The organism is Pseudomonas asturiensis, from assembly GCF_900143095.1.
In the GTDB taxonomy this organism is placed as follows: domain Bacteria; phylum Pseudomonadota; class Gammaproteobacteria; order Pseudomonadales; family Pseudomonadaceae; genus Aquipseudomonas; species Aquipseudomonas asturiensis.
On the sequence record NZ_FRDA01000002.1, the window covers coordinates 458694 to 570873 of the forward strand.

Sequence of the window (112180 nt, forward strand, 5' to 3'; positions counted from 1 at the left end):
CGCCACCATTCGCATGAATAAACGAGCGTTTCAGCTCGGTCAGGGCACGGTCGGTGTTTTGATTGCGCATGCGATGTCGGTCAGTGTGCTGATGACCGCGCTGCAATCCTGGCACGTCATGTTGTTGGCCACGCTACTGACAGTTGTCTTGAGCGCCGCCGTCGGCCTCCTGCTGGTGCGTTTTGCCGGCATTCCCAGTAGCACTGCGGCCTGGGGTACATCGCCGGGTGCTGCGTCTGCGATGGTCGCCATGTCAGAGGACTACGGCGCAGACTCACGCATCGTTGCGACGATGCAATATGTACGTGTGGTCTGCGTCGTGGTGATCGGCGCGCTGGTCAGCCACTTCATGGGGGCCACCGGCAGCGGCGCGCACGCCCATAGCAACGACGTGATGCTGCAAGGCTCCAGCCTGCTGGATCTGGGACTGAGTCTGGCCGTGATTGTGGTCGGCGTGTTGCTGGGCTCGAAGATGCCCGCAGGCGCGCTGCTGATGCCGTTGATACTGGGTGGTGCCTTGCAGTTGAGCGGCGTGCTGCAGATCACGATCCCGGACTGGCTGTTGCCACTGGGTTACGGAGCGATCGGCTGCTACGTAGGCCTGCGCTTCGACCGCCCGACTGTACAGTATGTCTGGCGGCGGTTGCCGGTGATGATTCTTGCGTCTCTGGTGCTGATCGTTCTCTGTGCCGTTTCGGCCTGGTTGATCGCGACGCTGATGGACAAGGATTACCTGTCTGTGTATCTGGCGACCAGCCCCGGCGGCCTGGACACCATGGCAATCATCGCCATCGATACCCATGCCGACGTCGGCTTCGTGCTGGCCATGCAGACCTTGCGCCTGTTCGGCGTGATCCTGACCGGCAGCTTCCTGGCCAGGCAGATTATCCGCCTGACCGACAAGACCGTGCCGTCACACTGAGGTTTCAGGCACGGCTTCAGTCCAGGCCCGCCAGCGCGCTGGCAAGGCTTGGAGACAGCGGCAGCACTGGCAGCAGCGTCGCCTGATAGGCGTGGTAGAGATCAGGCTTGCCGGGCCAGATGTCTTCGCTGGGCACGTTCTGCTCGTTCAATTCATGACGCCAGCTGCCGTGCTCATAATCGATGAACAGCGTTTCGTTGAACTCCCAGAACACCCGATACCATTCTTCGTACTGTTGCTCGCCCGTGCGCTGCAACAACGATGCCGCCGCGGCAGCCGCTTCACAGTGCGTCCAGTGCAGGCGATGGCGGACCACAGGGTTGTTTTCCCAGTCCAGGGTGTAGACGATGCCTGGCGCGCCATCGACGTTCCAGCCATAGCGGCAGGCATTGGCAAACAGCTCTCGCGCATCGTTGAGCAGCCATTCCGGGCTGGAACGGCCGGCATCACGACGGGCGGATTCAAGGTGCAGCACCAGGCGCGCCCATTCGAAAGCATGGCCGGGCGTGGTGCCGAACGGACGGAAGCCATCGGCCGGGTTCTCGCGGTTGTAATCGGGTAACGGCTGCCACGCCTGAGTAAAGTGCTCGATAACCTGAAAGTCGTTGGCCCCTGCGTGCTGATGAATCACCCGCTCGACGATGCTCAGCGCCCGGTCCAGCCATTGCGAATCGCCGGTGACGTCCGCCAGCGCGAGAAACGCTTCCGTGCTGTGCATGTTGCTGTTGGCACCGCGATACGCCTCCTCGTTGCTCCAGTCACGGGCAAAGGACTCACGCATCGCGCCTTCATCCTCACTCCAGAAACGAGTGTTGATGACTTGAATCGCATCGGACAGCAGCGCCTGAGCGCCGGGCCGACCGGCGACCACCGCAGAGCTGGCCGCCAACGCAACGAAAGCATGCAGATAGGCTTGTTTATCCGTAGTCCCGCCGTCATCGAGCGCTGCGCTGAACCAGCCGTCATGCTCGGCATCGCGCAATGGGCCGTTCAAGGCCGCAATGCCATGATCGACCAGCGCAGCGCAACCGGGAATACCCTGGGCGTGGGCCATGGCGAAACAGTGGGTCATGCGCGCAGTGTTCATGGTTTGAGCGGTCGCGCCAACCATCAGGCGGCCATACTCATCCAGGCTACCGAAACCGTTCTGCAGCTTCGCGGCCTTGGCAAAGGTCAGAAGGCGATTGCCTTCCTGAGACAGCCATTGATGATGGGCCGGCGAGCGCAGCCAACTGCTGAAGGTGTGATTGTTATTGTTCATGACGCTGAGCAGCCTCCATCGATAAGACATACCTGCACGGTGGTCTTCGCGACCGGGAGCAATAATGCGCGCCCGGCCGGTCGGCGGCAAGCGCGTGCAGGCCGCTATCGATGTCGGCGTTTCAGACTTTGAAACGTGCCACTACCTGGTTCAGATCCACCGCCAGACGCGACAACTCATGGCTCGAAGCGCTGATCTGATTGGCGCCCTGGGTCGACTGCATGGACAGATCGCGGATGTTGACGATGTTGCGATCCACTTCACGCGAGACCTGCGCCTGTTCTTCTGCGGCACTGGCGATCACCAGATTACGCTCCGAGATCTGGTTGATGGACGAGGTGATTTCGCTCAGCGACTCCCCGGCCCCCTTGGCCAGCGACAGCGTAGAACTGGCACGGTCGCGGCTGGTGGTCATCGACTCCAGCGCCTGAGCCGATCCGGTGCGCATGGCGTTGACCATGGAGTCGATTTCCAGCGTCGATTGCTGGGTGCGATGCGCCAGTGCCCGCACTTCATCGGCCACCACAGCAAAACCACGGCCCGACTCCCCTGCCCGCGCCGCTTCGATGGCCGCGTTGAGCGCCAGCAGGTTGGTCTGCTCGGCAATCGAGCGAATCACGTCCAGCACCTTGCCGATGTCCTGGGACTGATCAGCCAGGTTCTGCACCAGCACAGACGTAGCCTGAACGTTTTCGGTGAGCGTCTGGATCGACTGTACGGTCTCGATCACCCGCGTCTGTCCCGCCTGCGCCGACGAGCTGGAATGACTGGAGGCGTCGGACGTCGACACTGCGTTGCGCGCAACCTCTTCGACCGCTGACGTCATCTCGTTGATGGCCGTGGCTGCCTGATCGATCTCCGCGTTCTGTTGATTCAAGCCGCGGTAGCTGTCCTCGGTCACCGAGTTCAGCTCTGTGGCAGCCGAAGCCAGCTGGCTGGCGGAACTGCCGATGTGGCGCATGGCTTCGCGCAAATTGCCTTGCATCTGCGCCAGCGCCCGAAGCAGGCGAGTAACCTCGTCGTTGCCATCGACCTCGATGGTATGAGTCAGATCGCCTTGCGCCACATGTTCAGCGGCAGTCACCGCGTGCTGCAATGGACGGACAATGCTGCGCGTCAGCCACAACGCCAGGCCAATGGTGCCAAGCGCCGCGAGGACCACGAACACCAACACAACATTGCGAGACGCCTCGTACTGAGCCTCGGCAGCCTTGCCTTCGGCGTCGACCCTGCTCACGTAGAAGTCGGCGAAGTCGTTCAGCTGTTTGCCCGAGCCGTCGACAATCTGCTTCATGTCCACCAGCAACAGCTTGTTCAGACCCGCGCTATCGCCTTGCGCAGCGAGCACAAAGGAGCGATCCAGCGCACTGCGGTATTGGCCCATGGTCACCAGAAACTGATCGGCGAGGACCTTCTCCTCGGGGGTGTCGACGAACGTGTTGAGCACGTCGAGTTTCTTGGTCAGATCACCCAGGCGCACGTCCATCTGTCCACGGTAGGTGGAGATATTCGCAGGGTCAGTGTCCAGCGCCATGCGCAAGGAAATAGTGCGAATGCGCAACATGATTTCCCGCACATCATTGACCACCCGCATGCTGGGCACCCAGTTGGTTTCGACGGCCACCTCGCTCTCGCGGATGGTCGACATCTGCACCAGTGCGAACCAGCCCAGCAAGGCCACCAGCAGAGCAATCAAGGTAAAGCCCAGACCGGCACGGCGGGCGATAGTGAGTGTGCGTAAGTTCATGGCCAGGGCTCTTTTCTATTTTTAGAGGGCAGTGTTGGCATCGACGGTTGTCAGACAACCGCATAGCATATCGTCCTTGTCAGACAATTCTTTAGGTTCATCGAACGTTTTTTACGGGCGAATCATCCTGCCATTGCGGCGCTGTGGAGCTCAGCCTTGACTGCGCCCACCCCTACCCTTATCAATGCCGCTGCTAGTCGATCTTTCGCAGGACCCAAGGCGTCGTGGGTAGAAATCGATGCGCACGCGGGCGACCGCTCGTTCGAAAACTACCCCGAGGAATCAATTGCCGAATGGCATCAAAGGTTGCGGCTTGAGCCTTGCAGATGAAGCCTTAACCCGAGGCCGCCAATTGCCAGACACGCGCCACATCTCGCGCCCGGTCGTGCAACAGGCGCGGCGCTTCGCGGCAGGCATCTTCGAGATTCATCGGTCCGCTGGTCAGGGCGAATGCGGCGCTGATGCCATGCCGATAGAGTTGTTCATAACCCTCGCCCAGCGTTCCGGCCAGTACGATGACCGGCACACCCTGACGCTGCGCAACACGTGCCACGCCCAGCGGTGTCTTGCCGCGCAGGGTCTGGGCATCGAAACGACCTTCCCCGGTGATCACCAGATCGGCATCGACCAGTGCCTGCTCAAGACCTGTCAGGTCAGCGACGACCTCGACGCCTGCGCGAAACGAGGCATTCAGGTACGCTTTGGCGGCGAACCCCATGCCCCCCGCTGCGCCACTGCCAGGGCTGTCACGCAGGTCGTGACCCAAAGCAAGGGCCGAGTGATCGGCGAAATTCGCCAGCGCAGCATCAAGCGCCAGTACCTGCTGGGGCGATGCGCCCTTCTGTGGGCCGAAAATGTGGGATGCCCCGTTTGGACCGCAAAGCGGGTTATCGACATCGGCTGCAATTTCGACGCGCACGTCGGCCAGACGCGGGTCCACACCGCTCAGGTCAACACGGGCCAGACCGGACAGTGCGAGACCGCCGCCCGGCAACGGCTGGTCGTCACGGTCCAGAAACCGCACCCCCAACGCCGAGAGCATGCCGCTGCCACCGTCATTGGTCGCGCTGCCACCGATGGCCAGGATAATGCGCTGCGCTCCAGCATCCAGCGCCGCCGAAATCAACTGACCGGTGCCCTTGGTACTTGTCAGACAGGCATCACGTTGAGCGAGGGTGAGCAGTTGCAGCCCGCTGGCCATGGCCATTTCGATGATCGCGGTGCGGCTCTGCGCCAGCCATCCCCAACCGGCCTGGATCATAGTGCCCAGCGGGCCACTGACCTGGGCACTCATCCACTGACCGTTACAGGCATCCAGCAAGGCTTCGATGGTGCCTTCACCGCCATCGGCCATGGGGCATTTGATCAGCTCGGCGTCGGGCCATACTTCAGCGAGGCCGCTGGCAATGGCATCTGCAACCGCCTGCGCGCTGAGGCTGTCTTTGAAGGAGTCGGGGGCGATGACTATTTTCATTGTTGTTCTCCATATCCGTTACCGGATGTTCTCATCCCGGCCCTGCTTTGCCGCCTGCCCTGCGCACAATGATTCTCTGCCCTTATCGGGCATTTGAACAAAATCGCGTTCAACCCTGACGCGGACTCATCTGCGCGCCCAGATACAGGCGCAGCAGGTCGTCGGTCTTGTACGGATCGCAGCCGGTCAGTTCGGCAATCTTCTCCAGCCGGTAGCGCAGGCTGTTGCGATGGATGCCCAGTGCATCGGCGCACGCCTGGCTTTCGCCACTGTAGTCAAACCAGCTGCGCAGCGTTTCAAGCAGCTGCGCGTGGTTGTGCAAACGGCCAATGGGCTCGGCCACTTCGGCGGCCAGCCAGTCATGGCGGTAGCGCCAGAACAATACGGGCAGGCGATAAGCATCCAGACGCAGCAGCTTGTGTTGCGGGCGGGCCTGACTCGCGTAATCCAGAAGGTCCCGCAAGGCTGTGCAGGCATGGCGCAACGCACCCAGATCCGCCGAAAGCGGCGCGGTGGCCATGCGCACTACCGGCCAGTGGTGCTCCTCAAACTGCTTGAGCAGCAAGGCGTCGTCACGGTCCTTGCCGACCGCACGGCACCAGCAGAGCAAGGTGGGCTCGCGCATCACGCACCAGCTGTCGGGGTAGCGCGAGCCTAGCCAGGCGACAATCTGACTGACGACCGAGGTTTGTACATCGAGCTGAATCAGCACCGCCTGACGCGGTAACTGTGGCTGCAACCCCAGTTGCCGCGCTTCGTCGACCAGGCTTTCAGGGCAATCGGGCAGTAACAGCCGCGCCAGCAGGTCCTCACTGCGCTGTAAACGCCACTGCCGATCGGCCTGCTGACGGCGATGCTCCATGAGCATCTCGGCGGTCATCTTGACCAGCTCACCATAGACCCGGACCTCGTCCGGCTCGCCGGTAATGCCCAGCACACCCACCAGCTTGTGGTCGAGCATCAAGGGCAGATTGACCCCAGGCTTCACCCCGCCCAGATGAAGCGCGGCCTGAGAGTCGATTTCCACCACCCGGCTGTCGGCCAGCACCAATTGTGCGCCTTCGTGTCGAGTACACAGACGCTCGGGATCCCCGCTGCCGATGATGATACCCAGGTAGTCCATGACATTGACGTTGTAGGGCAGAATCGCCATGGCGCGATCGACGATGTCCTGTGCCAGGTCCCGATCAAGCGCGAACATGAAGACCGCACGCTGCCGCTGAGTGTTTGGATTGAGTAGGCATGCGGATACATTTTGTTGAAGTTATTAGAGGCTGCGAGTGTGCCTGAAACGCGTAGCGAGCGCGACGTGCATTGCATAGTGCCTGCGCCGTGGTTGTCGTTGTACCCTTGAACACACTGTACACAACCGAACCTGTCACGCCCCATCGAAGGCCCGTCAAACTTGATCAGATTCCGACTCGCCAGCCTGCTGTCCCTGCTCACACTGTCGGCCTGCTCCTCAATGGCCGAGAGTGAAGACCCCACACGCCGATTTGAGGATTATCGCCAGCAGTCAATCGCGCTGATGCGGTCGCAACGCACATTTCAAACGTCGGATCATGAGGCGGAGCTTGAGTGGAATGCACCGCAGCAGTGGACGCCGACCGGCACCGTCAAAGGCGGCGTGTTGCTGGTTCACGGGCTGGGCGATTCGCCGTGGTCGTTTCATGATGTGGGTCAACGGCTGGCTGATCAGGGGTTTCTGGTGCGCAGCGTGCTGTTGCCAGGCCACGGCACCAAGCCTGAAGACATGCTCGACGTGACCCTGGAACAATGGCAACAGGTGGTTCGCGAACAGGCGAAACTGCTCGGCAAGGATGCGCCCAAGGTTTACCTCGGCGGGTTTTCAACCGGGGCCAATCTGGTGCTGGACTACGCCTACGACCATGACGAGATTGCCGGACTGCTGCTGTTCTCCCCCGCCTTCCGCTCCGACAGCGCTTATGCCTGGCTGACACCGTGGATCGGCTGGGCCAGACCCTGGTTGCTCGCAGCGCCCAAGGAAGGCCTGCGCCCGATGCAGACACCATTGCGTTACATGAATGTGCCCACCAACGGGTTTGCCCAGTTTTATCGCAGCAGCGCACTGGCTCAGGATCGTTTGCGTCAGCACCGTTACGACAAGCCGGTATTCATCGCTATCGCCCAGCACGACTCGGTGCTGGACACCGCTTACGTACTGGACACCTTCAACGAACGGTTCAGCCACCCCGACAGCCGGCTGGTCTGGTACGGCGATCTGCCGGCCAAGGCTGCGCGCACCTCACGCGTCGAAGTGCGTACCGATTACCTGCCCGATTACCGCATCAGCCGCTTCTCGCACATGGGCCTGCTGTTCTCCCCCGACAACCCGCTGTATGGCGTCAATGCTAAGCAGCGAATCTGCTGGAACGGCCAGACGGACGAGGACACGGCGAAATGCATGGCTGGCGAGCCGGTGTGGTATTCGGACTGGGGCTATCGGGAACCCGGCAAGATCCATTCGCGAACCACCTATAACCCGTATTTCGAGTGGCAGACGCAACAGATGCTGGGCGTGCTCAAGAGCGGTCAATAGCTCCGGCAGTTCACTCCAGCGGCACCAGGCGCTCACGACTGTTGCTCAGGTGCGTCCACATCGCCGCTCGCGCCGCGTCCGGGTCCTTGCGCCGGATGGCGCTGAGCAGCGCTTCGTGCTCCAGATTCGCCAGATAACCCTGATGAGCCAGGTTGTTCCCGGCACGTTCACTTGAGGCAATGCGGCTGCGCGGAATGATCGCGCTGCCCAGATGCTGCATGATTTCCATGAAGTACGGATTGCCGGTCGCCTCGGCGATCAGCATGTGAAAACGCTTGTCCGCCTCGACGCAACTGTCGTCATTGGCCAGCAAATCCTGATAGTCGTCCAGCGCCTGGCGCATGGCGGCCAGTTGCTCGTCGGTGCGCCGCAGCGCCGCCAGCGCCACGGCCTGGGTTTCCAGACCGATGCGTAGCTCGATGATGTCGCGCACGCGCGACACGGTTTCGACTTTCAAGCGCAGCCCGGTCTGATCGCCGCGCTCCAGCACAAAAGTGCCGATGCCGTGGTGGGTCACCACCAGACCTGATGCCTGAAGCTTGGAAATCGCCTCGCGTACCACGGTGCGGCTGACCCCGTGTTCGCGAACGATCTGGTTCTCGGACGGCAGCTTTTCGCCCGGCGCGATTTTGCCCAGCAAGATGCGCTGACTCAATTCAGTGACCAGATCGGTGGCCAGACTGTGCTGGCGGCGTTTGGGCGCGGTGCTGACGGGTTCTTGCATGAAGGGTTGTCCTGAAGTTGTCTGGCGCTTGTCTGACCGTAGGCCATTGAAAGAACCCGAAACCAGCGGCGCGGTTGCTGGAGAGCCGCGGGGATTGCGTTTCGGGAACCCCGGTACTTGTCTGACTTGTATTACAAGTTAAACACACCTGTCAAAGCTCTACTTCTCCTTCCGTCCTGTTTTTCTTTAACGATCCGACGAGGAAAGGAATCGTTTATAAGCCGACACCGCAATCATCAAAGGCATAAAACCCCAATAAACGTTGACAGTTGACTACTTGAAATGAATATCGCGCAGGGATGAACGCTGCCCTCCTCACCGTCAGGCGTAGAAATTTATCGCTGTCCGATCGGCGAGGGGCTTGCGCAAGCGCGACTAACTTGTATGATGACAGACAATGCAAGGAACACACCTCGCACAGACCCGCATAAAAACAACGAGTGGGAGATTCAATTGTGAGCACATCCAATTCCGGGATGGCCAACGGTGCAGATTCGGTCCTGAGTTCGGCCGTCTCGAAAGTCAAACGCCATGTCCTGCCGCTTTTCGTCATCATGTTTATCGTCAACTACATCGACCGAGTGAACATCGGCTTCGTGCGCTCGCACATGGAGCACGACCTGGGCATCGGTGCTGCGGCCTATGGGCTGGGTGCCGGGCTGTTCTTCATCGGTTATGCGTTGTTCGAAGTCCCCTCAAACATCCTGCTGCAGAAAGTCGGCGCCCGTATCTGGCTGACGCGCATCATGCTGACCTGGGGCCTGGTCGCCTCCTGCATGGCCTTCATCCAGAACGAAACCCACTTCTATATCCTGCGCTTTCTGCTGGGGGTAGCCGAAGCCGGTTTCTTTCCGGGCGTTATCTATTACTTCACCCGCTGGCTGCCAGGCGTTGAACGCGGCAAGGCGATTGCCATCTTCCTCAGCGGCTCGGCCATTGCTTCGCTGATATCCGGTCCGCTGTCCGGTCTGCTGCTGCAGATCACCGGTTTCGGCCTGAAAGGCTGGCAGTGGATGTACTTCATCGAGGGCATGTTCTCGGTGGGTCTGTGCTTCTTCGTCTGGTTCTGGCTGGACTCCAAGCCCCACGATGCCAAGTGGCTGAGCCGCGAGGAGCAGGACGCGCTGGTCAATGCCATCGACGCCGAGCAGGCCGCCCGCGAGGCCGCTACGCCCGTCAAGGCGTCCATCGGCAAGTTGCTGAAAGACAGCCAGATCATTCTGTTCTGCCTGATCTACTTCTTCATTCAGTTAACCATCTACGCCGCGACCTTCTGGCTGCCGAGCATCATTCGGAAAATGGGCAGCCTGACTGATTTTGAAGTCGGCATGTTCAACTCCATCCCCTGGCTCTTGTCGATCGTCGGCATGTACGCCTTCGCCACGCTGTCGGCCAAATGGAAACGCCAGCAGGCCTGGGTCGCTGCAGCGCTGCTGATCGCCGCCGCCGGTATGTTCATGTCCACCACCGGCAGCCCGATCTTCGCCTTCGTCGCCATCTGCTTTGCCGCACTGGGCTTCAAATCGGCGTCGTCACTGTTCTGGCCGATTCCTCAGGCCTATCTCGACGCACGAATCGCAGCGGCGGTGATCGCGCTGATCAACTCGGTGGGCAACCTGGGCGGCTTCGTGGCCCCGACCACCTTCGGCCTGCTGGAAGAGCACACCGGCTCGATTCAAGGCGGGCTCTACGGCCTGACCGCAACGTCGCTGATTGCGGCGGTCATTGTCTTCGCCGCCCGCAACAAGCCAAAGCCTGGCGCGACACCCGTTGCCGCCATCCAGACGCCGGCGACTCACTGACGCTCATTTCAACAACAATTTCGCAAGGATTTCACCATGAACGCTCAGCACACCAGCATCACTGCCAAGGCCCCTGTCATCACCCAGATGCAGGTTGTGCCAGTGGCGGGCCATGACGACATGCTGCTCAACCTCAGCGGCGCACACGGCCCTTACTTCACCCGCAACATCGTGATCCTGAAGGACAACGCGGGCCATACCGGGGTTGGTGAAGTACCCGGCGGTGACCTGATTCGCCAGACGCTGGAAGACGCACGCTCGCTGGTGGTCGGCAGCAGCATCGGCACGTATCAGAAGATTCTCAACGATGTACGCAAGGCCTTTGCCGAGCGGGACTCGGGCGGCCGTGGCCAGCAGACCTTCGATCTGCGCATTACCATTCACGCGGTCACTGCACTGGAAGCCGCCCTGCTCGACCTGCTCGGTCAGCACCTTGATGTGCCGGTCGCGGCGCTGTTGGGTGAAGGTCAGCAGCGTGATCAGGTCGAGATGCTGGGCTATCTGTTCTATGTGGGCGACCAGCGCAAGACTGACCTTGCCTATCGCAGCGAACCGGACGCCGACAACGACTGGTTCCGCCTGCGCCACGAAGTCGCGCTGACGCCTGAAGCCGTGGTGCGTCTGGCTGAAGCGGCGCATCAGCGCTATGGCTTTCAGGATTTCAAACTCAAGGGCGGCGTGCTGCGCGGCGACGAAGAAATCGAAGCCGTGACGGCGCTGGCCGAACGCTTCCCCGACGCACGCATCACCCTGGATCCCAACGGCGCCTGGTCACTCAAGGAAGCCATCCGTCTGTGCCGTGATCAGCACGCTGTGCTGGCTTACGCCGAAGACCCGTGCGGCGCGGAAAACGGTTTCTCCGGTCGCGAAGTGATGGCCGAATTCCGCCGCGCCACAGGCTTGAAGACCGCCACCAACATGATCGCCACCGACTGGCGCGAGATGGGCCACGCCATTCAGTTGCAATCGGTGGACATCCCGCTGGCCGACCCGCACTTCTGGACCATGCAAGGCTCGGTGCGCGTCGCACAGATGTGCAACGAATGGGGCCTGACCTGGGGCTCGCACTCCAACAACCACTTCGACATTTCACTGGCGATGTTCACCCATGTGGCAGCCGCTGCGCCAGGCAACATCACTGCCATCGATACGCACTGGATCTGGCAGGACGGCCAGCGCCTGACCAAGGCCCCGTTGCAGATCATCGGCGGCAAGGTTGAGGTTCCGAAAAAACCGGGCCTGGGCGTCGAACTGGATATGGATCAGCTGGCCAAGGCGCACGAACTGTACAAAGGCATGGGCCTGGGCGCGCGCAACGACGCCGTGGCGATGCAGTTCCTGATTCCAGACTGGACGTTCAACAACAAGCAGCCTTGCCTGGTGCGTTGAGCCGCTTTCGCCTGACCCTGAATCACTCGCCACATCGTGGGCACACGGCGCGCAACCCCCTTGCGCGCCGTTTTTTCTTGGTTTGATCAGCCGCGTGATACTGTCTTGCAACAATCAGTAACGACTACCCAGCATGCGCCATATCGCTCGAACCCACCCTCGCCTGACCCTCGCAGCCCTCGCAGGCCTGACAAGCGGCATTGCATCGGCCTGGCTGTTTCCCTACGCGACCCTGATCCAGAGCCTGCTCATCGGCTGGGACTCCGGCGTCTGGCTTTATCTGATCCTGATGTTCATGCTCACTCTGCGCAGCGACGCCGGCGACGTTCGGCGCATTGCGGTGATGGAAGACGAGAACGCCGGCACCATCCTGATCACCGTCTCTATCGCAGCACTGGCAAGCCTTGCGGCCATCATTGTCGAGATCGCTGGCAGCAAAGGACTCTCCCCCCATGCCCAATTGCTGCATCACGCGTTCACCGGCCTGACCATCGTCGGATCGTGGCTGATGATCGGGGTCATTTTCAGCCTGCACTACGCGCGGCTGTTCTACACCTGGGACGGCAAGGCGCCGGCGCTGTCCTTCAATGACGGTGAACGAAACCCGGACTACTGGGATTTTCTGTATTTCTCATTCACCCTGAGCGTTGCCGTGCAGACCTCGGATGTCGGTGTCGCTACCCGTCAGATGCGCAAGATCGTGCTGGCCCAGTCACTGCTCTGCTTTGTGTTCAACACCGCTATTCTGGGGTTTTCGATCAACATCGCGGCCAGCCTCTTCAACTAGACAATCCTCTTCGGACACAGGCCAAAAAGGCGTTTATTCATGACTCGATTGACCATTGCGGTGCTTGATGACTGGCAAAACGTTGCCAAACACGTTGTGGACTGGTCGGTGCTCGACACGATCGGCGACATCAGTTTTCTGCATGACTTCCCTGCCGATACGGCAACCATGGTCGAGCGCCTGCAGCACTTCGATGTGATCTGCGTGATGCGCGAGCGAACGCCGTTCGATGAGGCCCTGCTCAGCCAGTTGCCACGCTTGAAGCTGCTCACCACTGGCGGCATGCGCAACGCTGCCATCGACGTCGCGGCGGCCAAACGCCTGAACATTACCGTATGCGGGACCGAAAGCTACAAACACGCAGCGCCTGAGCTCACCTGGGCATTGATCATGGGCATCACCCGCAACCTGGTAACAGAGGCCAATTCGTTACGCGCCGGTCATTGGCAGGTGGGACTGGGCAGTGATCTGCATGGCAAGACGCTGGGCATTCTAGGCTTGGGTAGTATCGGCAAGTGGATTGCTCGCTACGGACAGGCGTTTGGCATGAAGGTGATCGCCTGGAGCCAGAACCTGACACCCGAGGCGGCAGCCGAGTCCGGCGTGACCTATGTCAGCAAACAGGCGCTGTTCGAGCAGTCCGACGTGCTGTCGGTGCATATGGTGCTCAGCGACCGCAGTCGAGGGCTGGTGGACGCTGAAGCGCTCGGCTGGATGAAGCCCGGCGCGTTCATCGTCAATACATCCCGTGGGCCGATCATCGACGAAGCGGCGCTGATCGAGACCTTGCAGCAACGGCGCATTGCCGGTGCCGCGCTGGACGTATTCGATACCGAGCCATTGCCCGAAGATCACCCCTTCCGCACGCTGGACAACGTGCTGGCGACCCCGCATGTCGGCTATGTCACCGAAAACAACTACCAGACTTTTTACAGCCGGATGATCGAGAACATCCAGGCCTGGCAGGCGGGGTCGCCGATCAGGGTATTTGCCTGATCGCAACCGGCTGACCCTTACAGGGTGTAGGCGATCCCAACCTGCACCGTGCGCGGGGCGCCAGGGTAGGCATACACGTTGCCGAAGGCGCCCTCCTCGTACTCGGTGTTGAAGACGTTCTTCAGGTCGAGGTTGAGCTTGATGTGCTCGTTGACCTTATAAAAGGCCAGCAGATCGAACACCGTGTAGCTGTCCATGGAAAATGCAGTGTTGGCGGTTTGACCGGCGCGCTGATCGACGTAGCGGCCGCCAGCACCCAGGCCCAGCCCACGCAGAGCACCGTCCTGGAACTCGTACACGTTCAACAGGCTGAAGGTCTGCTGCGGAATGTTCAACAGGCGGGTGCCTGTGCGCAACGTGTTGTCCTTGGTCACTTCGGCATCGACGTATGCATAGCTGCCCATCACGCGCCACTCGGGTGTCAGGTTGCCGACCACATTCAGGTCCAGACCCCGACTGCGCACTTCGCCTGCGGCCACGCTGAAAGTGGAATCGACCGGGTCGGTAGTCAGCACGTTCTGCTTCTCGATCTGATACAACGCCGCATCGACGCTCAACTGGCGGTCCAGCGCCTCCCATTTGACGCCCACTTCGTAAGACTTGCCCTCCTCCGACTTGAACCCGCCACCCAGACGGCTCGCGCCGGTGTTGGGCTTGAACGAGCGCGCCGTGTTGGCGTAAACCGCGACGGTGTCGGTCAGGTCGTAGGTCAGGCCGAGGCGCGGCGTCACGGCGTTATCGCTGTTGGTGAACGGCACACCGACCCCAAAGGTGTCGTAGTCATGCTCGAAACGTTCGAAACGAACGCCCGCCAGCAGCTTCATGCGCTCGGTCAGGGCCACCTGATCCTGCACGAACGCGGCGTAGGTCTTGAGATTTTCCTTGTCGTGGGTGGTGGTGCGGGTGAGCGCCGGTCGCGCCGTGCCATACACTGGGTCGAAGATGTCGATGGTGTAGGCATTCACTGCACCGCTGGAACGCTGAATGATCGACTTGTAGTCGTAATCTTCATACTCGACGCCGGCCAGCAGCGTGTGGTCGAACGCGCCGGTGGCGAAATGTCCGGTGACGTTCAGTTGCACGTCGCGATCGGTCCATTCCAGCTTGCGGTAGTTGAAATTGCGCCCCTGCGTGCGCCCGTCCGCCGCCAGGCCGTTGGCCTCGATGGCGTCACCTTTCAGCGAGCCGTCGAGTATCTGGATGCCGCCGCCCAGCTTCCAGTCGGCGTTCAGGTCGTGATCGAAGCGAATCTGCGCCATGTTGTTGTCGTTGTGCAGCTTGCCCACGTTTTTCTCACCGAAGAACGTGTCCCGGGAAGCGGTGCCGGCCTGGTTCGGGTAACGTGTCAGGCCACGGTCCAGCGGCGCGTTGTTGCGCATGAAATCGCCTTCAAAGGTGATGCGCGTGGCATCGTCGACCTGCCAGCTCAAGACGGGCGTCACGCCATAGCGCTCGGTCTCGACGTGATCACGAAAGGTATCGCCGCCCTCACCCACCACATTCAGGCGATACGCAAAACGCCCCTCTTCATCCAGCGGGCCAGAGGCATCCAGTGTGCCGCGCTTCATACCCTGATCATTGAGCTGACTGCCTAACGTGACCGAGCGCTCGGCCAGCGGCTGCTTGGAAACCACATTGAAGGTGCCGCCCGGATCGCCTCGGCCATATAGCGTGGTGGCAGGGCCGCGCAGCACTTCCAGACGCTCGATGGTGCTGGCGTCCGGCATGTTCGGGTAACCGCGGTTAATCGGGAAGCCGTTGCGGTAGAACTCACCCGTGGTGAAACCGCGCACGGTAAACGTCGTCAGCCCCTGCCCGCCGAAGTTGTTGGCACGCCCGACGCCGCCTGCGTAATCCAGTGCATCCTGCAAACGTGTGGCACCTATGTCCTCGACCGCTTCGCGGGTCACCACGCTGATCGACTGCGGCGTTTCATGCAGCGACGTGTCGGTACGTGTCGCACTGGCAGAACGCGTCGCCCGATAGCCCTGAACAGGGCCCTGAGCGGTTTCGATATCCGTAGCACTCTGGATATCGATGTTCTGCAGTTCGATAGAGGAATTAGGGGCAGTGACCTGATCAGCCCAGGCAGACTGGGAGATCGCTTGAATGACGCAAAGGGATAGGAAGGTACGACGCATCGGTGTGCAGCCTTTGGCAGTAAAACCGGAACGACCGGGATCCGGCAGGATTTTTTCGCGAATAGTACAGATTCTTATTAGCAGTTGATACAAATTACCAAAGAGATATGCACAGGCCTGCGTGCAGACAGCGAACGACCGTCTGCGTTGCCTGTCTGAAGCATCGGACCGGCGCAGACCGGATCCTCATCACTAGCGCATCAGCATTGCATCAGGAAACGGTATGGACGAAGAAGTAGACGGCAAGACCCCCGGCCTGTCAGCCGAAGAAGAGCGCGAGATCGATGAGAATCAACCGCCCCGTGCTGCAGTCTTGCACGAAACCATCCGCATGCAGGGCGACCATGAACTGGAGCGCAGCGTTGCAGCGCTATGGTGGTCGGCGCTGGCTGCAGGGTTGACCATGGGCCTGTCGCTGATGGCGATGGGGTTGTTCATGTCACGCCTTGAAGGCATCCCTGGCAGCCACGTGATTGCCAGTCTTGGTTACTCTGCAGGCTTTCTCGCAGTCATCCTGGCGCGTCAGCAGTTGTTCACCGAAAACACCATCACCGCCGTGCTGCCCGTGATGAGCAAACTCAACCTGGCCAATATCGGACGTCTGCTGCGGCTCTGGACCGTGGTGCTTGGCGGCAACCTGGTAGGCACCTTGCTGGTGGCGTACGTCATGCTCCACCTGCCGATTTTCGACACCAAGACCGATCACGCCTTTCTGGAAATCGGTCGCAAAGTCATGGAAAACGATGTCGGCCAAATGTTCTCCAAAGGCATCGTGTCCGGCTGGATGATTGCGACCATGGTCTGGATGATTGCGTCGATGGAAAATGCCAAGATCGCGATCATCATCATGATCACGTATCTGATGGCGCTCGGTGACTTCACCCACATCGTGGTCGGCTCGGCGGAAGTGTCTTATCTGGTGTTCGCAGGCGAGTTGGGCTGGACGGACTTCTGGTTCACCTTCGCGGGGCCGACGCTTGCTGGCAACATCATTGGTGGCAGCTTCATATTTGCCTTGATCAGCCACGCGCAGATCCGCAGCGAGAAAGACACCAGTGCGAAGATCGAACGGGAAAAAAAGCGGCGCGCAGAGGAAAGACGCCTGCGCGACAAACAGAAGCTCAAGGACGCGGATTCAGTACTGAAGAAAGGCATATGATCCCCGTCATTAAACTTTCTTTCAGGAACTTCGTGGCGATTTAGGGGCAAACTAGCACTTTGAACGCACCTATTCAGGCAGGGAACATGACCCGAATTCTGGCAATCGAAGACGATGCCATCACCGCAAAGGAAATCGTCGCGGAGCTCAGCAGCCACGGGCTGGAAGTGGACTGGGTGGACAATGGCCGTGACGGGCTGGCGCGTGCAGTGAGTGGCGACTACGACCTGATCACCCTGGACCGCATGCTGCCCGAGATGGATGGCCTGACCATCGTCACTCACCTGCGCGCTCAAGGCATCTCCACGCCGATCCTGATGATCAGCGCACTTTCGGACGTGGATGAGCGCGTACGTGGCTTGCGCGCCGGGGGCGACGATTACCTGCCCAAGCCGTTCGCCTCGGATGAAATGGCGGCGCGCGTCGAAGTCCTGCTGCGTCGCAGCAATCCGGTCAGCGCGGCGAAGACGGTGCTGCAGGTCGCCGATCTGGAACTGAACCTGATGACCCGCGAGGCGTGCCGTGGCGGCCAGCCACTGACGCTACTGCCTACTGAGTTCAAGCTGCTCGAATTCCTGATGCGCAACAGCGGCCAGATCATTACGCGCATGATGATTTTTCAGGAAGTCTGGGGCTATCACTTCGATCCCGGGACCAACCTGATCGATGTTCATATCGGCCGCCTGCGCAAGAAGATCGATCAACCCGGCACCGCAGCGCTGATCCAGACAGTGCGAGGTTCCGGTTATGTTATTGCCGAACCCGTCTAACGGCTGGCGATCTTCCACCAGCCGCTTGCTGGCGCTCTACAGCTCACTGTTCGTGGCCTGGAGCGCCATTCTGCTGGGCGTTTTGTACTGGGAAGTCACGGCCTATCTGGATAACCTGGCGCGTCATTCGCTGACCCAGCGCCAGCAACTCTTCTCCCGGTTCCAGGGCCAGGCTCTGGACGACGCGCTCGCCACCAGCATGAGTTTCGACATGCGTGCAGTGGACGCCTACGGTCTGTTCGACGAGAATTTTCGGCCGCTGGCCGGCCCCATCAACAGCATTCCCAGCGTGCTGCCGGTCGACGGCCAGATTCACGAGCTGAGCGACTGTATCGACTCGGACGATCCCGGCCTTCCACAGGCCAGTTGCGATGCCGTGGTCACGCGCACCGCCGATGGACGCTGGCTGGTACTGGTGCGCGAGAATGGTTCGCTGTTCGCCGTCAGCAACCTGATTCTGCACGCCTTGCTCTGGGGAATCTCACTGACGATCATTCCGGGTGTAGCCGGCTGGCACCTGCTGCGCCGCCGACCGTTGCGCCGCATCGGGGCGATTCAGGCCAGTGCCGAGTCGATCATTGCCGGTGACATGGCGGGACGCCTGCCGGTCTCCAACCGGCGCGACGAACTGGACATGCTGGCGGTCATCGTCAATGCCATGCTCGACCGGATCGAAAAACTCATGAACGAGGTCAAGGGCGTCTGCGACAACATCGCCCACGACCTGCGCACGCCATTGACCCGGTTACGCGCACAGCTTTATCGCATTCAGCAGCAATCGGCACACGACTCGCCCGGCGCCCAGCAAATGGCACAGGTGATCAGCGAAGCCGATACCCTGATGGCCCGGTTCAGGGGCCTACTGCGCATCTCCGAACTGGAGGACCGCCAGAGGCGCTCGGCGTTCGTGGAACTGGAACTGCAGCCCTTGCTGCAAGAGCTGTACGACTTCTACCTGCCGCTGGCCGAGGAAGATCAGATCACCCTGCTGCTGAATCTGGAAGCGCCACTGCCCACGATGGTCGGCGACAGGGCCTTGTTGTTCGAGGCGCTGACCAACCTGCTGAGCAACGCTATCAAGTTCACCCCGGCTGGCGGCATCGTGGCCGTCAGTGCCTACCCCTGCAAGGAAGGCAACAGCCCCTGCATCGAGGTTCAGGACTCAGGTCCGGGCATTCCAGTCACGGAACGCGCGGCTGTGTTCCAGCGTTTCTATCGCAGCGAGACCGGAAATCAGCAGAGCGGGTTTGGTCTGGGCCTGTCCGTAGTCGCCGCGATCGTCAATCTGCATGGCTTTACGCTGCAGATCGGGACGAGCCAATATGGCGGAGCCAGTCTGGTGCTGGAGTGCCGCACCGTCCGTCCGCTGGCCTGAATCCTTTTCACCCTCCGTGCCTGCTTTTTGACGAGCTTAACGCCTCTAGATCGAGGCTTTCATAGCTTTCGATATTAATCTGGCGCGACAGCTCAAGTACTAATTTGTAACTAGATGTTACAAGAAAGCGCTGAGCTTGACCGTTTCAGCGCTCACAAGTTCCCTCCGTTAGTTCCGCAATTACGACCCGATCAGGCACTTTTCACCGAACTAGCGCCCTTCCTTGTCAAGCCGGACGCAGCGCGCAAACGATCAAATCGTGACCCGTTCGGCATTTTTATGACGTCAGTGACTTGTCGGTCTGCTGGCACTGCGTTATCTATAGCCGCACGGATTGATACTCCTGATGCACCCTAAAACAAGAACTCAACGGATTTCGCCATAAACCGGGCGAGGCTTTGGCATGGCTGCCGGAGCAGAGAACGCTGCACTAATTTCACTGGAATGACACCGGCTGGGAGGCTGTTATGGGCGCACAATCAAAGATTCTAAACGTCGGCGACTACAAGGTTTACACCGAGACTTATTGGAAAGGCAGTCATGTAAAGACCATCTTGCTGGTCAACGGCGCGCTGTCGACCACGGGCTCTTTCGGGCAAACCGTCAAGTATCTTCAACCGCACTACAACATCGTCTTGTTTGACCTTCCGTTTTCCGGCCAGTCCCGGGCGCACAACGCCGACGATATGATCGTGACCAAGGAAGACGAAGTCGGCATCCTGCTGGAACTGATCGATCTGTTCCAGGTGAACTACCTGCTGTCCGTATCCTGGGGCGGCGTTTCGGCACTGCTGGCACTTTCGCACTGCCCTGCATCGGTCGAAAAGGCGATCATCAGCTCGTTTTCGCCCGTGCTCAACGAACCGATGCTCGACTACATCGACAAGGCTCAGGTCTACCTGGCTGCGCGCGAAAAACGCAAAATCGGCTCGCTGCTCAACGACACCGTCGGCAAGTACTTGCCGCGCTTGTTCAAACTTTACAACTACAAGCACCTGATCAGTCTTGCCGAACATGAATACGGCCAGATCGACTTTCACATCAGCCAGATTCGACAACTAAGCGCCAGTAACTACGTCGAGCGTTTTTCGTCGATCAAGATCCCGGTGTTGTTCGTCAACGGTGAAAAAGATGAATACACCACCGTGGAAGATGCGCGTTCGTTTGCCCACTACATCCCCAAGAGCACGTTCAACATAGTTCCCGACACCGGGCACTTTCTGGACCTGGAAAGCAAGGCGGCCTGGCACCACTCGCAGCGCAACGTACTCGCCTTTCTGGGGACCGAAGCCTGCAACCAGGAATGGCCCAGCGCTACCGCGATGGCCTGAGACGCCCGCGCCACGCAGCGTGGCGCAGTGGTTCACGGATGACCATTCATTTTCCCGGGCAGTGGCTATTCATCGATGATTTTCTCTTGTGCAGATCTTGTGCGTCGGCTCGCCCTTGCTTGCAAAACCAGCCGACCGACGCACCTCCCCCCGTTTCAGTACCGCTTACCCTTTAGCTGCACGCTGGCACTGACCCTTACGCTGAGTGCCTGTTCTGCCGGCACACCACCAGAAAAACGGCCAGTGCGCGTTGCTGTCCAGACCGTCCACGCGCAGGACATCGCCACCCGCGTGGTACTCAGCGGCGATATCCAGGCACGCAAGGTCACGGATCAGTCCTTTCGGGTATCGGGCAAGCTGGTGAAGCGATTCGTGGATGTGGGTGATCGGGTCAAGGCCAACCAGGTATTGGCCCGCCTGGACCCGCGCGAACAGCGCACAGGCCTTGAGTCGGCCAATGCCGATGTCGCGGTCAGGGAATCACGACTGCACCTGGCTGAGCAGAATTACCAGCGCCAGCAGCGCTTGCTGCCCAAGGGTTACACCAACCTCAGCGAATATCAGCAAGCACACGCGAACCTGCAAAGCGCCCGTGCAGACCTGGCAGCGTTCAAAGCTCAGCAAGCCAGCGCCCGTGAGCAGGTCGGCCATACCGAACTGATCGCCGTGGCTGACGGCGTGATCACGGCACGGCATGCCGAGGAAGGTCAGGTGGTACAGGCAGCGGCGCCCGTGTTCAGCCTGGCACACGATGGCGAACGCGAAGCGGTGTTTGCCGCCTATGAATCGCTGCTGAGTACCGACCGGATCGGCGACAAGGTGGTCATCAGTCCGGTAGGCCAGCCCGGCGTCGAACTGGCTGGCAGGATTCGCGAAATCACCCCGATCGTTTCTGCCACCAGCGGGACATTGCGCGTGCGTATTGCCCTGCCGAACTCCACTGCCGTACCTGAACTGGGCACCGTCGTCAGCGCCCGCCTGGAAAACCTTGCGCAACGCGCCTTCATATTGCCGTGGTCGGCACTGACCCGCACCCAAGGGCAACCGGCGGTGTGGCGAGTGGATGAACAGTCCCGCGTCGCACTGCGCAACGTTCGTGTGCTGCGTTACGAGCAAGGTCAGGTGCTCGTGAGCGAAGGCCTGTCCGAGGGTGATCAGGTGGTTTCCCAAGGTCTGCAGTTTCTTTACGCCGGGCAAAAGGTCGAAGTGGCCGGGCAGGACAGCCGCAAGGCAATCGCCCTCGCCACCTCGGAACCGCAACCATGAGCAGCACCGCGCAACCTGCGCCGACGTGGAAAAACCTGTGCCTGCTCTGCACGCTGCTGATGGCCTTGCCGGGTTGCCGCGACAAGCCGGTCCGCGAAGCCCTCGATCGCCCCGTGCTGTTCACTGAAGTGGCCACCTCGCACGACAGTCTGCGCGCCCGCTTTGCCGGCACGGTCCAGCCGCAATACGAGGTGGCGCTAGGTTTCCGTGTCGCCGGGCGAGTCGCCACCCGACAGGCAGAGATCGGCCAGGCCGTGCGCAAGGGTGATCTGCTCGCCACCCTGGAACCCAGCGAGCAGCAGAACCAGTTGCACGCTCGGCAGGCAGAACTCAGCAAGGCGCAATCCTCTTGGCAACAGATACGTGACGAACAGTTGCGCTACCAGCAACTGTTCGAACGCGGTGTCGGCTCTCGGGCGCGGCTCGATCAACTGAGCAGCGACCTGCGCAATCAGGACGCCTTGCAACAACGCGCGCGCGTTGCCCTGCAACAGGCTGGCGATCACGTGACGTACACACGCCTGTTCGCCGAGTTCGACGGTCTGGTCACTGACTGGCGTGCCGAAGTGGGTCAGGTGATGTCTGCCGGGCAGCCGGTGGTCAGCCTGGCACGCCCGGAAAGTCGGGAAGTGGTGGTCGACCTGCCGGTCGGGCTGGTCGCCTCGTTGACCGACAAGGTGCAGATCCGGGTCATGTCGCCACTGGACGAAAAAATCTCGGTGGTCGCGCAGGTCCGCCAGTTGTCTCCCCAGATGGACGCCAACACACGCACCCAGCGGGTGCGACTGGCGCTGCACGATACGCCGGACAGCTTGCGCCTCGGCTCGACCGTGAGCATTGACATCAGAGGACCTGCATCCCCGGCCCTCCAATTGCCCGACAGCGCGCTGCTGCAACGCAATGGCCAGGCGCAGGTGTGGGTGGTCGACCCACTGACCTCGACGCTGGACCCGCGAGCGGTGCAGGTGTTGTCACGCAACGGCTCGACGATTCAAGTCAGTGGCCCGTTGCAGGCCGGCGACAAAGTCGTCATTGCAGGCGTCAACACGATGCAGCCCGGACAGAAAGTACGCATGGAACGAGAGGTCCGTTTGTGAAGGAGCGCTTCAATCTGTCGGCCTGGGGCCTCAGGCATCGCACGCTGGTCTGGTACATGATGTTCGTTTCGCTGCTGATGGGCTGTGGATCGTTCCTGAATCTGGGACGCGAGGAAGACCCCTCGTTCGCGATCAAGACCATGGTGATTCAGGCGCGCTGGCCGGGTGCGACCCTGAACGACACCTTGCAGCAGGTGACCGATCGACTCGAGAAGAAGCTCGAAGAAATCGATGCGCTCGACTACGTGAAAAGCTACACGCTGGCCGGCGAATCCACATTATTTGTATTTCTCAAAAGCGAAACCCGCAGCGCCGACATTCCCCAGGCCTGGTATCAAGTGCGCAAGAAGATCAGCGACGTGCGCGGCGAATTGCCCAGCGGGATTCAGGGCCCGGTATTCAACGACGAGTTCGGCGACGTGTTCGGCAGCATCTATGCCTTCACCACTGACGGCCTGTCCTTTCGCCAGTTGCGCGATTACGTCGAGCAGGTGCGAGCCGACATCCGCAGCGTGCCCAACCTGGGCAAGATCGAGCTACTCGGCGCCCAACGCGAAGTCATCTACCTGAATTTTTCCGTTCGCAAACTGGCCGCCCTGGGGATCGATCAGCGCCAGGTGTTGCAAAGCCTGCAAGCCCAGAACTCAGTGACGCCTGCCGGGGTCATGGAAGCGGGTCCAGAACGTATTGCAGTCAGGGCCAGCGGCCAGTTCTCCAACGAAGAGGATCTGCTGGCGGTCAATCTGCGCTTCGGCGAGCGCTTCTTTCGCCTGAGTGATCTGGCCACCGTCGAACGCCGTTACGCCGACCCGCCCTCTTCCCTGTTCCGGTTCAACGGCCAGCCTGCCATCGGCCTGGCCGTGGCCATGAAACAGGGCGGCAACATTCAAGCTTTCGGCACCCAACTGCAGCAGCGCATCGAAGAACTCACCACCGAACTGCCGCTGGGCATCGATGTGCATCTAGTATCGAGTCAGGCCGATGTGGTTGAAAAAGCCATCGGCGGTTTCACCCGGGCGCTGTTCGAAGCGATCCTGATCGTGCTGGTGGTCAGCTTCATCAGCCTGGGCATCCGCGCGGGTCTGGTGGTGGCTTGTTCGATTCCACTGGTGCTCGCGCTGGTCTTCGTGTTCATGGAGTACAGCGGCATCACCATGCAGCGTATTTCCCTCGGCGCGCTGATCATTGCGCTCGGCCTGCTGGTGGATGATGCGATGATCACTGTCGAGATGATGGTGACCCGCCTCGAACACGGCGACACCCGAGAACAGGCAGCGACCTTTGCCTACACCTCGACCGCATTCCCGATGCTGACGGGCACCCTGGTCACCGTCGCGGGTTTTGTGCCGATCGGCCTGAATCACAGCTCGGCGGGTGAATACGTGTTCACCATGTTTGCGGTGATTGCCGTAGCGCTATTGCTGTCCTGGCTGGTGGCCGTGCTGTTCGCGCCACTGATCGGCGTTCACATCCTCAAGGTGTCGGCGGTGCATGCGGCACCGGGACACTGGATGCGCGGCTTCAGCCGGTCACTGGTCAAGGCGCTGGAACATCGTGGGTGGGTGATCGGGATCACGGCATTGATCTTCGTCGGCTCGCTGTTTGCCAGCACACTGCTGCAGAACCAGTTCTTCCCGGACTCGGATCGCCCGGAGATCCTCGTCGACCTCTACATGCCGCAAAACGGCTCTATCGAAGGCACCCGCCAGACCATGGACCGCTTCGAGGCCACGCTCAAGGAGGATCCGGACGTGCTGCACTGGAGCTCCTACGTCGGCAAGGGCGCGGTGCGTTTCTACCTGCCGCTGGACCAGCAACTGAGCAACCCGTTCTACGGCCAGATGGTTATCGTCAGTCGCGGTGGCGAGTCGCGTGACCGACTGATCGAACGCCTGCGCCAGCGCTTTCGCGACGACTACGTCGGGGTCGGCGGCTACGTGCAGCCGCTGAACATGGGCCCGCCGGTGGGCTGGCCGATTCAGTACCGCGTCAGCGGACCGGATATCGAACAGGTACGCAGTCAGGCCATGGCGCTCGCCGCGATTCTCGACACCCACCCCGACATCGGTCAGGTGATCTACGACTGGAACGAGCCTGGCAAGGTGCTGAAGATCGACATCGCGCAGGACAAGGTGCGTCAGTTCGGCCTGTCATCGGAAGACGTCGCGCAGATTCTCAACAGTTTGGTCAGCGGCACGACCATCACCCAGATACGCGACAGCACCTACCTGATCGACCTGGTAGGACGCGCGCAGAATGACGAACGCAGCTCCATTCAGACCCTTGGCAGCCTGCAGATCCCGACACCGAATGGTTCGACCGTCCCGCTGCTGTCCTTCGCCACCCTTAGCTATGAGCAGGAGCAACCACTGGTCTGGCGTCGTGACCGTCTGCCCACCATCACCCTCAAGGCAAGCGTGCTGGGCAAGCTGCAACCGGCGGCCCTGGTCAAACAGTTGAAACCCGAGATCGATGCGTTCAGTGCCACCCTACCCGTGCGCTATTCGGTTGCCACAGGCGGCGCAGTCGAAGCCAGCGCCCGCTCCCAGGGACCGATTCTGAAAGTCGTGCCGCTGATGCTGTTATTGGTCGTCAGCTTCCTGATGATCCAGCTGCACAGCGTGAAAAAGCTGCTGCTGGTGGTCAGCGTCGTACCGCTCGGGTTGATAGGTGTCGTCGCCGCGCTTTTGATTTCGGGCTATCCGCTGGGCTTCGTGGCGATTCTCGGGGTGCTGGCTCTGATCGGCATCATCATCCGCAATTCGGTGATTCTGGTGACCCAGATCGACGAATTCATGGCTGCAGGTGAAAGCCCCTGGGCGTCGGTCATCAAGGCTACAGAGCATCGATGCAGGCCCATCCTGTTAACGGCCGCCGCCGCCAGCCTGGGCATGATCCCGATCGCACGCGAGGTGTTCTGGGGGCCGATGGCCATCGCCATGATCGGCGGCATCGCCGTCGCCACCCTGCTGACCCTGTTTTTTCTGCCCGCGCTGTATGTGGTGTGCTATGGAATCAGGCCAGCGGGGCGTTAGGAGCGTTAGGGGCGACAAGCGCGTGATGAAGGTGTGCACTGTGGCATTACTCGCGGCGGCAGGCAGACTGCCTCACTCGCTGATTCGATTCCAATTATCACTCATGGAAATATCTTGTATCACCTCGCCGCACCTACTTAATTGTCGGCAAAACCATTAGCCTGCTCGGCATTCCATTCTGAACGGCCCGCGCGCGGTAAAAGCGTGCGTGCAGGCCGATTGCACGAGCGAGACCGCAATGCCCCACTCGACCCAAACCCATTCCGACAGCCTCACCATGACCCGTGGTCTGGTGATGCTGTTTGCGTTCTGCTGCGGCGCCATTGTCGCCAATATCTATTATGCCCAGCCGATCATTGAGCTGATCGCGCCGGACATCGGCCTGTCCAGTACGGCTGCGAGCCTGATCGTGTCGTTGACGCAGATCGGGTATGCACTGGGCCTGTTCTTTCTGGTACCGCTGGGTGACTTGCTGGAAAACCGCAAACTGATGCTGATCACTACCGCCGTTGCGACCTTGAGTCTGCTGGGCGCGGCGTTCGCCGAGCAGCCGAACCTGTTTTTGCTGGTCTCGCTGTTGGTGGGTTTCAGTTCAGTGTCAGTACAGATGCTGATCCCGCTGGCGGCGCACCTGGCACCCGAGGAATCTCGCGGGCGCGTGGTCGGCTCGATCATGGGCGGCCTGCTGCTCGGCATCCTGTTGGCGCGGCCGATTTCCAGCCTGGTGGCCGACAACTTTGGCTGGCGTGCTGTGTTTGCCTCGGCGGCTGTGGTGATGGTCGGCATCAGCATGGTACTGGCAACCACAATGCCGAAACGTATGCCTGACCATCGTGCCACCTACGGCCAATTGCTGTTTTCGCTCTGGACACTGCTGCGTACCCAGCCGGTGCTGCGCCAGCGTGCGTTCTATCAAGCCTGCATGTTCGCCACCTTCAGCCTGTTCTGGACGGCGGTGCCGCTTGAACTGTCGCGCAATCACGGCCTGACACAAACCCAGATCGCCCTTTTTGCGCTGATCGGCGCTATCGGAGCGATTGCCGCGCCCATCAGCGGCCGACTGGCTGATGCAGGCCACACCCGAATCGTCTCGCTGGGTGCGCTGCTGCTCGGTGCGCTGAGCTTCTTGCCCGGGCTGGTCCACCCGGTCTACAGCGTGATCGGCCTGGCCGTGACCGGCGTAGTGCTGGACTACTGCGTGCAGACCAGCATGGTGCTGGGCCAGCGCACCGTCTACGCACTGGATGCCGCCAGCCGCAGCCGACTCAACGCGCTCTACATGACCAGCATCTTTATTGGCGGCGCCATCGGCTCGGCAGTGGCCAGCCCGCTGTTCGACCATGGCGGATGGACCTGGGTACTGATCGCAGGCACAGCGCTGCCATTGATTGCGCTGCTGGCATTCTTGAAGGATGCGTCGGGTGAGCGGGCTGCGCGGGCCCGCCGGAACTGAGCGATACCTGGCTACTTTTCGCGGACAGAGCCCTCTGTCCGCACGCTTTACATTGACGCTCAGGCCCGCCTGATCGCTCTGAATCCCCATCGCGCGACTAAACACTGCACTTCACACGTGAATTGCAGGATAATGGCACCGCGACAGCATCACCCCCTTACCCTTCTGTTTCTCCCCCGCATTTCAAGGTTCGCGTCTCCAGCATCCCTGGCAGCGCGGTTGAACACGGATTGTACAAACGCCTCACCACCAGGCTCTCAACCCGCCATGCAGTTGATCTGACATCGGCACGCATTTCTCGACATCCGAACAAGGCAAAACAGCAATGGACGCAGCACCACCCGCACCATCCACCAGCAGAATTTCAGCTATTTTTGCCAAGATATCGGTCGGTATCGGCGGCATGATCGGCGTCTTGTGGAGCATCTTTACCTACCTTTTTCCAGACCCGGGCGCCTTGGGCCTCAGCGTTGATTTTATCAACTGGAAAACGTTGATCACTCTCGTCGCCAGCCTGACGCTGTGTGCAGGCCTGGGCATTGCCATCGTGGCAAGAAAACTGCCTGGGGTGCTCAAACTCAGCGTCTGGCTGGCGTTAGCGCTCATGCTCTGCGCGGTGTTCTTCAAACTGGGTGGCGAGTACGCCAAGCCATCAGTGGAGTTCGCCCGCAGCCAGAAACTGTTCGTTGAAAACGATAACGCCAATGTGTTCGGCAAGCGCGCCGAGACCGTAGACAAGCTGAGCCTTGAACTGCTGGACTGCGACCAGAACGGTCAGTCACCGACCTGTACGATGGAGTTGGTGAACAAGAGCGCAGACCGCGATTTCCGCTTTCTGAACCCGATCAGTCTGTTCGACGAAACAGGCGGGGCGTTGAGCCTGACTCAATTGCGGGTCGGCGATGCAAAGTACGACCGCTGGGATTCCTTCCAGTTGATCCGCAACGTGCCTACCCGCGTGACGCTGATCTTTGAAGCGGCCAAAGGCCGAGTCAAACTCTCCCCTGCGCTGAAACTCACATTCCGTGATCGCGAGGGCAAGGAAAACGTACTCAAATTCAACGACGTGAAGGTCAACTGATCCGGCAGGACAGGCAGCACCCGAGTATTCGCAAGCAAGCCCGCTCTCACCACACAAACCGTCACTTGCAAAGTAGAGGCGGTTTTTGTGGGAGCGAGCTTGCTCGCGAAAGGGCCGGCGCCATCCGGGCGCTAGCCTTGAGCCAGGCGTATCAACGAGCCGATTCTTCCAGCCATTGAGCCAGGTCCGAAACCTCGGCCTCACTCAGGCTGTGCCCCAACCCTTGATAGCCGTGAAACTCAGGCTTGAGACCGAGCGCTTTCAAGGTCGCCTCGGCGTCGGGGCCACTGGCGTAGGACACCTGACGGTCTTCGGTGCCATGGCCGATAAAGACGTTCAGGTGTTTGAGCGCATCGCTGGGCTGGAGTCCGGATTTAACCACCGGCAACAGCCGCCCGCTCAATGCCGCAATCCCGCCCACCAGTGCTGGCTGGCGCAGGGCAACCTCGTAGCTCATCATCGCGCCTTGGCTGAAGCCCACCAGAAACACCTTTTCCGGCTGCGTCTGGTACTTGTCCGTCGCCTGACCGATGAACGCTGTCAGTCGCTCGGTGCTGCTTTTCAGCTCGTCGGTCACGCCGTCGTATTCGGTCACGCCTGGCTTGCGCGTGAACCATTTGTAGCTGTCGGTCTGCAGTTCGACCGGGGCCTGGACCGACAGGTAGTTGTAACCGGAAGGCAGACGATCCTTGAGGCTGAACAGGTCCGCCGCGTTACTGCCGTAGCCGTGGATGAAGATTACCAACGGCGTGTTCGGCGTGTCGCTGCTGGCTTGAGCGAGGTAGTTCAGGGGCAGGTCGGTGTGCAGGGTGTCCTGCGCCTGAACCAGCCCGGAACAGACGAAAAGCAATGCGGCGAAAAATTTCAGCATCGGTCGAAAACCTCGGTTGAACGCTGCCCGCAGGCAGCGTTGTCGGTGGACGTCGGAGCGAAAACTAACACACCCTCAGTTCTGCCCGCCTTTGCGAGCGACCTCAGGCTTGAGCAACTGCATCTGCTGGCGATAGTCATCGGTGACCTGACGCGCCTGGCTGCTGCTGGTGATCACACGCGGGGTGATGAGCACGATCAGTTCGGTGCGGTCCTTGGACCTGCTGGTCCTGCCGAACAGCCATTTGAGACCCGGAATACGCCCCAGATAAGGCACGGCACTGACCGACTCGGCGTTGTCCTGTTTGATCAGGCCGCCCAGCAGCACGGTCTGACCGCTCTGCGCCGCCACCTGCGTTGCCACCGAGCGCGTGGAAATCCGCGGATTGCCGTTCACATCCGTTGTGCCGCTGCTGTCGGCATCGCTGACCTGCTGCTGGATATCCATGTACACCAGGCCGCCCGGATTGATGCGCGGCACCACGTCCAGAATCACACCGGTCTGCAGGTATTCGACACTGCTCAGGGTGGTGTCGGAGGTGTTGGTGTTGACGGTGGTCTGGCTGATGGGAATGTTGTCGCCGACCTGAATCTGCGCCTGCTGGTTGTTCATGACCACCAGCGACGGCGCCGACAGCACTTGGGTGCGGCCGTTGGTTTCCAGCGCCCGCAAGGCAACCTGCAGGTTATTGCTGACAAATGAATAGAACAACGAATCCGTGCCCGCCAGCGCGGCACCGCCTGCGCCGAGCGCGCCCTGGCTGCCTGCCGTGTTGGTGACAGTGCCTGTCGAGTTGGCATTGCCGGCCAGACGCCCCAGGTACCACTGCACGCCCATGTCCAGATCGCCGGTCAGTTTGACTTCAAGAATGCGTGTCTCGATCTGCACCTGCAGCGGCGGATTGTCGAGACGCTTGATCGCCGACTCGATTTCCTTCCATTGCGCAGGACGTGTACGGACCAGCAACTGGTTGCTGCTCTTCTGCGCTGTAATACGGGTGCTGGCATCCAGGGACTTATTGTTGCCACTTGCGCCGCCCCCTTCGTCACTGGCGACATCGGCTTCACCGCCGCCCTGCTCGTCCTCCGACTCGCTGTCACCCTGACCGTTCATGCCCTGGTTGTTGCCAAAGCCACTGCTGCCGTTCATGCCGTTACCCATGCCACCGCTGCTCATGCCGCCGCCCAGGCCTGAGGAGTTGCCCATACCGTTGCTGCCAGAGCCATTGAGAGAAGACATGGTCGTGGTACGCAGACCCGGTGCAACCTTGGCCGGGGAATCGTCCTTGATCGCGCCGGTGCCGTAGATCTGTCGCAGGTACCTGGCCAGATCCGTGGCTTTCATGTTGCGCACGTCGTAGACGTACATCTGCGGTTCGTTGCCGCCGCCTTCGTCGATGGTGTGAATCCACTCCCCGACCTCGCGCAGGTACTCGGGCTGCGAGGAAATCGCCACCACCGAGTTGGTACGCTCGATAGGCAGAAAACGCACCATGCCTGCCAACGGCATGCCGCTCTCAGGGCCGAACATTTTCTGCAGTTCAGGCATCAGTTCGCCGACCGAGGCGCGCTGCAGGCCGAACACACCGACCGACATGCCTTTGAGCCAGTCCACATCAAAGGTGTCGATGGTGTCCTGATAGTTGGCCAGCTCATCGGGTGTGCCAGCCATGCTGAGGACGTTGCGCGCAGGATCGACCAGCAGGAAGGCATTTTCCCGGGCAAAAGGCTTGAGCAGCTTCTGCATTTCATTGGCTGAGATGTAGCGCAGCGGGAACAGGCGCGCCGACATACCCGCTGAAGGCTGCGCCACGCGCATTTCCGGAACCAGCTTGCCCGCGACCGCCTGGCTGGACGGCAGAATCACGTAACGGTTGCCCTGCTTGATCATGGCGTTGTCGGTCCAGGACAGCAGGGTTTCCAGAATCGACAGTGCCTGCTGTTTGTTGACCGGTTTGGAGGTCGAAAAACTTACGTCGCCCTTTACGCCCTGGGCGATGCTGTAGTTCTCGTGCAGCAGGTCGCCCATGATGCTGTTGATCACCGCCTGAATCGGCTGGTTGGTGAAGTTGAACACGATATCGCCCGTCTCGCCGGCCTTCGCGGCGGGCGCGGCTGCGGGAGGGCGGATGAAACGCTGGTTGCCTTGAATGATCTGGCGTTGCGGCGAGGTGGCCGACGACTGAGGCTGAGCCTGAACCGGCATTTGCTCGCTACGCGGATCCACGGGCGGGCGTTGTGAACCGGTTCCCTGGAGCGCTTCCTGCAGCATGCCATTGTCGGGATCCAGGGTGTCCTGTTGGGACGCGCAGCCGCCAAGGGCGACAGCGGTTGCAAGACAAAGCAAGGGGGTGCGCAAGGTAGCGATGGCGGAAACTCCAGAAAAGGTACCCATCACAGGGTCGAGTCGTTGGTAAGGGAAATCGGAGGTGTCGTCGACGGGGGCGGCAGACGCGGCGCGGGAAGGCGCAGGGTCTCGTTGCGTCCATCAAGACTGAAGGTGGCCTGCATCGGATCGAGCTGGTCCAGGGTCCAGCCATTGGCCAGCCGGTCACCCTGCCTCACTTTCAGTGCCGGGCCACTGGCCTGCTTGATTAGCGCGACCCGCAACGTGCCGTCCAGGATGACGCCCGTCAGGGTCAGGCCCGCCAGACTGGTGGCTTGAGCTTCGCTCTTGCGCACTGCCGGATCAGGACTGCGATCAGGGCTGAACAAGGGCGTCTTCCAGGTGTTGGCCAGACTGTCCAGTGTCGCTGTGGGGGCACTGTGAGTCTGCGCGGCACGATCAACAGGGTCGCGTGGTGCCTGCTCGGGCAGCCAGTGTGGCGAATGCGCAGCGCCGCTGAGGATCAGGCTCGCCAGCGCGGCCAGCACTGCGGCGACGCTCAGCAACGTCCACTCCAGCGGACGCAATGAACGGATCATTGCTCACCCTCCCCGGCAGAGGCCGGTTGCAGGTAGCCGCGCACCAACAGGTGCACGACCAGCTTCCCAGCGCCACCGGTGGCGGGCGCGTTGGTGTCACGGCGCAGGCTCATTTCGTCGACGAACAGGAACGGGCGCTGGTACTCCAGTGCATGCAGGATCGCAGTCAGCGGCTCGATGGCGCAATTGAGGGTCAGGCTGACCTTGACCTGCCGATACGGCTCGGCGCTGTCCTGCTCGGGCGTGATCGGCATGCGCTGGGTCAGCGCACAGCCGCCACCGGTGCTGGCCTGGCTGGTAATCAGGTCAGCGACACGCTGCATCAGGTCGGCAGCCACTGCACTGGGGTCATTGCCCGGCAAAAGACTGGTGCTGCTGGCCGGATCGCGGCGCGCCTGCTCCAGTTGCTCACGCAAGGCGTCGCCCTGCTTCAAAAGACCGGCGTAACGCTGCTGCTGCTCGCGCAACTGTTCTGTCTGTTCGCTGATGTCACGCAAGGGACCGGCGAACCAGCTATCGATCAGCAGCCAGTAAGCCAGGTAGAGCACGAGCGCCAGAATCATCAGCGCCGCACCTCGCCGTTCACGGCTAGTCAGTGGACGACGCATCGGCGTTCTCCTGCGGTTCTGATGGGTCCTGCGGCTGGCTTTGATGCAAGTGCGCGCGCAACGAATACTGATCCTTGCCGGTCTTGCTGTCGGGCTGGATCACGCCTTGAAACTGAGCGTTGTCCAGGCTGTGGCAGTCCTTGACGCGGGCAATCAGCGCACTGGCCTTCGCACTTTGCCCGGCGAACGCGACTTCGGCGCTGTCGTTGATTTCCAGGTGCTCGATCCAGGTGTCGGAAGGCAGGCACGCTGTCAGCTCGCTGAGCAGCGCCGACAGCGGCGGCTGCGCGGCCTTGTGGCGCAGCAGGTAATTGGCCGCGCCGAGTGTGTTGGTCAATTGCTGGCGCAAGTGCTGAACCTCGCTGACTTGCGCTCGCTGCGCCTTGACCTCGGCCTGCATCTCGCCGAGCAATCGTTGACGGTCGTTGAGCCAGAGCAGCATGGTACCCAGCAGCAAGCCGACGCAAATCCACAGCAGCCAGCGTTGCAGCCGATGACCTGAACGTGACTGCTGCGGGCGCAACGGCGCGGGCAGCAGATCGATCCCCATGCGCTGCCCGGGTGTGCCGACATCGACAGCATCGGGGCGCAGGCCCAGCGCGGCGCACTCTTCCAGAATGGCGTCCAGCCGTTTGCGCAACACCGCGACCAGCGTGACGTGAATGAAGCTGGCGTTGCGACTCTCCCGGCGAGCCACGAAATACAGTTGCCCGGCATCGAATGGCGTGAAACGGTCCAGTTCGTAACCGATCACCGTCGACAGGCTGCGCGCTGCCGCTACCGGCAGTTGCAATGTCTGCACCAACACCAGAGACGGTGGCAGCAACAGGATCTTTTGCGCGTCGGCACCGGTTGCGGCAATCGGTTCGACCAGCGGCCAGGCATGAATCTGCTCGACCGTCTCGCGCACCAGCCACTGGCGGACACGCGGTGGCAGGCAGGCACGCAACTCTGCGCTCCACCATTGCCAGGCCTGTTGCCCCAGACTGCCACGCCATTGCTGGACGACCCGGTCGCGTAACGCGATCAGCGGTGCCAGACGTGCTGAAACGGATGCATTCATTCTTGCCAACGCAATACCCGATAGGGCTGTGCGCCTCCCTCCGATGGGCTCAATAAAACAATGGTCTGTAACAGGGCGACAACGCCGCCCGGTCGTTCTGCGCGGCTGTCGATAGCCAGCACCTCACCGGCATCGGCCCCCACCGCGCTCTGGTTCGGCAAATTCAGCGCCCGACGCAATAGCGCCGATGCAAACGCAGGATCGGGCCGGTCCAGCCCGCTCCATAAAGTCACTTCCGGCAACAATCGGGCGTACAACGCCTGGGTCATGCCAGGCAGCTGACGCACCTCTTCAACAACCCGCAACGGTGACTGACCGTTATCGCGCTGCGCTTCCAGCGCCTGCGCGATGCCACTGGCCTGTCCTTTGCCCGCGCCGCAAGCCTGCAACAAACGGGCAACATCAGTGGCCGGCGCACTGTTGAGGTCCAGCTTGCCCCGCTCACTGCGCACGCTGACCAGCAGTTGCGTGTCATCGAAACGCAGACCAATCGCTCGTCCATCCGCCACCCAGCGCTTGCGCTGCGCAGGATCAAGCAAACCCTGTACCGCCATGTTCAGGCCACCTTCGGCGGCCAACAGCGCCTGGGTGTGCTGGCGCAACCAGAGCGCCTGGCGACTTTCCAGTTGCACCCAGCCGGCCAGCCCGCCGAGCAGCAGGCTCAACAGGGCCAGGACCCAGAGCACCACCAACAGCGCTACGCCCTGCTGACGTTTGTGAAAACGACTCACTGGCCGCCCGCCCCGCCGGAAAGATCCAGCCGCAGAGCCACCACTTCACTGACCCAAGGTATTGATCCCTTAACCTGTGCATCGATACGCACCGCGCCAGGCAGGCGCGTTGGCCAGGGCCATTGCGCCATCCACCCGGTCGGCTTACCTTTAGGGTTCAGTCCGCGATAGCTGAAATTCAGTGTTTCAACGTTATGCAGCAACACCTGAGGGTCGCCCCACCGTTCAAGTGCAATGCCGTTTGCCGAGGTTTTTATCCGCGCGAACTCAACCTGCAAGTCGCGCTTGCCCTCGGGACCGCTCAGCCCCAGGGTGTGCAGATGAATGCCACCCCCCAACTCCCCCGGCAACGTCGCCACAAAGCGCAGACGCTGTGCCGAACCTTCGAAAAAACCGCTGTTGGCGTCATCCTCGGAGGACGTGTCCAACGGCAACGCCTGACTGATGGATGAACGCAGGAACCCCTGCGCGGCACGCATCTCATCCAGCCCCACGGTGTAGCGCTCAGCCTTGAGCACGGCCCGATTGGCACCCAGCAAGGCACCGGCAACCAGCACCAGCAGCACGCCCAGCAGGGTGATCACCAGCAAGACTTCGAGCAAGGTGAAGCCGCGCTGTCGGCCCATCAAGACCCGGCACCGGTCACCGCACCGCGCAGCCGCAAGGTACTGAACTGCGCGCGGCGCTGGTGTTCTTCCAGTGTCAGGTCAAGGCGAAACAGCCTGCTCTGCTCGTTGCTGCCCGACACCTGCCGGATCTCCAGATTCCAGTCGATACCGGCCACCCGCCCTTGTCGTGAACCGCTTTCAAGCACGCCGCCGCTTTCCTGATCGAACACGGTGCGCGCCGCCAGGCTCAATCGATCACTGCGCGAAACCTGCTGCAGCGAACGTGCGCTCTGCCCGAACGCGACCAGCAAGACGCCGCTGCACACCGCCATGACGGTCAGCGCGGCGAGCATCTCCAATAGCGTGAATCCCGATTGTGAGGGTTTCATTACAGCGACCGGACCTGGACGCTGCCCGTCAGCCAGCCAATGTCGATCCGCCAGCGTCTGTCGCCATCGGCCACCAGCACGTTGCCACCGCTGGAACCACCATCGGGATAGAACTCCACTGCCGACCCCAGATCCGAGGCGGTCTGCATCGTGACCTGCAGGCTCTCTGGCCAATGCTGCTTACGTTTGCCGGGCGCCTTGAAGCTCAGATGACGCAAGTCGAATTCGGTCCGTGCCGGCTGACCGGTCACGATGGCGCGCACCCGCGTCGCGCGCAGGGCTTCGACCATGTCACCCACCGCGCGACGCTCCTTGGCAGCGCTCAACCCCTGTTGCAGACCAAACCCCACGAGACCGACAGCGATGCTCATCAATACCAGCACCACCAGCATTTCCATCAGGGTAAAACCACGGCTTGCAACAGGCGCTTTCATAAGAGGATTACTCCCAGTTACCCAGATCAGCGCTGTAACCTTCGCCACCAGGCTGGCCATCCTGACCGTAGAAAATCAGGTCGAAGCTGCCATGCTGGCCCGGGAAGCGATAGCCGAATGCATGGCCGAACGGATCCTTGAGGTCCGAAGGCTTGGCGTACGGGCCATTCCAGCCAGCGGCGTTGCCAGGCTTGTCGGTCAATTGCTGCAGCGTCTTGGGCGGCGAACCGACATCCAGCGCATAGCTTTCGATCTTCATGCCCAGGCTCGCCAGTTGCGCCTTGCCCGCACCGTATTTGCCCTTGTCGACGTTGCCGCCCACCTGGCGCACGACGATAGTCGCCACGATGCCCAGCAGCACGATGACCGCGAGCATTTCCAGCAAGGTAAAGCCGCTTTGTCGGCGCGCGAGGGTGAAGCGTGTACGGCTAAAACTCATCGGGATGGTTTCCTCGTTCATGGATTCAGATGTTGCTGGTCAGGCTCATCAGCGGCAGCATGATGGCCAGCATGATCACGGCGACCATGCCTGCCATCACGACCGTCAGTGCCGGGACCAGTGCTGCCAGCATGCGGTCAATGCCGCGCTTGGCCTCGACGTCAAAAACGTCGGCCACCTTGAGCAGCATGCTGTCCAGTTCTCCGGCCTGTTCGCCGACCTCGATCATTTGCAGGGCCAGATCCGGCAGCAGCGGCTGCGCGCCAAAGGCACTGGCCAATGTGCCACCGCCTTTGACCGACTCGGCGGCCTGCGCCACCTGCGCTTGCAGCGCGCGGTTGGTACAGACCTGCCGGGCAATCACCAGTGCCTGCAACAAGGCAACGCCATTGCTCAAGAGCGTGCCTAGCGTTCGAGTCAGACGCGCCGCCTCGACGCGTTGCAGCAATGGGCCGATGACCCGAATACCCAGAACGCGCCGATCATGGCGCTCGCGCCGCTGCGGATCGCGCATGGCAATGACCAGCCCCCAGATCATTACGATCAGGCCAGCGAATACGGCCAGGCCGTAATCACCGAGAAATTGTCCGAGGTCCAGAATCACCTCGGTGATCAACGGGATCGGCACCCCGAGGTCCTTGAAGATCGGCACAAACTGCGGCACCACATAGGCCAGCAACAGGGCCAGCGAGCCCAGTACGCCAACCACCAGAAACGCAGGATAAATCAACGCATTGATCACTTCGCCGCGCAGCAACTGGCTGCGCTCCAGGTAATCGCTCAACTGGCGCAAGGTACTTTCAAGCGCGCCACCGGCTTCGCCTGCGCGCACCATGCTGATGTACAGCGGCGAAAACTGGCTGCCCTCTTCTTCCAGGGCCACCGACAGCGGCTTACCGGCCTTGACCTGCTCGCGGATGCGTTCGATCAGTGCCTTGGTCTGCGGTTGTCCAGGCTGTTTGAGCAGAATTCCAAGAGATCGTTCCAACGGTTGCCCTGCTCCCAGCAAAGTCGCGAGCTGCTGGGTGAAACTGACCAGCGCTGCGCCGTTAAGCAGGCCACTGCCCAACGCCCGACGCAGCCCGCCAAGGCTGGCGCTGTCGATCTGCAAGACCATCAGGCCGCGCTTGTGCAGTGCCGCGACGGCAGCGTCCTGATCGCGAGCTTCCAGCGTGCCGTTCTGCTGCGCTCCCTGAGCGTCGAGCGCGCGGTACTTGAACAGGCTCACGTGCCTTCACCCCGAGTGACGCGCAGCACTTCTTCAAGCGACGTGACGCCCGCCACTGCCTGACGCAACCCTTCTTCATGCAGGGTTCGCAAGCCACCGCGACGGGCCGCCTCTTCCAGCGTGGACGCATCGGCGTGACGCATGAGCAGGCTGCGCAGTTCTTCATTCATGACCAGCAATTCGGTGATCGCACTGCGCCCGCGATAACCTGCGCCCGGCGCATCGGCACGCGGCCGATAGAGGCGGATCGGGCGCTCATCCGTGAACCGATCAAGGCCGTGCTCGGCAATCAACTCAGGTGGCGCATCGAAGGCCTCGCGGGTCTCGGGGTCCAGACGGCGTACCAGACGCTGAGCCAGAATGCCGTTGACGGTCGAGGCAATCAGGTAGCTTTCCACGCCCATATCCAGCAGACGGGTAATACTCGCGGCGGCACTGTTGGTGTGGAGCGTGGACAGCACCAGGTGACCGGTCAGCGAGGATTGAATCGCAATGCGGCAGGTTTCAAGGTCGCGCATCTCGCCGATCATGATCACGTCCGGGTCCTGTCGCACGATGGAGCGCAAGGCACCTGCGAAATCCAGCCCGATGGAAGGCTTGACCTGGATCTGGTTGATGCCTTCGAGCTGATACTCCACCGGGTCTTCAACAGTGATGATCTTGCGTTCGGCGGTATTGAGCCGAGACAGTGCGGTGTAAAGCGTGGTGGTCTTACCTGAACCGGTAGGGCCGGTGACCAGCAGAATGCCGTGCGGCCGTTCGAGCACGTCGAGAAAATCATCCAGACGTTCGCCGTCGAACCCAAGGCTTGGAAAGTCGAAGTCGATGGTCTGACGGTCCAGCAGCCGCATCACCACCGACTCGCCGAAACTGGTCGGCACGGTCGAAACCCGCAGGTCCAGTTCCTTGCCCTGGATGCGCAGCATGATCCGCCCATCCTGTGGCAAGCGGCGCTCGGCGATGTCCAGCCGGGCCATGATCTTCACGCGGGAAATCACCGCCGCCGAAGAACTGGACGGCGGTGCTTCGGCCTCGTGCAGCACGCCGTCGATGCGGTAACGAACCTTGAGCTGGCTTTCGAACGGCTCGATATGAATGTCGGATGCGCGCTGCTCGACGGCGCGCTGCAGAATCAGGTTGACCAGACGAATCACCGGGGCCTCGGACGCCAGGTCCTTGAGGTGCTCGATGTCTTCAAGCGAGCCGCCTTCGTCGTCAAGGTTTTCGATCAGCGTGCCCATGGCCGAACGACCCTGCCCATAATAGCGCTCGATCAGCGTCTCCACTTCGTTGCGAGGGCCGATCGCCACCTGCACGGGTACTTCGCAGGCGTAGGCGATGGCCTGAAACGGGTACAGCACAGAAGGGTTGGCGCTCAGCACCTGCACGCCCTCCTCACTCCAGTTGACCGGCACCACCTGATAGTGACGCATGAAGCGTTCAGTCAGGGGTGGCAGCGGATCCAGAAGCGGCGGCAACGCGTCGGCCATTAATAAAGGAGCTTGCAGCAGCGCGGCCCAGGCCCGCGCCAACTCGAATTCGGAAACCAGTCCCAGACGCGTCAGCAGACCCAACAGCTCAGTGCCTTCGGACTCTTGCTGCAAGCGTTGCGCACGCTCCAGATCCTGCAGCTTGAGACCCGCATTTTCCGTCAGCCAGGCGCACACCTGACCTGCATCGGGAATCAGTATTTGGGAGGCATCAACGGGAAATGAAGACATGGGCGAGGACATCTACTGCATCGAAGGGACAGGTTCACGGCCCTCACCTGCCTTGAAAAAGAGCAGGGAGGGCCGTGGTCAGAAGCGTCAAACGGCTGGTTTGACTACTTCTGAGGAGAAGTGTTCTGCGGACGACCACCTTTTGTGGTTTCGGTTTTCTGTTGCTGCGCTGCCTTGGCGTCAGTGGTCTGGGTCATGACGGTCGAATCACTGGTCCCGGAAGTCGCATCGGCGTCAGTCGATTCGGCGGCAAAAACAGCACCGCTTAGTGCCAGACCCGCAATAACGCCTGCTGCCATACTGGACAACTTCATAACTAATACTCCACTGAATAGAACAATTAGCCCACAACAAAGAGGGCCATAAGGGATCACGAGAGAAAAACTACCAGCTGCCACCACCTCGAAGAACCGGGGCAATTGTGAGCACCTGAAAAATCTTAAACCCATCGACCAGTAGGTTTAAGAAGAGTTCCCGAATTGTAAAGAAAAAATACCAAAATCAAGAAAAATACGCTTTTATTTGACAATTGCGTCTGGTTTTCGACTTAATTGTAACGCTTTACGAATTCAAAGTGCCATCAACTAGTAGCCTATTGATGCCACTCCTCGTAATAAAAACCACAATAAAAAACAGCAGAAACTTATTTAAACCGCCCCTGAATCGCTTCCCGTTACACCGGGATAAGACGCGATAACGGATCGCTGTTGCCTGAATAAAAGAAAACAGACACGCGCTCAATGGAGCGCTTGTCTGTCGGCAGTTTTTTAATTACAACGTCGTTGGAGAGCCGTATGAACAAACGAAAGATGATGGGTGCACATTCCGCACTGGCCTTGCTGGCACTGGCCGTGTCGCAGGTCCATGCCGCTGATGCTTCCACGCTGCAGGCACGCGAAGACCGCGCTGAGAAAGCCGCACAAAAAACCCTGGACAAGATGACCCAGGAAGAGAAGCTGACCTACATCGGCGGTACCGGTGGCTGGGATGTGAAACCCCTTTCCAACTACGGTGTTCCGCAGATCCACGGCGCTGACGGTGGCGTTGGTGTGCGTTACACCAGCGAAGGCAACGCACAGGGCGTGGTCTATCCGTCCGGCCCTAACCTGGCAGCTACCTGGAACCCGCGTCGCGCCATCGACCTGGGCCGAGCGCTGGGTTACGACACTGCCATCGGCGGCTACCAGTTCGTCACTGGTCCAGGCGTCAACCTGTACCGCATGCCCTATGGCGGCCGCGCGTTCGAATACCTCTCCGGTGAAGACCCGTTTCTCGGCGCCAGCCTGGCACCAGGCGTGATCAACGGTATCCAGTCTCGTGGTGTGTGGGCCAACGCCAAGCACTACGCGGCCAACGACCAGGAAAGCAACCGTTTCAACCTCGACCAGATCATGAGCGAGCGCGTACTGCGTGAGATGTCGCTGCCTGCCTTCGAGTCCGCATCGAAGAACGGCAACGTCGCGATGATGATGTGTGCGTTCCAGAAGGTAAACGGCGACTTCGCTTGCGAAAGTGACCACTTGATCCGCCAGATCCTGAAGAAGGAATGGGGCTACAAGGGCTTCGTGCAGAGTGACTACAACGCCGTGGTACATGGCCTGAACGCTGCCCAGGCCGGTACCGACCTGGACATGATGGGCTACCAGATGAACAGTAAGGTGCTCAAGCCTTACCTGGACAGCGGCGAGCTGAGCGCTGCGACCATCGACGACAAGGTTCGTCGCATCCTCAAGCAGATCTATCTGTACAAGTTCGACAGCAAAACCCCGTCGACCGTGCACAACATGAACAGCGCAACCAGCAACAAGGTCGCACTGAACGCTGCCCGCGAAGGCATCGTGCTGCTCAAGAACCAGAACAACCTGCTGCCGCTGGACAAGCAAAAAGCCAAGCGCATCGCGGTGGTCGGCAACCTGGCCAAATACGCGCCACCTACCGGCTTCGGCAGCGCCAATGTCATGGCCAGCCATTACATCAGCGAGTTGAGCGGCCTGCAGCAGATGGCGCCCAACACCAAGGTCGAGTTCATCGATGGCCTGTCGCTGGATCCAAGCACCACGGCCTGGCGCAGCACTGACCAGACGGGTAAAGACACGCAGGGCATGAAAGTCGAGTACTTCAGCAACGCCGACTGGTCTGGCGACGCGGCGGTGACCCGTACTGAAAAACACGTCGATCTGGACTGGGCCAACGACAAGGACCTGCCGTTCGAAAGCAACACCTCAGGCTCCGACCCATACACCAGCAAAGGCTCGACCGCAGGATCGCTCAACGGCGATACTTCTTCGACCTCGATTCGCTACACCGGCAAGATCACCCCGACCGAAAGCGGCGAGCAGGTGTTCAAGGTTCGTGCCGACGGCGCAGTGCGTCTGTGGGTCAATGGCAAGAAGATCATCGACAACGGTGACGGCAAACCACTGCCGGGCAACAGCATTCCGCCTACCATTCCTGAGTTCGCCAAGATCAGCCTCGAAGCAGGCCAGTCTTACGACGTGAAGCTGGAATACTCGCGCCGTGCCGGCTACCTGTCGACCATGGGCGGCCTGGTGGGCGTGCAGATGAGCTGGGCGTCGCTGAACGCGCCGCAGGATCTGTCGGCCTACGACGCGGTCGTGGTGGCAGTGGGTAACAGCAACGAATACGAAGGTGAAGGTTTCGACCACAGCTTCGATCTGCCTGAATACCAGAACCAGTTGATTCAGAGCATCGCCAGGGTCAACCCGAACACCGTCGTCACCATGTTCGGTGGCACAGGTCTGAAAATGAGCGACTGGATCGATCAGGTTCCAGCAGCGCTGCATGCCTTCTATCCTGGACAGAACGGTGGTCAGGCCCTGGCCGAGATTCTGTTCGGCAAGGTCAACCCGTCGGGCAAGCTGCCGATCAGTATCGAACGCAACATCGAAGACAACCCGATCTACGCGACCTTCCCGAAATTCGACAACCAGAACTCGCTGGCCGAAATGAGCTACAAGGATGACCTGATGCTGGGTTATCGCGGCTACGAGAAGAAAGGCATCAAGCCGCTGTATCCGTTCGGCTATGGCCTGTCTTACACCACCTTCGGCTACAGCAACATCAGCGTGACGCCGGGCGTTGCAGTGGGCAACACGCCGATCAAGGTCTCGTTTGACCTGACCAACACCGGCAAGGTGGGCGGTTCGGAAGTGGCACAGCTGTACGTCGGTCAGCAGAACCCGAAAGTCGAGCGCCCGATCAAGGAACTCAAAGGCTACAAAAAGGTGTTCCTCAAGCCGGGTGAAAGCAAGCGCGTGACCATCGAGCTTAACGACCGCTCGCTGGCCTACTTCGACACCAAGACCAATCAGTGGGTGGTCGACGCCGACACCTTCAACCTGTCGCTGGGTGCTTCGTCGCAGGACATTCGCCTGAACGCCAAGCTGACCAACTCGTTCCGCCAGGAACTGTCGACGACCACCAGTAACCCGCTGCCACGTTCAGCGCTGAACTCGGTGAACGTCGAGAAGCCACCGGTCAAGACCGGCGGCGTGTTCGATCAGACCAGCGAGTAAGCGCTCACGCAGTGACTGACTGAACCACGGACAGAACCAGGCTCAAGGACGAGCCCTTACTGCTGCATCGACCTGCGCAATGTAGGCATCGAAACTCTTGACCAGATCCACCCGTTCGGGAAAGCGCAACCACTGGATCTGCAAACCGTCCATCATCGACAGTATCTGCTGGATCAACACGTCCAGGTCCACATCCGTCCTCACCTCGCCACGCTCTACCAATTCCGAAAACTGCTTCAGCAGGTGCGCGTGTATGCGCTCGTAACGCGTTTGAAACCATTCGTAGGCAGGCTGGTTGTCGAGCAGGCTTTCGGTATTCAGGATCGAGAAGGCGCGCACGACGCCGGGCGCAGTCGCATTCGAGCGATTGATCGCCTGCAAACCGCCAAGCAGGCCGGTCAAGGTGTTTTCTTCGGTGCGCACTTCGGCTGCGATTCGTCCATTGACCTCGTCGCGGCGCTGGAGCACGCCCATCAGCAGAGAGATTTTGCTGGGAAAGTGGTGCAACAAACCTGCGACGGAGATCCCGACGATGGCTGCCACTTTTGCGACCGAAGCGCCGGTATAGCCTTCCAGCGAAAACACCTGCAAGGCCGCATCGAGCAGTTCTTCGCGACGTTTTTCACCTTTTGGCGCACGCCGTTGCCGGGTGACAACCGCGCCCGTTTCCCCAGGGGCTTGTCGTGTCATATGAGGTTCCTTCTTCAACAGCCGCGTACCCTACCCACTCAGGCTGAACCTGGCAACGGTATTGACAAGGACATCTGCGAGGTCAAATCGGCACCGCTCGCCTGACCCGGCAGTGTCGTTGCAGCATCAGCGCCATCGAAAACGCGATGCAACTGATCCCGAGGGATAACCACAACAAGCCGCGGTCACCCGCCACCTGCTGCACCCAGGCATAAAACCAGGGCGCAGCCGCCGAAAGCACAAAGCCTGGCGCCAACAGACGCCCCTGCAAGCGCGCGTAGTGATGATGCGCAAACAGCTCGAACGGCAGACTGGCCCGCAGCAACGTGCCCAGTCCATTCATGGCGCCGTAAAAGAAGATAAACAGGCAAGCCACCACGGCCACTCCCTGACTGTACAACGCCATGACGAAACACAGCACCAACCCGGCTCCTACCCACACGTTCAACCGCAGGGCCGGCAGACCTTGCCCCAGAAGCCGACTCATCAGCCGCGCACAGGTCTGCCCGATTCCCCATAACGCGACCCAGGCCACGGGCACGCCAAGGCCTGTGAGCAATGCAGGCAAATGGGCTGACAATCCGGCCGACATGAAACCGATCAGTGTCATGCCCAAGGCGTAACCCAACTGGGGCAACCAGCCTGTCGTCACATCAGGCTCAGGCGCTTCATGGTCGTTTTTCAGAACAAGGACGGGCGCATCGGGCAAGCCACTCATCAGCAGACCGCCCAGCAGTGCGAAGCAGGCATAGACCGCCACCGCGCTGCGCCAGCCCAGTGCATCCAGCAACGCATGCCCCAACGGCCAGAACACTGCCGAGGCCAAACCGCCCAACAGGGTGATCTGGACCATCAACGGCCGGGAGCGTGCGCCGATCAAGCCCGCGAGCGCAGCAAACAGGGCGTCGTAAAGCGACAGGCGCATGCCGATGCCCAGCACCGCCCAGCCAGGAAGCCAGATCGACGGGCGTTCGCATACGGCCAGCACGCAGCACCCCAAGGCTGAAAGCAGGCTGCCCAGCTGCAACACCTGACGGGCTCCCAGACGCTGGATCAGCCATGAAATGACGGGGGACACAGTCCCCATGACCAACAGCGCCACCGACAGCCCGGAAAACACCTGCTGCCCGCTCCAGCCCAGATCCTCGGCGATGCTATTGCCGAATGCGCCCGGCAGGTAAAACGTCGTGCCCCAGAGGATCAATTGTGCGCAGCCCAGCCTGAAAACCAGGAGCCGGGGCAGAGTCGGACTGCTCATGGTCGGTCAGACTGTGCGTTCGGCAGGTGTCGTCGACGCACCGTCACTCAACGCCCGCTGCATCAGCACGGTGTCCACCCAGCGACCGTGCTTGAACCCGACCGATTCGAACACGCCGACCCGATGAAACCCAAGGCTTTCATGCAGGCGAATCGAAGCGGCGTTTTCGCTGTTGCCGATCACTGCAATCATCTGCCTCCAGCCGCCCTGCTCACAGTACCGGACCAGATCGCCCAGCAGCGCCCGACCGATACCCAGACCGCCCATTCCATCGCATACATACACAGAGTCTTCCACTGTAAAGCGATAGCCCGGACGGGGCCGGTAAGGTGTGACGTAGCCATACCCGACCAGCTCGCCCGCGCGCTCAGCGACTCGATACGGCAGGCCGTTTTCAAGGACCAGCGCGCGACGTCGCATCAACTCTTCAACGCTGGGCGGTTCGAGTTCGAAGCTGGAAATGCCATGCAGCACATGCTGGGCGTAGATCGCCTGAATGGCAGGCATATCGTCATCGCAGGCGTCGCGCAGGGTAAAGGTCGTCATGGAAAAGCTCTTGGCAGGTGTTTGTGAATGACTGCAATGATGCGTCCAGCGCCATTATTAAAAAAGCTATGATTAATCATCCACAGCATAAGAAATACTTTGCCATGCGCCAACTGAACCTCAACCACTTGCACACCTTTTCGCTGGTCATCGCCCATGGCAGCTTTTCGGCCGCAGCCGAACGCTTGCACCTGACCCAGCCCGCCGTGAGCCTGCAAATCCGGCAATTGGAGGGTCACCTCAACCTGCGTCTGATCGAGCGCGTGGGCAAGCGCCTCAAACCCACCTCGGCTGGCGAAGCATTACTGGGGCACATTTCGCGCATTGATGCCGTGGTCGAAGAGGCGTTGCTTGAGTTGTCCAGTCATGCCGAAGGTATCGCCGGGCAAGTCGCCATCGGTACAGGCGCCACGGCCTGCATTCATTTGCTGCCGCCGGTATTGCAGACATTGCGTCGACGCTTCGCACAGCTGGACGTACGGGTCAGCACCGGCAACACCGACGGCATTCTCAAGGGCGTTGAGGAAAACCGGCTGGACCTGGCGCTGGTGACACTGCCGGCCTCGGGTCGCAGCCTCTGCGTCACGCCTTTGCTCGAAGACGAATTCGTGGCGATTTTCGCCAACAGCTACCAACCCATGCCCAGCGACATGACGCCCGAACAGTTGAGCGAGCTGCCCTTGGTAGTCTTCGAAGCCGGAAGTAGCACGCGCCTGCTGATCAATGAGTGGTATCTACAGGCCGGAATTCGCGTCAAGCCGGTCATGGAACTGGGCAGCATCGAAGCCATCAAGGAGATGGTTGCGGCCGGGCTGGGTTACAGCATCGTGCCGCGCATGTCGGTCGCAGCGGTCCATCATCGGCGTGGCTTGCAGATTCATGCCCTGGCGCCGGGATTGAGCCGCACACTGGGTATCGTTCTGCGGCAGGACAAACCGGTCAGCAAGGCACTTCGTCAGGTGCTTGACGCATTAGAGAATCTGAAAGGGTCATAAACACAGCTCATGATTCTTGCTCAAGGGCATTGAAGGTCTATAAAGAGCAGCGGCACCTGAGGCAGCCCTGCACCTGGGCAAACGCTGCCCGGCAGTTGCGTCGGCAGCGATTCAAGTTGTACGATGACTGCCGACTTTCCAGAACCTGGATGCTGGCCTGCTTCAGTACCGCCAGCAAACCCCGAATACCGTAAAGCAACTCGGCAACCCATAAGGAGCGCAAGGCCCACGCAAACGGTGCCCGCCTCCACCTTCAAAACAACAGGAGATACCGATGCCTAACATTCTCGGCCAGAACTTCATCGCTGGCGGCCGCAGCGCACTGGGCCAAAGCCTGCAAAAAAGCCTGGATGCCACCACGGGCGAAGAACTGCCCTACAGCTTTCATCAAGCCACCGACGGCGAAATCGATGCCGCGGCACTGGCTGCCAAAAACGCTTTCCCTGAATACCGTCAACTGAGCCCGGCGCGCCGTGCCGAGTTTCTCGACGCCATTGCCGACGAACTGGATCAGTTGGGTGATGATTTCGTCGCGGTCGTCTGCCAGGAAACCGCTCTGCCGCAAATGCGCATTCAAGGTGAGCGTGGTCGTACCAGTGGCCAGATGCGTTTGTTCGCAAAAGTGCTGCGCCGTGGCGACTTCGTCGGTGCACGCATCGATCAGGCCCTGCCGGACCGCAAGCCGCTACCGCGCGTTGACCTTCGCCAATACCGCATCGGCGTCGGCCCGGTAGCCGTGTTCGGTGCCAGCAACTTCCCGCTGGCCTTCTCCACAGCCGGTGGCGATACCGCTGCAGCGCTGGCCGCCGGTTGCCCGGTGGTGTTCAAGGCCCACAGCGGTCACATGGCCACGGCCGATCTGGTTGCCAGCGCCATCATTCGTGCCGCTGAACGCACCCAGATGCCAAAAGGCGTGTTCAACATGATCTTCGGCAACGGCGTGGGCGAAGGCCTGGTCAAGCACCCGGCCATCCAGGCGGTCGGCTTCACCGGCTCGCTGAACGGCGGCAACGCCCTGTGCAAAATGGCTGCAGAGCGTGCGCAGCCGATCCCGGTCTTTGCCGAAATGTCGAGCATCAACCCGGTTGTGCTTCTGCCGGGCGCTTTGACAGCACGTGGCGAAACCGTCGCCAAGGAACTCGCGGCCTCGGTCGTCATGGGCGCAGGCCAGTTCTGCACCAACCCTGGCGTGGTGATCGGTCTGCGCTCCCCGGCGTTCTCGTCCTTCCTCGAGCAACTGACCGAGCAGATGGGCAGCCAGGCACCACAGACCATGCTCAATGCCGGTGGTCTACGCAGTTACAGCAAAGGTGTCGAGCACTTGCTGTCGCATCCGGGCGTCACTCACCTGGCCGGCAAGCCGCAGGAAGGCAAACAGGCTCAGGCGCAGCTGTTCAAGGCGGACGTCAGCCTGTTGCTCAACGGCGACCAACTGTTGCAGGAGGAAGTCTTCGGCCCGACCACGCTCGTGATCGAAGTCGCGGACGACGCGCAACTGAAAGAAGCGCTGTTGGCGCTGCGTGGCCAACTGACGGCAACCCTGATCGGCGAACCTGCCGACCTGACTCAATACAGCTGGCTGCAACCGCTGCTGGAAGAGAAAGTCGGTCGCATTCTGGTCAACGGCTACCCGACTGGCGTCGAAGTGTGCGAAGCCATGGTGCATGGCGGCCCCTACCCGGCGACCTCCGATGCACGTGGTACGTCGGTAGGCACGCTGGCCATCGACCGCTTCCTGCGCCCGGTCTGCTATCAGAACCAGGCTGACAGCCTGTTGCCGCCTGCCCTGCAGAACGCCAATCCGCTGGGCCTGCGTCGCCTGGTCAATGGCGAATGGAGTGAGCAACCGATCGTCTGACCGCTGCAACCGGTTGAACACAAAGCGGCGCGCCCTGTGAAGAGCGCGCCGCTTTTTTATGGACGCTCGCAAAATGTTCGGCTGAAGCGGGTTGCCGTGAAATGAATGCTGCCTCGAAAAAAATTTCCGTTTTGTGCGTGCCTTCGCGTGCAAACCAGCTATTTTGCAAAGAAGAAACAGCGTCATAGAGGCGCAACACAAGGGCTGTTCATAAAATAACCACAAGGCCACAGGCCACGCGGAACAAGGGTTTCAAAAAGTTACCCACAGACATACCCACGATTTCCGTGGACAACTTTTCGTCAAATCCGGACCTCAAAACCCATCATAAGCGCAAGTCCAATTCTTCCACGCTCGCGCCATCCCCACGCGGGATCAGCCTTTCGATACCGCCGGGCTATCCTTAGATGAAACTGGCTGTTGCCTCCCGGCACGCATCCACGTGAAATAAGCGTATTTTGCAAGGCGATATGTCGATGGAACAACGGTGTGACGTGGCCGTCGTTGGCCTTGGGGCCATGGGCGCGGCGACCCTTTATCAGCTGGCAAAAGCCGGCGTCGATGTCATTGGTGTTGACCGCCATGCACCACCCCATACGCAGGGATCCAGTCACGGCGATACACGCATCACTCGTCTGGCCGTCGGCGAGGGCCCGCAATATGTGCCGCTGGTGAGGGACTCGCATCGCATCTGGCGTGAACTTGAGGCATTGTCGGGTGTGTCGCTGTTCGAACAATGCGGCGTGCTGGTCATGACCTCCAGCCCGACCTACGCCGCTGACGACCCCGAGGACTTCACCCACAAGACGATAGCGCTGGCCAAAGCCTACGGCGTTGAGCACGAAGTGCTGTCGGCAGGCGCCATCCGCGAGCGCTTCCCACAATTCAGTCCGGTTCTGGATACCGCAATCGGCTACTTTGAACCCGACGGCGGGTTCGTGCGTCCCGAACGCTGCATTTCGGTACAACTGCAACTGGCCGTCCAACATGGCGCGCACCTGCGCACAAACGAGACCGCGACTCGCCTGCAGCCCGAAGGCCAGCGAGTGCGCATCACCACCCACCAGGGCTCAATCCTCGCTGACAAGGTGATCGTCAGCGCAGGCATGTGGTCGTCAGAATTATTGGGCGCGCCCTTCACAGATCTGCTACGGGTGTGCCGGCAAAAGCTGTTCTGGTTCGAGCTGCAGGAAAACGCCGTCTTCGCACCGGTGTCGCCCAGTTTCATCATGACCCATGGCCCTGGCGAAGTAGACATCAGTTACGGCTTCCCGCCGCAGGCTGGCGAAGGCAGCATGAAGATCGCCACCGAGCAATATATAGACAGCTCATCGCCTGCCGCGCTGAATCGCACCATCAGCGCCGAGGAAGAGCAGGACATGTTCCGCACACAGGTGCAGGGCAAGGTCGCAGGCCTCAAGCCTCAGGTGGTCAAATCGTCTGTCTGCGCCTATACGGTGACGCCGGACTGCCACTTCATCATCGATGATCATCCCCATCTGAAGAACGTGACTGTGGTGTCTGCCTGTTCTGGACACGGTTTCAAGCATTCGGCGGGCCTGGGGCTGGCGCTCGCGCAACGATGCATCAGAGGCTATAGCGACGTGGACCTCTCGGCGTTCAGCCTGATGCGTTTTGCTCAGGCTGATTGACGAGCTTCAGTCAGCTACGCGTTCGAGGTTGAGCCGTTCTCCACCGGGCAAGCGTGCCTGATACAGCCGCTCGCTCAGACGATTGAAATGGATCAGGCCCGTGCCGTCCTTACCGGTCAGTGCCAAGCCATCAGGCGTGGGCACCCAGCCGGTGGGCGCCTCGTTGAGCCAGCGTGTCGCACAGCCCGGATTGCCGACCGAAGCCGGCTCGTCCGCGTTCAGAGACAACTCACAGGCCTCTTGCCCTTGAGTGCTGGCGAACAAACGCCACGTGCCACTCAACTCGGCAGGGCTTGGCAACTTCAGACTCATGGCGATAGCAACTCCACAAATGCCTGTCGACAGGATCAGCGTCATCGACAGCCTGTATAAAAAGGGGTGAATCTTCATGAGGGATACATCCGGCGTCGTGGAGAGCTCGACCGAGCCCTCCACGAACATGCAGGTTAAACCACGATGTCGGTCGCCACAGCCTGACCCACCAGGGTGATCTGGAAGTCGCTCTGCCCCAGACCTGCGAAATCAATCGCAAGACTACCGGCATTGCTCGTCTGGTTGTAGCTCAGGATTGCCTCGCCAGCATGACCGCTGAAGCTGTTGACGAACTGCAACGACGTCAACGAAGAAATCGCCGAGACATCAATTTTGTCCTGACCGCTGACGAAGTCGAGGATGATGTCCTGCGCTGCCCGATTGGAATCCGAAGCAGCCGCAAACACAAAAATGTCCGCACCGGCCCCGCCCGTCAGGGTATCGGCCCCTCCTCCGCCATAGATGATGTCGTTGCCGGCACCGCCTTTGAGGTTGTTGGCGGCGGCGTTGCCAATCAATAGATCGTTGCCCGAACCGCCAATGGCGTTCTCGATCAGCACGCCCTTGGCGATGGATACGTTCCCGACCATGCCACCGACGTCGGAAAAGGACGCTTCGTTGAGGTTGATTTTCTGGTTCTGAGTAAAGCCGGAGAAATCCAGTGTGTCCTTGCCCCCGCCATCCCACACCGAGAACACCACTTTGGACGACGCAGAAGTTGCGGTGTAGAAATCGCGTCCGGCATTGGAGTTGAACCCGTACACCGTGTCGCCGGCCCGGGTGCTCATGTTGGCGCCATAGAGTTGCTGGATCGCCGCGATGTCGTCCATCAGCGGTGCCGACGAGTAGACCGGCGTTCCGCCCTTGATGAAACTCTGATCGGTATTGGACTCACTCCAATAGCTCATCACGCTGTAGCCACGCGTGTCTTCGGCGTACGACACATCGTTGTAGGTCGGATTGCCTTCACCCGCGTTGTAATCGCCAGGATGCGACAGGCCCAGCGAATGGCCGATCTCATGGGTCAGCGTCTGACGGCCATAGTTACCGTTGTCCGGCGTCTTGTTGACCGTGTAGGCGTTACTGGTGAGGTACCAGGACTGACCATCGTAACGGCTGTTGCCGCTTGGCAGGTAGGCAAATGCCGCTCCACCGCTGCTGCCGTCGCTGTAGTTGCCGAACGTCATGTGTCCATCGCCGCCGGAAGCCGCTTGGGTAAACGTGACCTTGGCGACATCGGCCCAGGACTGCATGGCCAGCACGGCCTGCGCTTTTTGCTGCGTGTTGAAGGCACTGAAGGTGCCCAATGCGCTGTCAAAGGTCGCAGGCCTGGCCGTGAGGAAGGTGTACGTGAGATTGATGACCCCATTACTGTCCCGGTCAACCCATGCGGCATCGTCGCGCAGAATGTAATCGGCGGCCTGGTCGACCGAGTAGGAGGGTTTCCCGTTGATGGTGAGGTTGCCGCCCCGGTCGTACTGATGGGCGAAGGTATCAATCTGGGTGAAGGCTGTGCTTGCTGTTGCCGCCAGTTGAATGGCTGAGGTAGCAGCGTTTACTACGTCGTTCGACATGACACTTCCTTGTTTTCAAGCAGGACAGATTGGATGCAACAGCCTCTCTCTGCAGCGAGAGAATCCTGTCACTCGCGGGTGAAGCGTAACCAAACTGACACACTTAAAAATACGGTGTCCAGACCCTCGTGTTGATGTCAAATCGCCCAAATCGAGAAAATGCCTACATCCATTGGGGAATACCCTGATAATTATTTTAGTGATATCTCGCAAAGCCATAAGCGACTGAAAGGATTGTAACAATCCTGATAAATATGACTAATCGGTCATCTTTTTTTGTGCCGGCACGCCCCTCCAGCCGAACGCGTCCTGTCCCGTGGACCGCGCGCCCGATCAGGTCAGACAGAGGAGCGCCGAACGCCAGAAACGCGAATGCCCCGACAAGTCGGGGCATTCGTTGAACACTGGCGCTCGCGCTATGGAGGCGGACCGCCCATTAGCGTGATACGCAATCAGTCATCGCGGCTCATGATGCCGAAGATCTGCAACAGGCTGATGAACAGGTTGTAGATCGATACATACAGGCTCACGGTCGCCATGATGTAGTTACGCTCACCGCCCTGGATGATCGCGCTGGTCTGGAACAGGATGCAGACCGACGAGAACAGGACGAAACCTGCGCTGATCGCTAGTTGCAAACCGCTGATCTGGAAGAACAGGCTTGCCAGAACCGCAGCCAGCAGGACAAAGAAGCCTGCAGTGATGAAGCCACCCAGGAAACTCATGTCCTTGCGGGTGATCAGCACGTAAGCCGACAGACCACCAAATACCAGAGCCGTCATCGCGAACGCCGAGCTGACCACTTCAGCACCGCCGGCCATGCCCAGATAACGGTTAAGGATCGGGCCAAGCAGGAAACCCATGAAACCGGTCAGGGCGAAGGTCGACACCAGACCCCATACCGAATCACGCAGCTTGTTGGTCAGGAAGAACAAGCCGTAGAAACCGATCAGCACCACGAAAATATTCGGGTAGCCGACGCGCATCTGTTGAGCCACAAACGCCATGACGCCGCTGAATGCGAGGGTCAGGGCCAGAAGACCATAAGTGTTGCGCAGGACACGACTAACCTCTAGCTGGTCGGCCTGCATGCCGGTTTTAAGGGCGTAATCCTGTTCGCGCATGGCGAAACTCCTTCCTGTTGAAATGTTGAGTTGCAAAGATCATAACAGAGGCGCTGCAACTGGCTACCCAGAGAGTTTGACAGCGTGTTTCATTCCGGTATTATGGCGCCCGCAACGAAAGTGGAGGTATGGCCGAGTGGTTTAAGGCAGCAGTCTTGAAAACTGCCGACTGTAACAGGTCCTAGAGTTCGAATCTCTATGCCTCCGCCATATTGAGTAGCGCAAAGCCCTGATTATTCAGGGCTTTGTCGTTTCTGGGGTTTGCGTTTTCATGGAGGGATGCAGGTCCCTTTCCGGCCCTTGGCCAGCGCCCGCGCTTGGCCCGCGCGGGTAAATTGTGGATACTGCCGGCTGGCCATCCCATGATCACGGAAGACTGAAATGGCATACAGCCCGACAGCCATGACAGTAGACCTCGCCATCGGGCGCTACGCACGCTTCACCCGACCGTCGAGTAATCTGGTCGGTGGCACTTGTCCCCTGCCCTCTGCGCACCGTACTGTCCAGCCGTGTCCCGAGCCTACAGATAATCAGCCTCTCCCAGCCTGGGCCCAACTGCCAGGTTTCAAAGACACGCCTGAATATCTCGCCATAGGGCGGTACGCGCGCTTCAGCAGACCGTCGAGCAATCTGGCTGGTGGTACACAACCGTTCGTGGAGATCGCGCCAGAGTTCTTTACGGTTCGAGACGATTCAGCCCTCAACCAGTCCTTTATTATTCCCAAAGCGCCTGACCGCCCTGCCAGATCCAGATGGCTCGGATCGGGAGAGTCGACCACTGTCGCAGGACTCATGCTGTCAGACGGCTTGATCTACGTGGGCGAGAATGATGCAAGGTTCGGGAATATAGAGCCCTCGTTCATCGACACTGCCTTGCCCGTCAGCACTGAGCCTGTCGATCTACAGACGTGGCGTGCATCCTATCTGTCGAGTTACAACACCCTTAGGTCAGAAGCTCGCAGAGGCTATTTACAGTGGCTGGCCGGTGGTCGCTGTGATCCCTCGGCGGACATCGGCTACGTTTTCATGTTCTTTTATGGCCTGGAACGTCGAGTGCTGGTCGACACGAAGTCCGATGCGTCCGCACGGGAAGAAATATCCACTATCAAGGCAGAGGTGGAGCGTTTGAAGGCGCTGTATGCCAAGGACGCTTCCTTTCATGATCATGCATCCAGGCTTCTGGATCACCTGAGCATATCCGTTGTACCGGCCCGAATGTATTTGCATGAACCTCCTGAAACAGTGAGGGCCATGCATGATGTACCGATTTCGGTACGGGTAGCGCTCGGCCAGATGGCGACTGACCGGCATCCGCTCAACGCCAGCTGGGCCATGGCCTGGGCGCTTACAGATCCCAATATTTCAATGCGCACACCCGCCGTCCGGTGTCCGGCGCTTTTTCAGCGTCTGTTCCGGGAAGAGTATGAAGCTGACTTTCCTCGCGGCCTGACCTTGCTGAACAACAAAACACGGCTCAAGGCGTCCTATTGGACGGCATCACCCACACTCGATGTTCAACAATTGCCTGTAGGCGATCTGCCAGATGTAACAGCCACCTCAGGGACGCGTAAAAAGCTGCAACTGATTGTAGAGAAGTGCGCTCAGGTGCTTGAGCCGTTCAGTCGATATGTAGGCCGCAACCCTGATGCCCCTGAAGCACTGGAAGGTCTGCTCCGTTTGCCAATAGCTCTTTGGCCTGAACCTGCGAAGCAGGAACTGACCGCATTACAATCATGCGTCAGCCACGAGGCGATTCTAATGACGCTCAGTGAGCTGACCCAGCGCTTCAACGCTGTCGAAACACTGTCACGGGACAAGATCGTGGCCTTGGCGAAAGCCCTTGAAGAGCAGAACATAGGCATGGAGCCCGACGTGCTATCTGGCAGCCGAACTCCGAAAGCCGACGATAATATTGTGCTGTTTGCAGCAGAACCGGAAGAAGGAACGCTGCGCGCCACCGCCGACTATCACGCTGCAGTCGTCACACTGGATCTGGCCAGTGCCGTGGCGGCTGCGGATGGCGAGACCAGTCAGGACGAAGTCGCGCTGCTGGGGTTGCACATCGACTCGTGGAGCCACCTGTGCGTCGCGCATAGAAAACGCCTCAAGGCGCACCTGCAGATTCAACTGTTACAACCGCCTGCACTTGCAAGCCTGAAGAAGAAACTCGGCCCGCTACGGCAGGAGGACAAACGCACGATCGTCTGTTTTCTGGCTCATCTGGCCCAAGCCGACGGAACAGTCACGCCTCAAGAGGTCAAGCTGCTCGAACGCGTCTACAAGGCACTTCAACTCGATCCTCGATCAATGTACAGCGACCTGCATGGCGCTGCAGCCCGCTCTTTCAATAGTGCGGATGGGGTTGGCGCATCTGGATCGGCTAGAGCAGGGAATCCGCTCTCTGCGCCTGCCCCGACTAACAGGCACAACGGTTCAGGGATCGTTCTGGATATGAACCGGGTGGCACAGTTGCAACGCGAGACGGCACAGGTATCGGCACTTCTTGCCACGGTGTTCACAGATGAACAGGAAGAGCAGATCCCGGTTATCGAAGACACCCCACAAGGCGTTCTCGAGAACGGCGTTCGCCTTTACGGCCTGGATTCTGAACACTCCGCTTTCCTGCGCCTGCTGGTGTCCCGCGCTGAATGGAGCCGGCAGGAACTGGAAAACGCCGCTTCAGACGCGGAGCTCATGCTCGACGGCGCGCTTGAGCAGATCAACGACATGGCATTTGAGCTGTTCAATATGCCGATTTCCGAAGGTGATGATCCGGTAGAAATCAACCCGGACGTCCTGAGCGAGTTAACCCTATGAGTACGATACGAGCCAGGGACCGCGACGCGGTCATCCAGTCATTACGCGCAGGTGTCGTTCCAAGGGTGGGGCAGCACCTTATACAGGTTGGGCGGGTCGGAGAACTGGATGCCCTCATCAAGGACATTAACCGTCTGGCCGAGGGCGGCTCGGCATTCCGCATCGTCATAGGCGAATACGGCGCAGGCAAGACCTTCTTCCTAAACCTGGTCAGAGGCATCGCGATGGAGCGCAAGCTCGTCACCATGCACGCTGACCTCAATCCTGATCGGCGTCTGCATGCTTCCGGAGGGCAGGCACGCTCACTGTATGCCGAGCTGGCAAAAAATATGTCTACGCGTACCAAGCCTGACGGCGGCGCAATGCAAGGCATCGTCGAGAAGTTCATCTCCCAGGCCAAGACTGAGGCAAAGAGCAAGGGTATCGAAAGCGAAACGGTTATTCGACACTACCTCGCCGAACTCACCGAAATGGTCAACGGGTATGACTTTGCCGAAGTCATAGCCGCGTATTGCCGTGGATTTGAAGACGGCAATGAGCAACTCAAAGCCGACGCGATTCGCTGGCTGAGAGGCGAATTCACCACCAAAACAGACGCGCGTGCAGCGCTTGGAGTAAGAACCTGCATTGACGACGCATCCATCTATGACCAGCTCAAGCTGCTCTCCCGATTCGTAAGGCTGGCAGGTTTCGGCGGACTGATGGTCTGCCTGGACGAGCTGGTGAACCTGTACAAGCTTGCAAACACACAGGCACGCAACGCGAACTACGAACAAATTCTGCGCATACTCAACGACTCGCTACAAGGCTCAACCGATGGCCTGGGCTTTGTACTCGGCGGCACGCCAGAGTTCTTGATGGACACCCGCCGAGGCTTGTACAGCTACCCGGCGCTACAATCACGACTGGCCGAAAATACGTTTGCCAAGACCGGCTATGTCGACCTCTCAGGACCGGTCATTCGCCTCACCAGCCTGACCCCTGAGGACTTTTACGTTCTGCTGCAAAATCTGCGCAATGTCTACGCGTCCGGCGACCCGGAAAAATACCTGCTCCCGGACGAGGCACTACCGATCTTCATCGATCACTGCGGCCGACGTCTGGGCGAAGCCTATTTCCGCACACCTCGCACCACGATCACAGCATTCATCAATCTTCTGGCAGTACTTGAACAGAACCCGGATGCCGATTGGCGCACGCTCCTCGACGCGGTGGAAATTACTCCGGATGAAGGTGGTCGCAACGATCTCGATGTAGAGGCAGACGATGAACTCACCCATTTCAGGCTCTGAATCATCGTCGTTCGAACAACTGCATCCAGGTGTGCAGCAATGGGTCTGGTCACAGGGCTGGACTTCGCTCCGGGATGCCCAGGAATGGGCTATCCCTGCACTGATCAATGCCGACCGCGATGTGATCATTGCGGCGTCTACCGCAGCAGGCAAGACCGAAGCGGCGTTTCTTCCGATCCTGACCAACCTGCTGCTCAACCAGGAACCTGCAGGGGCCGTTCTTTATATCAGCCCGCTCAAGGCACTCATCAATGATCAATGGGACCGGTTGACGCGCCTTTGCGAACGACTGGAGGTACCAGTAGTCGCCTGGCATGGCGACGTTTCAGCAAGCAGAAAACATCGTTTTCTCACGAACCCCAATGGCATCCTGCTCATCACGCCGGAATCGCTAGAGGCGTTGTTCGTGAACCGAGGATCAGCGCTTAAAGGCCTCTTTCAGCAGCTGCGATACGTAGTGGTAGATGAGCTTCATGCCTTCATCGGCAGTGAGCGCGGCAAACAGCTCCAGTCGCTGATGCAACGCGTCGAACAGGTCGCAGACAGGCAACTGCCCCGCGTTGGACTTTCTGCGACGCTGGGTGAAATGTCGCTTGCACGGAAATTCCTGCGGCCAAGTCAGCACCAGCCTATGGAAGTGATCGAATCAAAATCATCCGGGCAGGATCTTCAGGTTCAAGTACGCGGCTACACCCTGCCGCCCATGATCAAACTGCTCTCGGAACAACAAACTGCCGAAGCGACAGATAGCAAGGACGGCGAGGCAGAAGATGAGTCGGGAAGCCGGCACGCGATCGCAGCGCACTTGTATAAGGTCCTGCGCGGCAGCAACAACCTGATCTTTCCCAACAGCCGTGACAAGGTTGAGTGGTACGCCGACAGGTTGCGCCATCTTTGCGAAAAGGATGGCCTCCCGAATGAATTTCTTCCGCATCACGGAAGTCTGTCCAGGGATTTGCGTGAGGACACCGAGCGCGCCCTGAAAGCAGGCGCGCCTCCCGCCTCTGCCATCTGCACGACAACCCTTGAACTGGGTATCGATATCGGCAATATAAGAACAGTCGCACAAATCAACGCACCGCCATCGGTGGCAAGTCTGCGCCAGCGTCTGGGTCGGTCAGGACGCCGGGAAGGCGAACCCGCAACCTTGCGGGCCTACTGCGAGGAAAGCGCGCTCAGACCCGATTCAAGCCTGTCCGATCAGCTCAGGCAGAACCTGGTGCAGACAATCGCGATGATTCGGCTATTGCTGAAAAAATGGTTCGAACCTCCCAGAACCCATGGTCTCCACGCCTCCACCCTTGTCCAGCAATGCCTGTCCGTGATTGCTCAGCAAGGCGGTGCCAGTGCTTCTGAGCTATGGACCACACTGATCGCCAGCGGAACATTTCCAGCAATCACCCAAGCGGACTTTCTGGCGCTGCTCAAAGCGCTGGGCGAGAAAAAGCTGGTTGTGCAGGACAGCTCCGGGCTGTTGCTGCCCGGGGAGATCGGTGAGCGACTGGTCAATCACTATGAGTTCTACAGCGCGTTCCAGAGCGATGAGGAATTCAGACTGATCCGCGATGGCAAGCCGCTAGGCTCGGTGCCCGTCAGCCGTCCACTGGCCCAAGGTCAGCGCATAATATTCGGCGGAAGACGCTGGCAGGTAGTGGACATCGACGTTGAAAAGAAAGTGATCATTGTTCTACCGGCACGGGGCGGCGAGCCTCCGACATTCGATGGCCTGGGAGCAAAAATTCACGATGACGTCAGGCAGGAAATGCTAAGGGTACTGAAAGAGTCTACTCACTGCCCCTTCATTGACTCCAATGCGCAAAAATTACTGGAGGAAGCACGCCAGACCTTCCGGTCGATGAGGCTGGACAAACAGCACCTGACAGGGTCAGCGTCCAGATACTATCTACTGACCTGGAAAGGCGACTACGTCAACGACGCGCTCTCCCTACTCCTTAACCGAGCAGGAGTGACATGTGAATGTCTGGGGCTGGCGCTGGAAATCGGCGCATCCCGGGCAAGCCTCATGACCGCGCTAAGCGAAATTGCCCGACTGGATCCGGACGACGTAGTGTCGCTGTTGAAGGATGTCAAAAACCCGATTCGGGAGAAATGGGACTGGGCACTGCCTGCACCGTTGCTGCTCAAATCATTCGCGTCCAGTCAGTTGGACCTCAAAGGGGCCATTGAACTTGCCAGGATGTTATCGCTCTCTGATAGCAGCCTGGCTGTCAGCCCTGCTCTTGACCCGCCTTCACCCTGACGCCTTCTTTTGAACGGACTGTTCCAGATAACGACTGAGGATCCCGGACATGTTGAAAAATCTTTTCGGCGCAAAACCACCTGAGCCTGCCGTGTTCGTGGTGCAACTCAACGCTCGCCTGCAACCGGTGCATCGTGGTGAGCTGTTCGAAGACCCTGCCGATGAAGTGCTCCGCAGCCACGGTCTGGGCGAAGTGTGCGGGGGCGGAACAGGCATGACACCCGAAGGGGAAGTCGCTTACTGCGACATTGAAGTCCTCTTGCACAAGCCAACTGCGCAGAACATCGAATTGCTGATCGGTGTCTTCGACTCGATGCACGCACCGAAAGGCTCCAGCCTGAAACGCGATGGCGAGACCACGATGTTCGGCAATGCAGAGGGGTTGGGGCTCTACCTCAACGGGACGGACTTGCCTGACGAGGTCTATGCGCAGAACGACGTGAATGTCCTCTATGAGGATATCAGTCGCCTGATCCAGGGAAGCGGGGAAATCTACAGCTACTGGCAAGGGCCGACCGAAACGGCGCTGTACCTCTATGGGCCTTCATTTGAAGTGATGAAAGCTAAAATCAGCGGCTATCTGGCAACCCAGCCGATGTGCGAGAAGTGTCGCGTCGAACAGATCGCCTGATTGAATGGATGCCGAGGCGCTTGGGCCGACATCCGATCACAGCCCTTTGTCTCGGCAAACTCACACCCCTGCCCTCGAATTCTTTATCATTGCGCATGTTTTGCTGGCAGAGCCGATAATGAAATTCGCCATCTCCCTATTTTCCGCAGGCCATGTGCCCTCTTCCCGGCGTGCGTTGCTGTTTGCGCAGGCGGTGCTCGCGGGCGGGCACGAGATTGTCCGGCTGTTCTTCTATCAGGATGGCGTCCACAGCGCGTCGGCCAATACCGTTATGCCTCAGGACGAACAGGACCTGCCCAGGCAGTGGCGCGACTTCATTGTCGAGCACCAGCTGGACGGCGTGGTCTGTATCGCCGCCGCCTTGCGCCGTGGCGTGTTGAATCAGGAAGAGACCGAACGATATCAGCGCCCTGCGGCCAACCTGCTGGCGCCCTGGGAATTATCGGGGCTTGGGCAATTGCACGATGCCGTGCAATCGGCAGACCGCCTGATCTGTTTCGGAGGGCCGTAAAATGGCAAAATCACTGTTGATTGTGAGTCGCCAGTCGCCCTGGTCCGGCCCGGGTGCTCGCGAAGCGCTGGATATCGTGCTGGCAGGCGGCGCGTTCGATCTGCCTGTCGGCCTGCTGTTTCTGGATGACGGCGTGTTGCAACTGTTGCCGCAACAAAATGCGCAAGCCCTGCAACAGAAAGACCTGAGCGCCAACCTTAAAGCACTGCCGATGTTCGGCGTCGAAGACCTTTATGCCTGCGCGCTCAGCCTCGCTGAACGTGGCATACCCCGCGATGATCTGGACGAAGACATCCAGTTGCTGACCGCCCAGCCCGAGCTTTCGGCGTTGTTCGAGCGCTATGACCAGGTGATTACACTCTGATGAGCACGTTGCATGTTATTTCCCACTCGCCCTTCACTGACAACCGGCTGGACAGCTGCCTGCGCCTGCTGGGCGACGACGACGGCATTCTGCTGTGTGGCGACGCTACTTACGCGCTGATGCCGTCCAGCGCAGCGCTGGACAGGCTGCAACAGGCAAACCTTGAATCGCTGTACGTGCTCGATGAAGACTTGATGGCGCGTAACCTTGAGTTACCTGCCGGAATTGTCAGCGTGGATTACGCGGGCTTCGTCGAGCTGTCGATCCGTTTTGACAAAGTGAACACCTGGCTATGAAGCAACTGATGGTCGCCGACCGCACGCTGCCACTCGACAAGGACGGATTCCTGCAGGACCTCAATGACTGGTCCATGGACGTCGCTCATGCGCTGGCGGACGCCGAAGGCCTGACATTGACAGCCGAGCACGTCGAGGTTCTCGAGCTGTTGCGTGACTTCTATGCAGAGTTTCAGTTGTCTCCCGCGACCCGCCCACTGATCAAATACACCGCCTTGAAACTGGGTGCCGAAAAAGGCAACAGCTTGCACCTCAATCGCCTGTTCAACGGCACTCCCGCCAAACTCGCCGCCAAGCTGGCGGGCCTGCCCAAACCGACCAATTGCATATGAACGACTACGCCCCACTTGTGACTGAAACCCCTGCAGAACATCCCTTCGCGCCGTTCGTGCGCATTCTGGGCAAGGGCAAGCGTGGCGCACGCAACCTGACGCGCGAAGAAGCGCGCGAGGCCATGGGCATGGTGCTCGATGAGAAAGTCGAGGACACGCAGCTTGGCGCCTTCCTGATGCTGCTGCGTCATAAGGAAGAAAGCCCGGAAGAACTGGCAGGTTTCACCGAAGCCGTACGCGAACGCCTCAACGCGCCGCCGATACAGATCGATATCGACTGGCCGACCTACGCAGGCAAAAAACGCCATCTGCCGTGGTACTTGCTGGCCGCCAAATGCCTGTCCCAGAACGGCATCAAAATACTGCTGCACGGCGGCGGCGCCCACACCGCCGGGCGGCTGTACACCGAGCAACTGCTCGGTTTGCTGGATATTTCACTGTGCCGCAACTGGTCGTCAGTCGAAACGACGATGGCACAGAGCAACCTGGCATTCATCCCGCTCGCCGACTGGGCGCCACAATTGCAACGCATGATCGACCTGCGCAACACGCTGGGTCTGCGCTCTCCCATCCATTCGCTGGCGCGCATCCTCAATCCGCTGCAAGCGCGCTGCGGTCTGCAAAGCATCTTCCATCCCGGCTATCAAAGCGTACATCGTGACGCGAGCAGCCTTCTGGGCGACAACGCTATCGTAGTCAAGGGCGATGGCGGTGAGATCGAGATCAACCCGGACACCATCAGCCATCTGTACGGCACCACCGGCGGGCAGCCGTGGGATGAGGAGTGGCCCGCTCTCTCCCCTCGTCGTCACGTCAAACCGCCCACACTTGAGCCCGCGCAGCTGGTCGCTCTGTGGCGTGGCGAGCTGGAAGACAGCTATCCGCAACTGGCGCTGATCTCCACCATGGCGCTGGCATTGCGCGGTCTCGGTATAGCGCGTGACGAAGCGTTTGCGCAGGCCCATACATTCTGGGAGCGTCGTGACAAGAATCTGTGACCGATCAGCTTTATCGATGATGATCGGCCACAATTTGCGCTTTTAGGTCGAACCGATGCCACTAGACTGACCTCCAAATCTTATATATTCAGAAATGGAGAGTCAGACATGGGCCTTCTGGTCGAAGGACGCTGGCATGACCAGTGGTACGAAAGCAGTAAAGACGGCGCGTTCCAACGTGAAAACGCTCAGCGCCGTAGCTGGGTCACAGCCGACGGCACACCGGGACCGTCGGGCGAAGGCGGTTTCGCCGCGCAAGCAGGCCGCTACCATTTATATGTTTCCCTCGCCTGCCCATGGGCACACCGCACGCTGATTCTTCGCAAGCTCAAAGGCCTGGAAAGTCTGATCGACGTCTCGGTGGTCAGTTGGCTGATGCTGGAAAATGGCTGGACCTTCGATCAGCAAAAAGGCTCCAGCGGTGATGCCCTCGACAACCTGACCTTTCTGCATCAGCGCTATACCGCCGACGACCCTCACTACACAGGCCGGGTCACCGTGCCGGTATTGTGGGACAAACAGCAACAGCGCATCGTCAGCAACGAGTCGGCGGAGATCATCCGCATGTTCAACTCAGCGTTCGACGAACTGACCGGCAACCGACTGGATTTCTATCCGTCAGCGATGCAGGCGACCATCGACGAACTCAACGAACGCATCTATCCGGCGGTCAATAATGGTGTGTATCGCGCAGGCTTTGCGACCTCGCAGCATGCTTATGATGAAGCGTTCGACGATGTATTCGCAGAACTGGACGAGCTGGAAAATCTGCTGGGAGAAAAGCGTTATCTGGCAGGCGAACACCTGACCGAAGCCGATGTGCGCCTGTTCACGACCGTCGTGCGCTTCGATGCGGTCTATTACAGCCATTTCAAATGCAACCAGCGACGAATCGCTGATTACCCGAACCTCAGCAACTGGTTGCGCGAAATGTACCAGTGGCCAGGCATCGCCGAGACCGTGAACTTCGAGCACATCAAGGGTCACTATTACGCGAGCCATCGCACGATCAACCCTACAGGGATCATCCCCAAAGGTCCGGCGCTGAATCTTGAGGCCAGCCATGATCGCGAACGGCTGTCCGGCATGGGCGTCTGGAAAAAATAAGGGAATATGAAGATGGATAGCCCGAACGGGCTATCCATTAACCGACATCAGACACTGGCCTGACTGCCTTCGAACCAGGCCAGTTTTTCTCGCAATTTCACCACTTCGCCAATGATCACCAGCGTCGGCGCATGCACTTCATGCTCGGCGACCATTTGCGGCAGATTGGCCAGCGTGCCCGTGAACACACGTTGATTGGTGGTGGTGCCCTGCTGAACCAGCGCGGCTGGCGTATCCGCCGACCGACCATGTTTGATCAGTTCTTCGCAAATCACCGGTAAACCGATCAACCCCATGTAGAACACCAGGGTCTGCGCCGGAGCCACCAGATCGGACCACGGCAGATCCGTCGTGCCATCCTTCAGGTGACCGGTGATGAAACGCACCGATTGCGCATGATCGCGGTGCGTCAGCGGAATACCGGCGTACGCCGCGCAGCCACTGGCGGCCGTGATACCTGGCACCACCTGAAACGGAATGCCATGAGCGGCCAGTTCTTCGATTTCCTCGCCACCCCGACCAAAGATAAACGGATCACCGCCTTTCAGGCGAACCACACGTTTGCCCTGTTTGGCCAGATCGACCAACTGCTTGTTGATCTGATCCTGAGGCACGGCGTGTTCGGAGCGACGTTTGCCGACATAGACCCGCTCGGCATCGCGACGGCACAGATCAAGAATGGTCGGCGCGACCAGACGGTCATACAGCACCACATCCGCTTGCTGCATCAGACGCAGTGCCTTGAACGTCAGCAGATCCGGATCGCCGGGACCGGCGCCCACCAGATACACCTCACCGGTTTCCGGTGGCGGTTCGCCTGCAATCTTGGCGATCAGCAGGCGCTCTGCCTCCGCGCCCTGCCCGGCCAGTTGCCGATCGGCAATGGCCCCCTGAAAAACATCTTCCCAGAAAGCACGACGCTGCTGCACATTTGGAAACAGGCCTTTGACCTGATGACGAAAGCGCGCCGCCAGGCCTGCCAGTTGCCCGTAGGTCGACGGAATCCAGGTTTCCAGCTTCGCGCGGATCAGTCTCGCCAGCACGGGCGCATCGCCACCGCTGGACACGGCAATGACCAACGGCGAACGGTCGACAATCGCCGGGAAGATCACCGTACACAGGGCAGGCGCATCCACCACGTTCACCGGCACACAGCGTGACCGGGCATCCTGGGAAACCTGGGCGTTCAGCGGCTCGTCGTCGGTTGCGGCAATGATCAGCACGCAGCCTTCAAGATCATCTGCGTGGTAGCCACGCAAAATCAGCTCACCGCCGCTCTGGACAACCAGCTCGCGCAACTGACTCTCGATTTCCGGAGCGACGACCCTGATGACGGCGCCTGCCTCGAAGATCAGCCGGGATTTGCGCAAGGCAATCTCACCGCCGCCGACCACCAGCACTCGGCTGCCACGCAGGTTATGGAACAGCGGCAGGAATTCCATTTAACCGATGACCTCAAGGCCGCCCATGTAGGGCTTGAGGATTTCCGGCACACGAATCGAACCGTCCGCCTGCTGGTAGTTCTCCAGAACCGCTACCAGCGTACGACCCACTGCCAGACCGGAACCGTTCAGCGTGTGAACCAGCTCCGGCTTGCCCGTTTCCGGGTTGCGCCAGCGGGCCTGCATGCGACGCGCCTGGAAATCCCCGCAGTTGGAGCACGAAGAGATTTCACGGTACTTGTCCTGGCTCGGAATCCAGACTTCAAGGTCGTAGGTCTTCACGGCACTGAAACCCATATCGCCGGTGCACAAGGCCAGTTTGCGATAAGGCAGCTCAAGCAGTTGCAGAACACGTTCGGCGTTGCCGGTCAGCGATTCGAGCGCGGCCATGGACTCGTCCGGCGCGACGATCTGCACCATCTCGACCTTGTCGAACTGATGCTGGCGAATCATGCCACGGGTGTCACGACCCGATGCGCCCGCTTCACTGCGGAAGCACGGCGTGTGGGCGACGAACTTCAAAGGCAGCTGTTTGACATCCAGAATCTCGCCGGACACGATGTTGGTCAGCGACACTTCAGCGGTCGGGATCAAGTACAGATCCGCCTCGCCTTCACGGGAAATCTTGAACAGGTCTTCCTCGAACTTCGGCAACTGACCAGTGCCCTGCAAGGCAGGCGCCTGAACCAGATAAGGCGTGTAAGCCTCTTCGTAGCCATGCTCGTTGATGTGCAGGTTGATCATGAACTGCGCCAGAGCGCGGTGCAGACGCGCGATAGGGCCACGCAGCAGCGCAAAACGCGCACCGGACAGCTTGGCGGCGGTTTCGAAATCCAGCCAGCCGTACTGTTCGCCCAGCGCAACGTGGTCCTTGACCTCGAAATCGAAGCGGGTCGGCGTGCCCCAGGTGCTTACCTCGACGTTGCCCTCTTCATCGGCACCAACCGGCACCGATTCGTGTGGCAGGTTCGGGATATTGAGCACCAGCGCGTCCAGCTCGGCCTGAATGCCGTCCAGCTCGACCTTGCCTTCACTGAGCTCGTTGCCCATGCGCTCGACGTCGGCCATCAACGGCGCAATGTCTTCGCCGCGTTGCTTGGCCTGACCGATGGACTTGGAACGGGCGTTACGCTCGGCCTGCAACTGTTCGGTGCGGGTCTGCACAACCTTGCGCTGGGCTTCCAGCGCTTCAATACGGGCCACGTCCAGTGTAAAACCACGGGAAGCTAGGCGATCCGCTACGTCCTGAAGTTGAGTACGTAACAGTTTGGAATCGAGCATATCGTTCTCTCGTCTATCAAAGTCTGGTCAGGGACAGGCCAACCCAGGTTGCGAGCAGCCCGCCGAACACGCTGATGCCGGCATAGCCCAGGGCCAGTGGCAGTTGCCCGCTTTCCAGCAGGCGCAGCGTATCCAGTGAAAAGGATGAAAAGGTCGTCAGACCCCCTACAAAGCCGACGATCAGGCCGGCACGAATCTCGATGGGCACTTCAGGACGCAGCAGAAACAGACCGTACAGGATGCCAATGATCAGGCATCCGACGATATTGACTGCCAGCGTCGCGGTGTAGAAATACCGCGGCCAGTGGGCACTGACCCATGTGCCTGCTGCAAAGCGCAATAATGTACCAGCGATACCGGCAATCGACACCGCAAGAATGGTCTGAATCACTACTTTCTCCGCTTGCGAGGGCTTGCTTCATCCAGGGCGCTCAGATGCCTGAGTTTTTCGCCGATCTTGAGTTCCAGGCCGCGAGGCACTGGCTGGTAATACTGACGCGGTTCGAGCTCATCAGGGAAGTAGTCTTCGCCGGCAGCATAAGCGTCAGGTTCATCGTGGGCGTAACGGTATTCTTCACCATAACCGAGCTGTTTCATCAGCTTGGTCGGCGCATTGCGCAGATGCAACGGAACCTCGAGCGAGCCGTGTTCAGAGGCTTCGCGCATGGCGGCCTTGAACGCCATATACACGGCGTTGCTCTTCGCAGCGCAGGCCAGATAGACAATTGCCTGAGCAACCGCCAGCTCGCCTTCCGGGCTGCCAAGGCGCTCCTGCACGTCCCAGGCGGACATGCACAGAGGCAACGCGCGGGGATCGGCATTACCGATGTCTTCGCTGGCCATGCGCACCACACGGCGCGCCAGATACAGCGGGTCGCAACCACCATCGATCATGCGGGCGAACCAGTACAACGCCGCATCTGGATTGGAGCCACGAATCGATTTGTGCAGCGCCGAAATCTGGTCGTAGAACGCTTCGCCGCCCTTGTCAAAACGACGCCGACTGTCGCCCAGCAGGCTTTGCAGCAGTTCGGTGCCAATCTCGCTGCCATCTTCTGCCAGATCGGAAGCATTTTCGAGCAAGTTGAGCATGCGCCGACCGTCGCCGTCAGCCGCAGCCATCAGAATGGCAAAACCTTCATCGCTCAGGGTCAGTTGACGCTGACCAAGGCCGCGATGCTCTGTCAAAGCACGGTGCACCAGCTTGCGCAGTGCGGTTTCGTCCAGGCTCTTGAGCACGTAGACCCGTGCCCGTGACAGCAAGGCGTTGTTGAGCTCGAACGATGGGTTCTCGGTGGTCGCACCGATGAAGATCAGTGTGCCGTCTTCAACATACGGCAGGAACGCATCCTGCTGCGATTTGTTGAAACGATGTACCTCGTCAACAAACAGGATCGTACGCCGACCGTACTGACCCGCCTGCTGCTTGGCGACCTCGACGGCCTGGCGAATTTCCTTCACCCCGGCCAGCACAGCCGACACCGTTTCGAAGTGTGCGTCCGAAACCTTGGCCAGCAGCCGGGCGAGCGTCGTCTTGCCGACACCGGGCGGGCCCCAGAAAATCATGGAATGCAGAGCGCCCTGCTCCAGCGCCTCACGCAGCGGCTTGCCATGAGCCAAAACGTGCTCCTGACCGACATACTCATCCAGGTTGGTCGCACGCAGGCGTGCGGCCAGCGGCTGGGCAATAGGTTCGCGGCTAAACAGGTCCATGGTCAGGAATCAGGCCTTCTTACTCTTGAATGACATCAGCACCCTTGGGTATCTGGAACTGAAACGTGCTGGCGGCAATCGACTCATTGGCCTTGACGCCGGTGAACAGGATATTGGTACGCTGGCCAACACTGTCGATCAATTGCATGTCGTTGATGATGCCGTTACGAAACGACAGACGCAGGCTGTCGAACAGCGTGTCCTTGGTCTTGGGCTTGAGCACGAAGTCGATCACGCCACCGGCTTCCTTGGCTGTGATATCAAAGCTTTCGCTGATTTTCGACACATCACCGGACAGCAGCAGCGCCGGGGTCTGGGTCAGGCGCTGATCCAGGGTCTTGATAGTGACCTGCTCAAGATCCGGGTCCCAGAGCGAGACTTTCTTGCCATCCGACACCATCAGTTGTTCCTGAGGCGCATCGGTATGCCAGTTGAACAAACCAGGACGCTGCAGTGCCATCTTGCCGGTCGTTTCCTGCAACTGGGTGCCGCTGCCATCGAGCGTCAACTGGGAAAAGCTTGCTGTCAGCGTGCGGGAATTTTCCAGCAACTGGGTCAGGCGTGCCACGTCCTTGCTGTCGGCATGGGCGGGAATCACGGAAAAGGTCAGGGCGGTTGCCAACAGCATGCGGATAAGACGCATGGAATTCCTCTTTGCAGTCATTGGGTGGAACGACAGCGAGCAGGACCCGCTGTCGACGCAGTCTGTAACGGTTTAATCAGTCACGCATGGGGCCGGGAGCGATGACCTCGCGCGAGCCGTTGGTGTTCATGGAGGTCACGACACCAGCCATTTCCATCGCCTCAATCATGCGGGCAGCGCGGTTGTAGCCAATCTTGAGTTTGCGCTGCACAGCAGAGATCGATGCACGGCGGCTTTCGAGAACGAATTTGACGGCCTCGTCGTAAAGCGCATCACTTTCGCTGTCTTCACCACCTTCACCACCACCGCCATCAAAACCACTGCCCGCTTCTTCGACACCAGCCAGAATGTCGTCGTTGTAGTCCGGCGTGCCGCGCAGCTTCCATGCTTCTACCACGCGGTGCACTTCTTCGTCGGAGACGAAAGCACCGTGTACACGAATCGGCAGGCTGGTGCCGGGTGGCATGTAGAGCATGTCGCCGTGGCCCAACAGTTGCTCGGCACCACCCTGGTCGATGATGGTCCGCGAATCGATCTTGCTCGATACCTGAAACGCCATGCGTGTCGGAATGTTGGCCTTGATCAGGCCAGTGATCACGTCCACCGACGGCCGCTGGGTCGCAAGAATCAGGTGAATACCGGCAGCACGCGCCTTCTGGGCGATGCGGGCGATGAGTTCTTCGACCTTCTTGCCGACGATCATCATCATGTCGGCGAACTCGTCCACCACCACCACGATGGTTGGCAACTTGGTCAACAGCGGCGCTTCGTCATGAATGCTCTCGCGCTTGTACAAAGGATCCGCCAAAGGCTCTCCGGCATCCTGAGCATCCTTGACCTTCTGGTTGAAGCCCGACAGGTTACGCACGCCCATCTTGGCCATCAGCTTGTAACGACGCTCCATCTCCGCGACGCTCCAGCGCAAGGCGTTGGCAGCGTCCTTCATGTCGGTCACCACCGGACAGAGCAGGTGCGGGATACCTTCGTAGATCGACAATTCAAGCATCTTCGGGTCGATCATGATCAGCTTGGCGTCGTCCGGACCGGACTTGAACAGGATCGAAAGGATCATCGCGTTGACGCCCACCGACTTACCGGAACCCGTCGTACCCGCGACGAGCAGGTGCGGCATCTTCGCCAGATCGGTGATGACCGGCTTGCCGCCGATGTCATGACCGAGCGCCAGCGTCACAGGAGACTTGGCGTTGTCGTATTCAGGCGTGGACAGTACTTCCGAGAAACGCACGATCTGGCGGTCCTCGTTGGGGATCTCGATGCCGACAGTGGTCTTGCCCGGAATCACTTCGACCACACGTACGCTGGTCACGGCCAGCGAGCGCGCAAGGTCCTTGGCCAGGTTGGAAATACGACTGACCTTGACGCCAGCGGCTGGCTGGATCTCGTAACGCGTAATCACCGGACCCGGATGGATGGAGTCCACCGACACCTCGACGCCAAACTCCTTGAGTTTGATTTCCAGCAGATGCCCGACAGCCGCCAGCGACTCGGGCGAGTAGTTGAGTTGCTTCTTTTCCGCCGGGTCGAGAATCGAAATCGGGGGCAATGTGCCTTCCACCGCGCTGTCGACGAACAACGGCGCCTGCTTTTCCTTCTGCACACGCTTGCTTGGCTCAGGTGGACGAGACGGCGCGGGAGCGATCACCGCCGGCACATGCTTTTCGCGCTCGGTCATGTGTTTGCTCAGGGATTCCTCGCGCTCGATCAGACGCTCGCGGGCCTTGGCCTGCTCGCGGCGGTCGGGAGCTACCGGCGCAACGACATCGTTGACTCGCATATCGACTTCACGCAGTTGCGCCACCATCTGCTTGCGCTCGGCACGTGCCGTCCACCAGCGGTTGGCTGCGCCCTGAAACAGCTCGAACAGGTCCAGCGTGATCTTGCCGGTCACGTCCATGACCTTGAACCAGGAGAGGTCGGTAAACACGGTAAGGCCAAACAGGAACAGGGCAATGAACAGCAAGGTGCTGCCCTGGATATTCAGTGCCTTCTTGGCCAGATCGCCCAGCACCTCGCCGAGCACGCCACCGGCGGAACCTGGGAAACCTGCCGAAAAATGGAAGTGGATGTGCGCCAGCGCAGCACCCGCCAGCACCAGGAAGACCAGCCCGATCAAACGCCATGAAAACAGCCAGCCGCTCCACTGCCACGGTTCGTGACGATGGCGAAAGACCTGCCAGGCCTTGATCGCCAGCAGCAACGGAAAAATATAGGCAAAGTAGCCCAGCACCATGAACAGGATGTCAGCACAGAACGCCCCGGCACGGCCGGCGGCGTTCTGGACCTGCGAGGCGCTGCTGGTATGGCTCCAGCCGGGATCGCTCTGATCGTAGGTCAACAGCGCCATCATCAGGTACAGGCACAGGGCACCGAAGGCAATCAGAGCGCCTTCCTTGAGTCGATAATGCAATTGCTGCCGCCAAAGCGGAACAGCGCTGGGTGCTGGTGTGGATTTCTTCAAAACGCTTTATTTCCTGCGCTGGAGCGCGAACATCTCGTTGATTGACTTTGAACAACTGCGCAAAGGTAACGACTGGGCCTTGGTGAGCAAAGGCTCGCAGCTATCTGGAACGCCTGATTGAAAGCCGTTTGATGATAATGCGCAATGTCGGCATTGTACGGCCTCAAGAGCCGTAAGGTCTGTACGAAAACTCGCTGAACCGGTTGCACACCGCACAAAAACCTTGCGCAGACGCCGTTAATTTTCAAGCATTGCCGACCACGTTCAATTTGAGCATGCATTCTGTTGCGTGACAAAGGCTTATGACATGATTCGAACAACCGGGTACAACCCGATGCCCCTGAACTGCCCTTTGTATGCGCACCCTATCGAACGCCACAGGTACGTACCATAATGACGATCGTTTGTGACCGCATTTGCCGCTCAGAGTTGCACGCACGCCAGGCGTGCGCCCTCCCCTTCCGCAAAGTCGTGACGCCATGCTGACCTGGTTGCAACGCAACAGCCTCGATTTCCCACCACTGGACAAAGCGCTGCGCGAGCCCAACGGCTTGCTGGCTGCTGGCGGCGACCTGTCCGCCGACCGACTGATTCGCGCCTATCGCCACGGTTGTTTCCCATGGTTCCAAGAGGGTCAGCCGATCCTGTGGTGGTCGCCGGACCCGCGCACCGTTCTGCTGCCAGATGAGCTGCATGTTTCGCGCAGCCTGGGCAAAACCTTGCGTCAGGCTCGTTACAGCGTGACGTTCGACAAGGATTTTGCGGCGGTCATACAGGCCTGCGCAGCACCGCGCAGCTACGCCAATGAAACCTGGATCACGACATCGATGCAGGACGCCTACCTTGAACTTCATCGGCGCGGCCATGCTCACAGCGTCGAGGTCTGGGAGGAAGAAACACTGGTGGGCGGACTGTACGGCCTGGCAATGGGGCAACTGTTCTTCGGGGAATCCATGTTCAGCCGTGCAGACAACGCCTCGAAGGTCGGATTCGCCACGCTGGTCGAACGCCTGCAGGCCTGGGGATTCGTACTGATCGACTGCCAGATGCCCACTGAGCACCTTCACAGCTTCGGAGCACGCTCTATTCCCCGTCAGATGTTTGCCGACTACCTGAACAGGCACCTCGATAGCCCGACTAACGCAGACTGGTTGCCTAGGCGAGTTTGACAGGCTGGCATACACTCATACCTATGGATTTTCTGACAAGGGGGCGATCATGACCGAGCTGGCGCGGCTTAAGTTTTATGCCACTCAACCCCATACCTGCAGTTATTTGCCTGAAGAGCAGGCGACTACGCTGTTTCTGGACCCCAGCCAACCCATGGACGTACAGGTTTACGCGGACCTGTCGGACATGGGCTTTCGGCGCAGCGGCGATCACCTGTACCGCCCTCACTGTCAGAATTGCAGCGCCTGTGTGCCTGCACGCATTCCCGTGAACCTTTTTGTGCCCGACAGACAGCAGAAACGGATTCTCAAGCGCAACGCCGACATTCAGGTACGCAGCACCAAACCCGTTTTCACCCAGGAATATTTCGAGCTTTACAGGCGCTACATCGAAGAACGGCACGCCGATGGCGACATGTTTCCACCCAGTCGCGACCAGTTTTCGACATTTCTGGTACGCGACCTGCCATTTTCGCGCTTTTACGAATTTCGCCTCGATGAGCGACTGCTGGCAGTCGCTGTCACCGACCTGTTGCCCAACGGCCTTTCTGCGGTTTACACCTTTTACGAACCGGACGAGGAGCGCCGCAGTCTGGGGCGATACGCGATTTTATGGCAGATCGCCGAAGCCGCCAGACTTCAGTTGCACGCGGTGTACCTGGGGTACTGGATAAAGAACTGCAAAAAGATGAATTACAAGACCCAATATCGCCCTATCGAGCTTCTGACCAATCAAAGATGGGTCACTCTGTATTGAACCCCTTGGCTTAAACAGGTTTTTTCGGGCACAATGCACGCCGCTTTTGCCTGGCGCCACTTGCACCGGGCCACTCATTTGTATACCGAGGGCTTTACTGCATGTCGAAAGAAGACAGCTTCGAAATGGAAGGCACTGTCGTCGACACCCTGCCCAACACCATGTTTCGCGTGGAGTTGGAAAACGGGCACGTCGTAACCGCGCATATCTCCGGCAAGATGCGCAAGAATTACATCCGTATTCTGACCGGCGACAAGGTGCGTGTAGAGTTGACGCCCTATGACTTGAGTAAAGGGCGTATCACCTACCGCGCTCGTTAATCAGGCATCAACAAAAACGCCCGGCATATGCCGGGCGTTTTTGTTTCTGCAGGATACTCAGCACGCTCAAGTGCTGCGCCCGCTCCCGGACGCAGCGCCCTCTACATCACGCCATTTCTGCCGTGGTTTCGAAGTCGAACGTGATCTCGCCATCCTTGATGTCGATGTGAACCACACCGCCGTGCTCCGACAATTCGCCGAACAGGATCTCTTCGGCCAAAGGCCGCTTGATCTTGTCCTGAATCAGGCGCGCCATCGGCCGGGCTCCCATCGCTGCGTCGTAGCCACCCTGCGCCAGCCAGCTTCTGGCCGCGTCGGAGACTTCGAGCAGAACACGCTTGTCTTCCAGTTGCGCCTGAAGCTCGGTGAGGAACTTGTCGACCACGCTCTTGATGACTTCGTGGCTGAGACGGCCAAACTGGATGATGGTATCCAGACGGTTGCGGAACTCCGGCGTGAAGCTCTTCTTGATCACTTCCATCGCATCGGACGAGTGATCCTGATGCGTGAAACCGATCGAAGCCCGCGCCGCCGATTCAGCACCGGCGTTGGTGGTCATGATCACAATGACGTTGCGGAAGTCCGCCTTGCGTCCGTTATTGTCAGTCAGCGTACCGTGGTCCATCACCTGCAACAGCAGGTTGAAGACTTCCGGATGCGCCTTCTCGATTTCATCGAGCAGCAACACGCAATGCGGCTGACGGGTGATGGCTTCGGTCAACAAACCACCCTGATCGAAACCGACGTAGCCTGGAGGCGCACCGATAAGACGTGAAACGGTATGCCGCTCCATGTACTCGGACATGTCGAAACGAATCAGTTCGACGCCCAGCGCCTTGGCCAGTTGACGCGCCGCTTCGGTCTTGCCGACACCGGTCGGACCTGCGAACAGGAATGACCCGACTGGCTTGTCCGGCGACTTGAGGCCAGCCCGTGACAGCTTGATCGCAGTGGACAGCGAATCAATCGCAGCATCCTGACCGAACACCGTGAGCTTGAGGTCGCGCTCCAGGTTACGCAGCAGCTCCTTGTCGGAACTGTTGACGTGTTTCGGGGGAATACGCGCGATCTTGGCGACGATGTCCTCGACATGAGGCACTTCGATTCGTTTCACGCGCTGCTCGACCGGCTGCAGGCGCTGATAGGCACCCGCCTCGTCAATCACGTCAATCGCCTTGTCTGGCATGTGGCGGTCATTGATGTAGCGCGACGCAAGCTCGGCAGCGGCGCGCAATGCCTCATCGCTGTACTCGATACTGTGGTGCTGCTCGAAACGCCCCTTGAGCCCTCTCAGGATGCCAATGGTGTCTTCAACCGAAGGCTCGGACACATCGACTTTCTGGAAACGACGGGCCAGCGCCCGGTCCTTCTCGAAAATGCCGCGGAATTCCTGGAAGGTGGTCGAGCCGATGCAACGGATATCACCCGAAGACAACAGCGGCTTAAGCAGATTCGACGCATCCATGACCCCACCGGACGCCGCACCGGCACCAATGATCGTGTGGATTTCGTCGATGAACAGAATCGCGTGAGGACGTTTGCGCAGTTCATTGAGCAACGCCTTGAAACGCTTCTCGAAATCGCCCCGATACTTCGTGCCAGCCAGCAACGCGCCCAGATCGAGCGAGTACACCACACTGCTCGCCAGCAGATCAGGGACCTGATTGTCGACAATGCGCTTGGCCAGGCCTTCGGCAATGGCCGTCTTGCCGACGCCTGCCTCTCCGACCAGCAACGGGTTGTTCTTGCGACGACGCGCCAGAATCTGCGCAACACGCTCGACTTCCGTCTCACGGCCTACCAGTGGATCAATGCGCCCCTGCCGCGCCAATTCGTTCAGATTGCTGGCATAGGCATCCAGAGGATTGCCAGAGGAAGATGCTTCACCGCCCTCGTCGTCCTGCATATCTTGTTCACCTTCAGAAGAGTGTTCGCCATGCCCTGGGACCTTGGAGATACCATGGGCGATGTAATTGACGACATCAATCCGGGCAACGCTCTGCTGCTTGAGCAGAAACACAGCCTGGCTTTCCTGCTCACTGAAAATCGCGACCAGTACGTTGGCGCCGGTCACTTCTCGCTTGCCGGAGCTCTGAACATGGAAGACTGCGCGTTGCAGTACGCGCTGAAAACCTAGCGTGGGCTGGGTTTCACGGTCCTCGTCATGGACGGGGATCAGCGGTGTGGTGGAGTCGATAAACTCCTGCAGATCATGCTTGAGTTTATCGAGGTTTGCGCCGCAGGCACGCAAGACAGTGGCTGCAGCCTCGTTATCCAATAAAGCCAGCAGGAGGTGCTCGACCGTCATGAACTCATGACGTTTTGAACGAGCTTCCTTGAAGGCCAGATTGAGGGTGACTTCGAGCTCACGGTTTAACATAGCTTCACCTCATACCCAAGTGGTCGGCGTTTAACCGTCCTTCTCGATCTCACAGAGTAGTGGATGCTGGCTCTCCCTGGCGTATTGATTGACCTGCATTGCCTTGGTCTCGGCGATGTCGCGGGTAAACAATCCGCAGACTGCCCGTCCCTCTGTATGGACGGCCAGCATGACCTTGGTGGCCAGCTCACGATTCAGGTTAAAAAACACCTCGAGTACTTCAACGACGAAATCCATCGGGGTGTAGTCATCGTTAAATAAAACCACCTTGTACATAGGTGGAGCCTGCAGGGTCGGCTTGGCGTCCTGCACTGCGATGCCAGCCGAGTCGTCCTCGTGTGACTGCGGACCATCCTGATTGAATGTTAGTCGAATCTTGCTGAATGCATGCATGGAAAGAAACGTTCACGGTAAAAGGGCGGATTGAGCGTGAGTCGCAGTCTGACCGGTTTTGAAATGGACTGCCGCATGACCTTGACTATCAGCTAAACGGTGTTACAAACAATAGAACCCACATTGGGTAAAAAGGGTCCGCGCAGTCAACCAAAATTTTTTAAGGTCAGGCGGATTGAGGTGGATGATACTCCAGACGGAGTCCTTTGCAGAGGGATATGGCTATGCTCAGTGGTAAAGTCAAGTGGTTCAATAATGCAAAAGGCTATGGATTCATCCTTGCCGAAGGCAAGGATGAGGATCTGTTCGCCCATTATTCGGCTATCGACATGGAAGGTTACAAAACGCTCAAGGCAGGCCAGCCGGTCAAATTTGAGATTACCCAAGGCCCTAAGGGTTTGCATGCGATCAAGATATCTGTTGATAGCTCTACCGTCACGGCAGGCACCAACGCCGCGGCAGAGAGTTCGAATGCAGCTCTGAAAGCCTCCAATGTGCCAGCTTAAAGCGAACCACCACGAACGCCAGCCATAGGAAACAGTCGGCTCGGCTACCTTGAGCCGGCTGTTCTGAAAGAGCTGCGACGATTCACATGTGCGCGACCAGCGCATCACCAGATGCCGAGGAGGACAACGAGGTAGCGCCTTCCATCAAATGCTCAAAATCATAGGTCACCGTTTTAGCGGAGATTTCGCCGTTGGTGCCTTTGATGATCAGCTCTGTTGCTTCGACCCACCCCATAAGCGCACCTGCGTGACACTCCCCCTCCTCCCTCAGGAACTCCCAGGCAATCCTGCGCGTGCCGTCATAGTCCCTTTCGGCGACGACCTTGATCATGACCGGCGCAATATCCACGCCGACTCCACCACCTTCCCTATCTTCTATATAAGGAATGACCGGAGGGCCCGAACGCTCAACGAGCGGTCGGCATTGACGGTTATCTTTTCGCCCCCACCCGGAATTTTCACTCTCTGGCATTTAATGACTGACTCGATCTTCAGGCCTGACTCGACTGCGCGACAGGGATTGAGATGAGCCAGCCCCTCGCGACCCGCAAACCGAACCAGGTTTGAAACCGGCGAGAAATCGCCCGAAAACATTGATCCAGAGCGGTTTCGTTCGACCAACGGCGAATATCCATTATTCGATAGCACGCATAGCATTAATGCTTGGCGCCAAGGGTTTGATATACTGCGCGCCGTGACCGCAGAGTCATAAGGGCTGACCCGTCTGAAACAGACCTCTCAGCCCTCCGAATGCGCCGGACTGAAGCTCGGCCCGGCAGCTTGACGCTCGACTGATGCACCCAACATCACCGCGAATAAACCTCGACCCAGGCTCATGACTGAACTGTGAGCAGAGTGCATACCCTGCGCGTATCGAGATTTTGTGCATGCTCAGCAAAACAGAGAGTTAATACGAATGTCCAACCGCTCGAAGATCATCTACACCTTCACCGACGAAGCTCCGGCCCTCGCCACCTATTCGCTGCTGCCCATTATCGAAGCGTTCACCGCCTCCTCCGATATCGACGTGGAAACGCGTGATATCTCCCTGGCAGGCCGCGTTCTTTCCAGCTTCCCGGAGTCGCTTGGCGCCGATCAACAAGTGCCGGATCATCTCGCCGAGCTCGGCAAACTGGCCACCACGCCAGAAGCCAACATCATCAAATTGCCCAACATCAGTGCTTCGGTCCCACAACTGAAAGCGACCATCAAGGAGCTTCAGGATCAGGGTTTCAAGATTCCCGACTACCCTGAAGCGCCGTCCACTGATGCCGAAAAAGAAAACCGCGCCCGCTACGACAAGATCAAGGGCAGCGCCGTGAACCCGGTACTGCGTGAAGGCAACTCCGACCGCCGCGCGCCGCTGTCGGTCAAGAACTACGCTCGCAAGCACCCGCACAAGATGGGCACCTGGTCGTCCGACTCCAAGGCTCACGTTGCCCACATGAGCAGCGGCGACTTCTACGGCAGCGAAAAAGCTGCCCAGATCGACGCGGACAACACCGTCAAGATTGAACTGGTCGCTCAGGACGGCACCACCACCGTCCTGAAAGAAAAAACCGCCGTGAAGGCTGGCGAAATCGTCGATTGCTCGGTGATGAGTGCAAAAGCGCTGCGCACCTTCATTGCCGCCGAAATCGAAGACGCCAAGAAGCAAGGCGTGCTGTTCTCGGTACACCTGAAAGCCACCATGATGAAGATCTCCGATCCGATCATGTTCGGCCAGATCGTCGACGAATTCTACAAGGATGCGTTGACCAAGCACGCTGATACGCTGAAACAGATCGGCTTCAACCTGAACAACGGCATTGGTGATCTGTACGACCGCATCAGCGCCCTGCCCGCCGACAAGCAGGCCGAAATCAAGGCCGACATCGACGCGGTCTATGCCGTGCGCCCACAACTGGCCATGGTCAACTCCGATAAAGGCATCACCAACCTGCACGTGCCAAGCGACGTGATCGTCGACGCCTCCATGCCTGCCATGATCCGTGACTCCGGCAAGATGTGGGGCACCGATGGCCAGTTGCACGACGCCAAGGCCGTGATCCCGGACCGCTGCTACGCCACCATCTACCAGGCAGTGATCGAAGACTGCAAGAAGAACGGTGCTTTCGATCCGACCACCATGGGCAGCGTACCAAACGTTGGCCTGATGGCTCAGAAAGCCGAAGAGTACGGTTCGCACGACAAGACTTTCCAGATCAAGACCGACGGCGTGGTCCGTGTGAACGACAGCCAGGGCAAGCTGCTCATGGAGCAGAAGGTCGAGGCTGGCGATATCTGGCGCATGTGCCAGGCCAAGGACGCACCGATCCAGGATTGGGTCAAACTGGCCGTCAACCGCGCTCGCGCAAGCGATACGCCGGCGATCTTCTGGCTCGACGCTTCCCGCGCGCACGACAGCGTGATGATCGAGAAAGTGCGTCAGTACCTGCGTGACCACGACACCTCAGGCCTGGACATCCAGATCCTGTCGCCGGTCGATGCGATGAAACTGACCTTGGAGCGCACCCGCGCCGGCAAGGACACCATCTCGGTGACCGGTAACGTGCTGCGCGACTACCTGACCGACCTGTTCCCGATCATGGAACTGGGCACCAGCGCCAAGATGCTGTCGATCGTGCCACTGATGAATGGCGGTGGCCTGTTCGAAACCGGCGCCGGCGGTTCTGCTCCCAAGCACGTTCAGCAGTTCGTGGAAGAAAACTTCCTGCGCTGGGACTCGCTGGGCGAGTTCCTGGCACTGGCCGCTTCTCTGGAGCACCTGGGCCACGCCTACAACAACCCGAAAGCGCTGGTACTGTCCAAGACCCTCGACCAGGCCACTGGCGAATTCCTGGACCGCAACAAGTCACCTTCGCGCAAGGTCGGCGGTATCGACAACCGTGGCAGCCACTTCTACCTGACCCTGTTCTGGGCACAGGCACTGGCCGCACAGAATGACGATGCAGCGCTCAAGGCGCAGTTCACCCCGCTGGCCAAGACCCTGACCGACAACGAAGAAAAAATCGTTGCCGAGCTGGGAGCGGTTCAAGGCAAGCCTGTGGAAATCGGTGGCTACTACTACGCAAACGCCGAGAAAACCAGCAAAGCCATGCGCCCGAGCGCAACCTTGAACGCAGCCATCGCAGCGTTGTAAGAGGCAAACGGGCAGCGCTTGAAGGCGCTGCCCTGTGAAAGCCCCGGCCCACACGCCGGGGCTTTTTTCATTGCGCAAAGACCATTCCGTCTTCAAGGAGCCTTTATGCGTTGGCAAGCCCATGTGACAGTCGCCACCATTGTCGAGGACCAGGGACGCTTCCTGTTCGTCGAAGAAATCAAAGAAGGTCGCTCGGTCCTGAATCAGCCCGCTGGCCATCTGGACCCGAACGAAAGCCTGCAACACGCAGCGGTACGCGAGACCCTCGAAGAAACCGGCTGGGATGTCGAGCTGACCAGTGTGGTTGGGATTTACCTTTATACCGCGCCCAGCAATGGCGTGACCTATCAGCGCATCTGCTTTGCGGCCAAAGCACTGCGCCATCACCCCGACTACAAGCTCGACGAGGGCATCACAGGGTCGGTGTGGCTGACGCGCGACGAGCTGCTGGCCGAACAGGAGCGCTGGCGCAGTGAGCTGGTACTGCGTTGTATCGATGACTATTTGAATGCCGAACATTTCAGTCTCGACCTGCTGCGCGACAAGGCGTGAGACTCGACGCCCTCAGCCTGATAGAATCGCGTCCTTTTCAAGGCCACCCGTTGAATCCCTATGCGTGATCCAGCTCCCTCCAACTCAGAAATGAAGCGCGTCATCGTCGGCATGTCCGGCGGCGTGGACTCTTCCGTTTCCGCCGTACTGCTCATGGAGCAGGGTTATCAGGTGGAAGGCTTGTTCATGAAGAACTGGGAAGAAGACGACGGAACGGAATATTGCACCGCCCGCGAAGACCTGGCTGACGCCCAGGCCGTGTGCGACAAGATCGGCATCAAGCTGCACACCGCCAACTTCGCGGCCGAATACTGGGACAATGTGTTTGAACACTTCCTGGAAGAGTACAAGGCCGGGCGCACGCCCAACCCGGACATCCTCTGTAACCGGGAAATCAAGTTCAAGGCCTTCCTCGACTACGCCCTGATGCTGGGTGCCGACCTGATTGCCACAGGCCACTACGTGCGCCGCCGCGACATCGACGGACGCACCGAACTGCTCAAGGGCCTGGACCCGAACAAGGACCAGAGCTACTTCCTGCATGCCGTAGGTGGCGAACAGATCGCCAGAACCCTGTTTCCGGTCGGCGAACTGGAAAAGCCTGAAGTGCGCGCCATCGCTGAACGGCATGGTCTGGCGACTGCCAAGAAAAAGGATTCCACCGGGATCTGCTTTATTGGCGAGCGCCGCTTCACCGACTTCCTGCGTCAGTACCTGCCCGCGCAGCCCGGCGAAATCAAGACCACCGAAGGCGAAGTCATCGGTCGCCACAGCGGCCTGATGTACCACACCATCGGTCAGCGCCAGGGCTTGGGTATCGGCGGCCTCAAGGACGCCAGCGATGATCCCTGGTACGTACTGGTCAAGGACCTGGAGCACAACGAACTCATCGTCGGCCAGGGCAATGATCACCCCTGGCTGTTCTCGCAGGCACTGGTCTCGTCGGAAATCTACTGGGTCAACCCCATCGACCTGAGCAGCCCGCGTGCACTGACGGCCAAGGTACGTTATCGCCAGGGCGACCAGCGCTGCACGCTGGAAAAAACCGCCGACGGCTACCGTGCCACTTTTGACGAACCACAGCGCGCTGTCACGCCCGGCCAGTCCGTGGTGTTCTACGACGGCGAAATCTGCCTGGGTGGCGGAGTGATTGAAGTCGCCGAACCCTGGACCAGCAAGGACAAGCGTTGATGACCCCGATTCAGGAACAATTGATCGCCCTGGGTGGCGTGTTCCAGGCTGCCGTACTGGTCGACCGGATCGCCAAGACCGGCCAGGTCAGCGAAGCGGCGATAAGCTGCATGATCGGCAGCCTGTTGGTCGTCGACCCGAAAGACACGCTGGACGTGTATGGCGGTGATGACCTGAACCTGCATGAAGGCTATCGCGCAATGGCCAGCGCCCTGGAACGCGATCCCGCGACCCTGCAACGCGAGCCGCTGCGCTATGCCCTGTCGATGCTGGGCCTGGAGCGTCAGTTGGCCAAGCGTGACGACATGCTGGAGGTGATCGGCAAACGCATTCCGGTCATTCAATCTCAGGCCGAGCATTTCGGTGTGGCCCACGAGAACGTCATTGCCGCCACCGGCGCGCTGTATCAGGACACGCTCAGCACACTGCGTCAGCGCATTCAGGTACAGGGCGACATGCGCAACCTGCAGCAACCCAACAACGCGTCGAAAATTCGCGCCCTGCTGCTGGCCGGGATTCGCTCGGCGCGTCTGTGGCGACAAGTTGGCGGTCATCGCTGGCAGCTGGTCTTTAATCGACGCAAGCTGTTGAAAGAACTCTACCCATTGCTGCACGGCTGACCCGTCGCGCGACAATGACCCTCACCACCACAGGCACGGTGTGATCTACGCTGGTCAGTCCGCCTCAGTCGGACTGATTTTTCATGTATGATACGCGCCCCTTTTCGTTGCCCGACTGTCCGAGAGCACCCCATGCAGCTTTCTTCGCTCACCGCGGTTTCCCCTGTTGATGGCCGCTACGCCGGCAAAACCCAGGCCCTGCGCCCTATTTTCAGCGAATACGGCCTGATCCGTTTTCGTGTGATGGTTGAGGTCCGCTGGCTCCAGCGCCTGGCGGCCCACCCGCAGATCACCGAAGTCCCGGCGTTCTCCGCGCAAGCCAACGCCATCCTCAACGCGCTGGCCGAAGACTTCTCCGTGGAGCACGCCGAGCGCGTGAAAGAGATCGAGCGCACCACCAACCACGACGTGAAAGCCGTGGAGTACCTGCTCAAGGAACAGGCCGCCAAGCTGCCCGAGCTGGATAAGGTCAGCGAGTTCATTCATTTCGCCTGCACCAGCGAGGACATCAACAACCTGTCCCACGCCCTGATGCTGCGTGAAGGCCGTGACACCGTCATGCTGCCGCTGATGCGCCAGATCGCCGATTCCATTCGTGAACTGGCCATCCGCTTCGCCGATGTGCCGATGCTCTCGCGCACCCACGGCCAGCCCGCCTCACCGACCACACTGGGCAAGGAACTGGCCAACGTCGTCTATCGCCTTGAACGCCAGATCACCCAGATCGCTGCCGTACCGCTGCTGGGCAAGATCAATGGCGCCGTCGGCAACTACAATGCGCACCTGTCGGCCTACTCCGACATCGACTGGGAAGCCAACGCACGCGCCTTCATCGAAGACGAGCTGGGCCTGGGCTTCAACCCCTACACCACACAGATCGAGCCGCATGACTACATCGCCGAGCTGTTCGATGCCGTTGCGCGCTTCAATACCATCCTGATTGATTTCGACCGCGATATCTGGGGCTATATTTCCCTGGGTTACTTCAAGCAGCGCACCATCGCAGGCGAAATCGGGTCGTCGACCATGCCGCACAAGGTCAACCCGATCGACTTCGAGAACTCCGAAGGCAACCTGGGCATTGCCAATGCACTGTTCCAGCACCTGGCGAGCAAGCTGCCGATCTCCCGCTGGCAGCGTGACCTGACCGACTCCACCGTGCTGCGCAACCTGGGCGTTGGTTTTGCCCACAGCGTGATTGCCTACGAAGCCAGCCTCAAGGGCATTGGCAAACTGGAATTGAACGAGCAGCGCATCGCCGCCGATCTGGACGCCTGCTGGGAAGTACTGGCCGAGCCAATCCAGACCGTTATGCGTCGTTACAACATCGAAAACCCGTACGAAAAACTGAAAGAACTGACACGCGGCAAGGGCATCAGCCCACAAGCGTTGCAAACTTTCATCGACGGCCTGGACATGCCTGCCGAAGCGAAAGCCGAGCTGAAAACGCTTACGCCCGCCAATTACATCGGCAACGCAGCAGCCCAAGCCAAGCGCATCTGACACGCAATACAATTTGCACACGCCCGGCTGTGCCGGGCGTTTTCATTTCAAGGGCTTACACATGAATCCTGATATTCCTCTTCAACTTCTGGGCGGCATCAGCGCGCGCGTTTTCCTGCGTGACTACTGGCAGAAAAAGCCGCTGCTGATCCGTCAGGCATTGCCGGACTTCCAGAGCCCGATCGATGCAGACGAGCTGGCGGGTCTGGCCCTGGAAGAAGAGGTCGAGTCGCGCCTGGTCATCGAAAAAGGCGAGCGCCCATGGGAGCTGCGCCGCGGCCCGTTCGCCGAGGACGAGTTCAGCAAGCTGCCCGAGCGCGAGTGGACCTTGCTGGTTCAAGCCGTCGACCAGTTCGTTCCGGAAGTCAGCGAACTGCTGGAGAACTTCCGCTTTCTGCCGAGCTGGCGCATTGATGACGTGATGATCAGCTATGCAGCGCCCGGCGGTAGCGTCGGCCCGCATTTCGACAACTACGACGTGTTCCTGCTTCAAGGTCACGGCAAGCGTCACTGGCAGATCGGCCAGATGTGCGACGCCGAAAGCCCGCTGCTGCAGCATGCCGACCTGCGCATTCTTGCTGACTTCCAGGCCACCGAAGAGTGGACGCTGGAGCCGGGCGACATGCTTTACCTTCCGCCACGCCTGGCCCACTGCGGCGTGGCGGTGGATGACTGCCTGACGTACTCGGTCGGTTTTCGTGCGCCAAGCGCAGCCGAGGTGCTGACACACTTCACCGATTTCCTTAGCCAGTTCATCCCTGACGAAGAACGTTACACCGATGCCGATGCGCAACCGGCCAATGATCCGCACCAGATCCAGCACGACGCGCTGGATCGCCTGAAGGCCCTACTGGCCGAGCACATGGGCGATGAGCGTCTGCTACTGACCTGGTTCGGCCAGTTCATGACCGAACCCCGCTATCCTGAGCTGGTCGTGGGCCCGGAACTGGGCGAAGAGGATTTGATGGCCAGCCTGGAACAGGGTGCCGTGCTGATCCGTAACCCGAGCGCACGCCTGGCCTGGTCGGAAGTAGACGATGATCTGCTACTGTTTGCCAGTGGTCAGAGCCGACTGCTGCCCGGCAGCCTGCGCGATCTGCTAAAGCTGATCTGCGCTGCCGATGCATTGCACAGCGACAACCTCGGCCAATGGTTGGCCGATGACGAAGGACGCAATCTGCTTTGCGAACTCGTAAAACAAGGAAGCCTGGGATTTGCCGATGAATAAAATCACCGTATCCGTTGCAGATTGGCAGAAGAACAACGCCGACATTCGGCGTATTCGCGACGCGGTCTTTATCGCCGAGCAATCGGTACCACCGGAGCTGGAATGGGATTCGGAAGACATGCATGCCGTGCACTTCCTGGCTTATGAAGGCGACTACCCGATCGGCACTGCCCGCCTGCTGCTGGATGGTGAAATCGGCCGCCTGTCAGTACTCAAGGACTGGCGCGGCCTGAAAGTCGGCGAATCGCTGCTCACGGCAGTGATTGGCGAGGCCGAAAAGCGTGGCTTGCAAGCGCAAAAGCTCAGCGCTCAGGTTCAAGCCGCCGCGTTTTACGAACGCTTCGGCTTCACCGTAGTCAGCGACGAGTTTCTTGAGGCGGGCCTGCCTCACGTAGACATGGTTCGCCACACCTGAAATCAAGCCCCGTGTAGGCGTTATCAAACGCACTACAAAAACACGACGCCCCACATTGCGCCGCAGCCTGACTATGCTGAGAGACGTAACGATGGGGCGTTTTGCCATCCAGCGGTTCAGCTTACCGGGAGCAGGCCGATAACAGTGCACACTTATTTTAAGCAATGATGCTTCACTCAATCATCGCGGAGACTGGACATGTCAGTACGTACCCTGCTCGCCTCGCTGCTGATCGCCTTCAGCGCCTGCACGCTCGCAGCCACAGAAGTGGTGCCGCTGAATTACCGGACCAGCGCCGATCTGCTGCCTGTCGCGAAGTCTTTTATAGGCCAGGATGGCACGGTAAGCGCCTACGGCAATCAGCTGATCGTCAACGCAGAGTCGCGCAAGATCGAAGAACTTCGCAGCCTGATTATGCAACTAGATACGGCTCCAAAGCGCCTTTTGATCAGCGTCGATACCAGCGAGAACGTCTCCCGTAGCGCCAACGGTTCGCGCGTCATCAATTACGGCACCGCCAGTCGCGAAGGTGGCGTACAGCAGGTGCAGACGAGTGAGGGTACGCCGGCATTGATTCAGATCGGACAAAGCGTGCCGCTGACGACCTCCTCTACCGATTCCTACGGCTACGCGCAGAGCAACACCGAATACCGGAACGTCACGCAGGGCTTTTACGTCACGGCCAGCGTCACCGGTGACAATGTGCACCTTAACATCAGCACCAATCGCGACCGAATGAGCCAGGAGCGCCCTGACACCATCAAGGTGCAAAGCACCGACAGCCAGGTCAGTGGCCGCCTGGGCGAATGGATCACGCTGGCCAGCAGCAGCGACCAGTCTGTGGCCGATCAGAACGGTATTGCGCAGCGCTATTCGACTCAAGGTCGGGACGACATGGTACTGCGCGTCATGGTGCAAACCCTCGAATAGCCTGCCCGCCCCTGAAAGCCAGTACTTACGGGGCTTTTAGTGACCACACAGTCGCTTTCAAACAAATATGTAGTGATTACAAAAAAGCACTACAAATCGTTTGACGGGTCAAAAGACGCGAGGCATGATTGCCTCGCTCCCGCTGATCAGAGGCCCTGCAAAGGCCTTCGAATCGCCGCTCTGACTCACCCACTAGAGCCGATTCGTGTCCGCACCGCCCACAAGGCAGTTTGACGAGGTTGCGACTGGAACGAAGTTGTCCCGAGGGACGGAAGCGTAAACGGTAACCCGGCAAGGCTTTTTGGTGACGCACAACGGCATCCACGAGCCAGACTGTCCACTTGACTGAGTCATGTCCGGTACCAGCTCTCCCCTCGAGCCATCGTTCACCTTTCGCAATCCTTTAAACCGCGGCCCCACCCAGGCCTCCTGTCAGCGAGCAGCCATTTACCGTGCCTTCGATAAACGAGGCGTTTTGGCGGAGCAGGACTTTCCTACAAGACCTACTTCTAGAGGTTTATCACCATGGCACTGACACGCGAACAACAAATAGCGGCTCTCGAGAAAGACTGGGCTGAAAATCCGCGCTGGAAAAATGTGACCCGTACTTATTCCGCCGCAGATGTGGTCCGCTTGCGTGGCTCGGTTCAACCGGAACACACCCTTGCAAAGATGGGCGCTGACAAGCTCTGGAATCTGGTCACTCAAGGTGCCAAGCCATCCTTTCGGCCCGAAAAGGACTTCGTCAACTGCATGGGCGCCCTGACCGGCGGCCAGGCCGTGCAGCAAGTCAAGGCCGGCATCCAGGCGATCTACCTCTCCGGCTGGCAGGTTGCCGCCGATAACAACTCCGCCGAGTCCATGTACCCGGACCAGTCGCTGTACCCGGTCGACTCTGTCCCGACCGTGGTCAAGCGCATCAACAACTCATTTCGTCGTGCCGACCAGATCCAGTGGAAAGCCGGCAAGAATCCAGGCGATGAAGGCTATATCGATTACTTCGCGCCGATCGTAGCGGATGCGGAAGCCGGTTTCGGCGGCGTCCTGAACGCCTACGAACTGATGAAAAGCATGATCGAGGCAGGCGCTGCTGGCGTGCACTTCGAAGACCAACTGGCCTCCGTAAAAAAATGCGGCCATATGGGCGGCAAGGTACTGGTGCCGACTCAGGAAGCCATTCAGAAACTGGTGGCTGCACGCCTGGCTGCTGACGTCGCAGGCGTTCCCACAATCATTCTGGCCCGCACCGACGCCAACGCGGCAGACCTGCTGACCTCGGACTGCGACCCTTACGACAAGGAGTTCGTGACCGGTCAGCGCACACCAGAAGGTTTCTATAAGGTCCGCGCGGGTCTGGATCAGGCCATTTCTCGCGGCCTGGCCTACGCACCCTATGCCGATCTGATCTGGTGCGAAACCGCCAGGCCGGATCTGGATGAAGCACGTCGATTCGCAGAAGCCATCAAGAAGGAATACCCGGACCAGTTACTGTCCTACAACTGCTCGCCGTCCTTCAATTGGAAGAAGAATCTGGATGACGCCACCATTGCGAAATTTCAGCGAGAACTGTCAGCCATGGGCTACAAGCACCAGTTCATCACGCTGGCGGGCATCCACAACATGTGGCACAGCATGTTCAACCTGGCGCACGACTACGCCCGCAACGACATGACTGCCTATGTGAAACTGCAGGAGCAGGAGTTCGCTGACGCCGCCAAGGGTTACACCTTCGTGGCCCACCAGCAGGAAGTGGGTACTGGCTACTTCGATGACATGACCACCGTGATTCAGGGCGGCGTCTCATCGGTCACCGCCCTCACCGGCTCCACCGAAGAAGAGCAATTCCACTGATACAACCTGCGGCACGCCGAATGAAAAACCGCCCGATCGGGCGGTTTTTTTATTGTAGCGGTCGAGTGAATATTGATTCAGGACAATGCCGACCCGCGTAAGAACTGCGATAAAAACGGCCGGCTGTAAATGCACTCACATCGCAACTATGTCGCACCGAACTAACAACAGCCCTCCAAATGATATCAATTATCATTCAAATTGCGTTTCATTCACTTTCGGCGCGCTGATACATAATCGGTAAAATGCACCGTGAGCCCCGTCCGGCAAGCCCTGCAGCCTTTCTGAAGGCTTATAGCCGATTGATTCGTTGAATAAATTTGATGTAGAAAATTTACTTGCTAACTGTTTGCACATAAAATCACTGCGTTGACCGCGCTGCGACATTTCGTCACTGCCTCAACTCTTTATCAAGCACAGAGACCTTTGCTCTCTAACAAGGACTGCCAGCATGCCCGAATCGACAGGATTGATTGCCCACAACTGGGGCTTCGCCATTTTCCTTTTGGGTGTTGTCGGCCTTTGCGCCTTCATGCTCGGTCTGTCCAGCCTGCTCGGAAGCAAGGCCTGGGGCCGCAGCAAGAACGAACCTTTCGAATCCGGCATGTTGCCTACCGGCAGCGCGCGCCTGCGCCTTTCCGCAAAATTCTATCTGGTCGCGATGCTTTTCGTGATCTTTGACATCGAAGCCCTTTTTCTCTTTGCCTGGTCTGTGTCCGTCCGCGAAAGCGGCTGGACCGGATTCGTCGAAGCTCTCGTTTTCATAGCAATTCTGTTGGCAGGTCTTGTCTACCTATGGCGGGTTGGCGCTCTTGATTGGGCTCCTGAAGGTCGCCGTAATCGGCAAGCGAAGCTGAAACAATGAGGCTTTGGCGATGCAATACAATCTTACAAGGATCGACCCGGATGCTCCTAACGAGCAGTACCCCATCGGCAAACGGGAAACCGTTTCCGATCCGTTAGAAGACCAAGTCCACAAAAACATTTTCATGGGCAAGCTTGAAGACGTGCTGAATGGTGCGGTCAACTGGGGACGTAAGAACTCCCTGTGGCCCTACAACTTCGGCCTGTCGTGCTGCTATGTGGAAATGACCACCGCCTTCACGGCACCTCACGATATCGCGCGTTTCGGCGCCGAGGTTATCCGGGCTTCGCCACGTCAGGCGGATTTCATGGTAATCGCCGGTACGCCGTTCCTGAAGATGGCCCCCATCATTCAGCGTCTGTACGAACAGATGCTCGAACCGAAGTGGGTCATTTCCATGGGCGCCTGTGCCAACTCCGGTGGCATGTACGACATCTACTCTGTGGTTCAGGGTGTGGACAAGTTCCTCCCCGTGGATGTCTACGTGCCCGGCTGCCCGCCCCGCCCCGAGGCGTTCCTGCAAGGCCTGATGCTGCTGCAGGAATCCATCGGCCAGGAGCGTCGTCCCCTTTCCTGGGTCGTCGGTGATCAAGGCGTGTACCGCGCCGACATGCCGTCGCAAAAGGAACAGCGCCGCGAACAGCGTATTCAGGTCACCAACCTGCGCAGCCCCGACGAAGTCTGATCCAGCCCGTTCTTCTTATAAAAAAGACAAGAACCGGGGTTGATTCTGTACGTTGACCGAAGTGATTGAGACCTATGACTGCAGACAACGCTCTGTACATCCCGCCTTACAAGGCTGACGACCAAGACGTCGTCGTTGAACTGAACAACCGTTTTGGCGCCGAGGCCTTCACGGCCCAGCCGACCCGCACTGGCATGCCTGTGCTGTGGGTCGAGCGCGCCCGACTGGTCGAGATCCTGACCTTCCTGCGTCAGGTATCCAAACCCTACTCCATGCTCTATGACCTGCACGGTGTGGACGAGCGCCTGCGCACCCATCGCCGCGGTCTTCCGGGCGCCGACTTCACCGTCTTCTATCACCTGATGTCGATAGAACGTAACAGCGACGTCATGATCAAGGTAGCGCTGTCGGAAGGCGACCTGAGCGTACCGACCGTGACCGGTATCTGGCCAAACGCCAACTGGTACGAGCGTGAAGTGTGGGACATGTTCGGGATCGACTTCCCGGGCCACCCGCATCTTACCCGCATCATGATGCCGCCGACCTGGGAAGGTCACCCGCTGCGCAAGGATTTCCCGGCGCGTGCGACCGAATTCGATCCGTACAGCCTGACGCTGGCCAAGCAGCAACTGGAAGAAGAAGCCGCGCGCTTCAATCCGGAAGCCTGGGGCATGAAGCGGTCCGGCAAGAACGAGGACTACATGTTCCTCAACCTGGGCCCGAACCACCCTTCGGCCCACGGTGCATTCCGTATCATTCTGCAACTGGACGGCGAAGAAATCGTCGACTGCGTTCCAGACATCGGTTACCACCACCGTGGTGCCGAAAAAATGGGCGAGCGCCAGTCCTGGCACAGCTACATTCCTTACACCGACCGTATCGACTACCTCGGCGGGGTGATGAACAACCTGCCCTACGTGCTTTCGGTCGAAAAACTGGCGGGCATCACCGTGCCGGATCGCGTGAACGTGATCCGCATCATGATGGCCGAGTTCTTCCGCATCACCAGCCACTTGTTGTTCCTGGGTACCTATATCCAGGACGTTGGTGCGATGACGCCGGTGTTCTTTACCTTCACCGACCGCCAGAAGGCGTACACGGTAATTGAAGCCATTACCGGCTTCCGTCTGCACCCGGCCTGGTATCGCATCGGCGGTGTTGCCCACGACCTGCCACGCGGCTGGGAAAAACTGGTCAAGGACTTCGTCGACTGGCTGCCAAAGCGTCTCGACGAATACAACAAGGCGGCCCTGCAGAACAGCATCCTCAAAGGTCGTACCGTAGGCGTCGCCGCCTACAACACCAAGGAAGCACTGGACTGGGGCGTTACCGGCCCGAGCCTGCGCGCCACCGGCCTGGACTTCGACCTGCGCAAGGCTCGTCCTTACTCGGGCTATGAGAACTTCGAGTTCGAAGTGCCGCTGGCCGTGCACGGTGATGCCTATGACCGTTGCATGGTGCGCGTTGAAGAAATGCGCCAGAGCATCAAGATTATCGACCAATGCATGCGTAACATGCCGGCCGGCCCGTACAAGGCGGATCACCCGCTGACCACGCCGCCGCCCAAAGAGCGCACGCTGCAGCACATCGAAACCCTGATCACGCACTTCCTGCAGGTTTCGTGGGGCCCGGTCATGCCGGCCAACGAATCCTTCCAGATGATCGAAGCGACCAAGGGTATCAACAGTTATTACCTGACGAGCGACGGCGGCACCATGAGCTACCGTACCCGGATCCGCACTCCAAGCTTCCCGCACCTGCAGCAGATCCCTTCGGTGATCAAAGGCAGCATGGTCGCGGACTTGATCGCGTACCTGGGTAGTATCGATTTCGTTATGGCCGACGTGGACCGCTAAGCATGAACAGCCCGCTTATCCAGACAGACCGTTTCGCGCTGAGCGAAGCAGAGCGCTCGGCCATCGAGCATGAAATGCATCACTACGAGGACCCGCGAGCGGCGTCCATCGAAGCCCTGAAGATCGTTCAGAAGGAACGCGGCTGGGTGCCGGACGGTGCGATCTACGCAATCGGCGACCTGCTGGGCATCCCTGCCAGCGATGTCGAAGGCGTGGCCACCTTCTACAGCCAGATTTTCCGTCAACCGGTTGGACGCCACATCATCCGCGTCTGCAACAGCATGGTCTGTTTCATCGGTGGCCACGAATCAGTGGTCGACGAGATCAAGAGTTCGCTGGGCATCGGTCTGGGTCAAACCACCGAAGACGGCCGCTTCACCCTGCTGCCCGTCTGCTGCCTGGGCAACTGCGACAAGGCTCCGGCCGTGATGGTCGATGACGATACTTTCGGCGACGTACAGCCTGCTGGCGTTGCCAAGATGCTGGAGGGTTACCTATGACCATCACGTCCTTCGGCCCTGCGAACCGCATTGCGCGCACCGCAGAAACCCACCCGCTGACCTGGCGTCTGCGCGACGACGGCGAGCCGGTGTGGCTTGACGAGTACCAGACAAAAGACGGCTATGCAGCGGCGCGAAAAGCACTGCTTCAGCAGTCGGCTGACGAAATCGTCCAGTCCGTCAAGGACTCCGGCCTCAAAGGGCGCGGCGGTGCAGGCTTCCCCACAGGCGTGAAGTGGGGCCTGATGCCAAAAGACGAATCCATGAACATCCGCTACCTGCTGTGCAATGCGGATGAGATGGAGCCCAACACCTGGAAGGACCGCATGCTGATGGAGCAACTGCCCCATCTGCTGGTCGAGGGGATGCTGATCAGCGCCAAGGCATTGAAGGCCTACCGCGGTTACATCTTCCTGCGTGGCGAATACGTCACCGCCGCCAAACACCTGAACCGTGCCGTGGCCGAAGCCAAGGCAGCCGGTCTGCTGGGCAAGAACATTCTGGGCACCGGCTTCGATTTCGAGCTGTTCGTGCACACCGGTGCCGGTCGCTACATCTGCGGTGAAGAAACCGCACTGATCAACTCGCTGGAAGGCCGCCGCGCCAACCCGCGCTCCAAGCCGCCCTTCCCCGCTGCAGTGGGTGTCTGGGGCAAGCCGACATGTGTAAACAACGTCGAAACCCTGTGCAACGTGCCCGCCATCGTCAACAACGGTAACGACTGGTACAAGTCGCTGGCCCGCGAAGGCAGTGAAGACCATGGCACAAAGCTGATGGGCTTCTCCGGCAAGGTCAAGAACCCGGGTCTCTGGGAGCTGCCGTTCGGCGTGCAGGCTCGCGAGCTTTTCGAAGACTACGCCGGTGGCATGCGCGATGGCTTCAAGCTCAAGTGCTGGCAGCCAGGCGGTGCCGGTACAGGCTTCCTGTTGCCGGAACACCTGGACGCACAGATGTATGCCGGTGGCATTGCCAAGGTCGGTACGCGGATGGGCACAGGCCTGGCGATGGCAGTCGACGACTCGGTCAACATGGTGTCGCTGCTGCGTAACATGGAAGAGTTCTTTGCTCAGGAATCCTGCGGATTCTGCACGCCATGCCGCGACGGTCTGCCGTGGAGTGTGAAGATGCTGCGCGCCATCGAGAATGGTCAGGGCCAGCCGGGTGATATCGAAACCCTGCTGGGTCTGGTCAATTTCCTCGGCCCTGGCAAGACGTTCTGTGCACACGCACCAGGAGCCGTCGAGCCACTGGGCAGCGCGATCAAGTACTTCCGCTCCGAGTTCGAAGCCGGTATCGCACCTGCCAGACCCGACACGCTGACACCCGGCAAAAGTCCGACCATGGTCGGCGCATAACAAGACACACCGGACGGCGGACTTTTCAAGGCCGCCGTCCTCGTACCCGCTGACGCCCCGACGGGCTGAATGCTGCAGGTACTACCGAGATTCCATTAGCCACGCCTGCTGACAACGGGCCAACGAAGATCTTTGAACCATGGCTACTATCCACGTAGACGGCAAAGCCCTCGAAGTCGATGGCGCAGACAACCTGTTACAGGCTTGTCTGTCGCTGGGCCTCGATATCCCCTATTTCTGCTGGCACCCTGCCTTGGGCAGCGTTGGCGCCTGTCGCCAGTGTGCGGTCAAGCAGTACACCGACGAGAACGACACACGTGGTCGTATCGTCATGTCCTGCATGACGCCAGCCACCGATAACACCTGGATTTCCATCGATGACGATGAATCCAAGGCGTTCCGCGCCAGTGTCGTCGAATGGCTGATGACCAACCATCCCCACGACTGCCCGGTTTGCGAAGAAGGCGGTCACTGCCATCTGCAAGACATGACGGTGATGACCGGCCATAACGAGCGCCGTTATCGCTTCACCAAACGCACCCACCAGAACCAGGAACTGGGGCCGTTCATCGCACACGAGATGAACCGCTGCATCGCCTGCTATCGCTGCGTCCGCTTCTATAAAGACTACGCTGGCGGCACGGATCTGGGCGTTTATGGCGCGCACGACAACGTGTACTTCGGTCGCGTTGAAGACGGCACGCTGGAAAGCGAGTTCTCCGGCAACCTCACCGAGGTCTGCCCGACCGGTGTGTTCACCGACAAGACCCACTCCGAGCGCTATAACCGCAAGTGGGACATGCAGTTCTCGCCAAGCATCTGCCATGGCTGTTCCAGCGGTTGCAACATCAGCCCTGGCGAGCGTTATGGCGAATTGCGCCGCATCGAGAACCGCTACAACGGTTCCGTGAACCAATACTTCCTGTGCGACCGTGGCCGTTTCGGCTATGGCTACGTGAACCGAAAGGATCGTCCTCGTCAGCCACTGCTTGCCGATGGCCAGGTCAAACTGAGCCTGGACGAGGCACTGGACAAGGCCGCCGATCTGCTGCGCGGTCGTAACATCGTCGGTATCGGTTCGCCACGCGCCAGCCTGGAAAGCAACTACGCGCTGCGCGAGCTGGTCGGTGCCGAGCACTATTACAGCGGCATCGAAGCCGGTGAGCTGGAACGCATTCGCCTGATCCTGAAGGTCCTGAACGACAGCCCGCTGCCGATTCCGACCCTGCGTGATATCGAAGACCACGACGCCATCTTCGTGCTGGGCGAAGACCTGACCCAGACTGCTGCCCGTATGGCGCTGGGTCTGCGTCAGGCCGTCAAAGGCAAGGCCGAAGACATGGCCGCCGCCATGAAAGTCCAGCCGTGGCTGGATGCTGCCGTCAAGAACATCGGCCAGCACGAGCTGAACCCGCTGTTCATCGCCAGCCTGGCTGAAACCCGTCTCGACGACGTGGCCGAAGAATGCGTACATGCGGCACCTGACGACCTGGCCCGCATCGGTTTCGCCGTTGCCCACGCCCTGGACGCCAGCGCGCCTGCCGTCGAAGGCCTGGACAGCGAAGCGCTGGAACTGGCACAACGCATTGCCGACGCCCTGCTCGCCGCCAAGCGTCCCCTGATCATTTCCGGCAGTTCGCTGGGTTCGACCGCACTGATCGAAGCCGCCGCCAACATTGCCAAGGCACTGAAGCTGCGGGACAAGCAAGGCTCCATCAGCCTGATCGTTCCGGAAGCCAATAGCATGGGTCTGGCCATGCTCGGCGGTGAGTCCGTTGACGCTGCGCTGCAAGCGGTCATCTCCGGCAAGGCCGACGCGATTGTGGTGCTGGAAAATGACCTGTACCGCCGCGTCGACGCATCGATTGTCGATGCTGCACTGAATGCTGCGAAAGTGGTGATCGTTGCCGACCATCAAAAGACGCCAACCAGTGATCGCGCCCACCTGATTCTGCCCGCTGCCAGCTTCGCCGAAGGCGATGGCACGCTGGTCAGCCAGGAAGGCCGCGCACAACGTTTCTTCCAGGTGTTCGATCCGACCTACCTGGATGCCAGCATCATGATTCACGAAGGCTGGCGCTGGCTGCATGCCCTGCGCTCGACCCTGCTCAACAAGCCGGTGGACTGGACGCAACTGGACCACGTTACCGAAGCCTGTGCGAGCAGTTCTGCGCAACTGGGCGGTATCGTCAATGCCGCGCCCTCGGCGTCGTTCCGCATCAAAGGCCTGAAACTGGCTCGCGAGCCGCTGCGTTACAGCGGTCGCACATCCATGCGCGCCAACATCAGTGTGCATGAGCCTCGTACCTCGCAGGACAAAGACACCGCGTTTGCCTTCTCCATGGAAGGCTACTCGGGGTCTGCCGAGCCTCGTCAGCAAGTGCCGTTCGCCTGGTCTCCGGGCTGGAACTCGCCGCAGGCCTGGAACAAGTTTCAGGACGAGGTCGGTGGTCACTTGCGTGCAGGCGATCCGGGTACACGCCTGATCGAAAGTAAAGGTGATGGCCTGTCGTGGTTCGCCAGCGTCCCTCGCGCCTTCGCACCGGAGCGCGGTACCTGGCAGGTCGTGCCGTTCTTCCACTTGTTCGGCAGCGATGAAACCTCGTCTCTGGCGGCGCCGGTTCAGGAACGCATCCCTCAAGCCTACGTGGCGCTGGCCAAGTCTGAAGCGGATCGTCTGGGCGTCAACGAAGGTGCCCTGATCTCGCTGAATGTAGCGGGTCAGACGCTCACGCTGCCGCTGCGCGTCAACGAAGAACTGGGTGCCGGTCTGGTTGCATTGCCAGCCGGTCTGCCGGGCATTCCTGCGGCGGTGTTCGGCAAATCCGTAGACGGTCTGCAGGAGGCAGCGCAATGACCTGGTTCACCCCTGAAGTGATCGACGCGATCATTGCCGTCGTCAAGGCCATCGTGGTGCTGCTGGCCGTGGTGGTCTGCGGCGCATTGCTTAGCTTTGTGGAACGTCGCCTGCTGGGCTGGTGGCAGGACCGTTACGGTCCTAACCGCGTCGGCCCTTTCGGCATGTTCCAGATTGCAGCCGACATGCTGAAAATGTTCTTCAAGGAAGACTGGACGCCACCGTTCGCCGACAAGGTGATCTTCACCCTGGCACCGGTCGTGGCCATGAGCGCCTTGCTGATCGCGTTCGCCGTTATCCCGATCACCCCGACCTGGGGCGTGGCGGATCTGAACATCGGTCTGCTGTTCTTCTTCGCCATGGCCGGCCTGTCCGTCTATGCGGTGCTGTTCGCCGGCTGGTCGAGCAACAACAAGTTCGCCCTGCTCGGCAGCTTGCGTGCCTCGGCGCAGACCGTGTCCTACGAAGTGTTCATGGGCCTTGCGCTGATGGGCATCGTGGTTCAGGTCGGTTCGTTCAACATGCGCGACATCGTCGAGTATCAGGCGCAGAACCTGTGGTTCATCATTCCGCAGTTCTTCGGCTTCTGTACGTTCTTCATCGCAGGCGTAGCAGTGACTCACCGTCACCCCTTCGACCAGCCGGAAGCCGAGCAGGAACTGGCCGACGGTTACCACATTGAATATGCCGGCATGAAATGGGGCATGTTCTTCGTCGGCGAATACATCGGCATCATTCTGATTTCGGCGTTGCTGGTGACCCTGTTCTTCGGCGGCTGGCACGGCCCGTTCGATATCCTGCCATCGCTGGCCTTCTTCTGGTTCGCCCTGAAAACCGCGTTCTTCATCATGCTGTTCATTCTGTTGCGCGCTTCCATTCCGCGCCCTCGGTATGACCAGGTCATGGATTTCAGCTGGAAATTCTGTCTGCCGCTGACCCTGATCAATTTGCTGGTGACTGCTGCGATTGTGTTGTTGAACACACCGGCAGGCTCGGTTCAGTGAGGATTTGACCCATGTTCAAATATATTGGCGACATCGTTAAGGGTACTGGTACCCAATTGCGCAGCCTGGTGATGGTGTTTGGTCACGGCTTCCGCAAACGCGACACCCTGCAATACCCGGAGGAGCAGGTTTACCTGCCGCCCCGCTACCGTGGCCGTATCGTTCTGACCCGCGACCCTGATGGCGAAGAGCGCTGCGTAGCCTGCAACCTGTGCGCCGTGGCCTGCCCGGTGGGCTGCATTTCTTTGCAGAAGGCGGAAAAAGAGGACGGCCGCTGGTATCCGGACTTCTTCCGCATCAACTTCTCGCGCTGCATTTTCTGCGGACTGTGTGAAGAAGCCTGCCCGACCACCGCAATCCAGCTCACGCCGGACTTCGAGATGGCCGACTTCAAGCGTCAGGACCTGGTGTACGAGAAGGAAGATCTGCTGATCTCCGGCCCCGGCAAGAATCCCGACTACAACTTCTACCGCGTTGCAGGCATGGCCGTTGCCGGCAAGCCCAAGGGCTCCGCGCAGAATGAAGCCGAGCCGATCAACGTCAAGAGCTTGCTGCCTTAAGGAAGTAAAGATGGAATTCGCTTTCTATTTCGCATCCGGTATCGCCGTTGTGTCCACCCTTCGGGTGATCACGAACACGAATCCGGTGCACGCCCTGCTCTACCTGATCATTTCACTGATCGCTGTGGCCATGACCTTTTTCAGCCTGGGTGCGCCGTTCGCCGGTGTACTGGAAGTCATCGCCTACGCTGGCGCAATCATGGTGCTGTTCGTGTTTGTGGTCATGATGCTGAACCTGGGCCCTGCCTCGGTTCAGCAGGAACGCACCTGGCTCAAGCCCGGCATCTGGATCGGCCCGGTCATTCTGGGCGTGCTGCTGCTGGCCGAGCTGCTGTATGTGCTGTTCGCCCACCAGACCGGCGCTGCCATCGGTCACACCACCGTCGACGCCAAGGCAGTCGGCATCAGCCTGTTCGGGCCTTACCTGCTCGTTGTGGAACTCGCTTCGATGCTGCTGCTTGCAGCAGCGGTCACGGCGTTCCACCTGGGCCGCAACGAGGCGAAGGAGCCAAGCCAATGAATGCTATCCCTCTCGAACACGGTCTGGCGGTTGCCGGGGTGCTGTTCTGCCTCGGTCTGGTCGGCTTGATGGTGCGACGCAACATCCTTTTCGTGTTGATGAGCCTTGAGATCATGATGAACGCCTCTGCTCTGGCGTTCGTTGTTGCAGGTAGCCGCTGGGCGCAGCCGGATGGACAGGTCATGTTCATTCTGGTGATCAGCCTTGCAGCCGCCGAGGCCAGTATTGGTCTGGCGATCCTGATGCAACTGTATCGCCGCTTCCACACGCTCGATATCGACGCTGCCAGTGAGATGCGCGGATGAATCTTCTCTTTCTGACTTTCGTATTTCCCCTCATCGGTTTCCTGCTGCTGTCGTTTTCACGTGGCCGCCTCTCGGAAAACCTCGCGGCGCTGATCGGCGTCGGCTCCATTGGCCTTTCCGCCATCGTGGCGGCGTGGGTCATCTGGCAGTTCAACGTCGCACCGCCTGAAGGGGGTCATTACACCCAGGTGCTGTGGCGCTGGATGGATGTGGATGGCTTCCAGCCTAACTTCGCTCTGTATCTGGACGGCCTGTCCGTCACGATGCTGGGCGTAGTCGTCGGCGTCGGCTTCCTGATTCACCTGTTTGCGTCGTGGTACATGCGCGGTGAAGCGGGCTACTCGCGCTTCTTCTCCTACACCAACCTGTTCATCGCCAGCATGTTGTTCCTGATTCTGGGCGACAACCTGCTGTTCATCTACTTCGGTTGGGAAGGCGTGGGGCTGTGCAGCTACCTGTTGATCGGTTTCTATTACAGCAATCGCAACAATGGCAATGCCGCGCTGAAAGCGTTCATCGTGACGCGCATCGGTGACGTGTTCATGGCCATCGGCCTGTTCATTCTGTTCCAGCAATTGGGCACGTTGAACGTTCAGGAACTGCTGGTTAAGGCTCCAGAGCACTTCAAGGTCGGAGATTTCTGGATCGTGCTGGCGACGTTGATGCTGCTGGGCGGTGCTGTCGGCAAGTCTGCGCAATTGCCGCTGCAGACCTGGCTGGCGGACGCGATGGCCGGCCCTACGCCAGTTTCGGCACTGATCCACGCTGCAACGATGGTCACGGCCGGTGTCTACCTGATTGCCCGTACCCACGGCCTGTTCGCATTGGCCCCCGACATTCTGCATCTGGTCGGTATTGTGGGTGGTGTCACGCTGGTACTGGCAGGTTTCGCCGCGCTGGTTCAGACCGACATCAAACGTATCCTCGCCTACTCGACCATGAGCCAGATTGGTTACATGTTCCTGGCGCTGGGTGTCGGCGCCTGGGAAGGCGCGATTTTCCACCTGATGACACATGCGTTCTTCAAGGCGCTGCTGTTCCTCGCATCGGGTGCAGTGATCGTTGCCTGCCACCATGAGCAGAACATCTTCAAGATGGGCGGCCTGTGGAAGAAACTGCCATTGGCCTACGCCAGCTTCATCGTCGGTGGTGCCGCGTTGGCGGCCCTGCCGCTTCTGACGGCCGGCTTCTACTCCAAGGACGAAATCCTCTGGGAAGCGTTCGCCAGCGGCAACAACGGGCTGCTGTACGCAGGTCTGGTGGGTGCATTCATGACCTCGCTGTACACCTTCCGCCTGATCTTCATCGCGTTCCATGGTGAAGCCAAGACCGAAGCACATGCCGGTCACGGTATCGCTCACTGGTTGCCACTGTCGGTGCTGATCGTGCTATCGACCTTCATCGGCGCGCTGATCACGCCTCCGCTAGCTGGCGTGTTGCCGCAAAGCGTCGGCCACGCCGGTGGTGAAGCCAAGCACAGTCTGGAAATCGCCTCGGGTGCCATCGCACTGGCAGGCATTCTGCTGGCGGCGTTGCTGTTCCTTGGCAAGCGTCGTCTGGTGACGGCCATTGCCAACAGCGGTCCAGGCCGCTTCCTGTCGGCCTGGTGGTTCGCCGCCTGGGGCTTCGACTGGATCTACGACAAGCTCTTCGTCAAACCTTATCTGGCGATCAGTCATCTGCTGCGTAGCGATCCGTTCGACCGCACCATCGGCTTGATCCCACGTCTGGTCAAAGGCGGTCATGACACCATGAGCCGCACAGAGACCGGCCAGCTGCGTTGGTATGCTGCCTCGATTGCCGTGGGTGCCGTTCTGGTACTCGGTGCCGTCGTTCTGGTTGCGGTCTGACATGAACCTTGCGAATTTGCGAAAGGAATTGAGCCCGTCATGATTCTGCCTTGGCTAATCCTGATCCCCTTCATCGGTGGCCTGCTGTGCTGGCTGGGTGAGCGCTTCGGCCCTACCCTGCCGCGCTGGATCGCGCTGCTGACCATGTCCCTCGAACTGGCCCTGGGCCTCTGGCTCTGGGCGACCGGCAACTTTGGCTACGCGCCGGTGCCGGGTGCCGATCCGACCTGGACCCTGGAATTTCACCATCCGTGGATCACCCGCTTCGGCATCGACGTGCACCTGGCCCTTGACGGCCTGTCGTTGCTGATGATTCTGCTGACCGGCCTGCTGGGCGTGCTGTCGGTGCTGTGCTCGTGGAAGGAAATTCAGCGCAAGGTGGGCTTCTTCCACCTCAACCTGATGTGGATCCTGGGCGGTGTGGTTGGCGTTTTCCTCGCCATCGACCTGTTCATGTTCTTCTTCTTCTGGGAAATGATGCTGGTACCGATGTACTTCCTCATCGCGCTCTGGGGTCACAGTTCAGCAGACGGCAAGAAGACACGTATCTACGCAGCCACCAAGTTCTTCATCTTCACTCAGGCCAGCGGCCTGATCATGCTGGTGGCGATTCTGGGTCTGGTGCTGGTGCACTTTAATCAGACAGGTGTCATCACCTTTGCCTACGCCGACCTGCTTAAAACCAAGCTGGCGCCGGGCACCGAGTACATCCTGATGCTGGGCTTCTTCATCGCTTTTGCGGTGAAGCTGCCGGTCGTACCGTTTCACTCCTGGCTGCCGGACGCCCACGCCCAGGCACCTACAGCAGGCTCCGTCGATCTGGCGGGTATCCTGCTGAAGACTGCGGCCTACGGCCTGCTGCGTTTCGCCCTGCCGCTGTTCCCGAATGCATCGGCCGAGTTCGCTCCGATCGCGATGACGCTGGGTCTGGTCGGTATTTTCTACGGCGCGTTCCTGGCCTTTGCGCAGACCGATATCAAGCGTCTCATCGCGTTCTCCAGCGTCTCGCACATGGGCTTCGTACTGATCGGTATCTACTCAGGCAGCCAGCAGGCATTGCAGGGCGTCGTGGTACAGATGCTCGCGCACGGTCTGTCAGCGGCAGCACTGTTTATCCTCAGCGGTCAGTTGTACGAGCGTCTGCACACACGTGACATGCGCGAGATGGGTGGCCTGTGGTCGCGCATCGCCTATCTGCCGGCCATCAGCCTGTTCTTCGCAGCCGCGTCTCTGGGTCTGCCAGGCACCGGTAACTTCGTGGGTGAGTTCCTGATCCTGCTGGGCAGTTTTGTCAGCTCGCCATGGGTCACGGCTATCGCAACATCCGGTCTGGTATTCGGTTCTGTCTACTCGCTGATCATGATCCACCGCGCCTACTTCGGCCCGTCCAAGTCGGACGAGGTTCTCAAAGGCATGGATGGACGGGAAATGATCATGGTGCTGGGCCTTGCCGTGTTGCTGATCGTGCTCGGGGTTTTCCCGCAGCCGTTCCTCGACACATCGGCAGCGACCATGCACGGCGTGCAGCAATGGCTAGGCACTGCCTTCACTCAACTCGCTTCGGCCCGGTAAGAGCGCTATGGACCTGACGATTCAACACTTTATTGCGCTTGCGCCGCTGCTGATCACCAGTATCACCATTGTGGTGGTGATGCTGGCAATCGCGTGGCGCCGCAATCACTCGCAAACCTTTCTGCTTTCGGTCGCGGGGCTGAACCTGGCCCTGCTTTCCATTTACCCGGCAATGAAAGTCGCCCCGCTGGCGGTCACTCCGTTGCTGCAGGTGGACAACTTCGCCTGCCTGTACATGGCGATCATTCTTGCTTCCACCCTGGCTTGCGTGACCATGGCGCATGCTTATCTGGGTGACGCAAAGGTCGGCTATCCGGGTAACCGCGAAGAACTCTACCTGTTGATCCTGCTGGCTGCCGCTGGCGGTCTGGTTCTGGTCAGCGCTCAGCATCTGGCCGGCCTGTTCATCGGCCTGGAGCTGTTGTCGGTACCGGTCTATGGTCTGGTGGCTTATGCGTTCTTCAACAAGCGCTCGCTGGAAGGCGGCATCAAGTACATGGTGCTGTCGGCGGCCGGTTCAGCGTTCCTGCTGTTCGGTATGGCGTTGCTGTATGCAGAAGCCGGTTCGCTGAGCTTCGAAGGCATCGGCAAGGCGATCGCGGCAACCGGCATGCCTAGCCCGATCGCCAGCCTGGGTCTGGCGATGATGCTGGTCGGTCTGGCGTTCAAGCTGTCGCTGGTGCCCTTCCACCTCTGGACGCCGGACGTCTACGAAGGCGCCCCGGCTCCGGTTGCTGCGTTCCTGGCCACAGCCAGCAAGGTAGCCGTGTTTGCCGTGCTGGTGCGCCTGTTCCAGATATCGCCAGCTGCCACCAGCGGCGTGCTGGAGAATGTGCTGGCAGTGATCGCAGTCGCATCCATTCTGGTCGGTAACCTGTTGGCGCTGACCCAGACCAACCTCAAGCGTCTGTTGGGTTACTCCTCCATCGCACACTTCGGTTACCTGATGATCGCGCTGGTAGCCAGCAAGGGCATGGCTGTTGAAGCCATTGGCGTGTACCTGGCTACCTACGTACTGACCTCGCTGGGCAGCTTCGGCGTGATCACCATGATGTCGTCGCCTTACAGCGGTCGCGACGCCGATGCGATGTTCGAGTATCGCGGCCTGTTCTGGCGCCGTCCGTATCTGACCGCCGTCATGACCCTCATGTTGCTGTCGCTGGCCGGCATTCCGCTCACCGCAGGCTTCATCGGCAAGTTCTACATGATCGCGACCGGTGTCGAGTCGCAGTTGTGGTGGCTGGTGGGCGCACTGGTACTGGGCAGCGCCATCGGCCTGTTCTACTACCTGCGTGTGATGGTCACGATGTATCTGGTCGATGCCAAGCTGCCGCGCCATGACGCTGCGTTCAACTGGGCACAGCGTACAGGTGGCGTCATGCTGCTGGCTGTTGCGATCCTGACCTTCGTACTGGGTGTCTACCCGCAGCCGCTGCTGGATCTGGTCGTCAACGCTGGCATTCATATGCCAGGCTGATGCCCGAAAACAAAAAAACCCTGCTATCGAGCAGGGTTTTTTTTTGCCTCAAATAAACTTAACCGGGCAGCCGGACCGGCTTCTTGGCGCTGCTGAACAACCCCCAGGTCGAGATGAACAGTGCGGCAATCAGAGGACCAATCACAAAGCCGTTCAGTCCAAACACCGACATGCCGCCAAGCGTTGAGATCAGGATGAGATAGTCCGGCATTTTGGTGTCCTTGCCGACCAGAATCGGACGCAGCACGTTATCCACCAAACCGATGACGAACACCCCGAACAGGCCCAGCACCACGCCCTGCCAGATCATGCCACTGAGCAGGAAATACAGCGCCACCGGCGCCCAGACGATCCCCGCGCCCACCGCAGGCAGCAGCGAGAGAAAGGCCATGATGACGGCCCAGAGTAATGCGCTCGGGATATCCAGCGCCCAGAAGATGAAGCCGCCCAGCGCGCCCTGTGTGACAGCCACCACAACGTTGCCTTTGACTGTGGCACGCACCACGCGGGTGAACTTGAGTTGCAGGCGACGCTTCTGCTGTTCGGCAAGCGGGACTGCGTTGCGCATCTTGCGAACCAGGTCATGACCGTCACGCAAAAAGAAGTACAGCAGGTAGAGCATGATGAAAAAGCTCACCACGAAATCGAAGGTTCCCTGTCCGAAACTGAACGCTTGGGTCGCCAGGTACTGGCTGCCCTGCATGGCGCCTTTGGCGATCTTGTCACGCAACCCATTGAGGTCGCCCATCCCAAGCCGGTCCAGCAGAGCCTGCAGCGAGTGCGGCAGCAGCGTCTTGAACTCAGCCAGGTAGCCTGCAATGTCCAGTTGCCCGGTTTCGACGTTCTTGTACAGCGTGGTGCCTTCCTGGACCAGCAAGGCGCTGATGATGATCACTGGCAGAATGGCGATGACCAGACAGATCATCAATGTGCACAAGGACGTGAGGTTGCGTGACCAGTTGAATCGAAGTAACAGCCTTCGCTGAAGAGGCGAAAAGATGATGCCGAGAATCACTGCCCAGAACACCGCGCCATAAAACGGCAGCAGAATCCAGATGAAGGCAACGGTCACCCCCACCAGTAGCAGAAGAAGTGTCTTGTATTGCTGTACGGTTTCGTTCATGTCCAGTCCATGTCAGTCGGCCGCGCATTGCGCGCGGTCTAGACCTTAGTCAGCGGGCGAACGTGCGAGTGCCGTATGAATGACAATGATCATGACATGAGCCGAAAGGCCGAAAGCCCGACGTGGCAAGGACCCGGGCCCTTGCCACCCATGGATCAGACCCGGAACTGCCCGACCAGGCCACCAAGGCGTGTGCCCAGTTCGGCGAGCGCGCGCGAAGTCTGCGCGCCCAGTCGGGTTTCGTCCGCAACACTCTCGACCGCACCGGCAATCTGATGAACGCTGCGGTTGATCTCTTCAGCGACCGCCGTCTGCTCCTCGGCAGCACTGGCGATCTGAGCGTTCATTGAGTTGATGGTCGCAATCAGCTCGCCAATGGTAACCAGCGAAACACCGGCTTCATTGGCTTGGGTCGAAGTCCCGTCCCCGGCTTCACTGGAGCGACGCATGGCCGTCACGGCTTCCTGTGTACCATGTTGCAGGCGGTCGATCATGCTCTGGATTTCCTGGGTGCTTTGCTGGGTGCGACTGGCCAGCGCCCGGACCTCGTCAGCCACAACCGCAAAACCACGACCGGCCTCGCCGGCCCTGGCTGCCTCAATCGCAGCGTTAAGCGCCAGCAGGTTGGTTTGCTCGGCGATCGAGCGAATCACACCCAGCACACTGACAATCGATGAAACGTCCTGTTGCAGGCTGTCCAGCGACGTCCCGCTTTTGCGGATATCGTCCACCAGCGCATGGATCTGCCGAATGCTGCCATCAACCACGCGTTTGGCGGTGCGCCCTTGCTCATCGGTCTGCTGAGCTGCGACAGATGCACTCTGCGCACTCTTGGCGACTTCCTGGGCGGCAGCAGACATCTCGTTGATGGCAGTGGCCACTTGATCAGTTTCGTGACGCTGACGCTCCATGGCGCTTTCGGAACGCTGAGCCTGCGATGTCACTTCGCCCACCAGGCCATTCAGTTGTCCCGTCATCTCGGTGATCTGACGGACCAAGCCATGAATCTTGTCGACAAACCGGTTGAACGAACCCGCAAGATCCCCCAGTTCATCGTTGCTGGTAATGGCTAAACGACGCGTGAGATCACCTTCACCTGCGGCGATATCGTCCAGATTGTTTTTCATCAGCCGTAGAGGGCGTAGCAATGTTCCCGTCATCAGAATGCCAATGACGCTGATGACAACCAGCACCAGAAGTGTGATGCCGACAATGCTGTACAGCATCTCCTGCAGCCGCGCCTCCACGTTTTGCCTGACGACGGCGACCTGCGCATCAATGCCGTCCAGATTGACGGCAGAACCGACGATCAGATCCCATTTAGGCAGGTATTCGGTGTAACCGATTTTAGGGACGGGCTCAGTCTTGCCGGGCAAGGCGGAGGAATACATGACGTAATGAGTGCCCGCCTTGCCCACAGCCACCAGTTCACGATTGAGATAGACGCCATTTGCGTCACGAACGTCGTTGAAGCTTTTGCCCAATCCGTCAGGATTGGTGCTTCGGAAAATGCGTATGACCTGGGAGTCGTAACCAAAGAGATAGCCGTCCTTGCCATAGGACACCGAGGAAAGCAGCTTGATGGCCGAGGCCCGGGCATTTTCGTCACCCGGTGCGGCGGCCTCGTACAGCGGCTTGATGGCCGTCATGGCGATAGCGACATAGTTCTGCAACGTCGTCTTCGCTTCGGAGAGCAGGCGCTCTCGCGTATCGTTGACCTCACGATCAGCCTGCTGGTGCAGCATGAACACCGTAGTCGCGCTGATCACCACCCCGAACGTCAGCACGGGCAGTACCGCCAGCAGGAGAACCTTGGCTTTCAGACTAAGACGCATAGGATTGGCCTTGTGGTTATTTTTATAAAGTCGTAGTTACACCACTCTTTATCGGCCAATCCGTTTGAACATTAAGGCCCGTCCTTCTTTACTATCGGACAACGCCTACGTTGGTGCGATACGTTCGGGCAGGTCGATGCGAACCCGCAGCCCCTGCAACGGACTGTCCAGCAACTGCAACTGCCCGCCCCAAGCTTCGACGATATCGCGCACGATGCCCAGTCCAAGGCCATGTCCTGTGATTTGCTCATCAAGACGAGCGCCCCGACTGAATACTTCAGCACGCTTAAGCGCTGGTATCCCCGGGCCGTCATCATCGACCAACAGGCTAAAACCGTTTTGCTGGCGCAGGATACTCAGATGCACCTCGCTGTCCGCCCATTTGCATGCATTATCCAGCAGGTTACCGAGCAGCTCTAAAATGTCCTCGCGGTCCCATGGCAACTGCATGCCCGCCTCAACGTTATTGACCAGGTCCAGATGCCCGCCATGGATCATGCTCAGCGTGGAAAACAGCCCGCTTAGCTCGGCATCGCAATCAAAACGTGCGCCTGGCAGTGCGTCACCGGACAAGCGTGCCCGGTTGAGCTCTCGCTCCAGACGTAGCCGGATGTTTTCCAACTGTTCCTGTAGCGTTTTGCGCAACGCCGGCTTTTCATCAAGCTGTTCACTCAATGCCAGGCTCAGCAGCACCGCCAGGGGCGTCTTGAGCGCATGCCCAAGATTACCCAGCGCGTTGCGCGAGCGTTTAAGGCTGTCTTCTGTGTGGGCAAGCAGGTGGTTGATCTGCGCGACCAGCGGCTCCAGCTCAAGCGGCACCTGATCGTCCAGTTGGGAACGCTGTCCTTGCTGAAGCTGGGATATCTGGCCGCGCACGGTTTCAAGAGGCCGTAGCGCTCTGCGCACCGTCACACGCTGCAGGACCAATACCAGCATCAATGCGGCAAACCCGAGCCCCAACCCGATCTGTTGCATGCGCCTGAAACTGGCCCTCACCGGGGTATAGTCCTGGGCCACAGTAATCGAAATCTGTTTGCCGAACTTGCGGTATTCGGCCGTCAGCATCAGTAGCGATTGCCCTGTCTGACCCAGCTCGAAATTGGCGTGCAGACCGACTGGGGCGGACTCTGGCAGCTCGAAATCCCAGAGTGAGCGGGAGCGCCAGTGACCTTGCGGTAGGTCAATGCGAAAGTAGTGGCCCGACAGCGGACGCTGGTAGGCGCCAGACAAGCGATGCTCGTCCAGTTGAAGGCCCGCCGGCCCACGAACCAGAGCCACGAGCAAGTTCTCGCTTTCGTTGCGCAGACCTGATTCGAGATAGCGTTGCAAACCAAGCTCGAACAACCACAGGCTGGTCTGCGCCATGACCAGCCCTACCACCACCATGACGGCGATCAGACCGATACTCAATCGCCGCTGTATGGATTTCAACCCCCTGCCCCACCGTAGACGTAACCCTGTCCACGACGTGTCTCGATCACCGCGCGGCCCAGCTTGCGTCGCAGATGATTGACGTGGACTTCAATCACATTGGAGTCGCGCTCATTCTCGCCATCGTACAGATGCTCGGACAGGTGGCTTTTGGAAAGAATCTGTTCGGGGTGGAGCATGAAGTAACGCAGCAGGCGAAACTCGGCCGAGGTGAGCTGGACGTCAACACCATCGCGGGTGACACACTGGCGTCCCTCGTCCAGCTTCAAGCCTGCGGCCTCCAGCGTCGGCTGGTTGGCCAAACCGTGCGAGCGGCGCAGCAACGCCTGAATGCGCAGTTGAAGCTCTTCAGGGTGAAACGGTTTGGTCAGGTAATCGTCGGCACCGGCCTTAAGCCCCTGGATGCGCTCAGACCAGGATCCCCTTGCCGTGAGCACCAGCACCGGCGTCGCCAGCCCGCTGCTGCGCCATTTCTCAAGCACTTCCAGGCCAGGCATGCCGGGTAAGCCCAGATCGAGCACGATGAGATCGTAGGGCTCGCTGGTTCCTTGATAAACCGCATCACGCCCATCTGCCAACCAATCAATGGCGTAGCCTTGTCGCCCAAGCGCCGCAATCAGCTCATCTGCAAGGGGTACATGGTCTTCAACCAAAAGCAGCCGCATCAATCTTCCTCATCTTTCAGCAATCGGCTGTCGCGCGCATCGAACTTAAGTTCGCGAACAACGCCCTGCAGGGTCAGCAATTCAAACTCATAGACGTAGGCATTGTCTTTCTCTTCCAGCTCGGCCTCCAGCAATCTGGCGCCCGGATACAACCCCAATGCCCGCTCGATGAACTGCTCAAGCGGCAGAATTACACCACGCTGACGCAAGTTAAGCGCTTCATCCTGGTTCAGGTCTCTGGCATAGGCAAATGAGCACACCAGACTCAATACCAAGCTCGCGCAAAGACGCTTGTCGACATTCATTAATTATCCTGACGGTTCCTGAAGACTTTACCCGTGACGGCGTCGATCTCGAGATCCCACTCAATATCTCTCACGTCGCGAAGCTCAACCTTGTAGATGTACTTGCCGTACTGAGTTTCAAGCCCGGATTCTACGATCCTTGCACCTGGATGTTGGCTCAACGCCTGGGCATCAAGGAATTCATAGGGTTTGATGGTGCCAGCGCTGCTCAACCGCACGACCTCATCGGGATCAATGTCACGTGCGTGAATGATACAGGCAGTCGTGGATAAGGTTACCGCTGTCAGCAGGGTTATCGGCGTTCTCATGATCACGTCCAGTGCTTTTATGGCACCCACCATAGCGCTGGCAACTTAACTCAAACTGAATAGGTCTGGCCACATGCTATCAATGATGATCGCCATCGCCCGCCATGGAGTTTCAAACCATTACTGTTAAACTCGTGCGCTGCATTTGTCGCTTCTGCGATAGCCACTTTCCCAGAGTTGATACATTTTGGAAATTTTCAAAGAGTTTACGTTCGAGTCCGCGCACCGCTTGCCTCATGTGCCAGAAGGCCACAAGTGCGGCCGCCTGCATGGACACTCGTTTCGCGTCGGCATCCACCTTGCCGGCAAAGTCGATCCTCATACAGGCTGGATTCGCGACTTCTCCGAAATCAAGGCCATCTTCAAGCCGCTTTATGAGCGCCTTGATCACAACTATTTGAACGATATTCCGGGTCTCGAAAACCCGACCAGTGAGAATCTGGCGAAGTGGATCTGGGGTGAGTTGAAACCACTGCTTCCAGAACTCTCTGCAGTACGCATCCATGAAACCTGTACCAGCGGATGTGAATACCGCGGGGAGTGACCTTCAAAAGCCACCTTGCCAGGTGGCTTTTTGTAAGCGAGCGACGAACACGCCTCTCGAACTCCAGCATTACGGGGTCAGATCATTTTTTGCGCGCACGCGACATCAGCCAGATCAAGGACTTGATCCACCCCAGGCGATCGAATGGGTCATTTGCGGGCCGCTGAGCAGCGGCAAGGAGGCGGTGGCGATCAGGGGTCTGATCCAGTCAGCAGGCTCGCTGTAGCGCCTCCATACGCGCTAGACAACGGCAGAGTCACGCGAAGTGCGATGACAGTTCAGACACCAGACGACACCGGTAACGAGAAGTGCAATCGCCGAGATTTCATAGGAGTCGGGCAGCCGATGCTCCCATAGAAATCCAAAAACGAGCGCTGCTAACGTCTCAATCACGAGCACTTGTCCGCTTAGTGCCAAAGGCAGAAGTCGGCTCGCCTGATTCCAGCACGCGCCACCCACTACCGAAGCTAAAAGGGCTACTCCACTCGCGACCAGGAAAAAATGAATCCATTCGGAGCTGTCATGCGCTCCAGCCTGCCAGCCCAGAATAGGTGCCGCCAAAAGCATTGACTGAGCGCCAGTCATGACCCCTGTCAGCAGTGCCCAGTCATGCGAGGAAACGCTGGCTACCTGGGCCAATCGCCGAGCGTTGCTTACTGCGTACCAACTCCACGTCACTAAAGCACCGGCTGCGCATACGATCCCGGCGATGTTTGTAAGCGTATCGGGCCTGTCGCTATTGATCAGTGCATGCCAACTGATAAGCACTACTCCACCCACAGCACAGCACAGCGAAGGGACGAGCTTGTGCAATGGAACGGCGTTGCGGTCATGACGCCCTGCCAACGTTACGAACACCGGAATGAGTCCGACAATAAGAGAAGTTGTGGCGATACCAACCAACTGCACACCGGTGCCTACCAGCGCGTAGTAGATGAGATTTCCTATCAGGCTGAGCCAGAAGAGTGATTTCCAGTCAGCCTTGGTCAGATTGGCGCAAACGCGTCTCCAGCGCGGCATAAGCAAGGCCGCCGAGATTGCCCCATAACAGAGAAATCTCAAGACGGCGAACTGCAGGCCGCTCAGCCCAGGGGTTAGTTGGGGGCCAAGGAAGATCACTCCCCAACACAGGCCGGCACAAACGCCGTAGACGATACCCTTCCACAATGATCGATCAGCAAACATTTCACCCGCTCTCCAAAGCGTAAGGGTGAAGTCTGGATGAACTGACCTGGGGAGTATTGTCGGAAACTGTGGAGTTTTTTACCCGGACTGTTTTTGCGCTTTACGATAAGCCGCCGGGGTCGTGGCGCTCACACGCTGCATGGTACGGGTCAGTGATGCCTGATCGGAAAAACCTGCACGCAAGGCGATCTCAGATATTGGTAATGAGGTTCCACGCAACCATCGTTGAGCTTCTTGTATGCGTAACCCGGTCAACCAAGCCTGAGGACTCATCTCGAACAATAGCCGGAATCGCTGGTGCAACTGACTCATACTCATTTTGGCTACTTGAGCCATGGCCTCATTGCTCCAGTTAGCGCCAGGATCCGCCCGAAGACGAGCGATCAACTGCTCCATGGGGTCTGAAGAACAGGAGTTGTCCGGATTTAGCGATGAGAAAAGCAGAGGCCCCAATTGGGAGGCCGCAATGGACAGTTGCGTGTTACCTATTAGCTCGGCGAACTCGATAAGCCGACGTGTTGCAGGGGGAATAGGCACATATATTCTTCGAGCGAGACGTCCGATTTGGAACGTCTCCAAGATCATAGGCGCACAGTCCAACACTAAAAAGCGGCTGTCGACGTCACTGTGCTGCGAGTGCACAGAGCCGGGTTTCACAAGCGCTGCCATTGAATGATCAATGCAGCCGCCGTGACCGTTCACATCAATTTCCATCTCGCCACGAATAGGCAGTACCAATTGGGCATGCTCATGGTGGTGGTGAGGGCTATCCCTCTCATAGCTGCGAACTTCAAGGCTTAGAAACATCGCTGCACCTTCCGGCCCGTCTGGTGATCCAGGGTCGACGTCCCAAAACGTCAATGCGCAACCCTAACAGGTCAGGCTTGCAACCGATTCTAACATCTGCGAATCAGACCATTGATCGCATATGCTGTGTTGGCTATGCGTTTACGGTTTTTGCCTTGATGTTGAGGTTTTTATTTTTCAGTAGCCCAAAAGACAAAACCCCTCACCGCGTAAGCGATGAGGGGTTCTGGAATTGAATCTTGACGATGACCTACTCTCACATGGGGAAACCCCACACTACCATCGGCGATGCATCGTTTCACTACTGAGTTCGGGATGGGATCAGGTGGTTCCAATGCTCTATGGTCGTCAAGAAATTCGGGTACCGAACCGTGCCAGGAGGCGCGTTTCAGCAAATCGGGTATGTGATATCGGTGTCGTTTGTGACGCAAACTTTCGGTTCGTGTCATCTTCACAGTCACCGCAATCTGTGCCCTTAGGTCGCAGATTGCTTGGGTGTTATATGGTCAAGCCTCAC

Annotated in this window: 98 protein-coding genes, 1 tRNA gene, 1 rRNA gene and 4 pseudogenes (1 of these 104 running past the window's edge); 57 read left to right on the forward strand and 47 right to left on the reverse strand. The window is 59.3% G+C overall.

The window, feature by feature from the left end; genetic code table 11:
* Positions 1-922, forward strand: the 3' portion of a protein-coding gene (locus BUB69_RS05170; RefSeq protein WP_073163248.1) for an AbrB family transcriptional regulator. 125 nt of this gene lie to the left of the window's left edge; only the last 922 of its 1047 coding nucleotides appear in the window; the start codon falls outside the window, past its left edge; its stop codon occupies positions 920-922.
* Between the two features lie 16 nt (positions 923-938).
* Here the strand turns inward: BUB69_RS05170 and BUB69_RS05175 are convergent, their stop codons facing one another.
* The 5 genes and pseudogenes from BUB69_RS05175 to BUB69_RS05190 all read right to left on the reverse strand — a co-directional run bounded on the left by BUB69_RS05175 (position 939) and on the right by BUB69_RS05190 (position 6605).
* A complete protein-coding gene (locus BUB69_RS05175) occupies positions 939-2183 on the reverse strand; it encodes a D-mannose isomerase (protein WP_073163045.1) in 1245 nt (414 codons plus the stop codon).
* A gap of 121 nt (positions 2184-2304) precedes the next feature.
* Positions 2305-3168 carry a methyl-accepting chemotaxis protein gene (locus tag BUB69_RS29495; RefSeq protein ID WP_425439348.1) on the reverse strand — a complete coding sequence of 288 codons (864 nt, stop codon included), beginning with the start codon at positions 3166-3168 and terminating at the stop codon, positions 2305-2307.
* Positions 3160-3930, reverse strand: a pseudogene (locus BUB69_RS29500) (HAMP domain-containing protein); the annotation flags it as partial. The gene BUB69_RS29495 and the pseudogene BUB69_RS29500, both read right to left, overlap by 9 nt.
* A 334-nt stretch (positions 3931-4264) precedes the next feature.
* Complete coding sequence (locus tag BUB69_RS05185; protein ID WP_073163050.1) at positions 4265-5404, reverse strand: glycerate kinase; 1140 nt, start codon at positions 5402-5404, stop codon at positions 4265-4267.
* 109 nt (positions 5405-5513) lie between these two features.
* Positions 5514-6605 carry a sugar diacid recognition domain-containing protein gene (locus BUB69_RS05190; RefSeq protein WP_024688776.1) on the reverse strand — a complete coding sequence of 364 codons (1092 nt, stop codon included), beginning with the start codon at positions 6603-6605 and terminating at the stop codon, positions 5514-5516.
* 204 nt (positions 6606-6809) lie between these two features.
* Here BUB69_RS05190 and BUB69_RS05195 point away from each other — a divergent pair, with 204 nt between their 5' ends.
* Positions 6810-7964: an alpha/beta hydrolase gene (locus tag BUB69_RS05195; protein WP_073163052.1), complete on the forward strand. Its 1155-nt coding sequence runs from the start codon at positions 6810-6812 to the stop codon at positions 7962-7964.
* A 10-nt stretch (positions 7965-7974) separates the two neighbouring features.
* On the opposite strand, the gene BUB69_RS05200 is transcribed toward BUB69_RS05195, so the two are convergent.
* Positions 7975-8688 (reverse strand): FadR/GntR family transcriptional regulator, encoded by a 714-nt coding sequence (locus tag BUB69_RS05200; protein ID WP_024688774.1) that lies wholly within the window; start codon positions 8686-8688, stop codon positions 7975-7977.
* Positions 8689-9164: 476 nt separating this feature from the next.
* On the opposite strand from BUB69_RS05200, the gene BUB69_RS05205 reads away from it, so the two are divergent.
* The 4 genes from BUB69_RS05205 to BUB69_RS05220 all read left to right on the forward strand — a co-directional run bounded on the left by BUB69_RS05205 (position 9165) and on the right by BUB69_RS05220 (position 13662).
* Positions 9165-10490 (forward strand): MFS transporter, encoded by a 1326-nt coding sequence (locus tag BUB69_RS05205; protein ID WP_073163054.1) that lies wholly within the window; start codon positions 9165-9167, stop codon positions 10488-10490.
* Positions 10491-10526: 36 nt separating this feature from the next.
* Positions 10527-11879 (forward strand): glucarate dehydratase, encoded by a 1353-nt coding sequence (gene gudD, locus BUB69_RS05210; protein WP_073163056.1) that lies wholly within the window; start codon positions 10527-10529, stop codon positions 11877-11879.
* Between the two features lie 133 nt (positions 11880-12012).
* Positions 12013-12666, forward strand: coding sequence for a DUF1345 domain-containing protein (locus BUB69_RS05215; protein ID WP_073163058.1), 654 nt, complete (start codon positions 12013-12015; stop codon positions 12664-12666).
* 39 nt (positions 12667-12705) lie between these two features.
* Complete coding sequence (locus tag BUB69_RS05220; protein ID WP_073163060.1) at positions 12706-13662, forward strand: D-2-hydroxyacid dehydrogenase family protein; 957 nt, start codon at positions 12706-12708, stop codon at positions 13660-13662.
* Positions 13663-13679: 17 nt separating this feature from the next.
* Here BUB69_RS05220 and BUB69_RS05225 read toward each other — a convergent pair whose 3' ends face one another.
* Entirely contained in the window at positions 13680-15803 is a 2124-nt protein-coding gene (locus tag BUB69_RS05225) for a TonB-dependent siderophore receptor (protein WP_073163062.1), read from the reverse strand.
* A gap of 223 nt (positions 15804-16026) precedes the next feature.
* Between BUB69_RS05225 and BUB69_RS05230 the strand changes: the two genes are divergently transcribed.
* The 8 genes from BUB69_RS05230 to BUB69_RS05265 all read left to right on the forward strand — a co-directional run bounded on the left by BUB69_RS05230 (position 16027) and on the right by BUB69_RS05265 (position 27289).
* Complete coding sequence (locus BUB69_RS05230) at positions 16027-16962, forward strand: formate/nitrite transporter family protein (RefSeq protein ID WP_073163064.1); 936 nt, start codon at positions 16027-16029, stop codon at positions 16960-16962.
* An 86-nt stretch (positions 16963-17048) separates the two neighbouring features.
* A complete protein-coding gene (locus BUB69_RS05235) occupies positions 17049-17732 on the forward strand; it encodes a response regulator transcription factor (RefSeq protein ID WP_073163065.1) in 684 nt (227 codons plus the stop codon).
* Positions 17710-19107: a sensor histidine kinase gene (locus tag BUB69_RS05240; RefSeq protein WP_073163067.1), complete on the forward strand. Its 1398-nt coding sequence runs from the start codon at positions 17710-17712 to the stop codon at positions 19105-19107. Before BUB69_RS05235 ends, BUB69_RS05240 begins: the two co-directional genes overlap by 23 nt.
* A gap of 467 nt (positions 19108-19574) precedes the next feature.
* Positions 19575-20438, forward strand: a complete 864-nt coding sequence (locus BUB69_RS05245) for an alpha/beta fold hydrolase (protein WP_073163068.1) — start codon at positions 19575-19577, stop codon at positions 20436-20438.
* A 75-nt stretch (positions 20439-20513) separates the two neighbouring features.
* Positions 20514-21704 (forward strand): efflux RND transporter periplasmic adaptor subunit, encoded by a 1191-nt coding sequence (locus BUB69_RS05250; RefSeq protein ID WP_084537049.1) that lies wholly within the window; start codon positions 20514-20516, stop codon positions 21702-21704.
* The gene (locus tag BUB69_RS05255) at positions 21701-22801 is read left to right on the forward strand and encodes an efflux RND transporter periplasmic adaptor subunit (protein ID WP_073163070.1); all 1101 of its coding nucleotides are present in this window, start codon (positions 21701-21703) and stop codon (positions 22799-22801) included. Before BUB69_RS05250 ends, BUB69_RS05255 begins: the two co-directional genes overlap by 4 nt.
* On the forward strand, positions 22798-25836 hold the full coding sequence (locus BUB69_RS05260) for an efflux RND transporter permease subunit (protein ID WP_073163072.1): 3039 nt from the start codon (positions 22798-22800) through the stop codon (positions 25834-25836). The genes BUB69_RS05255 and BUB69_RS05260 overlap by 4 nt, the downstream gene beginning before the upstream one ends.
* Before the next feature lie 277 nt (positions 25837-26113).
* Entirely contained in the window at positions 26114-27289 is a 1176-nt protein-coding gene (locus tag BUB69_RS05265) for an MFS transporter (protein WP_425439349.1), read from the forward strand.
* A 243-nt stretch (positions 27290-27532) separates the two neighbouring features.
* Here BUB69_RS05265 and BUB69_RS29090 read toward each other — a convergent pair whose 3' ends face one another.
* On the reverse strand, positions 27533-27715 hold the full coding sequence (locus tag BUB69_RS29090) for a hypothetical protein (protein ID WP_245825259.1): 183 nt from the start codon (positions 27713-27715) through the stop codon (positions 27533-27535).
* Between BUB69_RS29090 and BUB69_RS05270 the strand changes: the two genes are divergently transcribed.
* Complete coding sequence (locus BUB69_RS05270) at positions 27705-28370, forward strand: hypothetical protein (RefSeq protein WP_240033415.1); 666 nt, start codon at positions 27705-27707, stop codon at positions 28368-28370. The two genes, BUB69_RS29090 and BUB69_RS05270, sit on opposite strands and share 11 nt — an antisense overlap.
* Before the next feature lie 151 nt (positions 28371-28521).
* Here the strand turns inward: BUB69_RS05270 and BUB69_RS05275 are convergent, their stop codons facing one another.
* The 13 genes from BUB69_RS05275 to BUB69_RS05335 all read right to left on the reverse strand — a co-directional run bounded on the left by BUB69_RS05275 (position 28522) and on the right by BUB69_RS05335 (position 39700).
* A complete protein-coding gene (locus BUB69_RS05275; protein ID WP_073163076.1) occupies positions 28522-29241 on the reverse strand; it encodes an alpha/beta hydrolase in 720 nt (239 codons plus the stop codon).
* A gap of 75 nt (positions 29242-29316) precedes the next feature.
* Positions 29317-31635 carry a type II secretion system secretin GspD gene (gene gspD / locus BUB69_RS05280; protein ID WP_073163078.1) on the reverse strand — a complete coding sequence of 773 codons (2319 nt, stop codon included), beginning with the start codon at positions 31633-31635 and terminating at the stop codon, positions 29317-29319.
* Positions 31635-32165, reverse strand: coding sequence for a type II secretion system protein N (locus tag BUB69_RS05285; protein ID WP_073163080.1), 531 nt, complete (start codon positions 32163-32165; stop codon positions 31635-31637). Before BUB69_RS05285 ends, gspD begins: the two co-directional genes overlap by 1 nt.
* A complete protein-coding gene (gene gspM, locus BUB69_RS05290) occupies positions 32162-32773 on the reverse strand; it encodes a type II secretion system protein GspM (RefSeq protein ID WP_073163082.1) in 612 nt (203 codons plus the stop codon). The genes BUB69_RS05285 and gspM overlap by 4 nt, the downstream gene beginning before the upstream one ends.
* Complete coding sequence (locus tag BUB69_RS05295) at positions 32754-33836, reverse strand: type II secretion system protein GspL (RefSeq protein ID WP_073163084.1); 1083 nt, start codon at positions 33834-33836, stop codon at positions 32754-32756. The genes gspM and BUB69_RS05295 overlap by 20 nt, the downstream gene beginning before the upstream one ends.
* Positions 33833-34567 (reverse strand): type II secretion system protein GspK, encoded by a 735-nt coding sequence (locus BUB69_RS05300; RefSeq protein ID WP_073163086.1) that lies wholly within the window; start codon positions 34565-34567, stop codon positions 33833-33835. The genes BUB69_RS05295 and BUB69_RS05300 overlap by 4 nt, the downstream gene beginning before the upstream one ends.
* Positions 34564-35193 (reverse strand): prepilin-type N-terminal cleavage/methylation domain-containing protein, encoded by a 630-nt coding sequence (locus tag BUB69_RS05305; RefSeq protein ID WP_073163088.1) that lies wholly within the window; start codon positions 35191-35193, stop codon positions 34564-34566. Before BUB69_RS05305 ends, BUB69_RS05300 begins: the two co-directional genes overlap by 4 nt.
* Positions 35193-35564 (reverse strand): type II secretion system protein, encoded by a 372-nt coding sequence (locus tag BUB69_RS05310; protein WP_073163091.1) that lies wholly within the window; start codon positions 35562-35564, stop codon positions 35193-35195. Before BUB69_RS05310 ends, BUB69_RS05305 begins: the two co-directional genes overlap by 1 nt.
* Positions 35564-35998: a prepilin-type N-terminal cleavage/methylation domain-containing protein gene (locus BUB69_RS05315; protein ID WP_073163093.1), complete on the reverse strand. Its 435-nt coding sequence runs from the start codon at positions 35996-35998 to the stop codon at positions 35564-35566. Before BUB69_RS05315 ends, BUB69_RS05310 begins: the two co-directional genes overlap by 1 nt.
* A 7-nt stretch (positions 35999-36005) precedes the next feature.
* Positions 36006-36437 (reverse strand): type II secretion system major pseudopilin GspG, encoded by a 432-nt coding sequence (gspG, locus tag BUB69_RS05320; RefSeq protein WP_073163253.1) that lies wholly within the window; start codon positions 36435-36437, stop codon positions 36006-36008.
* Between the two features lie 25 nt (positions 36438-36462).
* Positions 36463-37665, reverse strand: a complete 1203-nt coding sequence (gene gspF, locus BUB69_RS05325; protein ID WP_073163096.1) for a type II secretion system inner membrane protein GspF — start codon at positions 37663-37665, stop codon at positions 36463-36465.
* Positions 37662-39386, reverse strand: a complete 1725-nt coding sequence (gspE, locus tag BUB69_RS05330; RefSeq protein ID WP_163032028.1) for a type II secretion system ATPase GspE — start codon at positions 39384-39386, stop codon at positions 37662-37664. The genes gspF and gspE overlap by 4 nt, the downstream gene beginning before the upstream one ends.
* A 104-nt stretch (positions 39387-39490) precedes the next feature.
* A complete protein-coding gene (locus BUB69_RS05335) occupies positions 39491-39700 on the reverse strand; it encodes a hypothetical protein (protein WP_084537050.1) in 210 nt (69 codons plus the stop codon).
* A gap of 480 nt (positions 39701-40180) precedes the next feature.
* On the opposite strand from BUB69_RS05335, the gene BUB69_RS05340 reads away from it, so the two are divergent.
* The gene (locus tag BUB69_RS05340; protein WP_073163100.1) at positions 40181-42922 is read left to right on the forward strand and encodes a beta-glucosidase; all 2742 of its coding nucleotides are present in this window, start codon (positions 40181-40183) and stop codon (positions 42920-42922) included.
* Between the two features lie 42 nt (positions 42923-42964).
* Here BUB69_RS05340 and BUB69_RS05345 read toward each other — a convergent pair whose 3' ends face one another.
* The 3 genes from BUB69_RS05345 to BUB69_RS05355 all read right to left on the reverse strand — a co-directional run bounded on the left by BUB69_RS05345 (position 42965) and on the right by BUB69_RS05355 (position 45416).
* Positions 42965-43612: a TetR/AcrR family transcriptional regulator gene (locus BUB69_RS05345; protein WP_073163102.1), complete on the reverse strand. Its 648-nt coding sequence runs from the start codon at positions 43610-43612 to the stop codon at positions 42965-42967.
* Between the two features lie 82 nt (positions 43613-43694).
* Complete coding sequence (locus tag BUB69_RS05350; RefSeq protein WP_073163104.1) at positions 43695-44870, reverse strand: MFS transporter; 1176 nt, start codon at positions 44868-44870, stop codon at positions 43695-43697.
* 6 nt (positions 44871-44876) lie between these two features.
* A complete protein-coding gene (locus tag BUB69_RS05355) occupies positions 44877-45416 on the reverse strand; it encodes a GNAT family N-acetyltransferase (protein ID WP_073163106.1) in 540 nt (179 codons plus the stop codon).
* Positions 45417-45520: 104 nt separating this feature from the next.
* On the opposite strand from BUB69_RS05355, the gene BUB69_RS05360 reads away from it, so the two are divergent.
* From BUB69_RS05360 to solA, 3 genes are all read left to right on the forward strand, one after another.
* A complete protein-coding gene (locus BUB69_RS05360) occupies positions 45521-46411 on the forward strand; it encodes a LysR family transcriptional regulator (protein WP_073163258.1) in 891 nt (296 codons plus the stop codon).
* Between the two features lie 274 nt (positions 46412-46685).
* Positions 46686-48269, forward strand: a complete 1584-nt coding sequence (locus BUB69_RS05365; RefSeq protein WP_024685560.1) for an aldehyde dehydrogenase (NADP(+)) — start codon at positions 46686-46688, stop codon at positions 48267-48269.
* A 476-nt stretch (positions 48270-48745) separates the two neighbouring features.
* Entirely contained in the window at positions 48746-49921 is a 1176-nt protein-coding gene (gene solA, locus BUB69_RS05375) for an N-methyl-L-tryptophan oxidase (RefSeq protein WP_073163109.1), read from the forward strand.
* 6 nt (positions 49922-49927) lie between these two features.
* Here the strand turns inward: solA and BUB69_RS05380 are convergent, their stop codons facing one another.
* The 3 genes from BUB69_RS05380 to BUB69_RS05390 form a co-directional block, all read right to left on the reverse strand.
* Entirely contained in the window at positions 49928-50311 is a 384-nt protein-coding gene (locus BUB69_RS05380; RefSeq protein ID WP_163032029.1) for an AprI/Inh family metalloprotease inhibitor, read from the reverse strand.
* Between the two features lie 56 nt (positions 50312-50367).
* Entirely contained in the window at positions 50368-51807 is a 1440-nt protein-coding gene (locus BUB69_RS05385; RefSeq protein ID WP_073163111.1) for a serralysin family metalloprotease, read from the reverse strand.
* 452 nt (positions 51808-52259) lie between these two features.
* Positions 52260-52931: a Bax inhibitor-1/YccA family protein gene (locus BUB69_RS05390; RefSeq protein ID WP_073163113.1), complete on the reverse strand. Its 672-nt coding sequence runs from the start codon at positions 52929-52931 to the stop codon at positions 52260-52262.
* A 122-nt stretch (positions 52932-53053) separates the two neighbouring features.
* On the opposite strand from BUB69_RS05390, the gene BUB69_RS05395 reads away from it, so the two are divergent.
* From BUB69_RS05395 to BUB69_RS05445, 11 genes are all read left to right on the forward strand, one after another.
* Positions 53054-53141 (forward strand) — tRNA-Ser (locus tag BUB69_RS05395).
* Between the two features lie 192 nt (positions 53142-53333).
* Positions 53334-55748 (forward strand): tellurite resistance TerB family protein, encoded by a 2415-nt coding sequence (locus BUB69_RS05400; RefSeq protein WP_425439350.1) that lies wholly within the window; start codon positions 53334-53336, stop codon positions 55746-55748.
* Entirely contained in the window at positions 55745-57040 is a 1296-nt protein-coding gene (locus tag BUB69_RS05405) for an ATP-binding protein (protein WP_073163115.1), read from the forward strand. The genes BUB69_RS05400 and BUB69_RS05405 overlap by 4 nt, the downstream gene beginning before the upstream one ends.
* Positions 57015-59300, forward strand: coding sequence for a DEAD/DEAH box helicase (locus BUB69_RS05410; RefSeq protein WP_084537052.1), 2286 nt, complete (start codon positions 57015-57017; stop codon positions 59298-59300). The genes BUB69_RS05405 and BUB69_RS05410 overlap by 26 nt, the downstream gene beginning before the upstream one ends.
* Positions 59301-59349: 49 nt before the next feature.
* Entirely contained in the window at positions 59350-59931 is a 582-nt protein-coding gene (locus tag BUB69_RS05415) for a hypothetical protein (protein ID WP_073163117.1), read from the forward strand.
* A 118-nt stretch (positions 59932-60049) separates the two neighbouring features.
* A complete protein-coding gene (gene tusD / locus BUB69_RS05420; RefSeq protein ID WP_073163120.1) occupies positions 60050-60442 on the forward strand; it encodes a sulfurtransferase complex subunit TusD in 393 nt (130 codons plus the stop codon).
* Between the two features lies 1 nt (position 60443).
* Complete coding sequence (gene tusC / locus BUB69_RS05425; RefSeq protein ID WP_073163122.1) at positions 60444-60806, forward strand: sulfurtransferase complex subunit TusC; 363 nt, start codon at positions 60444-60446, stop codon at positions 60804-60806.
* Positions 60806-61102: a sulfurtransferase complex subunit TusB gene (tusB, locus tag BUB69_RS05430; protein WP_073163125.1), complete on the forward strand. Its 297-nt coding sequence runs from the start codon at positions 60806-60808 to the stop codon at positions 61100-61102. The genes tusC and tusB overlap by 1 nt, the downstream gene beginning before the upstream one ends.
* Positions 61099-61434: a TusE/DsrC/DsvC family sulfur relay protein gene (locus BUB69_RS05435; RefSeq protein WP_073163127.1), complete on the forward strand. Its 336-nt coding sequence runs from the start codon at positions 61099-61101 to the stop codon at positions 61432-61434. The genes tusB and BUB69_RS05435 overlap by 4 nt, the downstream gene beginning before the upstream one ends.
* Positions 61431-62432, forward strand: coding sequence for a glycosyl transferase family protein (locus BUB69_RS05440; protein WP_073163129.1), 1002 nt, complete (start codon positions 61431-61433; stop codon positions 62430-62432). Before BUB69_RS05435 ends, BUB69_RS05440 begins: the two co-directional genes overlap by 4 nt.
* A gap of 108 nt (positions 62433-62540) precedes the next feature.
* Positions 62541-63539, forward strand: a complete 999-nt coding sequence (locus BUB69_RS05445) for a glutathione S-transferase family protein (RefSeq protein WP_073163131.1) — start codon at positions 62541-62543, stop codon at positions 63537-63539.
* 47 nt (positions 63540-63586) lie between these two features.
* Here BUB69_RS05445 and cysG read toward each other — a convergent pair whose 3' ends face one another.
* From cysG to ftsK, 6 genes are all read right to left on the reverse strand, one after another.
* Entirely contained in the window at positions 63587-64981 is a 1395-nt protein-coding gene (gene cysG, locus BUB69_RS05450) for a siroheme synthase CysG (RefSeq protein ID WP_073163133.1), read from the reverse strand.
* Positions 64982-66262 carry a serine--tRNA ligase gene (gene serS, locus BUB69_RS05455; RefSeq protein ID WP_073163136.1) on the reverse strand — a complete coding sequence of 427 codons (1281 nt, stop codon included), beginning with the start codon at positions 66260-66262 and terminating at the stop codon, positions 64982-64984. It lies immediately after the preceding gene.
* Positions 66263-66278: 16 nt separating this feature from the next.
* On the reverse strand, positions 66279-66653 hold the full coding sequence (crcB, locus tag BUB69_RS05460) for a fluoride efflux transporter CrcB (RefSeq protein ID WP_004884696.1): 375 nt from the start codon (positions 66651-66653) through the stop codon (positions 66279-66281).
* On the reverse strand, positions 66653-67975 hold the full coding sequence (locus tag BUB69_RS05465) for a replication-associated recombination protein A (protein ID WP_073163138.1): 1323 nt from the start codon (positions 67973-67975) through the stop codon (positions 66653-66655). The genes crcB and BUB69_RS05465 overlap by 1 nt, the downstream gene beginning before the upstream one ends.
* Positions 67976-67994: 19 nt before the next feature.
* On the reverse strand, positions 67995-68618 hold the full coding sequence (lolA, locus tag BUB69_RS05470) for an outer membrane lipoprotein periplasmic chaperone LolA (RefSeq protein WP_073163140.1): 624 nt from the start codon (positions 68616-68618) through the stop codon (positions 67995-67997).
* Positions 68619-68694: 76 nt separating this feature from the next.
* The gene (gene ftsK / locus BUB69_RS05475; protein ID WP_073163143.1) at positions 68695-71097 is read right to left on the reverse strand and encodes a DNA translocase FtsK; all 2403 of its coding nucleotides are present in this window, start codon (positions 71095-71097) and stop codon (positions 68695-68697) included.
* Positions 71098-71576: 479 nt separating this feature from the next.
* Between ftsK and aat the strand changes: the two genes are divergently transcribed.
* The 3 genes from aat (at position 71577) to infA (ending at position 73343) form a co-directional block, all read left to right on the forward strand.
* Entirely contained in the window at positions 71577-72266 is a 690-nt protein-coding gene (aat, locus tag BUB69_RS05480; protein WP_073163145.1) for a leucyl/phenylalanyl-tRNA--protein transferase, read from the forward strand.
* Positions 72267-72315: 49 nt separating this feature from the next.
* Positions 72316-73023, forward strand: a complete 708-nt coding sequence (locus tag BUB69_RS05485) for an arginyltransferase (protein ID WP_073163147.1) — start codon at positions 72316-72318, stop codon at positions 73021-73023.
* Positions 73024-73124: 101 nt separating this feature from the next.
* Positions 73125-73343 (forward strand): translation initiation factor IF-1, encoded by a 219-nt coding sequence (infA, locus tag BUB69_RS05490; RefSeq protein ID WP_002553999.1) that lies wholly within the window; start codon positions 73125-73127, stop codon positions 73341-73343.
* A gap of 106 nt (positions 73344-73449) precedes the next feature.
* Here infA and clpA read toward each other — a convergent pair whose 3' ends face one another.
* Positions 73450-75723 (reverse strand): ATP-dependent Clp protease ATP-binding subunit ClpA, encoded by a 2274-nt coding sequence (clpA, locus tag BUB69_RS05495; protein WP_073163149.1) that lies wholly within the window; start codon positions 75721-75723, stop codon positions 73450-73452.
* 30 nt (positions 75724-75753) lie between these two features.
* Positions 75754-76116, reverse strand: coding sequence for an ATP-dependent Clp protease adapter ClpS (clpS, locus tag BUB69_RS05500; RefSeq protein WP_004884680.1), 363 nt, complete (start codon positions 76114-76116; stop codon positions 75754-75756).
* A gap of 224 nt (positions 76117-76340) precedes the next feature.
* Here clpS and cspD point away from each other — a divergent pair, with 224 nt between their 5' ends.
* Entirely contained in the window at positions 76341-76622 is a 282-nt protein-coding gene (cspD, locus tag BUB69_RS05505) for a cold shock domain-containing protein CspD (protein WP_073163152.1), read from the forward strand.
* An 82-nt stretch (positions 76623-76704) separates the two neighbouring features.
* On the opposite strand, the pseudogene BUB69_RS05510 reads toward cspD, so the two are convergent.
* Both BUB69_RS05510 and BUB69_RS29505 read right to left on the reverse strand, forming a co-directional pair.
* Positions 76705-76857 (reverse strand): annotated as a pseudogene (locus BUB69_RS05510) (NADP-dependent isocitrate dehydrogenase); the annotation flags it as partial.
* A gap of 42 nt (positions 76858-76899) precedes the next feature.
* A pseudogene (locus BUB69_RS29505) lies at positions 76900-77099 on the reverse strand (NADP-dependent isocitrate dehydrogenase); the annotation flags it as partial.
* Positions 77100-77538: 439 nt separating this feature from the next.
* Between BUB69_RS29505 and BUB69_RS05515 the strand changes: the two are divergent.
* The 22 genes from BUB69_RS05515 to nuoN all read left to right on the forward strand — a co-directional run bounded on the left by BUB69_RS05515 (position 77539) and on the right by nuoN (position 103460).
* A complete protein-coding gene (locus BUB69_RS05515; protein WP_073163154.1) occupies positions 77539-79764 on the forward strand; it encodes an NADP-dependent isocitrate dehydrogenase in 2226 nt (741 codons plus the stop codon).
* A gap of 105 nt (positions 79765-79869) precedes the next feature.
* Positions 79870-80316, forward strand: coding sequence for an NUDIX hydrolase (locus BUB69_RS05520; protein ID WP_073163157.1), 447 nt, complete (start codon positions 79870-79872; stop codon positions 80314-80316).
* 60 nt (positions 80317-80376) lie between these two features.
* Positions 80377-81507: a tRNA 2-thiouridine(34) synthase MnmA gene (gene mnmA, locus BUB69_RS05525; protein ID WP_073163160.1), complete on the forward strand. Its 1131-nt coding sequence runs from the start codon at positions 80377-80379 to the stop codon at positions 81505-81507.
* Positions 81507-82127 (forward strand): high frequency lysogenization protein HflD, encoded by a 621-nt coding sequence (gene hflD / locus BUB69_RS05530; protein ID WP_024685534.1) that lies wholly within the window; start codon positions 81507-81509, stop codon positions 82125-82127. Before mnmA ends, hflD begins: the two co-directional genes overlap by 1 nt.
* A 132-nt stretch (positions 82128-82259) precedes the next feature.
* Positions 82260-83630 carry an adenylosuccinate lyase gene (gene purB, locus BUB69_RS05535; protein ID WP_024685533.1) on the forward strand — a complete coding sequence of 457 codons (1371 nt, stop codon included), beginning with the start codon at positions 82260-82262 and terminating at the stop codon, positions 83628-83630.
* A gap of 61 nt (positions 83631-83691) precedes the next feature.
* A complete protein-coding gene (locus BUB69_RS05540; protein WP_073163162.1) occupies positions 83692-84858 on the forward strand; it encodes a ribosomal protein uL16 3-hydroxylase in 1167 nt (388 codons plus the stop codon).
* Positions 84851-85273: a GNAT family N-acetyltransferase gene (locus BUB69_RS05545; RefSeq protein WP_073163164.1), complete on the forward strand. Its 423-nt coding sequence runs from the start codon at positions 84851-84853 to the stop codon at positions 85271-85273. Before BUB69_RS05540 ends, BUB69_RS05545 begins: the two co-directional genes overlap by 8 nt.
* Before the next feature lie 198 nt (positions 85274-85471).
* A complete protein-coding gene (locus tag BUB69_RS05550) occupies positions 85472-86203 on the forward strand; it encodes a secretin N-terminal domain-containing protein (protein ID WP_073163166.1) in 732 nt (243 codons plus the stop codon).
* 525 nt (positions 86204-86728) lie between these two features.
* Positions 86729-88054 carry an isocitrate lyase gene (aceA, locus tag BUB69_RS05555; protein ID WP_073163168.1) on the forward strand — a complete coding sequence of 442 codons (1326 nt, stop codon included), beginning with the start codon at positions 86729-86731 and terminating at the stop codon, positions 88052-88054.
* Positions 88055-88505: 451 nt separating this feature from the next.
* Positions 88506-88919 carry an NADH-quinone oxidoreductase subunit A gene (locus BUB69_RS05560; protein WP_002554011.1) on the forward strand — a complete coding sequence of 138 codons (414 nt, stop codon included), beginning with the start codon at positions 88506-88508 and terminating at the stop codon, positions 88917-88919.
* Between the two features lie 10 nt (positions 88920-88929).
* The gene (locus tag BUB69_RS05565) at positions 88930-89604 is read left to right on the forward strand and encodes a NuoB/complex I 20 kDa subunit family protein (protein WP_004884656.1); all 675 of its coding nucleotides are present in this window, start codon (positions 88930-88932) and stop codon (positions 89602-89604) included.
* A 74-nt stretch (positions 89605-89678) separates the two neighbouring features.
* On the forward strand, positions 89679-91460 hold the full coding sequence (nuoC, locus tag BUB69_RS05570) for an NADH-quinone oxidoreductase subunit C/D (protein WP_024685528.1): 1782 nt from the start codon (positions 89679-89681) through the stop codon (positions 91458-91460).
* Positions 91461-91462: 2 nt separating this feature from the next.
* Complete coding sequence (gene nuoE / locus BUB69_RS05575; RefSeq protein WP_073163169.1) at positions 91463-91960, forward strand: NADH-quinone oxidoreductase subunit NuoE; 498 nt, start codon at positions 91463-91465, stop codon at positions 91958-91960.
* Positions 91957-93315, forward strand: a complete 1359-nt coding sequence (gene nuoF, locus BUB69_RS05580; RefSeq protein ID WP_004884644.1) for an NADH-quinone oxidoreductase subunit NuoF — start codon at positions 91957-91959, stop codon at positions 93313-93315. Before nuoE ends, nuoF begins: the two co-directional genes overlap by 4 nt.
* Positions 93316-93454: 139 nt before the next feature.
* Positions 93455-96172 carry an NADH-quinone oxidoreductase subunit NuoG gene (nuoG, locus tag BUB69_RS05585; RefSeq protein ID WP_073163172.1) on the forward strand — a complete coding sequence of 906 codons (2718 nt, stop codon included), beginning with the start codon at positions 93455-93457 and terminating at the stop codon, positions 96170-96172.
* Positions 96169-97176, forward strand: a complete 1008-nt coding sequence (nuoH, locus tag BUB69_RS05590) for an NADH-quinone oxidoreductase subunit NuoH (RefSeq protein ID WP_004884642.1) — start codon at positions 96169-96171, stop codon at positions 97174-97176. The genes nuoG and nuoH overlap by 4 nt, the downstream gene beginning before the upstream one ends.
* Positions 97177-97187: 11 nt before the next feature.
* Positions 97188-97736: an NADH-quinone oxidoreductase subunit NuoI gene (gene nuoI, locus BUB69_RS05595; RefSeq protein WP_004884641.1), complete on the forward strand. Its 549-nt coding sequence runs from the start codon at positions 97188-97190 to the stop codon at positions 97734-97736.
* A 10-nt stretch (positions 97737-97746) separates the two neighbouring features.
* Positions 97747-98256, forward strand: coding sequence for an NADH-quinone oxidoreductase subunit J (gene nuoJ, locus BUB69_RS05600; RefSeq protein WP_024685524.1), 510 nt, complete (start codon positions 97747-97749; stop codon positions 98254-98256).
* The gene (gene nuoK / locus BUB69_RS05605) at positions 98253-98561 is read left to right on the forward strand and encodes an NADH-quinone oxidoreductase subunit NuoK (RefSeq protein ID WP_002554020.1); all 309 of its coding nucleotides are present in this window, start codon (positions 98253-98255) and stop codon (positions 98559-98561) included. Before nuoJ ends, nuoK begins: the two co-directional genes overlap by 4 nt.
* The gene (gene nuoL, locus BUB69_RS05610; RefSeq protein WP_024694499.1) at positions 98558-100411 is read left to right on the forward strand and encodes an NADH-quinone oxidoreductase subunit L; all 1854 of its coding nucleotides are present in this window, start codon (positions 98558-98560) and stop codon (positions 100409-100411) included. Before nuoK ends, nuoL begins: the two co-directional genes overlap by 4 nt.
* Positions 100412-100450: 39 nt before the next feature.
* On the forward strand, positions 100451-101983 hold the full coding sequence (gene nuoM, locus BUB69_RS05615; RefSeq protein ID WP_073163175.1) for an NADH-quinone oxidoreductase subunit M: 1533 nt from the start codon (positions 100451-100453) through the stop codon (positions 101981-101983).
* 7 nt (positions 101984-101990) lie between these two features.
* Entirely contained in the window at positions 101991-103460 is a 1470-nt protein-coding gene (nuoN, locus tag BUB69_RS05620) for an NADH-quinone oxidoreductase subunit NuoN (protein ID WP_024685521.1), read from the forward strand.
* Between the two features lie 58 nt (positions 103461-103518).
* Here nuoN and BUB69_RS05625 read toward each other — a convergent pair whose 3' ends face one another.
* The 7 genes and pseudogenes from BUB69_RS05625 to BUB69_RS05650 all read right to left on the reverse strand — a co-directional run bounded on the left by BUB69_RS05625 (position 103519) and on the right by BUB69_RS05650 (position 109127).
* Entirely contained in the window at positions 103519-104583 is a 1065-nt protein-coding gene (locus BUB69_RS05625; protein WP_073163177.1) for an AI-2E family transporter, read from the reverse strand.
* 155 nt (positions 104584-104738) lie between these two features.
* A complete protein-coding gene (locus BUB69_RS29510) occupies positions 104739-105560 on the reverse strand; it encodes a methyl-accepting chemotaxis protein (RefSeq protein ID WP_425439351.1) in 822 nt (273 codons plus the stop codon).
* A gap of 36 nt (positions 105561-105596) precedes the next feature.
* Positions 105597-106418, reverse strand: a pseudogene (locus BUB69_RS29515) (cache domain-containing protein); the annotation flags it as partial.
* Between the two features lie 105 nt (positions 106419-106523).
* Complete coding sequence (locus BUB69_RS05635; protein WP_073163182.1) at positions 106524-107849, reverse strand: ATP-binding protein; 1326 nt, start codon at positions 107847-107849, stop codon at positions 106524-106526.
* Entirely contained in the window at positions 107846-108514 is a 669-nt protein-coding gene (locus BUB69_RS05640) for a response regulator transcription factor (protein WP_073163186.1), read from the reverse strand. The genes BUB69_RS05635 and BUB69_RS05640 overlap by 4 nt, the downstream gene beginning before the upstream one ends.
* Positions 108514-108819 carry a PepSY domain-containing protein gene (locus BUB69_RS05645; RefSeq protein WP_073163188.1) on the reverse strand — a complete coding sequence of 102 codons (306 nt, stop codon included), beginning with the start codon at positions 108817-108819 and terminating at the stop codon, positions 108514-108516. Before BUB69_RS05645 ends, BUB69_RS05640 begins: the two co-directional genes overlap by 1 nt.
* A complete protein-coding gene (locus BUB69_RS05650; RefSeq protein WP_073163269.1) occupies positions 108819-109127 on the reverse strand; it encodes a PepSY domain-containing protein in 309 nt (102 codons plus the stop codon). Before BUB69_RS05650 ends, BUB69_RS05645 begins: the two co-directional genes overlap by 1 nt.
* A gap of 187 nt (positions 109128-109314) precedes the next feature.
* Between BUB69_RS05650 and queD the strand changes: the two genes are divergently transcribed.
* A complete protein-coding gene (queD, locus tag BUB69_RS05655) occupies positions 109315-109671 on the forward strand; it encodes a 6-carboxytetrahydropterin synthase QueD (RefSeq protein ID WP_073163191.1) in 357 nt (118 codons plus the stop codon).
* A 240-nt stretch (positions 109672-109911) separates the two neighbouring features.
* Here queD and BUB69_RS05660 read toward each other — a convergent pair whose 3' ends face one another.
* The 3 genes from BUB69_RS05660 to rrf form a co-directional block, all read right to left on the reverse strand.
* Entirely contained in the window at positions 109912-110856 is a 945-nt protein-coding gene (locus BUB69_RS05660; RefSeq protein WP_073163194.1) for a DMT family transporter, read from the reverse strand.
* Positions 110857-110934: 78 nt separating this feature from the next.
* On the reverse strand, positions 110935-111663 hold the full coding sequence (locus BUB69_RS05665; RefSeq protein ID WP_073163197.1) for an AraC family transcriptional regulator: 729 nt from the start codon (positions 111661-111663) through the stop codon (positions 110935-110937).
* A 237-nt stretch (positions 111664-111900) separates the two neighbouring features.
* A 5S ribosomal RNA gene (gene rrf / locus BUB69_RS05670) occupies positions 111901-112016 on the reverse strand.
* Positions 112017-112180 lie beyond the last annotated feature (164 nt).

Excerpts from the sequence above, each read along its gene's own strand:
- gspD (WP_073163078.1), bottom strand. The coding sequence starts at position 31,635 with ATGGGTACCTTTTCTGGAGTTTCCGCCATCGCTACCTTGCGCACCCCC.
- BUB69_RS05340 (WP_073163100.1), top strand. The coding sequence starts at position 40,181 with ATGAACAAACGAAAGATGATGGGTGCACATTCCGCACTGGCCTTGCTG.
- BUB69_RS05380 (WP_163032029.1), bottom strand. The coding sequence starts at position 50,311 with ATGAAGATTCACCCCTTTTTATACAGGCTGTCGATGACGCTGATCCTG.
- BUB69_RS05405 (WP_073163115.1), top strand. The coding sequence starts at position 55,745 with ATGAGTACGATACGAGCCAGGGACCGCGACGCGGTCATCCAGTCATTA.
- gspE (WP_163032028.1), bottom strand. The coding sequence starts at position 39,386 with ATGTCTTCATTTCCCGTTGATGCCTCCCAAATACTGATTCCCGATGCA.
- BUB69_RS05310 (WP_073163091.1), bottom strand. The coding sequence starts at position 35,564 with ATGAAACCCTCACAATCGGGATTCACGCTATTGGAGATGCTCGCCGCG.
- tusC (WP_073163122.1), top strand. The coding sequence starts at position 60,444 with ATGGCAAAATCACTGTTGATTGTGAGTCGCCAGTCGCCCTGGTCCGGC.
- BUB69_RS05440 (WP_073163129.1), top strand. The coding sequence starts at position 61,431 with ATGAACGACTACGCCCCACTTGTGACTGAAACCCCTGCAGAACATCCC.
- BUB69_RS05235 (WP_073163065.1), top strand. The coding sequence starts at position 17,049 with ATGACCCGAATTCTGGCAATCGAAGACGATGCCATCACCGCAAAGGAA.
- BUB69_RS05255 (WP_073163070.1), top strand. The coding sequence starts at position 21,701 with ATGAGCAGCACCGCGCAACCTGCGCCGACGTGGAAAAACCTGTGCCTG.
- mnmA (WP_073163160.1), top strand. The coding sequence starts at position 80,377 with ATGCGTGATCCAGCTCCCTCCAACTCAGAAATGAAGCGCGTCATCGTC.
- BUB69_RS05275 (WP_073163076.1), bottom strand. The coding sequence starts at position 29,241 with ATGCTGAAATTTTTCGCCGCATTGCTTTTCGTCTGTTCCGGGCTGGTT.
- serS (WP_073163136.1), bottom strand. The coding sequence starts at position 66,262 with ATGCTCGATTCCAAACTGTTACGTACTCAACTTCAGGACGTAGCGGAT.
- gspG (WP_073163253.1), bottom strand. The coding sequence starts at position 36,437 with ATGAGTTTTAGCCGTACACGCTTCACCCTCGCGCGCCGACAAAGCGGC.
- BUB69_RS29510 (WP_425439351.1), bottom strand. The coding sequence starts at position 105,560 with ATGACGGGACAACTGAATGGCCTGGTGGGCGAAGTGACATCGCAGGCT.
- BUB69_RS05410 (WP_084537052.1), top strand. The coding sequence starts at position 57,015 with ATGAACTCACCCATTTCAGGCTCTGAATCATCGTCGTTCGAACAACTG.
- BUB69_RS05640 (WP_073163186.1), bottom strand. The coding sequence starts at position 108,514 with ATGCGGCTGCTTTTGGTTGAAGACCATGTACCCCTTGCAGATGAGCTG.
- BUB69_RS05390 (WP_073163113.1), bottom strand. The coding sequence starts at position 52,931 with ATGCGCGAACAGGATTACGCCCTTAAAACCGGCATGCAGGCCGACCAG.
- BUB69_RS05190 (WP_024688776.1), bottom strand. The coding sequence starts at position 6,605 with ATGTTCGCGCTTGATCGGGACCTGGCACAGGACATCGTCGATCGCGCC.
- BUB69_RS05485 (WP_073163147.1), top strand. The coding sequence starts at position 72,316 with ATGACCGAGCTGGCGCGGCTTAAGTTTTATGCCACTCAACCCCATACC.
- BUB69_RS05385 (WP_073163111.1), bottom strand. The coding sequence starts at position 51,807 with ATGTCGAACGACGTAGTAAACGCTGCTACCTCAGCCATTCAACTGGCG.
- nuoM (WP_073163175.1), top strand. The coding sequence starts at position 100,451 with ATGATTCTGCCTTGGCTAATCCTGATCCCCTTCATCGGTGGCCTGCTG.
- lolA (WP_073163140.1), bottom strand. The coding sequence starts at position 68,618 with ATGCGTCTTATCCGCATGCTGTTGGCAACCGCCCTGACCTTTTCCGTG.
- BUB69_RS05345 (WP_073163102.1), bottom strand. The coding sequence starts at position 43,612 with ATGACACGACAAGCCCCTGGGGAAACGGGCGCGGTTGTCACCCGGCAA.
- nuoI (WP_004884641.1), top strand. The coding sequence starts at position 97,188 with ATGTTCAAATATATTGGCGACATCGTTAAGGGTACTGGTACCCAATTG.
- BUB69_RS05305 (WP_073163088.1), bottom strand. The coding sequence starts at position 35,193 with ATGGGCCGACAGCGCGGCTTCACCTTGCTCGAAGTCTTGCTGGTGATC.
- BUB69_RS05660 (WP_073163194.1), bottom strand. The coding sequence starts at position 110,856 with ATGTTTGCTGATCGATCATTGTGGAAGGGTATCGTCTACGGCGTTTGT.
- BUB69_RS05665 (WP_073163197.1), bottom strand. The coding sequence starts at position 111,663 with ATGTTTCTAAGCCTTGAAGTTCGCAGCTATGAGAGGGATAGCCCTCAC.
- aceA (WP_073163168.1), top strand. The coding sequence starts at position 86,729 with ATGGCACTGACACGCGAACAACAAATAGCGGCTCTCGAGAAAGACTGG.
- BUB69_RS05285 (WP_073163080.1), bottom strand. The coding sequence starts at position 32,165 with ATGATCCGTTCATTGCGTCCGCTGGAGTGGACGTTGCTGAGCGTCGCC.
- BUB69_RS29495 (WP_425439348.1), bottom strand. The coding sequence starts at position 3,168 with ATGCAAGGCAATTTGCGCGAAGCCATGCGCCACATCGGCAGTTCCGCC.
- nuoK (WP_002554020.1), top strand. The coding sequence starts at position 98,253 with ATGAATGCTATCCCTCTCGAACACGGTCTGGCGGTTGCCGGGGTGCTG.
- cysG (WP_073163133.1), bottom strand. The coding sequence starts at position 64,981 with ATGGAATTCCTGCCGCTGTTCCATAACCTGCGTGGCAGCCGAGTGCTG.
- BUB69_RS05355 (WP_073163106.1), bottom strand. The coding sequence starts at position 45,416 with ATGACGACCTTTACCCTGCGCGACGCCTGCGATGACGATATGCCTGCC.
- solA (WP_073163109.1), top strand. The coding sequence starts at position 48,746 with ATGGAACAACGGTGTGACGTGGCCGTCGTTGGCCTTGGGGCCATGGGC.
- BUB69_RS05550 (WP_073163166.1), top strand. The coding sequence starts at position 85,472 with ATGTCAGTACGTACCCTGCTCGCCTCGCTGCTGATCGCCTTCAGCGCC.
- BUB69_RS05650 (WP_073163269.1), bottom strand. The coding sequence starts at position 109,127 with ATGAGAACGCCGATAACCCTGCTGACAGCGGTAACCTTATCCACGACT.
- nuoJ (WP_024685524.1), top strand. The coding sequence starts at position 97,747 with ATGGAATTCGCTTTCTATTTCGCATCCGGTATCGCCGTTGTGTCCACC.
- BUB69_RS05565 (WP_004884656.1), top strand. The coding sequence starts at position 88,930 with ATGCAATACAATCTTACAAGGATCGACCCGGATGCTCCTAACGAGCAG.
- BUB69_RS05240 (WP_073163067.1), top strand. The coding sequence starts at position 17,710 with ATGTTATTGCCGAACCCGTCTAACGGCTGGCGATCTTCCACCAGCCGC.
- tusB (WP_073163125.1), top strand. The coding sequence starts at position 60,806 with ATGAGCACGTTGCATGTTATTTCCCACTCGCCCTTCACTGACAACCGG.
- BUB69_RS05515 (WP_073163154.1), top strand. The coding sequence starts at position 77,539 with ATGTCCAACCGCTCGAAGATCATCTACACCTTCACCGACGAAGCTCCG.
- BUB69_RS05400 (WP_425439350.1), top strand. The coding sequence starts at position 53,334 with ATGACAGTAGACCTCGCCATCGGGCGCTACGCACGCTTCACCCGACCG.
- BUB69_RS05200 (WP_024688774.1), bottom strand. The coding sequence starts at position 8,688 with ATGCAAGAACCCGTCAGCACCGCGCCCAAACGCCGCCAGCACAGTCTG.
- BUB69_RS05220 (WP_073163060.1), top strand. The coding sequence starts at position 12,706 with ATGACTCGATTGACCATTGCGGTGCTTGATGACTGGCAAAACGTTGCC.
- BUB69_RS05225 (WP_073163062.1), bottom strand. The coding sequence starts at position 15,803 with ATGCGTCGTACCTTCCTATCCCTTTGCGTCATTCAAGCGATCTCCCAG.
- BUB69_RS05315 (WP_073163093.1), bottom strand. The coding sequence starts at position 35,998 with ATGAAAGCGCCTGTTGCAAGCCGTGGTTTTACCCTGATGGAAATGCTG.
- nuoF (WP_004884644.1), top strand. The coding sequence starts at position 91,957 with ATGACCATCACGTCCTTCGGCCCTGCGAACCGCATTGCGCGCACCGCA.
- BUB69_RS05215 (WP_073163058.1), top strand. The coding sequence starts at position 12,013 with ATGCGCCATATCGCTCGAACCCACCCTCGCCTGACCCTCGCAGCCCTC.
- BUB69_RS05435 (WP_073163127.1), top strand. The coding sequence starts at position 61,099 with ATGAAGCAACTGATGGTCGCCGACCGCACGCTGCCACTCGACAAGGAC.
- tusD (WP_073163120.1), top strand. The coding sequence starts at position 60,050 with ATGAAATTCGCCATCTCCCTATTTTCCGCAGGCCATGTGCCCTCTTCC.
- BUB69_RS05445 (WP_073163131.1), top strand. The coding sequence starts at position 62,541 with ATGGGCCTTCTGGTCGAAGGACGCTGGCATGACCAGTGGTACGAAAGC.
- BUB69_RS05625 (WP_073163177.1), bottom strand. The coding sequence starts at position 104,583 with ATGAACGAAACCGTACAGCAATACAAGACACTTCTTCTGCTACTGGTG.
- aat (WP_073163145.1), top strand. The coding sequence starts at position 71,577 with ATGCTGACCTGGTTGCAACGCAACAGCCTCGATTTCCCACCACTGGAC.
- BUB69_RS05365 (WP_024685560.1), top strand. The coding sequence starts at position 46,686 with ATGCCTAACATTCTCGGCCAGAACTTCATCGCTGGCGGCCGCAGCGCA.
- gudD (WP_073163056.1), top strand. The coding sequence starts at position 10,527 with ATGAACGCTCAGCACACCAGCATCACTGCCAAGGCCCCTGTCATCACC.
- BUB69_RS05350 (WP_073163104.1), bottom strand. The coding sequence starts at position 44,870 with ATGAGCAGTCCGACTCTGCCCCGGCTCCTGGTTTTCAGGCTGGGCTGC.
- clpS (WP_004884680.1), bottom strand. The coding sequence starts at position 76,116 with ATGCATGCATTCAGCAAGATTCGACTAACATTCAATCAGGATGGTCCG.
- BUB69_RS05250 (WP_084537049.1), top strand. The coding sequence starts at position 20,514 with ATGATTTTCTCTTGTGCAGATCTTGTGCGTCGGCTCGCCCTTGCTTGC.
- BUB69_RS05645 (WP_073163188.1), bottom strand. The coding sequence starts at position 108,819 with ATGAATGTCGACAAGCGTCTTTGCGCGAGCTTGGTATTGAGTCTGGTG.
- nuoL (WP_024694499.1), top strand. The coding sequence starts at position 98,558 with ATGAATCTTCTCTTTCTGACTTTCGTATTTCCCCTCATCGGTTTCCTG.
- nuoH (WP_004884642.1), top strand. The coding sequence starts at position 96,169 with ATGACCTGGTTCACCCCTGAAGTGATCGACGCGATCATTGCCGTCGTC.
- BUB69_RS29090 (WP_245825259.1), bottom strand. The coding sequence starts at position 27,715 with ATGCTCCACAAGACGCCGATCATGCCGCCGATACCGACCGATATCTTG.
- infA (WP_002553999.1), top strand. The coding sequence starts at position 73,125 with ATGTCGAAAGAAGACAGCTTCGAAATGGAAGGCACTGTCGTCGACACC.
- BUB69_RS05520 (WP_073163157.1), top strand. The coding sequence starts at position 79,870 with ATGCGTTGGCAAGCCCATGTGACAGTCGCCACCATTGTCGAGGACCAG.
- BUB69_RS05205 (WP_073163054.1), top strand. The coding sequence starts at position 9,165 with ATGGCCAACGGTGCAGATTCGGTCCTGAGTTCGGCCGTCTCGAAAGTC.
- hflD (WP_024685534.1), top strand. The coding sequence starts at position 81,507 with ATGACCCCGATTCAGGAACAATTGATCGCCCTGGGTGGCGTGTTCCAG.
- BUB69_RS05335 (WP_084537050.1), bottom strand. The coding sequence starts at position 39,700 with ATGAAGTTGTCCAGTATGGCAGCAGGCGTTATTGCGGGTCTGGCACTA.
- purB (WP_024685533.1), top strand. The coding sequence starts at position 82,260 with ATGCAGCTTTCTTCGCTCACCGCGGTTTCCCCTGTTGATGGCCGCTAC.
- nuoN (WP_024685521.1), top strand. The coding sequence starts at position 101,991 with ATGGACCTGACGATTCAACACTTTATTGCGCTTGCGCCGCTGCTGATC.
- nuoE (WP_073163169.1), top strand. The coding sequence starts at position 91,463 with ATGAACAGCCCGCTTATCCAGACAGACCGTTTCGCGCTGAGCGAAGCA.
- BUB69_RS05265 (WP_425439349.1), top strand. The coding sequence starts at position 26,114 with ATGACCCGTGGTCTGGTGATGCTGTTTGCGTTCTGCTGCGGCGCCATT.
- clpA (WP_073163149.1), bottom strand. The coding sequence starts at position 75,723 with ATGTTAAACCGTGAGCTCGAAGTCACCCTCAATCTGGCCTTCAAGGAA.
- BUB69_RS05415 (WP_073163117.1), top strand. The coding sequence starts at position 59,350 with ATGTTGAAAAATCTTTTCGGCGCAAAACCACCTGAGCCTGCCGTGTTC.
- cspD (WP_073163152.1), top strand. The coding sequence starts at position 76,341 with ATGCTCAGTGGTAAAGTCAAGTGGTTCAATAATGCAAAAGGCTATGGA.
- BUB69_RS05230 (WP_073163064.1), top strand. The coding sequence starts at position 16,027 with ATGGACGAAGAAGTAGACGGCAAGACCCCCGGCCTGTCAGCCGAAGAA.
- BUB69_RS05245 (WP_073163068.1), top strand. The coding sequence starts at position 19,575 with ATGGGCGCACAATCAAAGATTCTAAACGTCGGCGACTACAAGGTTTAC.
- nuoC (WP_024685528.1), top strand. The coding sequence starts at position 89,679 with ATGACTGCAGACAACGCTCTGTACATCCCGCCTTACAAGGCTGACGAC.
- BUB69_RS05540 (WP_073163162.1), top strand. The coding sequence starts at position 83,692 with ATGAATCCTGATATTCCTCTTCAACTTCTGGGCGGCATCAGCGCGCGC.
- BUB69_RS05175 (WP_073163045.1), bottom strand. The coding sequence starts at position 2,183 with ATGAACAATAACAATCACACCTTCAGCAGTTGGCTGCGCTCGCCGGCC.
- BUB69_RS05545 (WP_073163164.1), top strand. The coding sequence starts at position 84,851 with ATGAATAAAATCACCGTATCCGTTGCAGATTGGCAGAAGAACAACGCC.
- BUB69_RS05560 (WP_002554011.1), top strand. The coding sequence starts at position 88,506 with ATGCCCGAATCGACAGGATTGATTGCCCACAACTGGGGCTTCGCCATT.
- gspM (WP_073163082.1), bottom strand. The coding sequence starts at position 32,773 with ATGCGTCGTCCACTGACTAGCCGTGAACGGCGAGGTGCGGCGCTGATG.
- BUB69_RS05360 (WP_073163258.1), top strand. The coding sequence starts at position 45,521 with ATGCGCCAACTGAACCTCAACCACTTGCACACCTTTTCGCTGGTCATC.
- nuoG (WP_073163172.1), top strand. The coding sequence starts at position 93,455 with ATGGCTACTATCCACGTAGACGGCAAAGCCCTCGAAGTCGATGGCGCA.
- BUB69_RS05465 (WP_073163138.1), bottom strand. The coding sequence starts at position 67,975 with ATGGACCTGTTTAGCCGCGAACCTATTGCCCAGCCGCTGGCCGCACGC.
- BUB69_RS05295 (WP_073163084.1), bottom strand. The coding sequence starts at position 33,836 with ATGAATGCATCCGTTTCAGCACGTCTGGCACCGCTGATCGCGTTACGC.
- BUB69_RS05185 (WP_073163050.1), bottom strand. The coding sequence starts at position 5,404 with ATGAAAATAGTCATCGCCCCCGACTCCTTCAAAGACAGCCTCAGCGCG.